The organism is Conexibacter stalactiti, assembly GCF_033542075.1.
In the GTDB taxonomy this organism is placed as follows: domain Bacteria; phylum Actinomycetota; class Thermoleophilia; order Solirubrobacterales; family Solirubrobacteraceae; genus Conexibacter; species Conexibacter stalactiti.
On the sequence record NZ_JAWSTH010000008.1, the window covers coordinates 1 to 113,514 of the forward strand.

101 protein-coding genes and 3 tRNA genes (1 of these 104 only partly in view) are annotated in these 113,514 nt (G+C 72.3%); 30 read left to right on the forward strand and 74 right to left on the reverse strand.

What is annotated here, in order from left to right; all coding sequences use genetic code 11:
• From R7226_RS05040 to R7226_RS05090, 11 genes are all read right to left on the reverse strand, one after another.
• A partial coding sequence (locus tag R7226_RS05040) for a hypothetical protein (RefSeq protein WP_318595948.1) occupies window positions 1-549 on the reverse strand: 549 nt, incomplete at its 3' end.
• Window positions 546-1,259 carry a PIG-L deacetylase family protein gene (locus tag R7226_RS05045; protein ID WP_318595949.1) on the reverse strand — a complete coding sequence of 238 codons (714 nt, stop codon included), beginning with the start codon at window positions 1,257-1,259 and terminating at the stop codon, window positions 546-548. The genes R7226_RS05040 and R7226_RS05045, both read right to left, overlap by 4 nt.
• Window positions 1,256-2,035, reverse strand: a complete 780-nt coding sequence (locus R7226_RS05050) for an SDR family NAD(P)-dependent oxidoreductase (protein WP_318595950.1) — start codon at window positions 2,033-2,035, stop codon at window positions 1,256-1,258. The genes R7226_RS05045 and R7226_RS05050 overlap by 4 nt, the downstream gene beginning before the upstream one ends.
• Window positions 2,032-3,213, reverse strand: coding sequence for a mandelate racemase/muconate lactonizing enzyme family protein (locus R7226_RS05055; RefSeq protein WP_318595951.1), 1,182 nt, complete (start codon window positions 3,211-3,213; stop codon window positions 2,032-2,034). The genes R7226_RS05050 and R7226_RS05055 overlap by 4 nt, the downstream gene beginning before the upstream one ends.
• On the reverse strand, window positions 3,210-4,052 hold the full coding sequence (locus R7226_RS05060) for an amidohydrolase family protein (protein WP_318595952.1): 843 nt from the start codon (window positions 4,050-4,052) through the stop codon (window positions 3,210-3,212). Before R7226_RS05060 ends, R7226_RS05055 begins: the two co-directional genes overlap by 4 nt.
• Window positions 4,052-4,957 carry a dihydrodipicolinate synthase family protein gene (locus R7226_RS05065; protein ID WP_318595953.1) on the reverse strand — a complete coding sequence of 302 codons (906 nt, stop codon included), beginning with the start codon at window positions 4,955-4,957 and terminating at the stop codon, window positions 4,052-4,054. The genes R7226_RS05060 and R7226_RS05065 overlap by 1 nt, the downstream gene beginning before the upstream one ends.
• Window positions 4,958-5,187: 230 nt before the next feature.
• Window positions 5,188-5,934, reverse strand: coding sequence for an IclR family transcriptional regulator (locus R7226_RS05070; RefSeq protein ID WP_318595954.1), 747 nt, complete (start codon window positions 5,932-5,934; stop codon window positions 5,188-5,190).
• A 46-nt stretch (window positions 5,935-5,980) separates the two neighbouring features.
• Entirely contained in the window at window positions 5,981-7,255 is a 1,275-nt protein-coding gene (locus R7226_RS05075) for a hypothetical protein (RefSeq protein WP_318595955.1), read from the reverse strand.
• 200 nt (window positions 7,256-7,455) lie between these two features.
• Window positions 7,456-8,016 (reverse strand): hypothetical protein, encoded by a 561-nt coding sequence (locus tag R7226_RS05080; protein WP_318595956.1) that lies wholly within the window; start codon window positions 8,014-8,016, stop codon window positions 7,456-7,458.
• A 55-nt stretch (window positions 8,017-8,071) separates the two neighbouring features.
• Complete coding sequence (locus R7226_RS05085) at window positions 8,072-9,349, reverse strand: NHL repeat-containing protein (protein ID WP_318595957.1); 1,278 nt, start codon at window positions 9,347-9,349, stop codon at window positions 8,072-8,074.
• A 154-nt stretch (window positions 9,350-9,503) separates the two neighbouring features.
• Entirely contained in the window at window positions 9,504-9,896 is a 393-nt protein-coding gene (locus R7226_RS05090; RefSeq protein WP_318595958.1) for a hypothetical protein, read from the reverse strand.
• Between the two features lie 123 nt (window positions 9,897-10,019).
• On the opposite strand from R7226_RS05090, the gene R7226_RS05095 reads away from it, so the two are divergent.
• Window positions 10,020-10,781 (forward strand): right-handed parallel beta-helix repeat-containing protein, encoded by a 762-nt coding sequence (locus R7226_RS05095; protein WP_318595959.1) that lies wholly within the window; start codon window positions 10,020-10,022, stop codon window positions 10,779-10,781.
• Between the two features lie 195 nt (window positions 10,782-10,976).
• Here R7226_RS05095 and R7226_RS05100 read toward each other — a convergent pair whose 3' ends face one another.
• The 4 genes from R7226_RS05100 to R7226_RS05115 form a co-directional block, all read right to left on the reverse strand.
• On the reverse strand, window positions 10,977-14,621 hold the full coding sequence (locus tag R7226_RS05100) for a DUF3616 domain-containing protein (RefSeq protein WP_318595960.1): 3,645 nt from the start codon (window positions 14,619-14,621) through the stop codon (window positions 10,977-10,979).
• A 312-nt stretch (window positions 14,622-14,933) separates the two neighbouring features.
• Complete coding sequence (locus R7226_RS05105; RefSeq protein WP_318595961.1) at window positions 14,934-16,727, reverse strand: lamin tail domain-containing protein; 1,794 nt, start codon at window positions 16,725-16,727, stop codon at window positions 14,934-14,936.
• Between the two features lie 991 nt (window positions 16,728-17,718).
• A complete protein-coding gene (locus R7226_RS05110) occupies window positions 17,719-18,198 on the reverse strand; it encodes a Fic family protein (protein ID WP_318596046.1) in 480 nt (159 codons plus the stop codon).
• Window positions 18,184-18,257: transfer RNA gene (locus tag R7226_RS05115), tRNA-Arg, on the reverse strand. Before R7226_RS05115 ends, R7226_RS05110 begins: the two co-directional genes overlap by 15 nt.
• Before the next feature lie 143 nt (window positions 18,258-18,400).
• On the opposite strand from R7226_RS05115, the gene R7226_RS05120 reads away from it, so the two are divergent.
• The gene (locus tag R7226_RS05120) at window positions 18,401-18,778 is read left to right on the forward strand and encodes a cupin domain-containing protein (RefSeq protein ID WP_318595962.1); all 378 of its coding nucleotides are present in this window, start codon (window positions 18,401-18,403) and stop codon (window positions 18,776-18,778) included.
• A 54-nt stretch (window positions 18,779-18,832) separates the two neighbouring features.
• Here R7226_RS05120 and R7226_RS05125 read toward each other — a convergent pair.
• Window positions 18,833-18,922: transfer RNA gene (locus tag R7226_RS05125), tRNA-Ser, on the reverse strand.
• Between the two features lie 113 nt (window positions 18,923-19,035).
• Between R7226_RS05125 and R7226_RS05130 the strand changes: the two genes are divergently transcribed.
• The 4 genes from R7226_RS05130 (at window position 19,036) to R7226_RS05145 (ending at window position 24,412) form a co-directional block, all read left to right on the forward strand.
• Window positions 19,036-19,122 (forward strand) — tRNA-Ser (locus tag R7226_RS05130).
• Window positions 19,123-19,349: 227 nt separating this feature from the next.
• Complete coding sequence (locus tag R7226_RS05135; protein ID WP_318595963.1) at window positions 19,350-22,454, forward strand: HD domain-containing protein; 3,105 nt, start codon at window positions 19,350-19,352, stop codon at window positions 22,452-22,454.
• Window positions 22,455-22,578: 124 nt separating this feature from the next.
• Window positions 22,579-23,316: an exonuclease domain-containing protein gene (locus tag R7226_RS05140; protein ID WP_318595964.1), complete on the forward strand. Its 738-nt coding sequence runs from the start codon at window positions 22,579-22,581 to the stop codon at window positions 23,314-23,316.
• A 130-nt stretch (window positions 23,317-23,446) separates the two neighbouring features.
• A complete protein-coding gene (locus tag R7226_RS05145) occupies window positions 23,447-24,412 on the forward strand; it encodes a sensor histidine kinase (protein ID WP_318595965.1) in 966 nt (321 codons plus the stop codon).
• Here R7226_RS05145 and R7226_RS05150 read toward each other — a convergent pair.
• Both R7226_RS05150 and R7226_RS05155 read right to left on the reverse strand, forming a co-directional pair.
• On the reverse strand, window positions 24,399-25,238 hold the full coding sequence (locus tag R7226_RS05150) for an alpha/beta fold hydrolase (protein ID WP_318595966.1): 840 nt from the start codon (window positions 25,236-25,238) through the stop codon (window positions 24,399-24,401). The genes R7226_RS05145 and R7226_RS05150 overlap by 14 nt on opposite strands.
• Window positions 25,235-26,524: an NAD(P)/FAD-dependent oxidoreductase gene (locus tag R7226_RS05155; protein WP_318595967.1), complete on the reverse strand. Its 1,290-nt coding sequence runs from the start codon at window positions 26,522-26,524 to the stop codon at window positions 25,235-25,237. Before R7226_RS05155 ends, R7226_RS05150 begins: the two co-directional genes overlap by 4 nt.
• Window positions 26,525-26,599: 75 nt before the next feature.
• On the opposite strand from R7226_RS05155, the gene R7226_RS05160 reads away from it, so the two are divergent.
• Window positions 26,600-27,160, forward strand: a complete 561-nt coding sequence (locus R7226_RS05160) for a PadR family transcriptional regulator (protein WP_318595968.1) — start codon at window positions 26,600-26,602, stop codon at window positions 27,158-27,160.
• Between the two features lie 6 nt (window positions 27,161-27,166).
• On the opposite strand, the gene R7226_RS05165 is transcribed toward R7226_RS05160, so the two are convergent.
• From R7226_RS05165 to R7226_RS05180, 4 genes are read right to left on the reverse strand one after another with little or no spacing between them, the layout of a single operon-like run.
• The gene (locus R7226_RS05165; protein WP_318595969.1) at window positions 27,167-27,922 is read right to left on the reverse strand and encodes a hypothetical protein; all 756 of its coding nucleotides are present in this window, start codon (window positions 27,920-27,922) and stop codon (window positions 27,167-27,169) included.
• 60 nt (window positions 27,923-27,982) lie between these two features.
• On the reverse strand, window positions 27,983-29,290 hold the full coding sequence (locus tag R7226_RS05170) for an amidohydrolase family protein (protein WP_318595970.1): 1,308 nt from the start codon (window positions 29,288-29,290) through the stop codon (window positions 27,983-27,985).
• The gene (locus R7226_RS05175; RefSeq protein WP_318595971.1) at window positions 29,287-30,525 is read right to left on the reverse strand and encodes an adenosylhomocysteinase; all 1,239 of its coding nucleotides are present in this window, start codon (window positions 30,523-30,525) and stop codon (window positions 29,287-29,289) included. Before R7226_RS05175 ends, R7226_RS05170 begins: the two co-directional genes overlap by 4 nt.
• Window positions 30,522-31,430 carry a Rossmann-fold NAD(P)-binding domain-containing protein gene (locus R7226_RS05180; RefSeq protein ID WP_318595972.1) on the reverse strand — a complete coding sequence of 303 codons (909 nt, stop codon included), beginning with the start codon at window positions 31,428-31,430 and terminating at the stop codon, window positions 30,522-30,524. Before R7226_RS05180 ends, R7226_RS05175 begins: the two co-directional genes overlap by 4 nt.
• Window positions 31,431-31,585: 155 nt before the next feature.
• On the opposite strand from R7226_RS05180, the gene R7226_RS05185 reads away from it, so the two are divergent.
• On the forward strand, window positions 31,586-32,074 hold the full coding sequence (locus R7226_RS05185; RefSeq protein ID WP_318595973.1) for a Dps family protein: 489 nt from the start codon (window positions 31,586-31,588) through the stop codon (window positions 32,072-32,074).
• A gap of 77 nt (window positions 32,075-32,151) precedes the next feature.
• Complete coding sequence (locus R7226_RS05190) at window positions 32,152-32,886, forward strand: metallophosphoesterase family protein (RefSeq protein WP_318595974.1); 735 nt, start codon at window positions 32,152-32,154, stop codon at window positions 32,884-32,886.
• A gap of 24 nt (window positions 32,887-32,910) precedes the next feature.
• Here the strand turns inward: R7226_RS05190 and R7226_RS05195 are convergent, their stop codons facing one another.
• Complete coding sequence (locus R7226_RS05195) at window positions 32,911-33,684, reverse strand: ABC transporter permease (protein ID WP_318595975.1); 774 nt, start codon at window positions 33,682-33,684, stop codon at window positions 32,911-32,913.
• Window positions 33,681-34,400, reverse strand: coding sequence for an ABC transporter ATP-binding protein (locus tag R7226_RS05200; RefSeq protein WP_318595976.1), 720 nt, complete (start codon window positions 34,398-34,400; stop codon window positions 33,681-33,683). The genes R7226_RS05195 and R7226_RS05200 overlap by 4 nt, the downstream gene beginning before the upstream one ends.
• Before the next feature lie 86 nt (window positions 34,401-34,486).
• Here R7226_RS05200 and R7226_RS05205 point away from each other — a divergent pair, with 86 nt between their 5' ends.
• Complete coding sequence (locus tag R7226_RS05205) at window positions 34,487-36,667, forward strand: bifunctional chorismate-binding protein/class IV aminotransferase (protein WP_318595977.1); 2,181 nt, start codon at window positions 34,487-34,489, stop codon at window positions 36,665-36,667.
• On the opposite strand, the gene R7226_RS05210 is transcribed toward R7226_RS05205, so the two are convergent.
• Window positions 36,664-37,638 (reverse strand): hypothetical protein, encoded by a 975-nt coding sequence (locus R7226_RS05210; RefSeq protein ID WP_318595978.1) that lies wholly within the window; start codon window positions 37,636-37,638, stop codon window positions 36,664-36,666. The two genes, R7226_RS05205 and R7226_RS05210, sit on opposite strands and share 4 nt — an antisense overlap.
• 229 nt (window positions 37,639-37,867) lie before the next feature.
• Here R7226_RS05210 and R7226_RS05215 point away from each other — a divergent pair, with 229 nt between their 5' ends.
• A complete protein-coding gene (locus tag R7226_RS05215; protein WP_318595979.1) occupies window positions 37,868-38,428 on the forward strand; it encodes an RNA polymerase sigma factor in 561 nt (186 codons plus the stop codon).
• 75 nt (window positions 38,429-38,503) lie between these two features.
• Here the strand turns inward: R7226_RS05215 and R7226_RS05220 are convergent, their stop codons facing one another.
• Together R7226_RS05220 and R7226_RS05225 are read right to left on the reverse strand one after the other, a co-directional pair.
• On the reverse strand, window positions 38,504-38,764 hold the full coding sequence (locus R7226_RS05220) for a 4Fe-4S dicluster domain-containing protein (RefSeq protein ID WP_318595980.1): 261 nt from the start codon (window positions 38,762-38,764) through the stop codon (window positions 38,504-38,506).
• Window positions 38,761-39,366, reverse strand: coding sequence for a superoxide dismutase (locus R7226_RS05225; protein ID WP_318595981.1), 606 nt, complete (start codon window positions 39,364-39,366; stop codon window positions 38,761-38,763). Before R7226_RS05225 ends, R7226_RS05220 begins: the two co-directional genes overlap by 4 nt.
• Window positions 39,367-39,423: 57 nt before the next feature.
• On the opposite strand from R7226_RS05225, the gene R7226_RS05230 reads away from it, so the two are divergent.
• A complete protein-coding gene (locus R7226_RS05230) occupies window positions 39,424-40,092 on the forward strand; it encodes a helix-turn-helix transcriptional regulator (RefSeq protein ID WP_318595982.1) in 669 nt (222 codons plus the stop codon).
• A gap of 6 nt (window positions 40,093-40,098) precedes the next feature.
• Here R7226_RS05230 and hemW read toward each other — a convergent pair whose 3' ends face one another.
• The 19 genes from hemW to R7226_RS05325 all read right to left on the reverse strand — a co-directional run bounded on the left by hemW (window position 40,099) and on the right by R7226_RS05325 (window position 61,552).
• Complete coding sequence (hemW, locus tag R7226_RS05235) at window positions 40,099-41,334, reverse strand: radical SAM family heme chaperone HemW (RefSeq protein WP_318595983.1); 1,236 nt, start codon at window positions 41,332-41,334, stop codon at window positions 40,099-40,101.
• Window positions 41,335-41,364: 30 nt separating this feature from the next.
• Window positions 41,365-44,187: a helix-turn-helix transcriptional regulator gene (locus R7226_RS05240; RefSeq protein WP_318595984.1), complete on the reverse strand. Its 2,823-nt coding sequence runs from the start codon at window positions 44,185-44,187 to the stop codon at window positions 41,365-41,367.
• 20 nt (window positions 44,188-44,207) lie between these two features.
• Window positions 44,208-44,402, reverse strand: a complete 195-nt coding sequence (locus R7226_RS05245) for a hypothetical protein (RefSeq protein WP_318595985.1) — start codon at window positions 44,400-44,402, stop codon at window positions 44,208-44,210.
• Between the two features lie 66 nt (window positions 44,403-44,468).
• A complete protein-coding gene (locus R7226_RS05250) occupies window positions 44,469-45,872 on the reverse strand; it encodes a CynX/NimT family MFS transporter (RefSeq protein WP_318595986.1) in 1,404 nt (467 codons plus the stop codon).
• A complete protein-coding gene (locus tag R7226_RS05255) occupies window positions 45,869-46,546 on the reverse strand; it encodes a FadR/GntR family transcriptional regulator (protein ID WP_318595987.1) in 678 nt (225 codons plus the stop codon). The genes R7226_RS05250 and R7226_RS05255 overlap by 4 nt, the downstream gene beginning before the upstream one ends.
• A gap of 99 nt (window positions 46,547-46,645) precedes the next feature.
• Window positions 46,646-48,223, reverse strand: coding sequence for an NADH-quinone oxidoreductase subunit N (locus tag R7226_RS05260; RefSeq protein WP_318595988.1), 1,578 nt, complete (start codon window positions 48,221-48,223; stop codon window positions 46,646-46,648).
• On the reverse strand, window positions 48,220-49,740 hold the full coding sequence (locus R7226_RS05265) for a complex I subunit 4 family protein (RefSeq protein ID WP_318595989.1): 1,521 nt from the start codon (window positions 49,738-49,740) through the stop codon (window positions 48,220-48,222). Before R7226_RS05265 ends, R7226_RS05260 begins: the two co-directional genes overlap by 4 nt.
• Window positions 49,741-49,750: 10 nt before the next feature.
• Window positions 49,751-51,766 (reverse strand): NADH-quinone oxidoreductase subunit L, encoded by a 2,016-nt coding sequence (gene nuoL / locus R7226_RS05270; RefSeq protein ID WP_318595990.1) that lies wholly within the window; start codon window positions 51,764-51,766, stop codon window positions 49,751-49,753.
• The gene (nuoK, locus tag R7226_RS05275; RefSeq protein ID WP_318595991.1) at window positions 51,763-52,062 is read right to left on the reverse strand and encodes an NADH-quinone oxidoreductase subunit NuoK; all 300 of its coding nucleotides are present in this window, start codon (window positions 52,060-52,062) and stop codon (window positions 51,763-51,765) included. Before nuoK ends, nuoL begins: the two co-directional genes overlap by 4 nt.
• Window positions 52,063-52,065: 3 nt before the next feature.
• Window positions 52,066-52,779 carry an NADH-quinone oxidoreductase subunit J family protein gene (locus R7226_RS05280; protein ID WP_318595992.1) on the reverse strand — a complete coding sequence of 238 codons (714 nt, stop codon included), beginning with the start codon at window positions 52,777-52,779 and terminating at the stop codon, window positions 52,066-52,068.
• 8 nt (window positions 52,780-52,787) lie between these two features.
• Window positions 52,788-53,321 (reverse strand): NADH-quinone oxidoreductase subunit NuoI, encoded by a 534-nt coding sequence (gene nuoI / locus R7226_RS05285; protein ID WP_318595993.1) that lies wholly within the window; start codon window positions 53,319-53,321, stop codon window positions 52,788-52,790.
• On the reverse strand, window positions 53,321-54,355 hold the full coding sequence (gene nuoH / locus R7226_RS05290) for an NADH-quinone oxidoreductase subunit NuoH (protein ID WP_318595994.1): 1,035 nt from the start codon (window positions 54,353-54,355) through the stop codon (window positions 53,321-53,323). Before nuoH ends, nuoI begins: the two co-directional genes overlap by 1 nt.
• A complete protein-coding gene (gene nuoG / locus R7226_RS05295; RefSeq protein ID WP_318595995.1) occupies window positions 54,352-56,826 on the reverse strand; it encodes an NADH-quinone oxidoreductase subunit NuoG in 2,475 nt (824 codons plus the stop codon). The genes nuoH and nuoG overlap by 4 nt, the downstream gene beginning before the upstream one ends.
• Window positions 56,826-58,136 carry an NADH-quinone oxidoreductase subunit NuoF gene (nuoF, locus tag R7226_RS05300; RefSeq protein ID WP_318595996.1) on the reverse strand — a complete coding sequence of 437 codons (1,311 nt, stop codon included), beginning with the start codon at window positions 58,134-58,136 and terminating at the stop codon, window positions 56,826-56,828. Before nuoF ends, nuoG begins: the two co-directional genes overlap by 1 nt.
• Window positions 58,129-58,764: an NADH-quinone oxidoreductase subunit NuoE family protein gene (locus R7226_RS05305; RefSeq protein ID WP_318595997.1), complete on the reverse strand. Its 636-nt coding sequence runs from the start codon at window positions 58,762-58,764 to the stop codon at window positions 58,129-58,131. The genes nuoF and R7226_RS05305 overlap by 8 nt, the downstream gene beginning before the upstream one ends.
• Entirely contained in the window at window positions 58,764-59,939 is a 1,176-nt protein-coding gene (gene nuoD / locus R7226_RS05310) for an NADH dehydrogenase (quinone) subunit D (RefSeq protein WP_404827779.1), read from the reverse strand. Before nuoD ends, R7226_RS05305 begins: the two co-directional genes overlap by 1 nt.
• Window positions 59,940-60,004: 65 nt before the next feature.
• Window positions 60,005-60,514, reverse strand: a complete 510-nt coding sequence (locus tag R7226_RS05315; protein WP_318595999.1) for an NADH-quinone oxidoreductase subunit C — start codon at window positions 60,512-60,514, stop codon at window positions 60,005-60,007.
• Entirely contained in the window at window positions 60,507-61,109 is a 603-nt protein-coding gene (locus tag R7226_RS05320; RefSeq protein ID WP_404827780.1) for an NADH-quinone oxidoreductase subunit B, read from the reverse strand. The genes R7226_RS05315 and R7226_RS05320 overlap by 8 nt, the downstream gene beginning before the upstream one ends.
• A gap of 77 nt (window positions 61,110-61,186) precedes the next feature.
• Entirely contained in the window at window positions 61,187-61,552 is a 366-nt protein-coding gene (locus tag R7226_RS05325) for an NADH-quinone oxidoreductase subunit A (protein ID WP_318596000.1), read from the reverse strand.
• Between the two features lie 95 nt (window positions 61,553-61,647).
• Between R7226_RS05325 and R7226_RS05330 the strand changes: the two genes are divergently transcribed.
• Complete coding sequence (locus R7226_RS05330) at window positions 61,648-62,100, forward strand: hypothetical protein (protein WP_318596001.1); 453 nt, start codon at window positions 61,648-61,650, stop codon at window positions 62,098-62,100.
• Between the two features lie 331 nt (window positions 62,101-62,431).
• Here R7226_RS05330 and R7226_RS05335 read toward each other — a convergent pair whose 3' ends face one another.
• The gene (locus R7226_RS05335; protein ID WP_318596002.1) at window positions 62,432-62,845 is read right to left on the reverse strand and encodes a cupredoxin domain-containing protein; all 414 of its coding nucleotides are present in this window, start codon (window positions 62,843-62,845) and stop codon (window positions 62,432-62,434) included.
• Window positions 62,846-62,879: 34 nt separating this feature from the next.
• Between R7226_RS05335 and R7226_RS05340 the strand changes: the two genes are divergently transcribed.
• From R7226_RS05340 to R7226_RS05355, 4 genes are all read left to right on the forward strand, one after another.
• Entirely contained in the window at window positions 62,880-63,419 is a 540-nt protein-coding gene (locus tag R7226_RS05340) for a c-type cytochrome (RefSeq protein ID WP_318596003.1), read from the forward strand.
• Between the two features lie 18 nt (window positions 63,420-63,437).
• Entirely contained in the window at window positions 63,438-64,676 is a 1,239-nt protein-coding gene (gene serS, locus R7226_RS05345) for a serine--tRNA ligase (protein WP_318596004.1), read from the forward strand.
• A 72-nt stretch (window positions 64,677-64,748) separates the two neighbouring features.
• Window positions 64,749-66,338 (forward strand): FAD-dependent thymidylate synthase, encoded by a 1,590-nt coding sequence (locus tag R7226_RS05350; RefSeq protein ID WP_318596005.1) that lies wholly within the window; start codon window positions 64,749-64,751, stop codon window positions 66,336-66,338.
• Window positions 66,339-66,348: 10 nt separating this feature from the next.
• Entirely contained in the window at window positions 66,349-67,455 is a 1,107-nt protein-coding gene (locus R7226_RS05355) for an FUSC family protein (protein ID WP_318596006.1), read from the forward strand.
• Here the strand turns inward: R7226_RS05355 and R7226_RS05360 are convergent, their stop codons facing one another.
• The 3 genes from R7226_RS05360 to R7226_RS05370 form a co-directional block, all read right to left on the reverse strand.
• The gene (locus R7226_RS05360; protein ID WP_318596007.1) at window positions 67,456-68,556 is read right to left on the reverse strand and encodes a hypothetical protein; all 1,101 of its coding nucleotides are present in this window, start codon (window positions 68,554-68,556) and stop codon (window positions 67,456-67,458) included. It abuts the gene before it with no gap.
• A gap of 104 nt (window positions 68,557-68,660) precedes the next feature.
• Complete coding sequence (locus tag R7226_RS05365) at window positions 68,661-69,758, reverse strand: hypothetical protein (RefSeq protein ID WP_318596008.1); 1,098 nt, start codon at window positions 69,756-69,758, stop codon at window positions 68,661-68,663.
• A gap of 103 nt (window positions 69,759-69,861) precedes the next feature.
• Entirely contained in the window at window positions 69,862-71,430 is a 1,569-nt protein-coding gene (locus R7226_RS05370) for an acyl-CoA synthetase (RefSeq protein WP_318596009.1), read from the reverse strand.
• Window positions 71,431-71,698: 268 nt separating this feature from the next.
• Between R7226_RS05370 and R7226_RS05375 the strand changes: the two genes are divergently transcribed.
• Window positions 71,699-73,903, forward strand: a complete 2,205-nt coding sequence (locus R7226_RS05375) for an outer membrane protein assembly factor BamB family protein (protein WP_318596047.1) — start codon at window positions 71,699-71,701, stop codon at window positions 73,901-73,903.
• A 99-nt stretch (window positions 73,904-74,002) separates the two neighbouring features.
• Here R7226_RS05375 and acs read toward each other — a convergent pair whose 3' ends face one another.
• Window positions 74,003-75,997, reverse strand: coding sequence for an acetate--CoA ligase (acs, locus tag R7226_RS05380; RefSeq protein WP_318596010.1), 1,995 nt, complete (start codon window positions 75,995-75,997; stop codon window positions 74,003-74,005).
• Between the two features lie 99 nt (window positions 75,998-76,096).
• A complete protein-coding gene (locus R7226_RS05385; protein ID WP_304722490.1) occupies window positions 76,097-76,363 on the reverse strand; it encodes a hypothetical protein in 267 nt (88 codons plus the stop codon).
• Between the two features lie 100 nt (window positions 76,364-76,463).
• Here R7226_RS05385 and R7226_RS05390 point away from each other — a divergent pair, with 100 nt between their 5' ends.
• On the forward strand, window positions 76,464-77,180 hold the full coding sequence (locus tag R7226_RS05390) for an alpha/beta fold hydrolase (protein ID WP_318596011.1): 717 nt from the start codon (window positions 76,464-76,466) through the stop codon (window positions 77,178-77,180).
• 46 nt (window positions 77,181-77,226) lie between these two features.
• Here R7226_RS05390 and R7226_RS05395 read toward each other — a convergent pair whose 3' ends face one another.
• Complete coding sequence (locus R7226_RS05395; protein ID WP_318596012.1) at window positions 77,227-78,333, reverse strand: saccharopine dehydrogenase family protein; 1,107 nt, start codon at window positions 78,331-78,333, stop codon at window positions 77,227-77,229.
• 122 nt (window positions 78,334-78,455) lie between these two features.
• Between R7226_RS05395 and R7226_RS05400 the strand changes: the two genes are divergently transcribed.
• Window positions 78,456-79,310 (forward strand): hypothetical protein, encoded by an 855-nt coding sequence (locus R7226_RS05400; RefSeq protein ID WP_318596013.1) that lies wholly within the window; start codon window positions 78,456-78,458, stop codon window positions 79,308-79,310.
• A gap of 41 nt (window positions 79,311-79,351) precedes the next feature.
• Here the strand turns inward: R7226_RS05400 and R7226_RS05405 are convergent, their stop codons facing one another.
• The gene (locus tag R7226_RS05405; RefSeq protein WP_318596014.1) at window positions 79,352-81,343 is read right to left on the reverse strand and encodes a sensor domain-containing diguanylate cyclase/phosphohydrolase; all 1,992 of its coding nucleotides are present in this window, start codon (window positions 81,341-81,343) and stop codon (window positions 79,352-79,354) included.
• Between the two features lie 124 nt (window positions 81,344-81,467).
• Between R7226_RS05405 and R7226_RS05410 the strand changes: the two genes are divergently transcribed.
• Window positions 81,468-82,880, forward strand: coding sequence for a hypothetical protein (locus tag R7226_RS05410; protein ID WP_318596015.1), 1,413 nt, complete (start codon window positions 81,468-81,470; stop codon window positions 82,878-82,880).
• Window positions 82,881-82,883: 3 nt separating this feature from the next.
• The gene (locus R7226_RS05415; protein WP_318596016.1) at window positions 82,884-83,843 is read left to right on the forward strand and encodes a chymotrypsin family serine protease; all 960 of its coding nucleotides are present in this window, start codon (window positions 82,884-82,886) and stop codon (window positions 83,841-83,843) included.
• A gap of 57 nt (window positions 83,844-83,900) precedes the next feature.
• Here the strand turns inward: R7226_RS05415 and R7226_RS05420 are convergent, their stop codons facing one another.
• From R7226_RS05420 to R7226_RS05440, 5 genes are all read right to left on the reverse strand, one after another.
• Window positions 83,901-85,277 (reverse strand): NAD-dependent succinate-semialdehyde dehydrogenase, encoded by a 1,377-nt coding sequence (locus tag R7226_RS05420; RefSeq protein WP_318596017.1) that lies wholly within the window; start codon window positions 85,275-85,277, stop codon window positions 83,901-83,903.
• Between the two features lie 160 nt (window positions 85,278-85,437).
• Entirely contained in the window at window positions 85,438-85,896 is a 459-nt protein-coding gene (locus tag R7226_RS05425) for a MaoC family dehydratase (protein ID WP_318596018.1), read from the reverse strand.
• Window positions 85,893-86,813, reverse strand: coding sequence for an enoyl-CoA hydratase (locus R7226_RS05430; protein WP_318596019.1), 921 nt, complete (start codon window positions 86,811-86,813; stop codon window positions 85,893-85,895). Before R7226_RS05430 ends, R7226_RS05425 begins: the two co-directional genes overlap by 4 nt.
• The gene (locus R7226_RS05435) at window positions 86,810-88,294 is read right to left on the reverse strand and encodes an AMP-binding protein (protein ID WP_318596020.1); all 1,485 of its coding nucleotides are present in this window, start codon (window positions 88,292-88,294) and stop codon (window positions 86,810-86,812) included. Before R7226_RS05435 ends, R7226_RS05430 begins: the two co-directional genes overlap by 4 nt.
• A 1-nt stretch (window position 88,295) precedes the next feature.
• Window positions 88,296-89,831: a carboxylesterase/lipase family protein gene (locus R7226_RS05440; protein WP_318596021.1), complete on the reverse strand. Its 1,536-nt coding sequence runs from the start codon at window positions 89,829-89,831 to the stop codon at window positions 88,296-88,298.
• 135 nt (window positions 89,832-89,966) lie between these two features.
• Between R7226_RS05440 and R7226_RS05445 the strand changes: the two genes are divergently transcribed.
• Complete coding sequence (locus R7226_RS05445) at window positions 89,967-92,816, forward strand: ATP-binding protein (RefSeq protein WP_318596022.1); 2,850 nt, start codon at window positions 89,967-89,969, stop codon at window positions 92,814-92,816.
• Here R7226_RS05445 and R7226_RS05450 read toward each other — a convergent pair.
• The 7 genes from R7226_RS05450 to R7226_RS05480 form a co-directional block, all read right to left on the reverse strand.
• Entirely contained in the window at window positions 92,809-93,648 is an 840-nt protein-coding gene (locus R7226_RS05450; RefSeq protein ID WP_318596023.1) for an enoyl-CoA hydratase/isomerase family protein, read from the reverse strand. The genes R7226_RS05445 and R7226_RS05450 overlap by 8 nt on opposite strands.
• A complete protein-coding gene (locus R7226_RS05455) occupies window positions 93,645-94,610 on the reverse strand; it encodes an ABC transporter permease (protein ID WP_318596024.1) in 966 nt (321 codons plus the stop codon). The genes R7226_RS05450 and R7226_RS05455 overlap by 4 nt, the downstream gene beginning before the upstream one ends.
• Window positions 94,607-96,130, reverse strand: coding sequence for a sugar ABC transporter ATP-binding protein (locus tag R7226_RS05460; protein WP_318596025.1), 1,524 nt, complete (start codon window positions 96,128-96,130; stop codon window positions 94,607-94,609). The genes R7226_RS05455 and R7226_RS05460 overlap by 4 nt, the downstream gene beginning before the upstream one ends.
• Entirely contained in the window at window positions 96,127-97,254 is a 1,128-nt protein-coding gene (locus R7226_RS05465; protein ID WP_318596026.1) for a sugar ABC transporter substrate-binding protein, read from the reverse strand. Before R7226_RS05465 ends, R7226_RS05460 begins: the two co-directional genes overlap by 4 nt.
• Before the next feature lie 268 nt (window positions 97,255-97,522).
• Window positions 97,523-98,059 (reverse strand): hypothetical protein, encoded by a 537-nt coding sequence (locus tag R7226_RS05470; RefSeq protein ID WP_318596027.1) that lies wholly within the window; start codon window positions 98,057-98,059, stop codon window positions 97,523-97,525.
• A gap of 57 nt (window positions 98,060-98,116) precedes the next feature.
• Window positions 98,117-98,587, reverse strand: coding sequence for a thioredoxin-dependent thiol peroxidase (gene bcp / locus R7226_RS05475; RefSeq protein WP_318596028.1), 471 nt, complete (start codon window positions 98,585-98,587; stop codon window positions 98,117-98,119).
• Between the two features lie 80 nt (window positions 98,588-98,667).
• Window positions 98,668-99,513 carry a DNA-formamidopyrimidine glycosylase family protein gene (locus R7226_RS05480; protein ID WP_318596029.1) on the reverse strand — a complete coding sequence of 282 codons (846 nt, stop codon included), beginning with the start codon at window positions 99,511-99,513 and terminating at the stop codon, window positions 98,668-98,670.
• Window positions 99,514-99,707: 194 nt separating this feature from the next.
• Here R7226_RS05480 and R7226_RS05485 point away from each other — a divergent pair, with 194 nt between their 5' ends.
• The 4 genes from R7226_RS05485 (at window position 99,708) to R7226_RS05500 (ending at window position 102,489) form a co-directional block, all read left to right on the forward strand.
• Window positions 99,708-100,004: a hypothetical protein gene (locus tag R7226_RS05485; RefSeq protein ID WP_318596030.1), complete on the forward strand. Its 297-nt coding sequence runs from the start codon at window positions 99,708-99,710 to the stop codon at window positions 100,002-100,004.
• Window positions 100,005-100,113: 109 nt separating this feature from the next.
• On the forward strand, window positions 100,114-101,193 hold the full coding sequence (locus R7226_RS05490; protein WP_318596031.1) for a phosphotransferase family protein: 1,080 nt from the start codon (window positions 100,114-100,116) through the stop codon (window positions 101,191-101,193).
• Between the two features lie 11 nt (window positions 101,194-101,204).
• Entirely contained in the window at window positions 101,205-101,762 is a 558-nt protein-coding gene (locus R7226_RS05495; protein WP_318596032.1) for a hypothetical protein, read from the forward strand.
• Window positions 101,763-101,859: 97 nt separating this feature from the next.
• Window positions 101,860-102,489 carry a hypothetical protein gene (locus R7226_RS05500; protein ID WP_318596033.1) on the forward strand — a complete coding sequence of 210 codons (630 nt, stop codon included), beginning with the start codon at window positions 101,860-101,862 and terminating at the stop codon, window positions 102,487-102,489.
• A gap of 50 nt (window positions 102,490-102,539) precedes the next feature.
• Here the strand turns inward: R7226_RS05500 and R7226_RS05505 are convergent, their stop codons facing one another.
• On the reverse strand, window positions 102,540-104,072 hold the full coding sequence (locus R7226_RS05505) for a succinic semialdehyde dehydrogenase (RefSeq protein ID WP_318596034.1): 1,533 nt from the start codon (window positions 104,070-104,072) through the stop codon (window positions 102,540-102,542).
• Window positions 104,073-104,217: 145 nt separating this feature from the next.
• Between R7226_RS05505 and R7226_RS05510 the strand changes: the two genes are divergently transcribed.
• Together R7226_RS05510 and R7226_RS05515 are read left to right on the forward strand one after the other, a co-directional pair.
• Complete coding sequence (locus R7226_RS05510; protein WP_318596035.1) at window positions 104,218-105,651, forward strand: MFS transporter; 1,434 nt, start codon at window positions 104,218-104,220, stop codon at window positions 105,649-105,651.
• Window positions 105,635-106,243, forward strand: coding sequence for an acyl-CoA-like ligand-binding transcription factor (locus R7226_RS05515; RefSeq protein WP_318596036.1), 609 nt, complete (start codon window positions 105,635-105,637; stop codon window positions 106,241-106,243). The genes R7226_RS05510 and R7226_RS05515 overlap by 17 nt, the downstream gene beginning before the upstream one ends.
• Window positions 106,244-106,256: 13 nt before the next feature.
• Here R7226_RS05515 and R7226_RS05520 read toward each other — a convergent pair whose 3' ends face one another.
• The 7 genes from R7226_RS05520 to R7226_RS05550 all read right to left on the reverse strand — a co-directional run bounded on the left by R7226_RS05520 (window position 106,257) and on the right by R7226_RS05550 (window position 113,060).
• Window positions 106,257-107,609, reverse strand: coding sequence for a DUF1501 domain-containing protein (locus R7226_RS05520; RefSeq protein ID WP_318596037.1), 1,353 nt, complete (start codon window positions 107,607-107,609; stop codon window positions 106,257-106,259).
• A 13-nt stretch (window positions 107,610-107,622) separates the two neighbouring features.
• Window positions 107,623-109,041, reverse strand: coding sequence for a DUF1800 domain-containing protein (locus R7226_RS05525; RefSeq protein WP_318596038.1), 1,419 nt, complete (start codon window positions 109,039-109,041; stop codon window positions 107,623-107,625).
• Window positions 109,041-109,484 (reverse strand): cupredoxin domain-containing protein, encoded by a 444-nt coding sequence (locus tag R7226_RS05530; RefSeq protein ID WP_318596039.1) that lies wholly within the window; start codon window positions 109,482-109,484, stop codon window positions 109,041-109,043. Before R7226_RS05530 ends, R7226_RS05525 begins: the two co-directional genes overlap by 1 nt.
• 117 nt (window positions 109,485-109,601) lie before the next feature.
• Window positions 109,602-110,057 carry a peptidylprolyl isomerase gene (locus tag R7226_RS05535; RefSeq protein WP_318596040.1) on the reverse strand — a complete coding sequence of 152 codons (456 nt, stop codon included), beginning with the start codon at window positions 110,055-110,057 and terminating at the stop codon, window positions 109,602-109,604.
• Between the two features lie 76 nt (window positions 110,058-110,133).
• Entirely contained in the window at window positions 110,134-110,601 is a 468-nt protein-coding gene (locus tag R7226_RS05540) for an NUDIX domain-containing protein (RefSeq protein ID WP_318596041.1), read from the reverse strand.
• Window positions 110,601-111,989, reverse strand: coding sequence for a DEAD/DEAH box helicase (locus tag R7226_RS05545; RefSeq protein WP_318596048.1), 1,389 nt, complete (start codon window positions 111,987-111,989; stop codon window positions 110,601-110,603). Before R7226_RS05545 ends, R7226_RS05540 begins: the two co-directional genes overlap by 1 nt.
• 117 nt (window positions 111,990-112,106) lie before the next feature.
• Window positions 112,107-113,060 (reverse strand): quinone oxidoreductase family protein, encoded by a 954-nt coding sequence (locus R7226_RS05550; protein WP_318596042.1) that lies wholly within the window; start codon window positions 113,058-113,060, stop codon window positions 112,107-112,109.
• Window positions 113,061-113,178: 118 nt separating this feature from the next.
• Between R7226_RS05550 and R7226_RS05555 the strand changes: the two genes are divergently transcribed.
• A protein-coding gene (locus R7226_RS05555) for a PfkB family carbohydrate kinase (protein ID WP_318596043.1) crosses the window boundary here: on the forward strand, window positions 113,179-113,514 show its start. Its footprint extends 597 nt past the window's final position; the window shows 336 of its 933 coding nt (coding positions 1-336); its start codon is at window positions 113,179-113,181; its stop codon lies off the right edge, out of view.

The window sequence follows — 113,514 nt, forward strand, 5'->3', positions numbered from 1 at the left end:
GAACAGCTCGATCTCGCTGCGACCGGCGGCCGTGCCCGCCGCGTCGGCGACCGCCGCGCGCAGCGCCGCCTGCCCGTCGTCGGCGACCGCGAGCGCGGCGCGCAGCCCGTCGAGCGCGAGCGCGTCCTTGACGGCGCGCGCGTCGAGCAGCGTGCCGGAGAGGTCGGCGGTCGCGACCGTCGGCGCGAGCAGCCCGCGCGCCAGCGGCGAGTCGACCGCGACGCGGCGCGGTCCGTCGAGCGCCTCGGCGAGCAGCGCCGCGGCATGCTCGGCGCCGCGCAGCGGGCCGCTCGTGAAGCCCTCGTACGGCAGCGCGACGACCTCGGCCGGGAGCGTCTCGGGCAGGTCCTCGGCGGCGGCGATCAGGCGCACCGCGCCGTCGCCGAGCAGCGCCAGCGGCGGCGGCGCGAACGGGCTCGGCCCGCTCTCCAGCTCGGTCGCGACGCCGGTCAGCCAGTGGACGTTGGCGGGGTCGGCGCACAGCAGCAGCTCGGCGTACGTCGCGCGCGTCAGCTCCAGCGCCTGCGCGTGGCGGTCGGCGAGGCTCATGGCAGCAGCGACGCCGTCGGGATGCGGCGCTCCATCAGGCAGGGACGGAAGACCTCGGCGTACGGCGCCACCAGCCGCGCGCCGGTGGCGCGGTCGGCGTCGCGCGCGAGGTCGGCGTAGTCGACGCCGCGCAGCTCGCGCATCACCGCCATCTGGCTGGCGTGCAGGCGCACGATCCGCGCCTTCTCGTCGGCGACCTGCTCGTCGAACGTGACGAAGTGGGTGCCGTCGAAGCCGTGGCCGGGACCGGGGTCGGTGTGGAAGATCGCCGGCGAGGCCGCCAGCGCGGGCGTCGCCGTGCCGACCGAGGCGATCGCCGCCAGCAGCGCCGCGTGGCAGGTCAGCCGCGCGGTCACGACGTGATCCTCGTTGTAGTCCGCGAGGTTGTGCGTGAAGACCAGCTCCGGAGCGGTCACGCGCAGCGCCTCGATCAGCGCCAGCCGCACGGCGGGACCGTCGAGCAGGAAGCCGTCGGGCTCGCCGAGACAGACGTAGGAGGCGTCGAGCGCGGCGGCGACCGCGCGCATCTCGACGTCACGCTCGGCGGCGACCTCCGCGTGCGGCTTCGACGGGTCCCACGAGGCACCCTTGTCGCCGTTGGTGACGGCGATCAGCGAGATCCGCGCGCCGCGCTCGCGGCGCAGCCGCAGGAGCGTGCCGAGGCACTCCTTCTCGTCGTCCTGGTGGGCGAAGACGCAGGTGACGTTCACGACGTTCCTCCCGGCAGCTCGGTCATCGCCAGCGACATCCCGCCGTCGACGCGCAGCGTGGTCCCGGTCACGTACTCGGCGCCGGGCGAGGCGAGGAAGGCGACCGCGGCAGCGACGTCCTCGGCGCGGCCGAGGCGCCCCCACGGATGCGCCGCGGCGGCCGCGGCGAGCCGCTCCTCGCTGTGGAAGCGGCGCTCTCCCGGCGTCTCGATCCAGCCGGGCTCGACGACGTTGACGGCGATGCGATGCGGCAGCAGGTCGCGCGCCAGCGAGCGCGCGAGCGCGAGCAGCGCAGCCTCGGCCGTGTTGTAGGCGGCGGTGCCGGGGAAGGCGAGCGTCGCGTGCAGTGAGCCGATCAGCACGATCCGGCCGGGCTTGCCGGCGTCGATCAGCTGCCGCGCCGCCGGCTGCGCGAGCGCGAGCGCGGCGCCGGCGGTGCCGTCGACGCCGGCGCGCAGGTCGAGCGGCGACAGCTCCAGCGCGCCACCGTGCTGCTCGTGCGAGACCGTCCCGACGGCGACGTCGAGCGCGCGCCCGGCGGCTGCGCGCGCATGCTCCACGGCGTCCGCGACCTGCGCCGGATCGCTCGCGTCGGCGACGATCGGCTCGACGCGCGCGGCCGGCTCCGCGACGGCCAGCCGCGCGACGGCGGCGTCGAGCGCGGCGCCGTCGCGGTCGATCAGCGCGAGGTCGTGACCGGCGGCCGCGAGCGCGACGGCGATCGCGCCGCCGATCCCGCCGCCCCCACCGGTCACGACTGCCAGCGGCCGGCTCATGCGACGCGGAAGCGGTCGACGACGGCGGGATCGACCTCGACCCCGAGACCGGGGCCGGTGGGCACGCGGACGCGGCCGTCGACGAGGTCGAGGTCGAGCTGGGCGAGCTGCTGCACGAGCGGCGCGGTCGAGGCGTTGACCTCGACGAACGGCTCCTCCGGCAGCCAGGCGGCGGCGTGAAGCGTCGCCGCCGTCAGCAGGTGCGAGGTCCACGCGTGCGGGACGACGAGCGCGCCGCGCAGACGGGCCAGCTCGACGATCCGCTGCAGCGCGCTGAAGCCGCCGCAGCGGCCGAGGTCGGGCTGCACGACCGAGATGCCGTCCTCGCGCAGCAGCTCCTCGTACTCGGAGATGCCGCCGAGCTGCTCGCCGCTGGCGATCCGCAGGCGCGTCGAGCGGCCGAGCCGGGTCAACTCGTCCGGGCGGTCGGCCGGGCGCGGCTCCTCGATCCAGAACGGGTTCAGCTCCTCCAGCGTGCGCACGTGCGCGCGGGCGGCGGCGAAGTCGCCGGCGATGTGGCCGTCGACCATCAGCTTCACGTCGGGACCGGCCTCCTCGCGCGCGGCGGCAAGCAGCTCGTGGTCACGGCGCGCGTCCGTGCCGAACGGCCCCCAGCCGAACTTGATCGCGCGGAAGCCGCGGTCGAGGTAGGCGCGCGTCGCCTCGCGCATCTGCTCGGGCGTCTCGCGGAAGAGCGTGCTGGCGTAGGCGCGCACGCTGTCGCGGCGGGCGCCGCCGAGCAGCACGTGGAGCGGCTGACCGGCGCCGCGCCCGGCGAGGTCCCACAGCGCGACGTCGATGCCGCTGATCGCGTGCAGCGCCGGGCCGCGGCGGCCGTGGTACCAGCTCGCCTCGTACATCCGCTCCCAGGCGGTGTGGCGGTCCCAGGCGCTCAAGCCGACGATGGCGTCGCGCAGGCCGGAGCAGAAGTTGGGGATGTGCGGATGGGCGTCGACGATCGCCTTGACGATCCACGGGTGCGAGTCGACGTCGGCCCAGCCGACGAGGCCCTCTTCGCTCGTGACCTTCACGACGCAGGAGTGGCGCGGGCCCGACAGCTCGCCGCCGGGCGTCGGCTGGCCGTACTCGATCCCGCCGTCGAGGATCAGCACCTCGACGTCGGCGATCACGAGGCTGTCGCGGGCCGGCAGCGGCGCCGGCGGGGTCAGGATCGTCACGCCGCCAGCTCCAGCCCGAGCAGCTCGAGCGTCGGGCGCGCGAGGATCCCCTCGATCACGGCGTCGGGGACGCGCGGCAGCGCGGTGCCCTCGGTGAAGCGGTTGACGGCGCGCAGCCCGGCGATCGAGGCGTCGAGCTGCGCGAACGGCCAGTCGGTGCCGAACAGCAGCTTGTCGGCGACGCCGTACTCGACGGCGCTGAGCAGCGCGTTGTAGAGCTGCCACGGCCGCGGGTGCAGCGCCGAGACGTCGGCGTAGACGTTGGGGTGCTTGCGCACGACGACGAGCGCGTCGTCGATCCACGGGTGGCCCATGTGCGCGATCACGATCTTCAGGCGCGGGAAGCGGATCGCGACCTGGTCGATCTGCAGCGGCAGCGCCCAGCGCAGCTCGGCCTCGCGCACGAACGTCGTGCCCTGGTGCCAGAGGATCGGCAGGCCGAGATCCTCGGCCGCCTCGCAGACGGCGAGCGCCGCCGGCGAGAGCGGGTCGAAGCCCTGGTAGGTCGGCGCCAGCTTGAGCCCGCGCAGCCCCATCTCGACGCCGCGGCGCAGCTGCGCGACGGCGACGGGGTCGTTGGCGTCGACGCTCGCGAAGCCGACGAGCTTCTCGGGATGCTGCGCGACGTAGTCGGCGACGTACTCGTTCGGCACGTCGAAGCCGATCCGCGGCGCGGCGAAGGCGAGCACGATCGCGGCGTCGACCGGCGCGACCGCCTCCCAGTGCTCCTCCAGCGAGCGGGCCGGGTTGGCCTGCGGGCCCCACGCGCGCACCATGTCGTCGATGAAGGCGCCGCTGAAGTGGCGCCGCTCGCCGACGTGCGTGTGGCAGTCGACCATCAGGCCGTGATCCCGTTGGCGAGGCGTACCTGGGCGGCGTCGCGGCCGAGCTCCCACGCCTGCTTGAGCTGCTGCGCGCGCTCCGGCGCGACCGACTGCAGGGGCGGCATCAGCTCGCCGCTGTCGAAGATCCCGACCTCCGCCAGCAGCGCCTTCGTCGTCGCGATCTCGTCGCCGATCCCGAAGGCGTGGATGAACGGCGCCAGCTCGGTCGAGAGCACCTGCAGGCCGCCGTCGAGGTCGCCGCCGCGGACCTTCTCCCAGACGGTCGCGAACGACTCCGGCAGGACCGCCGGGGCGATCACCATCGCGCCGTCGACGCCGGCCGCGAGGAACTGCGAGAGGATCGGGTCGTCGCCGGCCAGCACGCTGAGGCCGGCGTCGCGCCAGACGGCGATCTTCGAGAGGTCGTGGTCGGTCAGCTTGACCGAGCGCAGCCGCTCCAGCTCGCGCGACCAGCCGACGACCCAGTCGGCCTGCAACGGCGTCTTGGTCGTGAAGGGGTTGTCGTAGAGGACGAGGTCGATCTCGATCGCGGCGTCGACCGCCGCGAGGTGGGCGAGGATCCCGTCGGGCGAGTTGGCGAAGTAGAACGGCGAGCAGCAGAGCACGCCGCGCGCGCCGTGCTCCTGCGCGTGCAGCGCGAGATCGGCGGCGGCGACGGCGCTCGTGTGCGAGACGCCGACGACGACGGTCTTGTCGGCGGGCGTCATGGCGAGCGCCTGCTCGACGATCTGCTTGCGATGCGCGTCCGGCATCGACGGCGCCTCGCCCGTGCTGCCCATCAGCGTGAAGCCGTCGACCCACGGGAGCATGTGGTCGAGCAGGCGCTGGAAGCTGACGTGGTCGAAGACGCCATCCCGGAACGGAGTCGGGATGACGGGCAGGACTCCACTAATGGGCACGGTGCTCCTTGACTGGATTCGAGAATTCGCTCGACACATCTCTCTCGCTTGATTCGATATTTCGAATCACGATTCGAAATAAGGATATACGCGCTCACGGTGACAACGCAAGTGACTTTTTGGCACGCGGACGCCAAGCGCCCGAGTCATGCCCGCGAACGGGCATGCGCCACCGGCCGCGAGCGGCGGTCGTCACGGCGATGCGTGGAGGCGATGCGTGAGGCGCCGCGTCAGGCCGGCAGCGCGGAGGCCGGGCGATAGCCCAGCTCGGCGGAGATCGCGCGTGCCGCGTCGAGCACCGCGGGCACGGCCGGCGGGTCGCCGCCGGGCAGCAGGTCGCGCGAGAAGCCGGTCAGCCCGACGCTGGCGACGACCGTGCCGTCGGCGCCGAAGACGGGCGCCGCGATGCAGCCGACCCCGTCGATCTCCTCGCTGTCCTCGACGGCGTAGCCGTGCGCGTGCGTCTCGCTCAGCAGCCCCTCGATCGGCGGCGAGAGCGCGGCCGTCAGCGTCCGCTGCTCGGCCTCCGGCAGCCACGCCGCGATCGCGCGGCCGAGCGCGGTGATGTGGAACGGGCTGAGCTTGCCCGGGAAGGTGTTGAACTGGATGAACGACGGCGCCGCCGCCTTCTCCAGGTACATCACGTCGGTGCCGACGAGCACGCCGAGGTGGGCCGGCACGTCGAACGCCGCCGACAGCTCGCGCAGATACGGCATCGCGATGTCGCGGATGCCGAAGCGCGAGACGACGGCGGAGCCGAGGTGGAACAGCGCCAGCGTCGGCTCCCAGTACTGCGTGCGGCCCTCCGAGCGGCGCGACACGTAGCCGGCCTCCTGGAGCGTGTGCATGATCGCGTGGCAGCTGGCCGTCGGGATCCCGGTGCGGGCGACGATGTCGCTCAGCATCAGCGGCTCGCGCTCGTGCACGAGCAGCTCGAGGACGCTCAGCGCACGTTTGACGGCCGGCACCGGAGGCATGCGGCAAGCATACGACCCGTGCGCCGGCCGCCGCCGCGCGTACCGCTCAGGCGAAGCGACGCTTGGCCTTCGCCACGCAGCGCGCGCGGGCCTTGCCTCTGGTCGTGCGCTTGCAGGTCGCGATCGCCGCCGCGCGCTTGACCTGCGTGACGCAGCGGCTGCGCTTGCGCGCGTTCTTGATCTTCTTGCACGAGGCGACGGACGGCTCCTTCGACGTCGCCGGGGTTCTGGTCACGGGCGGCTTGGTCCCCGTTCTCGTGCCGGGCGCGGGTCTCGTGCCAGGCGCGGGTCTCGTGCCGGGCGTCGGTGCCGGAGCCGGGCTGGGCGCAGGACCTGGGCTGGGCGCGGGGCTCGGGCGAGGACCGGGGTTGACGGCCGCCGGCCCCCAGTCGGGCTGCGATCCGCCGGGGATCACGACCGTCCCCGAGCTGGCGCCCGGACAACCCGGGTCCAGGCTCGGCAGCGGCAGCACCTCGACGCCGTCCTTGTGCGCGAACGCGATCCTCGTGCCGTCGGGCGACCAGCTGGGCCCGTCGAGGGTCGGCTCGGTGCCGGTGTCGCAGGCGTAGGTCGGCGGGCCGGACGGCGTGCCGCTGAGGACGTTCTGCGTGACCTTGTGGAACATCAGGTGCGTCGAGTCGCCGTAGCCGCGGATCAGCGCGAGGCGATCGCCCTGGCGCGACAGCTCGCCGTCGCCGAGGTCGGTGGAGGGATCGAAGATGTCCATGTCGTCGAACCAGTGGACGTCGTCGTCGACACCGCCTCCGGGCGAGTCGTAGTTGACCTGGCTCAGAAAGCCGCCGAACACCAGCACACGGCTGTTGGAGACCCACGACGGCGAGTTGCGGAACAGCTTCCCGTAGGTCGCCTCCGGGGTCGCCGTCGCGGCGCTGGAGTAGAGCGTCACGTAGCGCGCGCCGCAGCTGGCGCCCGGCGGGCAGTTGTACTGGTAGTAGCTGTACGCGACGGTGGCGCCGTCGGGCGAGACCGCGACGTCGACGGGCACGCCGCCGATCGGCTGGCCGGCCGAGTCGGTCGTGTCCGGCGGATCGAAGCTCGACAGCAGCTCGCCGTTCTGCTTCAGCCGCACGATCTCGGTGCCCTTGCGCGCGATGATCGTGCCATCGTCGGCCTGCGACGGCGAGCCGTACGCCCAGTCCGCGGTGCCGTCGGTCGTCACCTGGTACTGGCCCGAGCCATCCGGGTTGGCCAGCCACAGGTTGTGACCCTTCACGTAGGCGATGCTGTCCGCCTGGGCGGCCGCCGGGGCCGCCAGGCACGCGGCCGCCAAGGCGGTCGCCACGATCGTGGTGCGCGTCATCGGTTCCTCCTCAGGGGCGCCCCGGAGCGAGGAGCGCGTCGTACGGTCTGCCGCAGCATCGAGCCGCGGCCGCGCGCGCACATCGTGGGTTCCCCCGACATCACCCCCCTGAATTTCTGATCTAGGGGATCTCGGGGGTCCCGAACCTCTGACCGTCGATCCCTGAGCCGACGCCGCTCGCGCCGGGGACGGCGAGCGGCTCAGCCGGTCAGGCGCGACTCGAGCTCGGCCAGGTTCGCGCGGATGCGAGCGACGGGCCGCGCGGTCGGATCCTCGGCCGCGAACGCGCGCCCGTGCGGCGTGTCGAGGAAGGCGAGCGCGGCGCGCAGCGAGGCGCCCAGGTCGTAGCCCGTCTCGAGCCACACGGCGTTGCCGTACCGGTCGAGACGCACGAGCGGACTGGAGCCGAGAAAGAACGCGCCCGACGCGTAGGTGCGGATGCGGTTGATGCGGCCGGCGCCGAACTGCACGTGCTGCATCGCGCGCAGCGTGTCGCCGGCGTAGTCGATGTCGAGCACGATGCTGCCGGAGTCGCTCTCAGGGTCGTAGGCGACGTGCGGCACGTCGACGCCCGAGATGATCTCGAACCACCACGCGTTGTTGTACTCGATGAAGAACTCCAACGGCATGCGGTCGTCGTCGCTGAGCGTCGTCTGCAGATAGCCGTCGTCGTCGAAGCCGTCGCGATCGAACTGCTTGGCGCGGTACATGTCGGCGAACGCCCGCATGAGGGCGATCCGGTCGGTCGGGTCAGCTGGCATCGCGCGACAGTAGCGGCCGTCGCGGACGCCGGGATGGCGGGCACGCGCCAGCTGCTCAGGAGGTCAGCCAGCGGGCGATGTAGAGCCGGCGGCCGGCGGATCCGGCCGCGACCACGCTGCCGCTGGTGCTGGCCGCGACGGCGTTCAGTCCCACGCCCCGTGGGGAGATGATGCGGACGCGGCCGCCCGGCCCGAAGGCCGGGTCGTACGCGCCGCTGCCGGTGATCCGCGCCAGTGTGGAGCCGACGCCGACGGTCAGCCCGTTGCCGGGCGCGGGGACCGCGCCGCAGGTCGTGTCGCTGGCGCCGCTCGGGCCCGCGACCGACGAGCGGCCGCCGGTGCCGAACGACGGGTCGAGCGCCCCGGCAGGTGTCAGCCGGATCGAGAGCACTGCGCCCGCGCCGCCTCTCGAGCCGTTGCCGGACACGGTGAGGCGACCCTGCGCGTCGCGCAGCAGCGTGCACGGGAACCACTGCTGGAAGCCGCTCGGCTGCTTGGGGAAGGCGATCTCGGTGTGGCCGGCCGTCCCGAACCCGGTCTGCGGCTGGCCCGCCGAGGTGAGGGCGAAGAGGCCCGCGCTGCCGTGCCCGTCGCCGCCGATGTAATCGAGGTGGCCCGCCGCGACGATGCCGCCGCCGGGCGTCGTCACGAGCCCGGACACCCCGGCGCTCGAGGCCATCATCGGGTTCCAGAAGACCGACTGCGCACGGCCCGCGCTCCCGAAGGAACGGTCCAGCGCGCCGTCGCGGGTGAGGCGCGCGACGACCATCGGACGACCGTTGACGTTTGCGTTCGAGCCGCCCAGCAGGACCCGGCCGGCGCTGTCCAGCGCGATCGTCTGCGCGATGCCGCCGGCCGACACGGTGGCGTAGCCGCGGCCGGCGCCGAAGCTGCGGTCGAGCTGGCCGCCGGCGGTGAGGCGCAGCGCGAGCATCGATCCCTGCCCGTAGCCGCCGCCGACCAGGAGGCGGCCGGTCTGCGGCTCGACGGCGAGCGACGTGCCGATGAACGGCCCGTCTCTCGCGGGCAACGACGAGCGGAAGATCCCGTCGGTGCCGAAGCTCGGGTCGAGTCTGCCGCCGGCCAGATAGCGCGCGACGAGCACCTGCCCGTCGCCGGATCTGGTGATCGCCTGGCCGGCGACGACGGTCCGCGCGCCCGTGGCCGCCGCCGCGTAGGCGACCGCCGAGTAGCCGGGGATCGAGGTCGTCACGTAGCCCCTGCCCGCGCCGAAGCTCGGATCGGGGCGGGCGGCCCCGGACGCGACGGCGGGGAAGGCGGCCAGGGCCGCGGCGGCGGCGGCGATCAGTACAGGAAGGCGCGTGGAGGGCATGGTCGGGTCGATCGGTCGGTGAATCGGCGGGAGAGGACGGACTCTACGGGCCACGCGCACCCCGGCTCCCCGAGAACGAGAAACGCCCCCGCGACGCGGGGCTTCCCGTGCAGCGCGCTCCGCGCGGGTTTCACCACTCCAGGTCACGTCCGCATTATGATCTAAAAAACTGACTGATACGGAAGGGATCCGCAATGCGCCCCGTCATCCGCGTCGTCGCCCTGGCGACGGCCGTGCTCGCGCTGAGCGCCGTCTCCGCAGGTGCGTGCACGACGACCGTCTCCACGCCTACCGCCATCACGAACGCGAGCGTCAACGCGAGAGCGGGCGACACCGTCTGCATCGCGACGGGAACGTACGCGAGCATCCTGATCGGCGGGCCGCACGCCGGCACCATATATATGGCGCCCGCATCCGGGGCCTCGGTCTCGATCGGACATCTCGAGATCTCGCAGACGGCGACGAACTTCGACCTGAGCGGCTTCACGATCACCAGCCTGCTCGAGTTCGACGACGACGGCGCCGAGGACGTCCGCGTCTCCGACATGGACGTCAACCGCGTCCTGATCCGTGGTGGCGTGTCTGACGTGGTGCTCGAGCGGAACGTGTTCCGTGGCGATGACGGGAACGCGGTGGCGATCGCAGGAGGCGGACGACGGACTCCACCGAGGTGCGGCGGGTCAAGATCCACCGCAACCTCTTCGACAGCCCCTACACCGACGGGGTCTACTCGGCGTATCACGAAGACCTGGAGATCACCCAGAACGAGTTCACAGGGCTGCACGAGATCGGCAACCACTCGGACGTCTACCAGAGCACGTGGGGCGGATCGGGCCTCCTCTTCTCCCAGAACTACGTGCACGACCTCGACGGCCAGGGCGTCTTCATCAAGGACGGGACGGTCACCGACGCGGAGATAACGGACAACCTGCTCGTCCGTGACTCCGCAGGCGCACCGATCGCGCTCGTGGAGGTCGACGGCGCGCTCATCGCCCGCAACACGGTGTGGGGCAACGGGGACGGCGTGACGCTTCTCGGTCAGAGCCTTGCCGACCTGACCGTCACCGGCAACGTGTTCGAGTACTTCGTGCCGATAGACGACGACGGCGTACCGGACGGCGACGCCTCGAACACGTGGTGGGACACCGTCAGAAGACAGCAGATCGCGGCGCGCATCGCCGAGGACTGCAACGTGCTCGGCGGCGGTTGGTCCTGGAGCCAGTCGGGACGCTTCGGGCCCAACGACGAGATCTACACGCCCGACGACGGCGACAGAGTCGCGGAACCCGGCGAGCGCCAGTACTGGGCCAACGCCAACTTCCCGCAGCCGTCACTGATCGGCGGTGACGACTGGCGGGTCGGCACGGAGCTCTGCGACGACGGCGTCGGCGTGACTTGGAAGCCCGGGGATTGGCCGGTAGGGCGTCCGTAGCGACGCAAGAACGAGGGGCACGGTAACCGCTCACCGCCGGCACGCCCTGCGGGCCACGAGGGCGGAGGGCCGCGTCCGGCGCCGCCGCAAGCTACCTCCGGCACAGCGCCGCCGCGCGGGCCCCCAGGGGCGGAGTCGCTCCCCGAGGGCCCGTCGTGTCGTCCTGTCCGCTGCTGCGCGGCGGCCCGCCGCTGCCTACCGCGTGACGCGCAACTGGACTCTCTGCGTCACCGTCTCGCCGCCGACCCGCATGCGGACCGTGACGACGTGCGTGCCGACGCGGGCGGTGCGGCCGACCGTCAGGCGCAGGCGGATCGTGCGCGACTCGCCGGCGCGGAGTCGTCCCAGCTTGACCGCGCGGACGCGGGCCTTGAGTGCCTTCGGTGCCGACGCGGTCAGCGTCGAGCCGGCGAACGCGGCGGCGGTGCCGTTGCTGACGCGCAGCGACACGGTCGCGGTGCGGCCGCGGCGGACTCTCGTCGCGGCGGAGCCGGCGGCGCTCAGCGAGAACGTGCCGTCCCTGCCCGGCGCGCCGGCGTCGCCCTTCGGACCGACGGGGCCGAGCGGGCCGAGGGGTCCGAGCGGGCCTGCGGGACCGACAGGGCCGTCGGCGCCGTCTCTGCCCCCGGCGCCGGCGTCGCCTCTGTCGCCTCTCGCGCCGTCCTCACCGGAGGGGCCGGTCGGGAGCGCGGTGCTGGTGCCCGACAGCGACACCGACAGCCTGCCGCTCGCCGTGTTCGTCTTCACGACCAGCGTCGCGTGCGAGGCGGCGTTCTCCCGCGCCGGTGAGAAGCGCACGCCGACCTTGCACGAGTCGCCCGGCAGCAGCACCTCGTCGCTGCACTCGTTGCGGCTGACGAGGAAGTCGTCGGCCGACTCGCCGTCATCGTCGGCCGCTGCCACTCGACCGATCCGCAGCTTGCCCGAGCCGCTGTTGGTGACGGTGACGATTCTCGACGCGCCGGTCGTCTGCGCCGCCTGCTCGGGGAACGCGATCGAAGCCGCGCTCGCCGCGGCGAGCGTGCCGACCGCGCCGCTCAGCTCGACCAGGTCGGTGCGCGACTTGCGCCGCCAGTCGTTTTCATCGTCCTTGTTCTCGATGCCTGTGCCGTACAGCTCTACGTAGCCCTGGTCCATGATCAGGCGGACCGACTGGCCGGGGGCGAGTCGCGCCGGGAGCTCGCCGATGCCCTCCCAGGCGCCGGCGTTGTCGGCGTGCTCGGGCTCGGAGTCGGGCAGGACCTGCGTCGTGAGCCGCACCGGGGCGAGCTGCGGGTCGCCGTCCCACGACCACAGCGCCTGCCCGGTCGCGGCGGGCGGCGGGCCGGCCGTGGCGGAGAGGATCAGATACTCGCCGGCGGCGTTCTTGCGGATCTCGCGGATGCTGTGACCGTCGAGGTCGAGCAGGATCGGGTCGCCGAACTCCGCCTTCGTCGCCGTCCCGTTCGTCAGCTCCTCGACGTTCTCCAGCGGCACGATCAGCGCTCTGCCACCCGACTCCGGCGGCACGACCGGCGAGCGGAAGCCGAGGTAGAGCGCGCTGCCGTCGGGCGAGAACTCGGCGCCCTCGATGTTGAAGCCGTTGAGGCGGTCCGCCGGGATCTTGCCGTTACCGGCGGCGGCGAGCCCCAGCTCGCCGTGGTGCTCGGTGAGATCCCACTCCGCCAGATCGGTGCGCAGGTCCTGGTACGGCGTGCCGACCGGCGCGATGCGCGCGTTGGCACCGCTGCCGGTCAGTCTCGTCTGGTAGATGCGGTGACGGCTCTCCTGATATTCGCCGTCCTTCTTGTTGCCGTGCGAGCCGAGCCAGAAGATCGCGTCGCCCTTGCGCGCCGCGGACTCGAAGTCGATCTCGTGGTCCGACGGACCGGGGCTGAAGGTCGCGAGCTCGCGGCCCGAGACGCGCGCGTCCTGGAGCCGGATCGAGGCGCGCTCGTCGTCGGCGATCAGCAGGTGGCCGTCGCCGACCGCGATCGCGGTCGAGGCGTCCGACGTACCCACCAGCACGCGGCTGGTCGGCGTCGTCGCGCGCGACACCTCGTAGAGGAACGACACCTGCTCGGTCTTGCCCGACGGGCCGGTGACCGTCACGGTGACGCGCAGCGGGGGCGTGACGCCGACGCCGACGCTGCTCGGCTCCCCCGTCTCCTTCTTGGGCCGCAGCACGATCCAGCGGTTGGCGTCGCTGCCGCCGAGCTCGATGTCGTCGGGGCCGAGCACCGTCGCCGGGTCGCGGTTCGGATCGTTCTCGGCATTCTCCGCGGTCACGCTGAGTCTCAGCTGCGACGGGTCGATCAGCTGCCCGTCAGCGCCCAACTGGGCGACGTGGAACGGCACTCTCGTGCCGTCCGGGTCGAGCGCCACACCCGACCGTCCGAAGACGAGCGTGGACGCGGTCGATGAAGCGCCGTCCCGGGCCTGGCCGCCATCGGGCGTTCCGATCACCGGCTTCTCCGCCTCGCCGTTGGTGACGACCGGCGTCGGGGCCGACGTCCCCTGCCCGCCCGTGTCCGCGCACGACACCCGCACCGAGAGTCTGTGTCCGAGATCGCGCGGCCAGACCGTGTAGGTCGGCTCGGTCGGCAGGTTGCCCCCGTCATATGGGAAGTTCGAGTCCAGATAGCGTGTGTGCGGGTTGGCGACGATCTCCGCGCCGTCGCGCAGCCACTGGTACCTCAGGCTCTCCGGCGCGCACGCGGGCTCGTCGGGCTCGGCGCCGACCGTGCCGGGAGCGGTCACCTCGAGCGTCGACCAGACCTCGCTGGTCCCGGTCACCGTCGGCGGCGTGCCGTCGACGGGATCGACCGGCGGATCCGAGAAGTTCACGGTCCAGCGCGTCTGCAGCCCCGGGAGGTCCGGAGCCGTCGACATCAGCTCGACGCTCGTGGCGCTCTCGTCGGTCAGCGTGACCCGACGCGTCGCGGGGTCGTAGCTGCCCGCGGTCGCCGGCTCGACCCTCAGCGGATCGACGATCGCGGCGCTCTGTCTCAGCGCCGGCAGCACGACGCCGCCGGGCGTGTAGGCCCCCACGTAGAGCTGCTGGCCGTCCGTCTGATATGAGGCGGGCGGGCGGCTCCAGCTGTCCAACGGCGTGAAGTCGGTGATCCGATTGCGGTTCAGCAGCAGCCCTTCGTCCGGGTTCGCCCAGTCGACCAGTCTGCTGCTCCCGAGCATCGCCAGCGACGAGACGTCGGCGATGCGGTTGTTCGTGAGGTCGAGCGTCGCGATCTTCGCGGGATCGACCTTGCCGACGATCGGCGCCGGGTTGACGATCCGGTTCCGGGTCACGTTCAGCGTCGTCAGGTTCGGCAGCTGCGGGAGCCGGCTGGCGTCGCTGATCGCGTTGTTGGGCAGGCTCAGCGAGGTGAGGTTCGTCAGCGTGGCCAGCGGCGCCGGGTTGGTCACGCCGTTGCCCTGCACCAGGAGGGTGGTCAGGCTCGTCAGCCCCGCCAGCGGTCTCAGGTTGCGCGCCTTGCCGCTCTGCAGCGTCAGCTCGGTGAGGTTCGTCAGCCCCGCCAGCGGTGCGAGGCTCGTGAAGGTGCTGGCCTGTCTCGTGGAGGCTCCCGCGATCGTGATCCCCTGCGCGTTCGTCAGCGCCTCGAGGCCGGTCAGATCGGCGAACGGCCCGGTCAAGGAGTACGTGCTGGTCAGGCTCGCCGCCTCGCCGACGGTGATGTCCTGCGTCGCCGTCCGACCCGAGCCGAGTCTCGAGTTGAGCCGCGCCTTGAGGTTGGCGTCGGGGATGTTGACGACGTCGGTGTCGGCGGCGTGGGCCGTGAGCGGCGCGAGCGGCAGCTGCGCCGGCGCGAGCGTCAGCCCGCCGGTCAGCGCAAGTGCCACGGTGACACCAGCGAACGCCGCGCGGCACCCCTGCCGCGACGAGGATCGAAGGGACATGAGACTCCTGGAAATGGGGGAAGTGGACGCGCGCCGCCCCGCGGCCGACGCCCATAACCACGCCATCGTGTACGCAGTCGTCTCTCAAGTCGTTACTTTGCTGTGACGATGCTGTGTCAACTCTTTGCGCAAGTAACGAGTCGTTCACGACGAACGCCGCCGGGGCGCAAAGACCCCGGCGGCATCCGCAATTGACACGGTGAAGCAAGCGATCCCTCAGCCGCTCACCTCAACGATGAGCTTCAGACGTCGCTCTCAGTTGGCGGCGTTGTACGACGGGGTGGCGTCGACGATCCAGTCGCCCAGACCGGCCGACTGGCGGGCGAACGACCCGACCGCGTGCTCGCTCCACTCGTGGTGGTCGACCGGGATCGAGGTCCCGACCGTGGCCCCGGCGCGGAAGAGGCGGACCGCGTCGTTGCCGTCGAAGCCGAAGCCGCCCGTGGCGGTTCTGAGCACGAACGTTCTGCCGGCCGCGAGCAGCGTGCTGGCCGGGATCGTGTACGTGTTGGTGTTGGTGCTGTCGGCGATGATCGCGCCGCTGATGTCGATCGTGCTGCCGGAGGTGTTGAGCAGCTCGACCCAGTCGCCGTTGACGGCGTCACCGGTGGTGACGACCTCGTTGAGCACGACGTAGGAGATGTCGGGCGTCACCGTGGAGGTGAAGTCGTTCGCCGCCGCGTAGGTGCTCTTGTTGGTGGCTCTGAACACGCCGCTGCCGTCAAGCCCGTAGGTCTGCAGCGCGTGCGTGCCCCACAGCTCGTCGGAGACGACCGCCGCTCTGGCCAGGTCGACGGCGTCGGCTCTGAAGAGGCGAGCCGCGTCGGAGTCGCCCAGGCCGAACTGCGCGCTGCCGAGGGCCGGGTCGTCGACGCGGAAGGCCGCGACCGCTCCGGCGGCGAGGTCCGGGGTGGCGGCGGGGATCCGGAAGACGTTGCTGTTGTTGCTGTCGGACAGGATCGCGTCGTCCAGGGTCACGCTGCTCCCGGTCGTGTTCTTGAGCTCGATCCAGTCGCCGTTTCTGTCGTCGCCGTGGCTCTCGACCTCGTTGATGACCACGCCGGTCAGGTCGGGGGCCGTGATCGCTCTGAACTGATTGACCGCGGCGAACGTGCTGACCGTCGTCTGGACCCAGCTGCCGGCGCCGGCGACGTTGCGTCCATAGGTGACGGTCGCGTGCGCGGACCACGAGTACTGGTCGACGACCGTTCTGAGCGTGATGTCGTTGGGGGCGTAGAGTCTCACGGCGTCGGAGGAGCCGAGACCGAAGTTGCCCGTGACGAGCGGGTCGTCGAGGCGGAAGGCGACGTAGCCGCCCGCGGGCAGGTTCGGCGTCGTGGCCGGGACGACGAACTGATGCGCCGGGTCGCTGTCGGTGATGATCGCGCCGTCGATGTTGATCGCCGAGCCGGTCGTGTTGTACAGCTCGACCCAGTCGCCGTTCGTGGCGTCGCCGTTGGACTCGACCTCGTTGAGTCTGACGCCGGTGATGTTGCCGACCGGCGGGAGGCCGAAGTCGTTGGCGTCGCCGAACGTGCCCGCCGCGGTGGTCGAGAACGTGCTCGAACCCTCCGGTCTGGCGCCGTAGGTGGTCGCCGCGTGAGCCGTCCACGAGTAGGTGTCGGTCGGCGAGACCGCGCTGAGGTCGACGGTGTTGGCCGGGAACAGCCGCGCGGAGTCGGCGGCGCCGAGGCCGAAGTTGCCCGAGACGGCCGGGTCGTCGACGCGGAAGGCGGCCCACTCGTTGACACCCAGGTAGGTTCTGGCCGGGATGACGAAGCGGTGGCTGTTGTCGCTGTCGGACAGGATCACGCCCGAGAGGTCGACCTCGTCGTTGATGGCGAGACCGGTGTTGTAGAGCTCGATCCAGTCGCCGTTGACGGCGTCGCCGTTGGACTCGACCTCGTTGATCTCGACGTCGGTCAGGTTGGTGGTGACCGCCGAGGCCGGCGCGACCCCGAAGGCGAGGGCGGTGCAGGCGGCAGCCGCGCCGACGACCGCGCCACGGCGAATCCGCGCGACTCGGTCACGAGGCAATTCGAACTTCATCATGCGTCCCCTAACGATTGATGATGCTGACTATTTAACTGTGCGCCGTGCCGAACCGCGACTCACTCCGCGGCGCAACACGACGTCGCGCCTCTCGGCGCTCCCCCGTCGTCTGGTGGCCCGGACTTCGGTGGAAGGCCGCTGGCTCGATGAAGCTAACCGCACGTCGCCGGGGCAGGTTGTGAATTCGCCGTGAATCCGCAGTGAAGCGCGATCGAACAACCGGCCAGTCGATCACGGTCTGTTAACACCGCATGGCCCGCGCCCCGAGTGGCCCGCGACGTGCTGACGTCGATGTGAACGCCGGGCCGGCGCGTCGCGGTTTCGCGTCGCAGCGCGCCCGAGAGGATTCGAACCTCTGACCTTCGGTTGTATCGACGTCGCCGGAGCCGGGAGACGGTGGTCAGCCGACGCGGAAGCTGACGGCCTTGGCGGCGCTGCGGTTGCCGGCGACGTCGGCCGCGCGGATCGTCATGCGGTAGCGGCCCGGGGGCAGCGGCTTGCCGCGGAAGCGACCGCTGACGGCGAGGCGGGCAGCGCCCGGCAGGACTGCGGCGGGTGAGGGTGCCGAGGATCGCCGAGCGGCCCGATCTCGTGATCGTCACCGTGACCGTCTCCGGCTCGCTGAGCCGGTAGCGCAGGACCGTGGCGCGGGGGAGGCGCGCGGGGCGGGCCGCGACGCGGAAACGTGCGGGCGTGAGGCTGAGCTTGCTGAGGGTCGGCGCCTGGCGGTCGCCAGCCGGGGTCAGCGGCGTCGGCTGCGGGCTCTGGCTCACCGCTCATCGTGCGATGCGCCGGAGCTTGCGCGAAAGGGACCTGGGTCCCTTCTTTGCTCGGACCCCTCGCCGCCACCCTGCTCGGTCTCGCCGCGCCGGCCGCCGCGACTGAACCGCAGGGACCGGCACCGGACCTGCCGGCCGCGATCAGGGCCGGTGATGGACCAGCCGCGATACAGAGACGCGACCCACCGTCGGCCGACTTCAGAAGCGTTTCAACCTCTCAGAGGATGAGGCCATGGCGGTCGGCCTTGAGGCGGTTCGCGAAGCTCGCGCGGGCTCTGACGGCTGGCCGCGATCCGCTCGACCGTTCCGGCGTCGTCGTCGATGTCCGGCTCGCCCCACGCAGCACCGTTCGCACCAAGGAAGCGGACCATCAGCAGGAATGAGACGCGCTTGTTGCCGTCCGGCAGCGGGTGATTCTGCGCGAGATGCGTGATCCGCCCCGCAGCCTGCTCGATCAAGCCCGGGTAGGCGTCCGACCCGCCGAACGAGGCGGCGAATCGCCGACACGCGGGTCGTCGGCCAGTTTGGCCCCCAGGAGCCGCACGTCCTCGTCGTCGGGGCCGTTTGGTACTCCCTGCTGGTACTCCCTCACCCGGGCGGGCTGCGCAAGGACCCGCGCCAAACCACCGCGTGAACGAGAAAAGCCCCGCTTTCGCAGGGCTTTTCGTCCGATACGCGCCCGAGAGGATTCGAACCTCTGACCTTCGGTTCCGTAGACCGACGCTCTATCCAGCTGAGCTACGGGCGCAAGCGGGACGCGGAATGATAGCCGGCCGGCGACGGACGTGACGGCCGGCCGGTCAGCGCGGCGCCGCGCGGTCGCGCCGGCGCGACCGGTGCGGTTCCCATCCGTCCAAGACGCCGCGCGGGCTGGCGGGTAGAACCGGGTCGATGAGCGAACGAGCGATCATCCTCCCGCCGGGCGCCGGGCGCGCGTACGAGATCGGCCCGATGCGCGGGGTCTTCAAGGCCGACGGGCCGGAGAGCGGCGACCGCTACTGCGTCTCGGAGTGGTCGGTCGCACCCCACGGCAGCGGGCCCGGAGCGCATCTGCACGAGCACAACGAGGAGCTGTTCCTCGTCACGGAGGGCACGATGGCGTTCCGCGTCGGCGACGAGTGGATCGACGCGCCGTGCGGCACCTTCCTGCGGATCCCAGCCGGCATGCTGCACGACTTCGAGAACCGCACCGCCGAGCCGGCGACGGCCTTCAACGTCTTCATCCCCGGCGGCTTCGAGGCGTCGTTCGCGGAGTGGGCCGGCGGCTGAACCGCGCCGCGCGGGAACGCCGAAAGCTCCGCTCTCGCGGGGCCTTCGACTGGACGGACAGGGAGGGATTCGAACCCTCGATGGAGCTCTAAACCCCATACTCCCTTAGCAGGGGAGCGCCTTCAGCCGCTCGGCCACCTGTCCCGGTGAGGAGTCGTGAGTCTAGAGGCTTCGGCGCCGCGATGCATGTTGTGTCGAACCGCCGGGTCGGACGACCGCTTCGCGCCCGTCCATTAGCATCGGTCCTGCCGCGTCCCGGAGGGGTGGCGGAGCGGTTGAACGCACTGGTCTTGAAAACCAGCAAGGGTGCAAGCCCTTCGAGGGTTCGAATCCCTCCCCCTCCGTCACCCGCAGACGTACGTGCGCTCAGCCGAAGGCGACTCTCCCGGAGTCGCCTTCGCGCGCTCGATCGCGTAGTCGCGACCGCTCCCGCGTTGAACCGTAAACTCACGCAATGGCGACAGCACAAGCGGGGGCGTGGCGCGAGAGCGCGCTGTGGGGGGAGCTGACGGAGCGCGCGAGGGGTGGTTCGGACGCCGCCGCGCACGTCATGAGATCGATCGATCCGCTGTTGACGGAGCTCGACCTCATCCTGTCCTCGGCGGGCACCGGCGACCCGAACTTCACGCTCCATGACGATCTTCACTCGTTCCGCGTCGCGTCGTGGGGCGCTGACCTTCTCGGGTCGCAAGTCAAGGAGGTCAGCGCCTTCGACCTCGGCTTCACGCTTGCCGCCGCCTATGCCCATGACGTTGGGATGACGCCGGCGCTCGGTCGCATCCAAGCGCACTACGACGCGCTCTTGGCCGTCGGCATGGAAGCGCTGCCGGCCACGGACGCACTGCACTTCCAACGTTGGCTCGACGACGAGCGCGACGGGCTCGTGCCGCCGCTGGCCGAAGGACGGCCGAGCATCAACCAACTGCGCGAGGCACGACTCGCCGTTGCGCACTACTCACGGTCACGACACAACGACTGGAGCGAGGAGTGGGTCCGGGACTGGGCCGCGCGCAACAATGCCTCGGCATCGCTCTACCCCGGCTGGATCGACCATCTCGTGCGCATCTGCCGAAGCCACCACGAGGGCTACGAGCGCCTGAGCAGCCCCGACTTCGACCCGCAGCTGGTCGGAAGCCCCGCCGAGGTCCTCCACCTGCGCCATTGCGCCGTGCTCCTGCGTGTCGCCGACATCCTCGACATGGATCCGGGACGCACGCCCGACGTGATCTTCCGCCACCGCTCCGTCGACAGAACGAGCGAGATCTTCTGGCGCCGCGACCATGCGATCACGGTCGTGCTCGAGGACTACGGCTTCGTGGTCGTCGCACGGCCCGGCGACGCACCGACGCACAAAGCCGTGCTCGATGTTGTCGCCGCGATCGATTCGGAGCTCCGTCTCTGCCGCCGGCTGGCTGACGAGAAGCGCCTGTCCGTTGCCCCGAACCTGAGACGCGAGCTGCCGAACCATTGGCCGTTCGAGTCGCACGTGCGCGCGACGATCGATTCGCTCGACGACAGCTACGAGTACATCGACGGCACGTTCCGCCCCGACGTCGGGCGCGTGCTGCGCTTGCTCGGCGGCACCGAGCTGTACGGGAACGAGTGGGCCGCGCTCCGCGAGATGCTGCAGAACGCGTTCGACGCCGTCAACGAGTCGATGGCTCGGGAGCGGCTCGGCTGGCCCGATGCCCACGATCCCGATGGTGTCACCCATCTGCGGCGACGCCATCTCGTCCGCGTCGAGCTGAGTGTCGACGACGACGGCGGCGCGACGCTGACGTGCAGTGACACCGGCGTCGGGATGACCAAGGAGCGCATCCTGCAACGCTTCCTCGTCAGCGGCTCGGGGAAGCGGCACGACGACCGCGACCTCGAGCGGCGCTGCGAGGCGGCCGGATTCTCGCTCGAACGGACGGCGCGCTTCGGGATCGGCGTGCTCTCCTACTTCATGCTCGGCGACTCCCTGTCGGTGGAGAGCAGACGTGCGTCCCACGCCGAGGACCACGATGGGATCACCTGGAGATTCACGACCGGCGGCCCTGACACGTTCGGCGAGCTCCGCCGCGGCACTGATCACCGCCACGGCACGGTCGTCGCGGTTCCCCTGGGCGCGCACCTGCACGGCTCGCTCGACGAGTTGGCCGCCGAGCTGCGCGCCTACGTCGAGCGAACGGTCCTCCGCGTGCCATGCACGTTCGAGTGTTCGTTCCCGGACGGAACGAGCGAGGCGCTGCGCTGGGATCCGGGATGGGCGCCGCCTCCGGCGGACGCCGGCGACAGCACGGCGTTCGGTGCCGACTGGCTGTCCGGCAACCTGCCCGTCTCGCCGGACGTCTCACGACGAGATCAGATCGCGCGGGAACGTGCGCGTGAGGAGTATTGGAGAAGACTCAGGTGGCTCGTCGAAGACGGTGAGCTGCCTGATCGTCTCGGCTACTACCGGGTGCTGGTCCCGTGGTACGAGACGCCCCACGGACCGTCGTTGATGAACCTCGTCGACGTCGACGGCGATGGCGCGGCCAAGGCGGTCGTCCCGCCGTCGAAGACCTGGTTCAGCTGGTTTGGGATGCAGGTGGACGCGATCGACGACGATGCCGACGACGATGCCCCTCAGCTGCTCGACCTCATGCCCGGCGACCTTCAGACAGGCGGACTGCTCTCACTCGACCTCACCTCCGACGAGGTCGCGAGCCCAACGGTGAGCCGGGAGAGCATCGCCTTCACCGAGCGGTCGGAAGCCGTCTTCGAGTTCGTGCGCCAGCGGCTGGAGAGCCTCCGCGAGGCGTTTGCCGTCGAGCATGCTGCCGCGGAGATCGCACAGCTCAACTTCGCGCTCGCCGAGCTCGATCCGGGGGATCACACGCCGCCCTGGTGGTGGTTCGTGCACGCCGACGAAGGCGAAGGGCAACGGTGGAGCCCGGTCACCTTCCCGGCGACGACGTTCCCGGCGGAACCGAGCGACCTCTTCGGCGGACGCGGCGACGGTTTGACGCTGAGCTCGCGCGCGGTGACCGCGCTGGCACCGCTGTCGGTCACGGCGCACCGGCGCGCCTCGATATCCAACAGCGAGTTCGGACTCGCGTTCCCACCAGACGCGGTCTTCGCGGTGGTCGACGAGGACAAGGTCATCGGCGCGCTGCCGGTATGGGTTCGCGAACCGCTGCCCGGCGCCGAGCCGTATCGGGACTGGTTCTACCCGGAATGGCGGGAGGTCGCGGCCATACGGTTCGCCGAGACGACGTACCTCAACACGACGCATCCGACGATCAGGCTGCTGAACAGGTCAGATCACGACGAGCTCCACGCAGCGGTGAACCCCGTCGTCCTCCTGGAGCAACCGGAGGCCGTCACGCGCTCCGCCGCGCATGTCGTCGCCGCCTGGATCTTCATGCGAGACGATGCCGACGAGATCTGGACGGCGTTCGGCGAGGCGTACCCGGAGCTGACCGAAGAAGCGCACCGGTTGCTCGTGGACGCCGGAATCGAAGCTGGCACCGTCTCGATTCTCTCCTCGTTCGTCACCGGCGACGACGGGAGGACAAGCTCGCTCACCACGTTCCGCCCCGGGGGCTGCACGACCGAGCCTGCCGACGTCCTGCCCGTTCCCGCTGGCGAGGTCGTCGAACTGACGCGCAACGGCGCGCATCCGGCCGCACGGGGCGACCGGCCCACGTAACGCGCCGTCCTTCCACATCGCGGCACGCGCGGTCGCTTCTCACGGCGCTGAGCCGAGCGCCGCGCGCCGCCACTCGCCCGCCGCCCGCCGGGAGCCGTCCGGGCGACCGTTCACCATCCGCCGCATGAGCTGGCACATGCGCCGCCTTGCCGCGTTCGACATCGAGACGACCGGCGTCGATCCGCAGAGCGACCGCATCGTGACGGCAGCGGTCAGCCTCGTCGGCGACGGCCGCCCGACCGAGAGCCACAACTGGATCGTCGATCCCGGCGTCGAGATCCCCGCGGGAGCGACCGCCGTGCACGGGATCACGACCGAGCGGGCACGGGCCGAAGGTGTCGCGAGCGCCGAGGCGGTCCACGAGATCACCGCGCTGCTCGCCGACCAGCTGCTGCAGGGCACGCCCGTGATCGCCTTCAACGCCCGCTTCGACCTGACGACGCTCGACCGCGAGGCGCGCCGCTACGGAATCGTGCCGCTGATCGAGCGCGTCGGCGCCGACCGCATGCTGGTCGTCGACCCGTTCGTGCTCGACAAGCAGTTCGACCGCTTCCGGCGCGGGAAGCGCACGCTCGGCGCCGTCTGCGAGCACTACCGCGTGCGGCTCGACGCCGCCCACGACGCGAACGCCGACGCGGTCGCCGCCGCGCGCGTCGCCTGGCGGCTGGCACAGGCGATCGAGGAGTTGCGCGAGACCGAGCTGGCGCTGCTGCACGCTCAGCAGATCGTGTGGGCCGCCGAGCAGGCCGCCTCGCTGGAGCTGTACTTCCAGGAGCAGGGCCGGCAGGAGCAGGTCGAGCGCGAGTGGCCGGTCGTCTCTCACGCGCCGCTGCCGCTCACGCAGCAGCAGCTCGCCGCCTGAGCGGACGCGCGCGAGGAGCGCGCGCTCACGGCGCGAGCGCGCCCGCGCCGCACCCCAGCGGACGCAACTCCGCTTGCAGCACCCCCGCGGCACCCAGCCGAACGGCGGCCGGTATGTAGCATCGCGCGCCGTGCTCTGTTCGGGCCATACCGCGGACCTCTGCCACCCGGCACTCGTCTACGCGACGCCCGCGCAGTTCCTCACGTCCGCCGTTCCCTTCCTGCGCGACGGGCTGGAGCACGGCGAGCCCTGTCTCGCGATCACGAGCGCGCGCAACGTCGCGCTGCTGCGCGAGGCGCTCGGCGCCGACGCCGCCGCCGTCGACCTCCACCCCGCCGACGCCTGGCTCACGACGCCGTGGAGAGCGCTCGTCGCCTACCGCCGCTGGGTCGAGCGCAACACCGGCGGCGTCTCCGCGATCGCGCCGCAGCGACGCGTGCGCGTGCTTGCCGAGCCGTTCGCGCCCAATCGCACGGCCGCCGCCGCGCGCGAGTGGACGCGCTACGAGGCGCTGCTGAACGTCGCCTTCGCCGCGCTGCCGCTGACGCTGCTGTGCTCCTACGACGCCGCCGCGCTGCCGGAGACGGTGATCGCCGACGCGCTGCGCGCCCACCCGCAGCTGCTGGAGCCGTCGCAGCAGCTGCGCGAGAACCCCACCTACGTCGACCTGCGCAGCCTCTCGGCCGCGCTCGACGCGGTCGCGCTGGAGCCGGCCGCGACGCCGGTCGCCGAGCAGCAGGTCGACACCGACCTGCACGCGCTGCGCGGCTTCGTCGCCGCGCAGGCTCAGCGCGCGGGCGTGCCGGGCGCGCGCATCTCCGACATGACCTTCGCCGCCCACGAGGTCGCCGCGAACGCCTGCACCCACGGCGGCGGCGACGCCGTCCTGCGCACCTGGACCGCCGACGGCGAGTTCCTCTGCGAGGTCGCCGACCGCGGCGCCGGGATGTCCGACCCGCTCGCCGGCAACGTCGAGCCGGCGGTCACGCAGCCGAGCGGCCGCGGCCTCTGGCTCGCGCGTCAGCTGTGCGACCTCGTGCAGGTGCGCACCGGCGCGGCCGGCACGACGGTGCGCCTGCACGTCACGCTGGGCTGAGCGCCGCCGCCTTCTGCAGGTGGGCGACGAGCAGCCGCTCGACCGTCTCCGGCGCGTCGGCGTACGGCCAGTGGCCGCTCGCCGGCAGCACGTGCACGTCGGCGCTCGGGAAGACGTCCCGCTGGCGCTCGGCGTACTCGGCCGCGAGGTAGGCGTCGTGCTCGCCCCAGATCACCAGCGCCGGCAGGTCGCGCGGCGCCAGCAGAGCGGCCAGCTCTCTCCCGCCCGCGCCGGGGTCGCCGGTCGCGCGGTAGAGCTTCAGGACCGCGCGGCGGGTGCGGCGGTCGTAGTGGTCGTACATCCCGTCGAGGAACTCGCGCGGCAGCCCGCGCGGCTCGCTGCGGTTGACGATCATGCGGAAGGCGGGCCGTGTCGCGGTGTACTGGAACAGCTCGCCGAGCACCGGGGTTCGCCATATGCGCGCCAGCGCGTGCCATCTGTAGCCGGGCAGGACTCCGGTGTCGATCAGCGTCACGCTCGCGAGCCGGTCGGGCCGGCCAGCCGACCAGGCGAGACCTATCGGCCCGCCGAAGTCGTGCACGACGAGGTGGACGCGCTCGATCGCGAGCGTCTCCAGCACCGCGTCGACGAAGCTGGCGTAGCCGCCGACGGTGTGCTCGAAGCCGGCCGGCGCGACCGTCTCGCCGAAGTCGGGCAGGTCGAACGCGACGGCGCGCAGGCCGAGCGCGCCGACGGCATCGACGAAGCGGCCGAAGTCGTCGGCCGAGCCGGGATTGCCGTGGACGAAGACGACCGCCTCGGCGGAGTCCTGCGGGCCGGCGGTGCGCAGCCGCGTGCGGGTCCCGGCGACGTCGAGCGTGCTCATGCCGCCACCGCCTTGCGCGCCTGCCGCGCGTGCACGGCGGCCGCCCGCGGCAGCGCTCTGGCGAGCGCGCGACCAGGCGAGATCGAGCGCGAGCCGAACGCGTCCATCGTCGCCGCGAGCTTGCCGTCGTGGACGGCCGCGGAGAAGACGAACCGCTCGCCGGGGTTGAGCCGGCGGCCCGGGGAGAAGTCCTCGATCACGCGCGCGTGACCGATCATGCCGCGGCGCCAGCGGCGGCGGTAGCGCGCGAGGCCGCCGTCGAGCGCGTCGTCGGCGCCCGGCCCGGCGGCGAGCGGCGCGCCGACGGCGTCGGCGAGCCATTCGGCCGACTGCAGCGCCCAGCCGCAGCCGATCCCCCACAGCGGATCGGTCGCGAGCGCCGCGTCGCCGACGAGCGCCAGCCCCGGCGCGATCGGCTCGTGCTCGACGTTGGGCATCTCGATCTTGCCCTTGACCGTGTCGACCGCTCTCGCCTCGTGGATCGGCGGCGGGTCGGGCAGGTCGGCGAGCAGCTTGACGAGCGCGGCGAGCGGGTCGCGGCGGAACTCCGGCAGCCGCTCCTTCGTCGGCATCGCCGCGTAGAAGGTCAGGCCGGAGTCGGTCGGGAAGCCGGCGGCCCATTGCGGGTCGCACATCCACAGCGAGGCGTCGGGCGCGTGGTCGGGCGCGCCGCCCTCGAAGTAGGTGCCGTAGGCGAAGCGGCCGTGCGGCGTCGTGCGCGTCGCGACGCCGGCCAGTCTCGCGACTCTGGAGCCGCGCCCGTCGGCGCCGACGGTCAGCCGCGCGCGCAGCTCGCGCTCCGCCCCGCCGCGGTCGCGCACGACGACGCCGCGCACGCGCTCGCCGGCGCCGCCGACGAGGTCGACGGCCGTGTGGCCCAGCAGCGACTCGACGCCGGGCGTCGCGAGCGCCGTGTCGCGCAGCAGCGGATCGAGCAGCGAGCGGCGCAGGTTGATCCCGGCGCGGCGCGCGTCCGGCGGCGGCACGATCCAGCCCCAGCGCGTCCAGATGCGGAAGCTGGAGCGGACGGCGCCGGCGTCGAGCATCGGCTGCAGCAGCCCGAGGCGTTCGAGCGCCGGGACCGCGGAGGCCTGGATGAAGTGGGAGCAGACCTGCTTGTAGGCCTGCGGATCGGGCCGCTGCTCGACGAGCGCGACGCGCGCGCCGGCGCGCCCGAGCGCGATCGCCGCCGCGCTACCTGCGAGGCTGCCGCCCACGATGACGGCGTCGAACTCCTCAGCCCGGCCCGGACGTGTCGCCCGCGACGGCGTCTGCGCTTCGGTCACACCCATCTCATCAGCTCCCAGGTCAGTCGTCGCTCCGGTTTCTGACAGTGCAGGGCGTACTATACGGGTCGCACCATGGAACACAAGCCGATCAAACTGAGCGGGACCTCCTACGCCGTGCTCGCGCTGCTCGCCAACATCGGCGAGGCGACGCCGTACGACCTCAAGCAGGCGCTGACGGAGTCGATCGAGAACTTCTGGCCGGTTCCGCACACGACCTTCTACGCCGAGCCGACGCGGCTGGCCGCCGCCGGCTACCTGTCCGAGCGCCAGGAGCAGCACGGCCGGCGGCGCAAGCTCTACGACCTCACCGACGCCGGCCGCGAGGCGCTCGCCGCGTGGGCGGCGCGGGCCGAGGCGGCGCCGCCGCAGCTGCGCGACGAGGCGCTGCTGAAGATCTTCGCCGGCAGCGACCCGGAGCCGCTGCTGCGCGCCCGCCGTGCCTGGCACGTCCGCAAGCTCGCCGAGCTGCGGCCGCTGCTGACCGACGAGAGATGGGCGCTGGCACCCGACGGCGGCCCGCTTCTCACGCTCGGCGCCGGCCTCACGTACCACCAGATGGCGATCGAGGCGATCGACGGCTTCCTCGCCACGCTGAGCGCGCCGATCGCCGCCGAGCCGCCCGCCGCGAGCTGAGCGCTCTCAGCGGACAGCGCCGGTGCGCGTGAGCGTGATCTCCCACGCGACCGTCGTCGTGCCGCGATAGCCGCCGCCGCTGAGCTTGAACGTTCTGCGCGCGAGCAGGATGTGCTGTCTGAACGTCCCGAACAGCTCGCCGGCGGCGATCTTCTCCAGCGACGGGATCTCCGTGATGCCGTTCAGCTCCACGGCGGGGTTGGCGTAGGCAGGGCAGGTTCTGAACTTGGGCGAGATCAGCGGCGCCGGCAGGCCGTCGCCGAGCTTCAGCCTGACGCGGCCGCCGGCGAGCGTGATCGACGGCGAGACGTTGTTGCGCTTGCTGCCGCAGTCGTAGGGTCCGGTGCTGGTGACTCTTCCGGGGTTGCCCATGCAGCTGCCGGCGACCTCCTCGGCCTGCTCGACGCCGTTGCGCGCGATCTTCATCGCCGTGTTGATGCCGAAGCCGTCCTTGCCGGGATCGCCGAGGAAGGTGACCTCACCGGCGGTCCGCCAGGCGGTGAACTTCGCCGGCTTGAGCGTGACCGAGACCTGCTCGGTCCCTCTGCCGCTGAAGCGCACGATCGGCGAGCAGTCGGCGATCGAGCCCATCGGCTCGCGGCTCCAGCTGGTCGTCTGCGTCGCTCTCAGCGAGACCTTGAAGGTCGCGTTCTGCAGCGTCGGGATCGCGGCGTGCGCGGCCGTCGGCAGCGCGACGGCGCCCGCGCTGCTGCCGGCGAGCGCGAGCGCCGCCAGCAGCACGGGGAAGCGGTTCGTTCTCATGCCGCCGAAGCTACGCGCGGGCGGCAGGGATGACAGCGTGTCCCCACCCCAGCATCAGCCCTAGCGTGGTCGCACAACGCCCCGCACGAGCGTCGCGACGCACGCGCCCGCGCCGCGCGCGACGACGGCGCGTTCGACCGCCTCGCCCCGCTCCGGCGTGACGTCGAGGATCGCGAGGTCGGCGCGCGCTCCAGGAACGAGCGCGCCGACCGTCCCGGCGAGCCCGAGCGCGGCGGCGCCTCCGGCGGTCGCGGCATGCAGCAGGCGCGCGTCGAGGTCGTCGCCGCCGTAGCCCTGTTCGCGCGCGAGCCCCCGCAGCGGCGGCAGTTCGCCGAGCAGGTCGAGCGACGGCGCCGAGGCGAGCGAGTCGGTCCCGACGCAGAGCGGGGAGCGCTCCGCCAGGTAGGCGGCCAGCGGCGGCGGCTCGACGCCGATCGTCAGGTTCGAGCGCAGGCAGAGCGCGACCGCCGTGCCGCGCTCGCGCAGCAGCGCGCGGTCGGCGGCGTCGAGCGCGACGCCGTGCGCGACATGGCAGTCGGGTCCGAGCGCGAGCGTGTCGTCGAGGTAGCGCGCGGGGCTGACGCCGGCACCGCCGCGTTCCAGCAGCGCGAGGCTCCAGCCCCAGTCGCGCACGAGCGCCGCCAGCCGCCCGCTGCCGGCGAGCACCAGCTCATGTTCGAGCCGCGACTCGGCGAGATGGGCGTGCAGCCGCAGCCCGCGCGCACGCGCGATCCGCCCGAGGTCGGCGATCACGGCGGTGTCGACGCTGTACGGGGCGTGCGGGGAGATGCCGAGGTGGCGCGCAGCACCCTCCACCCGCGCGAGGAAGCGGTCGCGGCCGCCGGCCGCCCAGCCGGCCTCGTCGTCGCCGAGCGTCTCCAGGAAGGCGACCCCGGCGACGCCCGCGGCGGCGAGCACCTCGCGCGCAGCGTCGTCGGTCACGACGTCGCCGAAGCAGGTGACGCCGGCGCGCAGCGACAGCTCCAATCCCCGACGCGCGGCGTCGCCCCACGCGGCGGCGCCGGAGACCTGCGGATAGCGCGCGTCGAAGGCCGCGCACCACGCCTCGAAGCCGTCGTACGACACGGCGCCGAGCGCGTCGAGATCGCTGTACTGCAGGTGCGTGTGAGCGTTGACGAGCCCCGGCAGCAGCGTCCCCTCCCAGCGTTGCTCAGGCACCTCGGGGTGGGCCGCGCGCAACCGCGCACGCGACCCGACCGCCGCGATCAGCCCGTTGTCGCCGACCAGCACCGCGCCGTCGCGCAGCGGCGGGGTCGCGATCGGGACGACCCAAGGGGCGCTGTGCAGCGTCGCGGCCGGCGGGCTCGCGTCCCTCGCGTCCAGCGCGCGCTCCGCCCGCGCGCTCACCGCCAGTCCCGCGCCATCCGCTCGGTCGCGCTGCGCGGCTCCAGCTCGGCGCCCGCGGCCGCCAGCCGCAGCCGCGCGACGCGCGCGTCGAGCTCCGCCGGCAGCGGATGCAGCCCGGGTGCGAGCCCCGCGCCGTCGCCGGCCAGGTGCGCGAGCGCGAGCGCCTGCAGCGCCAGCGAGCAGTCCATCGCCTCGATCGGATTGCCCTCCGCGGCGGCGACGTTGACGCACTCGCCACCGGCGACCAACAGCAGCCGCCGGCCGTCGAGCCGGTAGGCGTCGAGGTCGCGCGCGAGCGGCTGCGGCGAGCCGCCAGCGGCTGCTCGCAGCGCGCCGACGTCGACCTCCCCGGCGACGCCTCCGGCGACCGCGACGAGCGCGCCGTCGGGCAGCGCCCGCAGCACGTCGAGCCGCACCGTTCGCGCGATCCCGGTGGCGGAGAAGAGCAGGTCGGCGGTCTGCGCGGCACGCGCGAGCGGCGCGACCGCATGGCCGTCGAGCAGCGCCTCCAAGGCGCGATGGGGATCGATCTCGCTGACGGTCACGCGCGCCCCGAGCGCCGCCGCGTGGCGCGCGACGCCGCGACCGACCGGGCCGTAGCCGGCGACCGCGACCGCCTTGCCGCCGAGCAGGATCCCGCTCACGTCGAGGACGGCGGCGACGCACGACTGGCCGGTGCCGTGGCCGTTGTCGGCGATCCGCTTCGTGCGCGCGTCATCGACGGCGAGGACGGGAATCGCCAGCTCGCCGGCGGCCGCCAGCTCGCGCAGCGGGCGCACGCCGCTGGTGGTCTGCTCGCTGCCGCCGCGCAGCGTCGCGAGCACGTCGCGGCGGACGTCGTGGACGCGTCGGAGCGCGTGCGCGCCGTCGTCGACGAGCAGGTCGGGGCGCGTGTCGAGCAGGCCGTCGAGCAGCGCGACGGCGGCGGCCGGCGCGGTCGCGTCCGAGCGCGCGAAGACGGCGATCCCGGCGTGTGCGAGCGCGTCGGCGACGGCGTCGTCGGTCTCCGCGGCGGGCGCGTGCACGGCGACCTGCGCGCCGGCGTCGCGCAGCGTGAGCGCGAGCACGGCCGTCGTCGGGTCGAGCGGCAGCGAGATCGCGATGCGGCGGTCAGCGAGCGTGCTGAGGCCGTCGCCGTCGGCGCCCGGCGCGGCCGAGCCTCCCGGCGACGCGACCGCGGCCAGCACAGGCATTCGCGCCCGCGCCCACGCGATCCGCGCCGCGCCGCCGCTCACAGCCGCTCCGACGTGCGCGCCCCCGCTGTCCGCCGCTCCAGCCATGCCTGCGCGACCGACTCCTCCAGCTCGTGCGGCAGCCGGTGCACGCCGGTCTCCAGCTCGCCGCTGGCGAGGCGGTGCAGTGCCATCCCCTGCAAGGTCAGCAGCGCGTCGGCGGCCTCGGGCGCCAGCCCGTCACCGGCCGGTGAGAGCAGCGCGCTGCCGCCGCCGAGCACATCGCGGCCGGCGGCGTGGACGATCCCGTCGCGCGCGACGACGCCGAGGACCGGCGGCAGCCGGCCCGGCAGGGCGCTCGCGACGAGCGCGCCGGCCGGCAGCTCGGCGATCGCGGCGGCCCGCTCGCAGGCGATCACGATCTCGGCGTCGGGGCCCAGCTCCTCGCTGACGCGGTGGCCGTCGAGCGCGGCGGCGAGCGCGCACAGCGGCTCCTCCTCGACGACGTGGACGTGGCCGCCGAGCGCGCGCACGCTGCGCGCGACCGAGGCGCCGACGTCGCCGTAGCCGAGCACGGCGACGCAGCGGCCGGCGAGCGAGAGGTTCGTCAGCCGCAGCAGCGCCTGCACGACCGCCGGGCCGGCCGCGGCGGAGAAGACGAGCCGCGCGACCGGCGAGCAGCCGATCGCGACGACCGGGGCGTCGAGCGCGTGCGCGACGGCGCCCATCACCGTGCCGGGCTCGACGAGGCCGCGGAGGCCGTACTGCTCGCGCGCGAAGGGGCCGATCGCCAGCTCCGGCCGCTCCTCCACCAGTTCGGCGCCGGCGTCGGCGAGCACTGCCGCGAGCGTCGCGCGCGGTCCGTCGAGCTCCCCCGCGAGGGCGACGCGGCGGCCTGCGAGGGCACCGTCGGCGAGCGTCTCGCGCAACAGGCCGTCAAGCAGCGGGCAGGGGTCGATCGGATCCACTGGGGCGAGTGTAGGAGGCTGCGCGCCGCCTGCGCAGGGTCAATGCGGAACTGCGGGTCGTGACGATTGCGTGAGCGTTCTCACGGGAGGGTGGACGTGGATGCGGGCATACCGCTACAACGTAGGCAGCCCCCCATGTCCAGAAGGAGCGAACCATGGCGCATCAGACGATCAGCGAAGACCATCATCCGACGCTGCGGCACAACGACCGCGAGGCGATCGGCGCCGAGCTGCAGGCGGTGCTCGTCACGCTGATCGACCTGTCGCTGCTGGGCAAGCAGGCCCACTGGAACATCGTCGGCCCGAACTTCCGCTCGCTGCACCTCTTCCTCGACGAGCTCGTCGACGCCTGGCGACTCGCCTCCGACGAGGTCGCCGAGCGCGCGGTCGCGCTCGGCTATCAGCCGGACGGCCAGGTCAGAACGGTCGCGGCGCGCACGATCCTCTCCCCACTGCCCGAGGGGCAGCTGCTCGACCAGGACGTGATCGCCGCCGTCACGCGCCTGCTGACCGACGCGATCGGCGACATCCGCAACCGCATGGACAAGCTGGAGGACGTCGACACCGTCACGGCCGACCTGCTCCACGGCGTCGTCCAGGGGCTCGAGGAGAACCTCTGGATGATCCGCGTCCAGGCCGGCTGACCCCCTCCCTCGCCGCGCCGCGCTCATCGGACGGGCGCGGCGCCGGCGCGCCTCGACCGCGGCGTTAGGATCGGCCCGTGCTCGCCGTCCTCTACGACGTCCACGGCAACCTGCCGGCGCTCGACGCGGTCCTCGCCGACGCGGACGCGGCCGGCGCCGCGCGCTGGCTGCTCGGCGGCGACTACGCGCTCTTCGGAGCGTGGCCGCTGGAGACGGTCGAGCGCCTGCGCGCGCTGCGCGGCGCGACCTGGATCCGCGGCAACGGCGAGCGCTGGACCAACGCGCCCGCGGAGGCGCCGCCGCCGGTGCGCCCGGCGGCGCGCTGGTGCGCGAAGCAGCTCGGCTCCGCGCTGGTGGCGCAGCTCGCGGCACTGCCTGAGCAGGCCGTGCTCGACGGCGACCTGCGCTGCTGCCACGCCTCGCCGCTCTCCGACATGGCAGGGCTGACGCCCTCGCCGAGCCCCGGCGAACCGGCGCTGCTGACCGAGCTGCGCGAGCCGCGGCTGGTCGTCGGCCACACCCACGTCCAGTTTCACCGCGGCGCGAGCGCGCGCGGCGCGGGCACGGGCGGCGGCGCAGGCGCGGGCGGCGCGGGCGCGCTGGAGCTGCTGAACCCGGGCAGCGTCGGGATGCCGTTCGACGGCGACCCGCGCGCCGCCTACGCGCTGCTCGGCGACGACGGCGCGATCGAGCTGCGCCGCGTCGCCTACGACCACCGCGCCTCGGCCGCCGCCGTGCGCGAGCGGCTCGGCGGCGAGATCGGGGACCTCGTCGCGCGCCGGATCGAGCAGTCCCGCATCGACCCGCGGTAGGCGGTCGGCCGCGCGCCGGCCGGTTCAGCGGCTGGCGGCGACCGCGGCGGGCGGGACGACGATCCGCTCCCCTGGTCTGATGCAGGCGCGCGTGATCAGCTCGGCGACGACGATCGCGCTCAGCAGCTCGACGGCGAGCAGCGCGAGCAGCACGGTCAGCTGGATCCGCGCGGCGGCAGCGGGCGAGGCGCCGCCGAGCAGCAGGCCGACGAAGGTGCCGGGCAGCGTCACGAGGCCGACGCTGCGCGTCTGGTCGATCGCCGGGACGAGCCCGGTCGTGATCGCCTGGCGGGTGAACGGCGCGAGCGCGGTGCGAGCGGCGTCGCCAAGCGCCAGCCGCGCCTCCAGCTCGTCACCGCCGCGCGCGAGCGCTTCCAGCAGCCGGCGGCCGGTCAGCGTCGTGGCGGCCATCGCGCCGCCGATCAGGATGCCGGCGGTCGGGATCGCGGCGCGCGGCGTCACGTCGAAGGCGCCGACGGCAAGCAGGATCGCCGTCGCGGACAGCGCCGGCAGCGCGATCGCCAACGCCGCCGCGCGGCGCGCGCCTGGGAGGCCGCGCAGTCGTCCGCCGGCCGTCAGCGCCGCGGTCACCACCATCACCGCGACGAACGCGACCGCCAGCGCCGGGACGCGGAAGACGAGCGCGACGACGGCTCCGACGGCGGCGAGCTGCACGGCGGCCCGCACGGCCGCCGTCACCAGCGGTCGTGCCAACCCGAGCCGGTAGTGCCAGGCGAGCAGCGCGGCGCCGATCGCGAACGCGGCGCCCGCGACGACCTGAGCGACGGCCTGACTCATCGCCTCTCCGCCCCGCGCTCGGCATCAGCCCCACCGAGGATCTCCTCCGGCGTGCCGGTGACGGCGCGGCCATCGCGCAGCGTGATCGCGCGGTCGGCGACGGCAGCCGCGAAGCCGAGGTCGTGCGTCGCCGCGAGCACGCCGAGGCCGTCGCCGGCGAGCCGCCGCAGCGTCTCGCCGACGTGTCCGGCGGCGGCGGCGTCGAGCGCGGCGGTCGGCTCGTCGAGCAGCAGCAGCTCCGGGCCGCGCGTGAGCGCGCGGGCGAGCGTGACGCGCGCCCGTTCGCCCCCCGACAGCTCATCCGCTGGACGGTCGAGGAAGCTGGCGTCGAGTCCGGCGGCCGCGAGCGCGCGCGCCAGCGCCGCATCGCCGCTGTCATCCCGTTCGGTCAGGCCATACGCGAGGTTGTCACGCACGGTCCCCGGCAGCATCACCGGCACCTGGCCGACGAGCCCGACGCGCCGCCGCAGCGCGCAGGCCTCGATGCCGTCGACGTCAGCGCCGTCGAGCAGGACCGTTCCACCGTCGGGTTGCAGCAGCCGGTTGCAGCAGCGCAGCAGCGTGCTCTTGCCACTTCCCGACGGCGCGACGACGACGGTGACCGTGCCCTTCGGCACGTCGAAGGAGAGATCGCGCAGGACCGGCCGGCCGCCGAGCGCGACCGACAGCCCGTGCACCCGCAGCCCCGGCGCCGCCTCGTCACGTTCGCTGGCCATCGGGCAACGCTAGCGCGCGCGGACGCGCCCAGGTCGGCGAGCTGTCGACCACGCCCGCTCGCGACACCGCCCCTATGCTCCAGGCCATGACCGCTGTGCGGCTCATGCGCGTGGCGCTGTCTGCCAGCTGCTCCCCCACGGCCGCGCTGCGCGCGCTGGCCGGCGAACCGTGGCCGTTCGCGTTGACCGGTCGCTGGGCCGGCGGCGGCGCGATCGTCGGCTGCGCGCCGCTGCGGCTCGCGGCCCCGGACGACGACCCCTTCGCGCTGCTCGACGAGCTGCCCTCGCTCGCGCCGGGCGCGCGCGAGGAGGCGCCGCCGGAGGCGGTCGGCGGCGGCTGGTTCGGCTGGCTCGGCTACCGCCTCGGAGCGCGTGTCGAGCAGCTCTCGCCCGCGCCGCCGCGACCGGTCGCGCTGCCGGCGTTCCAGCTCGCCTACTACGACCACCTCCTGCGCCTCGACGCCGCCGGCCGCTGGTGGTTCGAGGCGCTCGCGACGCCCGCCCGCGAGCGCGCGCTCGGCGCGCGGCTCGACCGGCTCGACGGGCTGTTGGAGACTGCCGCCGCCGCGCCCGCGCCCCCTGCGAACCACCCTGCCTTTCACATCGCCGGTGACGGCGCCGCCGCGCACCTCGCCGCCGTCGCGGACTGCCGCGAGCGGATCGCCGCGGGCGAGCTGTTCCAGGCGAACGTCTGCCTGCGCTTCGAGGCCGAGTGGCCGAGCGGCGACGTCGTCGACCTCTACGCCCGCGCTCAGGAGCGGCTGGCGCCGGCCTATGGCGGGGTCTTCCCGGCACCGTGGGGCGGGATCGCCTCGCTCTCCCCCGAGCTGTTCCTGCGACGGCGCGGCCGGCAGGTCGAGAGCGCGCCGATCAAGGGCACGATCGCGCGCGCCGAGCACGCCGACGAGCGGCCCGCGGCGGCCGCGGCGCGAGCGCGTCTGCTCGCGTCGGCCAAGGACCACGCCGAGCACGTGATGATCGTCGACCTGATGCGCAACGACCTCGGGCGCGTCTGCGAGTACGGCTCGATCGCCGCCGCCTCCGCCCCCGAAGCCCAAGCCCACCCCGGCCTGTGGCATCTCGTCTCACCCGTGCGCGGCACGCTGCGGGCGGCGGTCGGCGACGGCGAGCTGCTGCGCGCGACGTTCCCGCCCGGCTCCGTCACCGGCGCGCCGAAGGTCCAGGCGCTACACGTGATCAACGCGCTGGAGGGGACCGCGCGGGAGCTGTACACCGGCGCCGTCGGCTACGCGAGCCCGTTCGCGGGGCTGGAGCTGAACGTCGCGATCCGCACCTTCGAAGCCCGCGCCGGCCACCTCTGGCTCGGCGCCGGCGGCGGCATCGTCGCCGACTCCGATCCGCTCGCAGAGCTGGAGGAGTGCCATGTGAAGGCGCGCCCGCTGATCGCCGCGATCGGCGGCACGCTCCCCGCCGCGCCCGCGCGACCCGCGCCCCCCGCCGCGCCAGCCGCCCTGCGCCGTCCGCGGCGGCGGCCCGATCCCGGCCGCGGGCTGTTCGAGACGCTCCTGGCCCGCGACGGCGTCGCCGAGCACGCCGACGCGCACCTCGCGCGCCTCTCCGCCAGCGCACGGACGCTGTACGGCGTCGCGCTTCCGGCCGACCTCCCGGCTCGCGTCGCGGCGGTCGCCGCGGCGACGGCGACCGCCACCGAGACGACCACCACCGCCTCACGCCTCAGAATCGTGCTGACCGCGGCCGGTGAGGCGGACGTGCTGCTCGCTCCGCTGGCCGCCCGCACGCTTCCCGTGACGCTCGTGCCGTTCACGCTGCCGGGCGGTCTCGGCGGGCACAAGTGGCTCGACCGCGAGCTGCTCGACCAGCTCACGGTCGAGGCGCGGCAGGAGAGCGGCGACGCCGGCGCGACGCCGCTGCTGCTCGACGGCGCCGGCGCGGTGCTGGAAGCGTCATGGGCCAACGTGCTCGCGGTCGAGGGCGACACGCTCCTCACGCCGCCCGCCGACGGACGGATCCTCCCGGGCGTCACACGCGCGCTGCTGCTCGCGCGCGCGGCCGGCGAAGCCCTCACCGCGCCGAACGGCGCCGCGGTCCGCCGCGCCGTCGAGCAGCCGCTCTCGCTCGACCGTCTCGCGCGCGCAGACGCGATCCTGCTCACGAGCGCCGCGGCCGGCGCCGTTCCCGCCGTGCTGCAGGGGGCTTCGGGCCCAGAACGCGAAACGGCCCGCCTGCCCCGTCGAAACGGGGCAGGCGGGCCGGAAAGCGATCCGCTGTCGCGGAGCCGCGACTAGCGCGCGGTCGCGTTCAGCGAAGCGGTTGCGATCTCGGCGCCGGGCGCGAAGATCGGTCTGCCGAACAGCTGGTTGAGCGCCGTAGCGGCGAACTCGTTCAGTCTGACCGCGCCGGCCACTCTGACCGTCCGCGTCGCCGGGTCGATCGCCGGCGCGCCGCTGAGCGCGATGTCGGCGATCGTGCCGAGGTTGACGCCGAGCGTCACCGTCGAGCCGAGCGTGATGACCGGATCGCTGAGCGCCAGCGTCCCGAGCGTCAGGCCACCGCTGTGGGTGATTCTGCCGGACAGGTTCGTCGTGTTCACGACGCCGCCGGTGACCGGGAAGATCAGGCCGCCGGTCGCCGGGTCAGCGGTCGCCGGGGCGACCGGGGCGACGTTGACGCCGAGCGCTCTCAAGCCGCCGGCCGTCTGCGCGTTGAACGTCAGCGTCGTGGAGCCTCTGTCGAAGGCGATCTCGTCGGTCGTCGGATCGACGGCCGCCGTGCCGAGCGCGAGGCCCGACTTGAACGTTCTGACGCCGAACGCTCTGTTGAGCGTGCCGGCAGCAGCCTTGCCGAGCTTGACCTTGACGCCCGCGACGCTCGTCGCGAAGCCGTCGCGCGAGACCTTGCCGCCGGACAGCGAGCCGACCGTGATCGTTCTGCTGCCGCTCTTGGCGGTGACCGTCTTCTTGCCCGTGTTGAGCGTGATCGCGGTCAGCGCGACCTTCGTTCTGCCCATTCTGAGCGTCAGGCCGCCCTTGTGAGCGATCGTGCCCTTCGCGTTCGCGGGGTCGATGTCGCCGCCGCTGATCGGGAATCTGGCCGTGGTGCCAGAGACCTTCGCGGGCTTGTTCGCCGCGACGGTGATGCCGGCGCTTCTGAGCGCTCTGACCGTCTTGCCGTCAAGCTTGAGCGTGGTGGTGCCGCCGTCAAGCTCAACGGTGTCCGCAGCATTGGCCGGAGCGGCGACGGCGAACGTCGCGGCCACGGCAGTCGCCACTGCGAGGCGGCCGTGCCAACCGTACCTCGATCTCATGACGAGTCCTTTCATAGATGGGGGGAATCTCCTCGACAGCGGAACCTACGGGTACCGCCGAATGCATGTCAAACCCGATACGTCCCCCAAGGGTTTCGGTGGTTAACCAGGCCAATGCGCCAACTCCTACCGACGCCATACCGTTGCCGGCCGCCGATCATGCGACAGTGAGCGAGCCGTGATGCGCCGAAGCAGCCCGTCAACCACCGAGCTCCGCATCGCCGACGGCCTTCGCCGCGGGGACCCGGACGCGGTGCGCGCGCTCTACGCCGAGTACGGCCCGCCGACGCTCGCGGCGATCTCCGACACGCTCGGCGACCGCAACGCCGCGGAGGACGTCTTCCAGCAGGTTCTGCTCGAAGCGTGGCTGCGCTGCGACTCCTACGACCCGACGCGCGCCTCGCTGCGCACGTGGCTGGCGACGATCGCGCGCTCGCGTGCGATCGACCATCTGCGGCGCAGGATCCCGGAGCCGTTCGACCCCGCCGACGCCGGGCCCGACACCGCCGGCGAGCGCGAGCCGGCGGCCGACGTCGTCGACCGCATGGTCGTCGACGGGCTGCTCGCGCGTCTGTCGCCGGTCGAGGCCGAGGTCGTGCGGCTGCACTTCCACCTCGGCTTCAGCCAGAGCCAGATCGTCACCCACACGGGCATACCGCTCGGCACCGTCAAGTCCCGCATCGCAAGCGCGCTGAGGCGGCTCCGGGTGATGCTGGAAGAGGAGGAGCGCACGCCGCTCTGAGGTGCGCGGGGCGCGGCGTGCGGCGCGCGCCAGGCGCGATCGGGGCGCGCACGCGGCGCACCCCGACCATTCCACCTAGTTCTGGAAGTACTCCGCGTTCTTCTGCGCGTAGTCGACCCACTGCTCCGGCAGCAGGTCCTCCGGGAAGATCGCGTCGACCGGGCAGGCCTCAACGCAGGCGTCGCAGTCGATGCACTCCTCGGGGTCGATGAAGAGCATCGTCGCCTGGTCGAACCCGGGCTCGTCCTGCGTCGGGTGGATGCAGTCGACGGGGCAGACCTCCGTGCACGAGACGTCCTTCGTCCCGATGCACGGCTCCGCGATGACGTAGGTCATGAGGCCGCAGCGAAGCGCTCGGCGACCTTGTCCCAGTCCACCACGTTCCAGACGGCCTTGAGGTACGCCGGACGGAGGTTCTGGTACTTCAGGTAGTAGGCGTGCTCCCACACGTCGATGCCGAAGAGCGGGGTCTTGCCGTCGGCCAGCGGGGTGTCCTGGTTGGGCGTCGAGAGGACCTCGAGGCCGCCGTCGCCCTTGACGAGCCACGCCCAGCCGGAGCCGAAGCGGCCCGCACCGGCGGCCTCGACCTTCGCCTTGAACTCGTCGAACGAGCCGAACGCCGCGTCGATCGCCTCGGCGAGCGCGCCAGTCGGCGCGCCGCCGCCGTTCGGGGAGAGCGACTCCCACCACAGCGTGTGGTTGTAGTGACCGCCGGCGTTGTTTCTGACCGGGTTGAGCTTGTCAGCCGGGAGCTTGTCGAGGTTCTTGAGCAGCTCCTCGACGGGCTTGTCGGCCCACTCGGTGCCCTCGAGCGCCTCGTTGGCTCTGCTCACGTAGGTCGCGTGATGCTTGTCGTGATGAAATCTCTGCGTCGCCTCGTCGATGTGGGGCTCGAGGGCGTCGTACGCGTAGGGAAGCGGGGGAAGCTCGTAGGCCATCTGGGCTCCTTCGTGGGTGCGCGGCGGATATAGACAGTCGCTACTGTTCAAACATACATGGAACCGGGCCTCGGACCAGTCCTCGCAGAGCTTCCTCCTACCCGCAGGGCCCTGCTCGTGACGCTCCGAAAGCGCGGCGAGGCGCGCGCCGAGGAGCTGGCACTCGAGCTGGGCGTCACCGTCAGCGCCGTGCGCCAGCATCTCCAGGGGCTCGCGGCGGCCGACCTCGTCGTCCACACCGACGAACGCTCTGGCCCCGGACGGCCCCGCCGCAGCTACCAGCTCGGCCCCGCCGCCGAGGCGCTCTTTCCGAAGTCGTACGGGACGCTGACGCTGGAGCTGCTCGACCACCTCGCCGACGAGGACCCCGGCGTCGTGCAGCGCGCCTTCGAGAAGCGGCGCGCGGCGCGCGTGGAGCGCGTGCGCGCGCGCATGGACGGGCTCGACTTCGCCGCGCGCGTCGCCGAGATCGCGCGCGTGCTCGACGAAGACGGCTACCTCGCCGACTTCGAGCCGACCGAGGACGGCGAGGGCTTCCTGCTGCGCGAGCACAACTGCGCGATCCTCGCGGTCGCCAGAAGGTACGGCCACGCCTGCTCGACCGAGATCGCCTTCCTGCGCGAGCTGCTGCCCGAGGCCGACGTCAGACGCGTCGCGCACATCCTGTCCGGATCGCACGCGTGCGTCTATGAAGTGCGGCCACGCGCGGCCGCGGCGGCCGGCTGAGCCGCCTCAGTCGACCAGGTCCCGCACCAGCGCATCCGCCAGCAGCCGCCCCCGCCGCGTGAGGCGGACGCGGCCGGCGGCGAGCGCGTCGGGCAGCGCGAGGCCGTCGGTGACGGCGCGCCGGGCGGCCGCGAGGCCGTCGGGACGCAGCAGATCGGCGTCGAGCCCTTCGCGCAGACGGGTCTCCAGCATGATCCGCTCGAAGCGGCGCGTCTCGTCGTCGAGCAGCTCGCGACCGGCCGCCGGCGAGCGCCGCTCGCTCAGCGCGGTCGCGTACGCCGACGGGTGCAGCACGTTCCACCAGCGCACACCGCCGACATGGCTGTGCGCGCCGGGGCCGACGCCCCACCAGTCGGCGCCGCGCCAGTAGTTGAGGTTGTGCTCGCAGCGATCGCCGTCGGCGGCAGCCCAGTTGGAGATCTCGTACCACTCCAGGCCGGCGGCGCTGAAGGCGTCGTCAGCGATCGCATAGCGGTCGGCGAGCTGGTCCTCGTCGGGCAGCGGCAGCTCGCCGCGGCGCACGCGCGCGTGCAGCCGCGTGCCCGGCTCGACCGTCAGCGCGTACGCGCTGACGTGATCCGGCCGGGCGGCGAGCGCGGCGTCGACCGAGCGGCGCCAGTCGTCGTCCGACTCGCCGGGGGTGCCGTAGATCAGGTCGAGGCTGACGTGCTCGAAGCCGGCGGCGCGCGCCTCGGCGGCGGCCGCCGCCGGACGGCCGGGCGTGTGCGTGCGGTCGAGCGTCGCGAGCACCGCGGGGACGGCGCTCTGCATCCCCAGCGAGACGCGCGTGAAGCCGGCGGCGCGCAACGTCGCGAAGGCGGCCGGCGAGACGCTCTCGGGGTTCGCCTCCGTGGTCACCTCGGCGCCGGGCGCCAGGCCGAAGGTGTCGTCGATCGCGCCGAGGACCGCGGCGAGGTCCTCCGGTGCCAGCAGCGTCGGCGTGCCGCCGCCGACGAAGACCGTCTGGACCGGCGGGAGCGGGCGGCCGGAGGCGCCCCCTTCGAGCACCTCGCGCGCCAGTCTCAGCTCCGCGACCGCCGAGGCGGCGTAGGAGCCGCGATTGACGCCGCCCGGCAGCTCCTCCGCGGTGTACGTGTTGAAGTCGCAGTAGCCGCAGCGGGTGGCGCAGAACGGCACGTGGACGTAGATCCCGAACGGCCGCTGCCCCAGCTCGGCGAGGGCGTGCTGCGGAAGCGCGCCGTCGGCAGGGGCGGGCGGGGCGTCTGAGGGCGAGGCGGCCATCGCCTCCAGGATGGCAGGAGCTGCGCGTCGTCAGCCGACGAGGGCGGCCGACAGCTCTCTCCGTGAATGGATCCCGAGCTTCATGTAGATCCGCCCGAGGTGGTTCTCGACCGTCTTCGGCGTCACGAACAGCTCCTGCGCGATCTCGCGGTTGGAGCGGCCGTCGCCAGCCAGCTCGGCGACGCGGCGCTCGGCGGCGGTCAGGTCCTCGGCGCCGGAGAAGCGCAGCCGCCGCGGTCTCGCGCCGGCCGTCTCCAGCTCCTCGTGGGCACGGCGCGCCAGCGGCGGGACCCCGGCCGCCAGCTCCAGCGCGCGCGTCAGCGGCTCGGTCGCCGCCGAGCGGCGACCGGCGACGCGCAGCGCGGCGCCGAGGTCGGTCAGCGCGGCCGCCTCCTCCAGCCGCGAGGGGGCCCGCGAGAGCAGCGCGACCGCCTGCTCCAGCAACTCGACGCGGCGCTCGCCGTCGTGCGTCAGCGCCAGCGCCCGCAGCGCCGCGCCCTCCGCCGAGACGAGCCTCGCCGCGCGCGCGAGCGTCAGCTGCTCCTCCAGCAGCGTGCGCGCCTCCTCGACCTGCCCGGCGGCGCGCAGCGCACCCGCGACCGCGGTCCGCCACGGGTCACCGGGCGCGACGACGCCGGCGCGGGCGTCGCGGGCGCCCAGCTCGCGCAGGTCGGCGATCCCTTCGTCGCTGCGGCCCTGCGCCAAGCGCAGCAGGCCGCGCGCGCCGACGACGCGGTTGAGCGGGACGAGGTCGAAGACGTCGCCGTCGAAGGCCGTCTCCTGCAGCACCGCGTCGGCCGCCTCCAGCTCGCCGCGCGCGACGAGCGCCTCGACGGTCCCGCGCACGCCGACGAACGTCATCGCCTGCTGATGGGCGAGCGGCCCCAGCTCGCGCAGCGCCGCGAGCCCCTGCGCACCGTCGGCGGCCGCCTCGGCGAGCAGGCCGCGCCGCTGGCGGACCCACGCGCGCAGCCCCGACCCGGCGCCGAAGGTGATGATCGAGCCCTGCGTGCTGCCGGCCGCCAGCAGACGGTCGGCGGCCGCCTCGGCATCCTCCAGCGCGTCGGCCATCACGAGCGCGTAGACGACCTGGTAGGCCGGCAGGTCCTCGATCGAGGTGTCACCGAGCAGCGCGCCGTCGCCCCACGCCCGCCGCGCGAGGTCGGCGACCTCCTCCGCGGGCGCGTTGCGGTACCAGGCGAGCTGGGCGAGGCTGGCGAGCACGAGCCGCTCGCCGCGCGTCGTCCCGCGCACGGTCGCGAAGCGGGCGAGCCGGCGCGCGACCTCGCGCGTCACCTCGGGGCTCATCGCGCCCATCGAGGCGAGGTCGGCCTCCAGCTTCAGCGCCGTCTCGTGGTCGAGCGCGTCGGCCGTCTCGATCTCCTGCTCCAGCAGCGCGACCGCGGCCGGCACGCCGTCGAGGTTCATCGTCGCCCACGCGAGGTCGGGGAAGCAGCGCGCGCGCTTCGCCGGCGCGGGCTCGCGCGCGAGCGCCTCCTGCAGGTGCCGGCGCCCGTCGACGTGGCGGCCGAGGCTCATCTCGACGAGGCCGAGCTCGACCAGCACGTCGTTGCGCAGCTCCGGCGGCGGCGGCTCGGCGAGCGCGCGCGTCAGCCATCTCGCGGCCGCGTCGAGCGCGCCCTGCGCGCGAGCGCGGACGGCGCCGGCGCGCAGCAGCTCGACGACCCACGGGTCGCCTGCGCCATCGGTTCCGAGCAGGTGGCCGGCGACGCGCTCGGCGGTCGCGCCCTCGGCGTCGAGCACGCGCGCCGAGCGGGCGTGCAGCTCGGCCAGCTCGCTCGGCGCGAGGTCGTCGAGGATCGAGCGGCGCACGAGCGGATGGACGAACTGCAGCGGCTGGCCGCGCTCGACGATCTGCAGCGCGACGAGCGCGTCGACCGCCGTCGCGGTCTGCTCCGGCGTCAGCCGCGCGACGGCGGCGGCGCGGCGCGACTCCGCCTCGCCGCCGAGCACCGCTATCGCGTGCGCGAGCGCGACCGCCGCCGGTGAGACGGCGCCAAGCCGCAGCAGCACCGCGCGTGCGACGGCGGAGGCGCCCAGCTCGTGGACCTCGCGCGCCGCCGCGGCGTCGGGCGTGACGCCGTCGGCGCTCAGCTCGGCGAGCAGCTCGTGCAGCAGGAAGGGGTTGCCGCGCGTGGCGCCGTGGCAGGCGTCGACGAACTCCGGCGCGCACGGCCCGCCGAAGCTCGCCTCGGCCAGCCGCGCGACGGCGTCGGCGCCGAGCGGGCCAGGTCGCAGCACGGCGGCGGCGGGATCGGCCGCCAGCTGCGACAGCAGCGGATCGACGGCGCCCGGGTCCTCGCTGCGCCAGGCGACGACGAGCGCGAGCCCGGTCCCCTCCAGGCGCCGCGAGAGGTGGTCGACGAAGCGCAGCGATGGCGCGTCGGCCCAGTGGGCGTCGTCGACGTGCAGCACGAGCGGACCGTCGGCGGCGAGGTTCGCGCACAGCCACCAGAGGCCGTGCAGGATCCGCGGGCCGGGGTCGGCCGGAGCGGGTCCGTCGTCGGCGACGCCGGAGAAGATCGGTGCGGCAGCGTGGGCGGCGCCGCTCAGCAGCCCGTTGCCGTCGGCGATCAGCGCGCGCTCGAACAGCTGCCGCACGACGCCGAACGGCACGTCGGCCTCCAGCTCGCCGCCGCGCGCGACCAGCACGCGCACCCCGCGCTCGCGCAGCTGCGCGCGGTGGGCGTTCAGCAGGCGGCTCTTGCCGATCCCGGCCGGTCCTTCGACGACGGCGAGGCCGCCGAGCTCGTCGGCCGCCTGCGCGGCGACCCGCGCGAGCGCCGCAAGCTCGATGTCCCGGTCGACCAGCAGCTCCCCGCGGCGGCTCACCGCGGGGAGTATGCCGGTTCTCAGCCGGATGTCACGTGCGATTCCGGCCGATCTGGACGAACGGGCTCCTCCGCCAGCCGGCCGAGCGCGGCCGCGAGGCCGGTCCAGCCGCGAAAGGCGCGTTCGGTGCCGTCCGGGCCGCTGAGGGTGCCGGCGATCGGATCGGTCATGCGCGTCAACTCGAGGCGCACGACCAGCGGGTGCGATTCGCTCATGTCAGCAGCTTCGCGGGCTGGGGCGCCAGCGGCATGAGGGACGATCCCTCATCTTGGGCAGCCGCGTCACGCAGCTGCACCGGCGCCCCGCGAAGGAGCCTGCGGAATGCCTCGCCCTGGGGGCTCGCATTCCGTCGCGAGTTCGCGCCCAGGGAACAAGGCCGCAGGCCGCGGTTCCCCGCCGACATACCCCGGCCGCGCCGCCGCCAGCGCCGCGACCAGCTCCGGCAGCGCGAGGCAGCCGAGCACGGCGAGCGGGACCGACCAGCCGCCGGTCGCGTCGTGCAGCACGCCGATCGCGAGCGGGCCGAGCGCGGCGAAGGTGTAGCCGGCCGACTGCGCCATCCCCGACAGCGCGGCGGTGTGCGGCACGTCGCGGGCGCGCAGCACGAACAGCGTCAGCACGAGCGTGAAGCCGACGCCGGCGCCGATCCCCAGCAGCACGACCCACAGCACGACCGGGCCGCCGGGCGCCAGCAGCAGCCCCAGCCAGCCGAGCGCGGGGAAGGTCGCGGCGACGGCGGCGAGCGGCCGCTGATCGCGGATCCTCGAGGCGAGCGCGGCGGTCGCGAAGCCGATCGGTATCCCCAGCACCATCATCAGCGACAGCAGTCCGCCGGCCGTCGCGTCGCTGACGCCGCTCTGCGCGCGCACGATCTCCGGCAGCCACGCGCCGGCGGTGTAGAAGATCAGCGACTGCAGGCCCATGAAGAGCGTCACCGCCCACGCGCGCCTGTCGCGCCAGAGGTTGGGCCGCGGCGCGGCGGTGGGCGGCACGGTGCCGCTGTACGGGCGCGAATCGGACGACGCCCTGCGCGCCACGTCGGCATGCGCCTCGGCGCGGATGCGCCGCTCGCGCTGACGCAGCTGCGGCAGCCACACCACCGCCGCCAGCAGCGCCGGCAGCGCCCACAGCGCCAGCGCCAGCCGCCACGAGCCGCCGACCCAGCCCTCGATCGGCACGACGAGGCCCGCCGCGAGCGCGGCGCCGCCGCTGAGCCCGACCGAGTAGACGCCGGTCATCAGCGCCGCTCTGGCGCCGAAGCGCTGCTTGACGATCCCCGGCACGAGCACGTTGCCGATCGCGATCGCGCAGCCGGCGATCAGCGTGCCGGTGAACAGCAGCCCGACCGGCGGCAGCAGCCGCAGGGCGACGCCGGCGAAGATCGCCAGGAGGCAGCCGAGCACGACGTGCTCGGCGCCGAAGCGGCCGGCCAGCCGCGGCGCCAGCGGTGAGACGAGCCCGAGCGCCAGCAGCGGCGCGGTCGTCAGCAGCCCGACGGTCGTGCCGGAGAGGCCGAGGTCGTCGCGCACGTCGTCGATCAGCGGGCCGATGCTCGTCAGCGCGAAGCGCAGGTTGACGGCGACGAGCACGATCCCGGCGAGCAGCAGGGCCGTCGTGCGCCAGCCGGGCGCGCCCGCGTCGCGCCTGGCCCGCGCGCGGCCGCTGCCGTTCGCGGTGGCGCTCATGCGCGCAGCTCGCCCATCAGCTCGTCGAGGAAGCGCGCGGTCGCGGCCTGCGCGGCCGCCGCGTCACTGGCGCGGATCGCGGCGACGAGGTCGTCGTGGACGTGGACCTGGTCCTCGCGCGGCGAGCCGTCGAGCGAGCTGGCGATCGCGTCGCGCAGCGCTGCCGTGAAGTCGTCGTACAGCTCGGCGAGCATCGAGTTGTGGGCGGCGGCGACGATCGTGCGGTGCAGCGCCACGTCCAGCTCGACGAACTCGCCGAGGTCGGGCTTGCGCGACGCCTGCTCGCGCGCGGCCAGCAGCCGCTCCAGCTCCGCGAGGTCGGCGTCGGTGCGGCGTTGCGCGGCCAGCCGCGCGGCCTCGACCTCCAGCGCCCGTCGCAGCTCGAAGACCTCCAGCAGCTCGGCGCGGCTGGTGCGGCGGCGCAGGGCGCCGGCGAGGTCGCTCGTCGCGATCACGTAGGTGCCGTCGCCCTGGCGCGTCTCCAGCAGGCCGGCGTGGACGAGCGCGCGGATCGCCTCGCGCAGGCTGTTGCGGCCGATCCCGAACGCCTCGACCAGCTCCGGCTCGGTCGGGATCCGCTCCCCCACCGGCCACGCGCCGCCGACGATCTCCGCCCGCAGCGCCTCGATCGCGCCCTCAACGAGCGATGGTCCGCGTGCGATTCGTCCGGTCATGGGATGAATGTAGCGGAGAAAGAGGCCGCCTCGCGGGGCGGCCCGACGAGGACCGGAGAGTTTTGGTCGCTGAGCGACCAAAACTCTCCTCTGCTCGCCCTAGAAGATGCCCGTCAGCGACTCGCCGGCCTTGCCGGCGAGCTCGAACAGCGGCGACGGGATGATGCCGAAGAAGAGGATCACGGCGGTCGCCAGCCAGGCGACGCCGAGCACCTCGGGCTGAACGCCGTCGACCAGCTCGTCGGCCTCCTGCGAGCCGCCGGCCATGATCGGCGGAGCGCCGGGGGCGCCCGCGACCGTCGGCGCGGCAGGCCCGGCCGCGGCCGGCTCGGAGGCCGCCTCCGGCTCGCCCATCCACATCGCCGCGATCACGCGCAGGTAGTAGCCGAGCGAGATCATCGAGCCGATCACGAGCACGATCGCCAGCCACGCGTAGTCGCCCGAGACCAAAGCGTCGATCAAGTAGAACTTGCCGATGAAGCCGGCCGTGACGGGGATGCCCGCAAGGCCGAGCATCGCGATCGTCAGCGGCCACGCCAGCAGCGGCTGCGATCTGCCGAGGCCGGCGAAGGCGCTGATCTCGTCGCCCCAGATCGACGCGCGCTCACGCGCGATCACGACCGAGAAGGCGGCGATGTTCATCGCCGCGTAGACGACGAGGTAGAAGACGGTCGCCTTGGCGCCGAGCTGCGTGCCGACGACGACGCCGGCGAGCAGATAGCCGGCCTGCGCGACACCGGAGAAGGCGAGCATCCGCTTCAGCGACGTCTGGCCGAGCGCGCCGACGTTGCCGACGATGATCGTGATCGCGGCGAGCGCGGCGACGGCCGGGCCCCAGTCGGGCGAGATCGTCGGCAGCGCGACGTCGAACAGGCGCAGCAGCACACCGAAGGCGGCGACCTTCGTCGCGACCGCCATGAAGGCGGTGATCGGCGTCGGCGCGCCCTGGTAGACGTCGGGCGTCCACTGGTGGAAGGGCGCGACCGATGCCTTGAAGGCGAGGCCGACGAGCGTCAGGCCGACGCCCGAGAGCATCAGCACGTCGCCGGCGATCTCGCCGTCGCGCAGCGCGTCGTTGATGCCGGCGAAGTCGGTCGAGCCGGTCGCGCCGTAGATCAGCGCGAGGCCGTAGAGCAGCGTCGCGGAGCCGACCGAGCCGACGATCAGGTACTTGAGGCCCGACTCGAGCGAGCCCTCGCGACGGAACTCCGCGGCGCAGAGGACGTAGAGCGGGATCGACAGCAGCTCGAAGCCGACGAACAGCGTGACGAGGTTCTGCGCCCCCACGAGCACGAGCATGCCGAGCAGCGACAGCAGCAGCAGCGCGTAGTACTCGGCGTGGCCGGCGACCTGCGCGGCGCGCGAGCGCCACGACAGCAGCACGGCGGCGATGCCGGTCGCGCAGAGGATGAAGTTGAGCGTCAGCGTCAGGTCGTCGATCGCCAGCGCGCCGGAGATGATCGACTTCGACTCGCCGAACTGCCAGACCGAGAGGCCGATCGAGGCGGCGAGCGCCGCGATCGCCAGCAGCGGCGTGACGTGCTTGGCGGAGCGGCCGAGGAAGATCCCGACCAGCAGCACCAGCACGCCGCCGGCCGCCAGCGCGACGAGCGGCGAGAGGCCGGCCCAGTCGATGTGCGGCCCTCTGGCGGCCGCGGTCACGAGCGCGGAGGTCATGGCTGGTGCTCCTCGGAGGTCTTGTCTGCGGTCAGCTGACCGGTCTTCGCCTGCACCTGCGCGACGGTCTCCTTCGCCGTCGTCTCGGTCTTCTCCAGCCCGAACTGCGGGTAGAGCGCGAGCGCCAGGATCACGACGACCGAGGGGATCAGCACGGCGAGGTCGCGGAAGGTCACCTCACGCGAGTCGACGCCCGGGTTGACGCGGTTGTGCATCGCCTTGATGAAGGCGCGCAGCGCGTAGACCGCCGCGAGCGCGACGCCGATCGAGGCGAAGAAGGCGAACGCGACCTTCGCCTTGAAGACGCCGAGCAGGATCAGGAACTCGCCCGCGAAGTTGGCCGAGCCCGGCATCGCCAGCGTCGCCAGCGAGACGATCAGGAAGAGCGTCGCCAGCACCGGCGCGCGGAAGGCGATCCCGCCGAGGTCTCTGATCTCCTCGGAGCCGCCGGCGCGCGCGGCCAGCAGGCCGACGATGAAGAACAGCGGCACGGTCACGAGGCCGTGGTTGACCATCTGCAGCAGCGCGCCCTGGACCCCGTCCTCGTTGAGGGCGAAGATCCCGAGCGTGATGAAGCCCATCTGCGCCACCGACGAGAAGGCGACGACCATGCGCACGTTCTGCGCCGAGAAGGCCATCACCGAGCCGTAGAGGATCGAGCCGAGCGCGATCAGCAGCAGCAGCTCCTGGAAGTGCACGGAGGCGTCCGGGAAGACCGGCAGCACGATCCGCAGGAAGCCGTAGGCGGCGACCTTCGACAGCACGCCGGAGAAGACCCCGAGCGCCGGCAGCGGCATCGCCTTGTAGCCGTCGGGCAGCCAGCCGTGCAGCGGGAAGGCCGGCATCTTCACGAGGAAGGCGGCGGCGAAGCAGAGGAAGATCCAGTTCTGCGAGCCGTCGCTGAGCGGCAGCTGCTGCAGCGCCGAGATCGAATAGGTGATGTCGGTGTCGTGCTGCTCGGCCGCGAGCACGCCGGTCGCGATCGCCGCGACGAGCATCAGCAGCGAGCCGACGAGCGTGTAGATCACGAGCTTCTGCGTGCCGCGCACGCGCGTCTCGCGGTCGCCCGAGCCCCAGATCCCGGTCAGGAAGTAGAACGGGATCAGCATCAGGTCGAAGAAGGCGACGAACAGGATCAGGTCCTGCGCGACGAAGGCGCCGAGCACCGCCGTCTGCGCGATGCCGAACCAGAAGTAGAAGAGCTGCGGACGCTCCCACTCGCGCAGGTTGGCGAAGATCGCCGACAGCGAGAAGAGGAAGGCGGCGAGCAGGATCAGCACGACGTTGAGGCCGTCGACGCCGAGCTTGTAGGAGATCCCCAGCTCGGAGATCCACGCCTCGTTGGTGACGAACTGGAGGCCGTCCTCGCCGCTCTTGAAGCGGACGACGAAGGAGATCGCGATCCCGAGCGTGACGAGCGTGCCGAGCACGGTCAGCTTCGGCGCGATCTTGCCGCCGAGGATGACGCCGAGCACGGCGACGACGAGCGGCAGCCAGATGAGTATCGAGAGAGTCATCAGCGGCGCCTCACGTGCTCGCGATCAGGAAGTACAGGACGACCGCGGCCCCGCCGAACAGCAGCAGCGCGGCGTAGTAGCGCAGGAAGCCGGTCTGCAGCGCGCGCACGGCCTGCGAGCCGGCCTTGACGACGCCGCTGGCGCCGCCGACGATCAGCCCGTCGGAGATGACGCGCTCGAACCAGGTGCGCGCCCAGGTGCCGACCGCCCCCCACGGCCGCACGACCAGCAGGTCGATCAGCTCGTCGAAGTACCACTTGTTGAAGAGGAAGGTGTGGACCGCTCTGAAGCGCGTCTGCAGCGCCGTCGAGAGGCCCGGCTTCTTCACCCAGATGTAGTACGCGATCGAGATGCCGGTCAGCGCCACGACGGTGCCGAGGATCATGCCGAACCAGACGAAGCCGTCGGAGGGATGCGTGTGGGCGTACTTCGAGTGCTCGAAGGTCGGCTCCAGGAAGTTCGTGATGACCTCGGTCACCATCGGTATCTGGAGGACGCCGAGTATCGTCGCGCCGACGGCCAGCAGGCCCATCGCGACCTTCATTCTCCACTCGCGCTCGGCGATCACATGCTCGGGGCCGGGGAAGCCGACCTCGGTGTCCTCGCGCTCGCCGTTGGCGGGGTTGGTCGGGAACTCCGCGTGGGCGATGTGGCCGTGCTCCAGCTCGACGGCCTCGGGGACCGGTCTGCCGAAGAAGGCGCGGAAGATCATCCGCCACGTGTATATGCCGGTCAGGAACGCGCCGATGTAGCCGACGACGTAGAGCGCGACGAACCAGTCGCCGCGGTTGCCGACGAAGGCGAGGATCTCGTCCTTGGAGAAGAAGCCGGAGAAGGGCGGCACGCCGGAGAGCGCGAGGCCGCCGACGACGAAGCAGCCGAAGGTGAACGGCATCGATCTCTTGAAGCCCGACATCTTGTCGAGCGACTGCGCGCCGGCCATCGCGCCGATGATCGAGCCGGCCGCCATGAACAGCAGCGCCTTGAAGAAGGCGTGCGTCAGCAGGTGGAACATGCCCGCGGCGTAGGCGCCGGCGGAGACGCCCATGATCATGTAGCCGATCTGCGACATCGTCGAGTACGCGATCACGCGCTTGATGTCGGTCTGCACCAGCGCGATCGTGCCGGCGACGAACAGCGTCACCGCGCCGACGATCGCGCCGACGTTCGCTGCCGCCGGAGCGGCCTCGAAGAGCGGGAACATGCGGCTGATCAGGTAGACGCCGGCCGTGACCATGGTCGCGGCGTGGATCAGCGAGGAGACCGGCGTCGGGCCCTCCATCGCGTCCGGCAGCCAGGTGTGGAACGGGATCTGCGCCGACTTCGCGAAGGCGCCGACGAGCAGCAGCAGGCAGCCGGCGACGAGCGTGCCGTTGTGGGCGTCGAACGCCCCCTGCTCGACCGCGTGGAAGGTGCCGAGGAAGTCGAGCGTGCCGCTGTAGCGCAGGATGAAGAAGGTGCCGAGCACCAGGCCGACGTCGCCGACGACGTTGATCACGAACGCCTTGATGCCGGCGCGCGTCGCCGTCTCACGGCGGTACCAGAAGGAGATCAGCAGGTACGAGGCGGCACCGACGAACGCCCAGCCGACGATCAGCAGGAAGAAGTTCGCCGCCAGCACCAGCACCAGCATCGAGAAGACGAAGAAGTTCAGGTACGCGAAGTAGCGCGCGTTGCCGCGGTCGCTCTTCATGTAGCTGATCGAGTAGAGGTGGATCAGCGTCGAGACGCCCGTGATCACGAGCATCATGAAGACCGACAGCGGGTCGACGAGGATCGACAGTCTCGCGTCGATCGAGCCGGTGACCGCGTAGTCCCACAGCGAGGAGACGAGCTGGCGGTGCTCTCTCTCGTGGTCCTGCAGCGAGATCAGCGCGTTGACCGCCGAGATGAACGCGAGCAGGATCGCGACGGTGCCGATCGCGCCGGCCGGGCCTCTGCCGAGGCGCTTGTGGCCGAGGCCGATGAGGATCGTCCCCGCCAGCGGGAAGGCGAGGACGAGCCAGCCCCAGGTCGTAGTGCTCACCCTTGAAGCTCCTTCAGCTCATCCACGTCGATCGGCAGCTTGCGGCGGAAGATCGCGACGATCAGGCCGAGGCCGACGGCGACCTCGCAGGCGGCGACGACCATCACGATCAGGGCGAAGATCTGGCCGTCGGCGTTCCCGTGCATGCGCGAGAAGGCGATCAGCGACAGGTTCGCCGCGTTGAGCATCAGCTCCAGGCAGAGCAGGATCACGAGCGGGTTGCGCCGCGTGAGCACGCCGCCTGCGCCGATGCAGAAGATCAGGGCCGAGACGACCAGGTACCAACCGATGTCCATGGGTCAGTCCTCCTTGGTCTCGTCCGCGGGGACGGGCTCGGCCGGCTTGCGCTCCGCCGGCGGCACGTACGGCGCCGTCTGGCGCGCGGTCTGGCGCGGGTCCTCCGGCGGCGCGTGGAGCGCGCCGACGGCCTCGGCCATCGTGCCGCTGAAGAGCGAGCGCGGCGTGATGTAGCGCGACTCGTCGTAGGGCAGGTCCTCGAGCGTCGTGCCGCCCATCCGGCGGCGCGCCAGCATCACGGCGCCGACGGCGGCGACGAGCAGCAGCAGCGAGGCCAGCTCGAACGGCAGCAGGAACTTCGTCAGCAGCGCCTCGCCGATCGACTCGGGCGTGCCGAAGCCGGGGACGTACGGCGCGCCCTCGCCGTCGATCGCCTTCAGGCCGGAGCCGAGGATCGCGATCGACAGCTCGACGAACAGCACGCCGACGAACAGCGCCGAGACGTTGCGCAGGCGCAGGCCGCCGGGGCCGAGCGGGACGGTGCCGTCGCCGACGTAGGAGACGACGAAGACGTACAGCACGGTGACGGCGCCGGCGTAGACGATCACCTGCGCGGCGGCGAGGAACTCGGCCCGCAGCAGCAGGAAGAGCGCCGACAGCGAGATCAGGTGGCCGACCAGCGCGAGCACGCTGTAGAACGGGTTTCTGAGCGCGACGACGCCGATCGCTCCCGCGAGGGCGCCGATCGCGGCGATGAAGAAGATGACAGCGGACATGACGCTCGCTACTCGTCCTCGGTCCGCAGCGGAGTGCGCTCGAGCGGCTCGGCGAGCAGCATCTCCTTCGTGAAGATGAGGTCCTGACGGTTGTAGTCGGACATCTCGTAGTCGTGGCCCATCGTGATCGCGTCGAACGGGCACGCGACCTCGCAGTAGCCGCAGAAGATGCAGCGCGAGAGGTTGATCTCGTAGACGGCGGCGTAGCGCTCGCCGGCCGAGACGCGGTGGTCCGGCGTGTTCTCGGCCGCGACGACGCGGATGCAGTCGGCCGGGCAGGCGGCCGCGCAGAGCGAGCAGCCGACGCACTTCTCCAGCTTCGAGTCCTCGAAGCGGTGGAGCTTGTGGCGCCCGCGGAAGCGCGGGTAGACCGGGACCTTCTCCTCCGGGTACTGGTAGACGACCGGTCTCTCCAGCATGCGCGCGAACGTCGTCTTGAGGCCGCGCAGGGTCTCGCCGAAGGCGCGGTACGCGCCGCCGGCGCCACCGGGCTCCGGGGCGCGCTGAACGGCGATGACGTCGTCGCCGGGGTTCCAGGCCATCAGTGAGTCACCACCACGATGATTGCGGTCACGAGCGCGTTCGCCGTGGCCAGGGGAAGCAGGATCTTCCAACCGAGCGACATCAGCTGGTCGTAGCGCGGGCGCGGGAAGGTGGTGCGCGCCCAGATGAAGAAGCAGACGACCAGCACCGTCTTGACGATCACGACGATCGGGTCGACCCACTGCGGCGGGTCGATCCCGAACGGCAGCATCCAGCCGCCGAAGAACATCGTCACCGCGATCGCGGACGCGATCACGAGGTGGAAGTACTCGGCCGCGTAGTAGGCGGCGAAGCGGCCGCCGCCGTACTCGGTCGAGTAGCCGCCGACCAGCTCGGCGTCGGCCTCGGTGAGGTCGAACGGCGGCCGGTTCGTCTCGGCGAACGCTGCCAGCAGGAAGATTATGAAGCCGACGAACTGCGGAATGATGTACCACATTCCGGCCTGCGCCTCGACGATCTCGGTCAGCGACAGCGTGCCGGCCGTTATCACGACGCCGATCAGCGACAGGCCCATCGAGACCTCGTAGGAGATCAGCTGGGCGGCCGAGCGCATCGCGCCGAGGAAGGAGTACTTCGAGCCCGACGCCCAGCCGCCGAGCATCAGCCCGTAGACCGACAGCGCCGAGAAGGCGAAGACGAAGAGGATGCCGATCGAGACGTCGATGCCGTAGAGGCCGACGTCCGCGCCCCAGATGTCGACGACCGGCCCGAACGGGATCACGGCGAAGGCGCCGGCGGCGCAGACCATCGAGATCGCGGGCGCGACGGCGAACAGGAAGCCGACCGACGTTCTCGGGCGGAACTGCTGCTTGAACAGCAGCTTGCCGATGTCGGCCATCGGCTGCAGCGCGCCGAAGGGGCCGACGCGGTTGGGGCCGTAGCGCATCTGCATGCGGCCCATCAGCTTGCGGTCGAGCATCAGCGCAAGCGGCACCATCGTGAAGCCGACGAGGAAGATGATCACCGCCTTGAGGATCTGGATCCACCAGGCTTCGGCGAAGCCGACCTCGGCGAACGGAAGGATCACGTTCATGCGGGGCGCACCTCAACGAGCCGGGGCTCCTCGCCCAGCAGCTCGGTCGCGGACTGCTCGGCGGTCGCCTCCGCGAGGAAGACCGTGCCGGCGGGGACGTTGCCGCGCACGAAGACCTTCGCGAGCACGCTCGCGTCGCCTGCGCTGACGGAGACCTTGGCGCCGTTGTCGAGGCCGAGGCGGTCGGCGTCGACCGGGGAGATCTCCGCCTGCTGCTTGGCGCTCAGGAACTTCAGCGCGGGCGATGCCTCGACCTCGGGCGCGGCCCAGATCGAGCGGTAGGTGCCGAGGCGCAGGGCGCCGTTCGGTCTCGGCGCGGCGAGCGGCTCGCCGCCATCGAACGGGCCGGCCGGCGCGGCGGGCGCGCTCGCGGCGGCCTCGCGCTCCTGCCAGCGGACGCCCTTGCCGCCGATCTCCTCCAGCGACAGGCCGGCGTAGAACGGGACGGCGGCGACGACCTGTCTGGTCACCATCGGGCCGGTGAGGGCGCCGACGTCGAGGCCGACGCGCTTGGCGACGTCGGCGAGCACCTGCCACTCGGCACGGACCGAGCCGGGGCGGCCGATCGCGGGACGCAGGCGCTGGACGCGGCCGTCGAGGTTGACGATCGTGCCCTCCTTCTCGGCGTAGGACTCGGCCGGGAAGACGACGGTCGCGGTCGCGCGCAGCGCGCCGCTCAGCAGCGAGGCGTGCGCGATCACGGCGCCGGCCTCGCTCAGCGCAGCCTCCCACAGGCGGCGGTCGGCGTAGTCGCGGACCGGGTCGGCGTGCAGCAGGTAGAGCGCGTCGAGCTGGCCGTTGGCAGCGGCGGTCGCGATCTCGCGCGCGCCCTTGCCGGCCTTCTTCGCGTCGGCGAGGCCCGGTCCGGCGTTCGGCTGGACGCCGACCTCGCGCAGACCGCGGCCGTTGCCGCCGACCGGGACCTCGAGCAGGCCGGCGCCGTCGCGCTCAGACAGTCTCAGCGTCGCGGCGACGTTCAGCAGCGACGGCAGCGGGGCGCTGCCGAGCCGCTGGCTCCAGAGGATCACGACGTCCTCGCCGCCGTCCTTCAGCAGCGCGGCGAGCGCCGCGACGGCCTTCGGGTCGGCGTCGGCCTTGTCGCACAGCTCCTGCACGCCGCCGGCGCCGGTCAGCTCGGCCTCGAGCGCCGCCAGGAAGGCGTGCTCGGCACCGGGCGCGTAGCGCAGCCACAGCTTCGAGTTGGGGTCGAGCGCGCTCGGGCGGCTGGTCGCGACGGCGAGCTTGACGCCGTTGCGGCGCACGCCCTTGCGGATCCGCAGGTCGAGCGAGGCGACGTCGTCGATCGGGTCGGTCCCGAGCACGAGCACGGTGTGCGCGAACTCGAGGTCGGGGATCGTCGCCTGCAGCGCCGGCGCGGCGAGCGCGCGCTGCGTCTCGGGCGCGACCGCCGGCAGGCCGGCGCGCGCGTCGAGGTCGGCCGAGCCGAGCCCTTCGCGCAGCAGGCGCTGCAGCAGGAAGCCCTCTTCGTTGGTCGTCGTGCCGCCGGCGATCGCGGCGCTCTTGGCGCCGGCCTCGCTCAGCGCGGCGGCGGCGACGTCGAGCGCGTACTCCCACGTCGCGGGGACCAGCTCGCCGCTCTCGGGATCGCGCACGAGCGGCTCGACGACGCGCTCCTCGGAGTGGATCGCCTGGTAGGCGAAACGGCCCTTGTCGCACAGCCAGCCGTCGTCGACGCCGTGGTTGTCGCGCGCGAGCACGCGCAGGACGCGCTCGTCGCGAACGGTGAACTCGACGTTGCACTGCGCGGGGCAGTGGGTGCAGACGGAGCCGGAGCCCTCGATATCCCACGGCCGCGCGCGGAAGCGGTAGGCGCGCGAGGTGAGCGCGCCGACGGGGCACAGCTCGATGATGTTGCCGCTGAATGGCGCGACGTACGGATGGCCGTCGAAGGTGCCGACGAACGACGAGGCGCCGCGCTCGTTGAGGATCAGCTGGTAGTCCTCGCTGACCTCCTGCGAGAAGCGCACGCAGCGGTAGCAGAGGATGCAGCGCTCGCGGTCGATCGCGATCAGCGGCGACAGCTCCAGCGGCTTTCTGAAGTGGCGCTTGGGCTCGACCATGCGCGAGACGCCGCGGCCCCAGCCGAAGGTGATGTCCTGCAGCGGGCACTCGCCGCCCTTGTCGCAGACGGGGCAGTCGAGCGGGTGGTTGACGAGCAGGAACTCGACGACCGAGTTCTGTGCCTCTCTCACGCGCGCGGTCTGCGTGTGGACGACCATGCCGTCCTTGACCGGGGTCGAGCAGGCGGTCTGCAGCTTCGGTATGCCCTCGACCTCGACGAGGCACATGCGGCAGGCGCCGACCGGCGCGCCGAGCTTCGGCTCGTAACAGAAGACGGGGATCTCGATGTCGCCGTACTTGGCGCCGTCGGCCAGCATCACGCCGGCCGGCGCGCTGACCTCGCGGCCGTCGATCGAGAACGTGACGAACTGTCTTTCGGGGCGGGGCATCAGGCGGCGGCTCCAGCGATCTCGATCGGCGACGGGTCCGGCGCGGCGCCGAGACCGGCGCGCTCGCGCGCCTCCTCGATGTACTGCTCGAACTCGTCACGGAACTTCGCGACCATCGAGGAGAGCGGCATCGCCATCGCGTCGCCGAGCACGCAGAGGCAGTTGCCCATGATCTGGTCCTGGACGGAGGCGATGATGTCGAGGTCCATCGGCGTCGCGTCGCCGTCGTGGATCCGCTGCAGCATCTTCACGGTCCAGTTGGTGCCCTCGCGGCAGGGCGTGCACTTGCCGCACGACTCGTGTCTGTAGAACTTCGCCAGCGTCAGCGCGACGTCGACGACCGAGTTGCTGTCGTCGACGACGATGATCGCGCCGGAGCCGAGCATCGAGCCGGCCTTCGCCATCGAGTCGAAGTCGTAGCCCAGCTCCAGGTCCTCCGGCTTGAGCACCGGCGAGGAGGAGCCGCCCGGGAACCAGAACTTGATCTCGCGGCCCGGCAGCGGACCGCCGGCGAGGCCGTAGATGATGTCTCTGGACTTCATGCCCAGCTCGATCTCGTAGTTGCCCGGTCTCTGGACGTTGCCGGAGATCGAGATCAGCTTCGTGCCGGCCGAGTTCTCGACGCCGAGCTTCGCGTACTCGGTGCCGCTCATCTTGATGATGTGCGGAACCGTCGCGAGCGTCTCGACGTTGTTGATCAGCGTCGGGCCCTGGTAGAGGCCCTGGTTGGCCGGGAACGGCGGCTTCAGGCGCGGGTTGCCGCGCTTGCCCTCGAGCGAGTCGAGCAGGCCGGTCTCCTCGCCGCAGATGTAGGCGCCGGCGCCGCGGTGCAGCACGAGCGTCTGCGAGTGGCCCGAGCCGAGGATGTCCTCGCCGAGGAAGCCGGCCTGGCGCGCCTCGATCAGCGCCGCCTCCAGCTTCATCGCCTGCAGCTCGTACTCGCCGCGGATGTAGATGAAGGAGCGGTTGGCGCCGGCCGCGTACGCCGCGATGATCATGCCCTCGATCAGCATGTGCGGCGACTTCTGCATCAGCTCGCGGTCCTTGAAGGTCCCCGGCTCGGACTCGTCCGCGTTGCAGACGAGGTACTTGTCCATCGCGCCTCTCGGCAGGAACGAGACCTTCTTGCCCATCGCGAAGCCGGCGCCGCCGCGGCCGCGCAGGCCGGAGTCGAGCAGGTTCTGGAGAACCTCCTCGGGCGTCATTCTCAGCGCTCGCTTGAGCGACTCGTAGCCGCCGCGGCGCTGGTAGACCTCGATCGTGTCGAGGCCGGGCTCGTCGATGCGGTCGAAGAGAAGCTTGTCAGCCATTGGGGTTCGCTCCTGGATCGGCGCAGGGGCGCCGGGACAGCTGCTTGTCGGGGAGCACCTCGCGGCCCTCTCTCAGGTCCGCGATCAGCTGCTCCGCGTCGGCGAGCTCCAGCGGGCCGACGAACTCGCCGTTGACCGAGGCCATCGGCGCGATGTCGCAGGCGCCGAGGCACTCGAAGCCGCGCACGTTGAAGTCGGGGTCGCCGCCGGCGGCCGCCTCGACCGCCGCCAGCATCTCCTTGCCGCCGCGCAGCGAGCAGGAGATGTTCGTGCAGACGTAGACGCGCTGTCTGCCGACCGGCTTGGTCTCGAACATGTCGTAGAAGGTCGCGACCGCGGTCACGTAGCCGGGCGTCAGCCGCATCACGCAGGCGACCTGCTCGATCGCCTCCGGCGAGCACCAGCCGTGCACCGCCTGGGCGGCGTGCAGGGCAGGGATCGTCGCCGAGCGGAACTCGGGGTACTTCGCCATCGACGCCTCGATCTCCGCACGCAGCGCGTCGGGGACGGGCGTCGTCGCCGGGTCGGGGACGACGGCGGGGTCCTTGCTGAGGTCGACGGAGTCGTCCCAGCCAGGGATGCGCGAGCCGTGGCCGTAGCGAGCCACGGCCGAGGTCTGCTCAGCCATCAGCGGTCCACCCCTCCGAGGACGGGATCGAGCATCGCCAGCGTCGCGACGAGGTCGGCGATGTAGGTGTCGCGGGTCGCGGGCGCGGTCGCCTGCAGGTTGACGAACGAGGGGTCGCGCATGTGCACGCGGGCCGGCTTGGAGGAGCCGTCGGAGCGCACGAAGCAGCCGAGCTCGCCGCGCGGCGACTCGATCGCGTTGTAGACCTCGCCCGGCGGGACGCGGAAGCCCTCGGTGACGAGCTTGAAGTGGTGGATCAGCGCCTCCATCGAGGTCGCCAGCTCATGCCGCGGCGGCAGCGCGACCTTGCGGTCCTCGGTGATGTGCGGCCCCTCGGGCAGGCCGTCGATCGCCTGGTCGATGATCTCGCAGGACTCGAGGATCTCGGCGTGGCGGACGCGGTAGCGATCGTAGTTGTCGCCCTCGGTCCCGACCGGGATGCGGAATCTGAAGTCCTCGTAGGAGCAGTACGGATCGGCCTTGCGCAGGTCCCACGGGTTGCCGGCGGCGCGCAGCAGCGGGCCGGTCACGCCGAGGTCGATCAGCGTTCTCTCGTCGACGACGCCGGTGTGGCGCATGCGCTGGAGGAAGATCTCGTTCTTGTCGAGCAGCGCGCTGTACTGCTGGGAGCGCTCGCGCATCGTCTTGGTGAATCTCTTGACGCGCTCGGCCCAGCCGGTGGGGATGTCCTCTATGACGCCGCCGACCTGGAAGTAGCGCGTGTGCATGCGCTGGCCGGAGGACATCTCGAACAGGTCGAGGACCTGCTCGCGCTCGCGGAAGGCGTACCACCACATGCCGATCGCCCCGAGGTCGATGCAGCTGGTGCCGAGCCAGACGAGGTGGGACATGATGCGGTTCAGCTCCATGTGGATCACACGGAGGTACTGCGCGCGCTTGGGGACGTCGACCTCGAGCAGCTTTTCGACGGCGCCGCAGAAGGCGTACGCGTTGAAGTAGTAGGAGAGGTAGTCCATCCGCTCGACGACGGGGATGACCTTCCAGTACGCCTTCTGCTCGGCGGTCTTCTCGATGCCGGTGTGGACGTAGCCGATGATCGGCTTGATGTCGCGGACGATCTCGCCCTCGAGCGTCAGGATCAGGCGCAGCACCCCGTGCGTGGAGGGGTGATGCGGACCCATGTTGACCGTCATCATCTCCTGCTCGAGCCCCATGCCGGCGGGCTCGGCGGAGTACGAGGTCGATTCCTCGCGTCTGCGGTAGTCGGAGATGCCGGTGCTCACTGCGTCCACCCCGGGATCTTGTCCTCGTTGTAGGTGAAGATGACCGGCTCGCCGCCGACCGGGAAGTCGCGTCGCTGCGGGTAGCCCTCGTAGTCCTCGGGCATCAGGATGCGGCGCAGGTCGGGGTGGCCGTCGAAGACGATCCCGAACATGTCGTAGACCTCGCGCTCCGGATGGTTGGCGCCGGGCCAGATGTCGACGACCGAGTCGACGTGGGCGTCGTCGAGCGGCAGCCGGACCTTCACGCAGATGCGGTCGACGGCGCTCATGTCGAGCAGCTGCCAGTGGACCGACAGGCGTGGCTCCTCGGGGTAGTAGTCGACCCCGTGGAGGCTGGCGAGGAAGCTGTAGCCCTGCTCGCGCAGCGCGAGCAGCACCTCGCGCACGTGCGCGGGCGCGACCGAGATCGTCGCCTCGCCGCGGAAGTGGAGCGTGTCGAGGACGGCGTCGGGGTTCCTGTCGCGGAGGCCCTGAGCGATCAGCTCCAAGCCGGTCGCGTCAGGCACCTTGTGTCTCCCCGGACTGGAAGACGTTGATCGCGTTGACGCCGGGCCGGTCGGCGGCGCCGACGACCTCTTCGGTGCCGATCGCCTCGTAGCGCTCGCGCCAGCCTCTGGGCGGGTTGCCCTGGACCTTCGAGCGCAGCTTCAGGATCGCGTGCGCGAGCGCCTCCGGGCGCGGCGGGCAGCCGGGGACGTGCACGTCGATCGGCATGAACTTGTCGGCCGGGACGATCGCGTAGTTGTTGAAGACGCCCATCGACGAGCAGCAGGCGCCCATCGAGATCGCCCAGCGCGGCTCGAGCATCTGGTCGTAGATGCGGCGCACGATCGGCGCCATCTTGATCGAGACGCGGCCGGAGAGGATCAGCATGTCGGCCTGGCGCGGAGAGGCGCGGAAGGCCTCGAAGCCGAAGCGGCCGATGTCCAGGCGCGCGCCCGGCAGCGACATCATCTCGATCGCGCAGCAGGCGAGGCCGAAGGTCGCGGGGAACATCGAGTTGCCCTGCGCCCAGGCGGTCACCTTGTCGAGCGTGGTGGTCAGCACCCGCTCCTCGACGTACGCCTCCAGCTCGGCGTCGGTCAGGTCGCCGCGCAGCATGTCGCGGGCGCGCTGCTGCTGGATGCGGAACTCCTCGCCGCCGCCTTCGACGGCGGGGGCACCGAGCTTTGCTCGCGTTATTTCCATTCGAGCGCACCTCGGCGCCAGACATAGACGAAGGCCACCATCAGCAGCACGATGAAGACGATCGTCTCCACCAGCGCGAAGGTCCCGAACGCCTTCAGCTGCACGGCGATCGGATAGAGGAAGATGACCTCGATGTCGAAGAGGATGAAGAGCATCGCGATCAGGTAGAAGCTGATCCCGAAGCGGAAGTTGCCTCTCACCTCGGAGGGCAGGCCGCACTCGTAGGGAGTGACCTGAGCCTCTCTCGTGGAACCCGCGCGCTTGGGTCCGAGGAGCGAACCGGCGGTCACGAAGACGCCGCCGATGACAGCGCCCAGTACGACGAAAACGATGGCAGGACCGTAGGTAGTCAACATCTCCGCCGTGGTTATATCACCAGTCCGAGCAAGCTTGTAACAACGTGTTACTTAGTGCTTAAAGTGTCGAATCAAATGTGCTGAAAGGCGCAAAGATGCCCACCGTTCATCTCGTTATCGGCGTGCTCCTGCTCGTCTTCAATCTCGCCGCCGGCATCGTCGGTGCGTGGGCCTGGTTCAGAGTCGAGCCGAGCCTGCTGTTCTGGCGACTGCTGCGCGTCGCGCAGGTCACGATCGTCGTGCAGGTCCTGCTGGGCGCGTTGCTGCTCGTGCTCGGTCATTCGCCCGACGGCGACCTGCACATCCTCTACGGCGTGCTGCCCGTCGCGATCACCTTCATCGCCGAGCAGCTGCGGATCGGCTCAGCCGAGACGATCCTCGAGGCGCGCGGCTTCGCGTCCTCCCAGGAGGTGGGAGAACTGCCTGCCGAGGAGCAGCGCGTCGTGGTGCTGTCGATCGTCCGGCGCGAGGTGGGCGTGATGACGATCTCCTGCTTCGTCGTCGCGCTGCTGGCGCTGCGGGCGGCCAGCGAGGCCGGCGCGATCTGAGGCCGCACAGCGCCCGCCGCGCCGCCGAGGGAAGCGGCGCGGACAGGCTGTGAGGAAGCTGAGGGTCCCGGCACCGACCCTCTTTGGTTGCCGCCGTTGAGGACGATCGAAAGGAAGATCGTCTCGGCCGGCGCCGGGACTGCGTGCGATCTTCGCCGCCGCGTCGCGTTCTCCTGCACGCCCGTTCCCGGAAGAAGTTAGGCGACCCTAATTCACTGCTGTGTGGCACCGTCACAGCGCTGGACGGAAACGCTCGCGGTCGGCGAAAGTTAGGTTGCCCTAATTAAGCGCCGCCGCGCCCGCCTCACCGCCCCAGCGAGGTGACAGTCGCTCAGAGGACCGTGACGGTGCCGTGCTCGCCGAGCGTGTTGTGACGCTCCTGCGCGCACCGCATCAGGAAGGTCCCGCGCGGCAGCCTCACCGTCAGCTCCTGCGACTCGCCCGGGCGCAGCGGCTCGCCGAGCGCCAGCCGTCTGGTGCCGTCCTCGCTGCGCAGCTCGAAGCGGTGCACCATCGTCCCCTCGTTGCGGATCTCGAAGGTGCGCTCGCCCTCGCCTTGGAGCCTCACGCTCTGCGGCGTCAGGCGGAACTCGGACATCGCGACCGCGACCGGCTCGGTCTCGGCGACGTCGACCGCGGCGGGCGATCCGCACCCCGCGCAGAGCAGCGCGACGACGGCGAGGACGATCGCGAGCGGACGCGCGGGGGGACGTGCGAGGGAAGGTGCGGGGAGGTGGAGGGGCATCTCGGCGGGATTCTTCCGTATAGTCCCCGACCGCATGACGCGCCTTCCGAAGTCGATCACCCTCGCAGCCGCCGCGCTGGCTGCCTCTGTCACGTTCGCCGCCTGTGGCGAACAGAAGATCGAGGTCTCCAAGAGCGATACGTCCGAGTATCGCCCGGCCGAGGTCTTCAAAGAGCGTTGCGCCGGCTGCCACACCTTCACCAAGGTCGGCACGCGCGGCTCCGCCGCGAACATCAGAACGCGCGAGCGCACCGACGGCCCGAACTTCAACGTTCGCCACGAGTGCTACGAGCGGGTCCTCTACGCGATCCAGAACGGCGGCTTCTCCGGCGCGATCATGCCGGCCAACATCGTCGTCGGCGAGGACGCGAAGCTGGTCGCGCAGTTCATCGCCAAGTACGCCGGCGCCGACGCCGGCCCCCGCCCGGAGGGCACCGGCAACGCCGACAACGGCTTCAGATGCACCTCTGAGGTGCCTGAGGCCGGCGACGCCGAGCAGAACTCGCCGGACGCGACCGGAGACGACGCCGGCGGCGACGACACCGGCGACGCCACCTCCGACACCGGCGAGTAGCCGCGAGGCGTCGGGGCCGTGCTCGACCTCAGACTGATCCGCAGAGAGCCCGACGCCGTCCGCGCCGGGCTCGCGCGTCGTGGCGACGTCGCCCCCGACGCGATCGACAGACTGCTCGCCGCCGACGAGCGCTGGCGCGCGCTGACCGTCGAGCTGGAGGCGATCCAGGCCGAGCAGAACCAGCTCAGCCGCGGCCGCCGCGGCGCGCCGACGCCCGAGGAGCATCAGGCGATGAGCGAGCTGGCCGCCCGCGGCCGCGCCCGCTCCGACGAGCAGACCGCCGTCAGAGCCGAGCTCGACCGGCTGCTGCTGGCGCTGCCGAACGTGCCGTCGCCCGACGCCGCACCGGAGGACACCGTCGTGCGCGAGGTCGGCGACGCGACGAAGACCGGCAAGGACCACCTCGCGCTCGCCGGCGACCGGATCGACATGGAGCGCGGCGCGCGCCTGTCCGGCTCGCGCTTCGCCTACCTCAGAGGCGACCTCGTGCTGCTGGAGCTGGCGCTCGTGCGCTGGGTGCTCGGCAAGCTCGCCGCCGAGGGCGGCTTCGAGCCCGTGATCCCGCCGGTGCTCGTGCGCGAGCAGGCGCTCTACGGGACCGGCTTCCTGCCCGACACCGAGCAGCAGATCTACCACCTGCCGGCCGACGACCTCTACCTCGCCGGCACCTCCGAGGTCGCGCTCGCCTCGCTGCACGCCGGCGAGATCCTCGACGAGGAGCAGCTGCCGCTGCGCTACGCCGGCTTCTCCCCCTGCTTCCGCCGCGAAGCCGGCTCGGCGGGCAGAGACACGCGCGGGATCTTCCGCGTCCACCAGTTCGACAAGGTCGAGATGTTCTCGTTCGTGACGCCCGAGCAGTCGGGCGCCGAGCACGAGCGCCTGCTGGCGCTGGAGGAGTCGATCCTGCAGGACCTGCGGATCCCCTACCGCGTGCTCAACATCGCCGTCGACGACCTCGGCGCCTCGGCCGCGATCAAGTACGACACCGAGGGCTGGCTGCCGGGGCAGGAGCGCTTCCGCGAGCTGACCTCGACGTCGAACACGACCGACTTCCAGGCCCGCCGCCTCGACATCCGCTACCGGCCGAAGGACAGCAAGAAGCCGGTCACGCTGCACACGCTCAACGGCACCGCGGTCGCGGTCGGGCGCACGATCATCGCGCTGCTGGAGAACGGTCAGCAGGAGGACGGATCGATCGTCCTGCCGCAGGTGCTCGCCGACGCCGGCGCGCCGGCGGTCATTCCAGCCGCGTCGTAGCGGCCGGCATCGTCAGCAACCCCGCCGACCGGCCTCCCGGCGTCCGTTCGGCTCGCTAGCATCGCGCGTCCCTTGGACTACCCGAACGAGACCTTCACCGCCGCCGAGCGCACCCGCCTGGCACCCCACTTCAGCGACCTCGACGGTCCCGTCTTCGCGCTGACGAACCTGCCCGAAACGGTCAAGGGCGCCCTCTTCGCGCGCTACTCGCGCTATCCCGGCACGCTGCGGCGGCTGTTCCTCGACGAGTTCGCCGACTCGCTGCCGGAGCTGCCGGCCGGTTGGGACACGACCGGCGAGGGCGACCGCGCCGCGCAGCTCTACGAGCGGATCTTCCTCGGCTACGGCGACGACTCGGTCGCGCAGCTGGGCGGCGCCCACGTCGCCTGCGAGTGGGTCTCCAACGTGCTGACGAAGGTGCTCCAGCGGCCCCGCCTCGGCGCCTATCTGGAGCAGTCGACGCGCTACATCGCCTACGACGCGCCGATGCCCGGGGGTGGCTACCGCTACTACCGCGATGCCGCGCTGGGTCCCGAGTACGCCGCCGCGATGGACGAGATCTTCGCGATCTACTCGGCCGCGATCCCGGTCGTGACGGCGTCGGTCGCCGAACGCTTCCCGCGCGGCGATGGCGAGTCGGAGGCGGCCCACGCGCGCGCGATCAAGGCGAAGGCCCTTGACCTGCTGCGCGGCCTGCTGCCGGCCGCCTCGCTGTCGCACATGGGGATCTTCGCGACCGGACAGACCTACGAGCAGCTGATCCTCCACCTGCTCGCCCACCCGCTGCCGGAGGCGCAGCGCTACGGCCGGATGCTGCTGGAGGCGGTGCAGGCGACGATCCCGAGCTTCGTCACGCGCATCGAGCGGCCCGACCGCGGCGGCGCCTGGGTCGACTACCTGCGCACGCGCACCGACGCCGGGCGCGCCTGGGCACGGCGCCTCGGGCTCGACGAGCACGAGCAGGGCGAGGGCGCGTCGGTCGCGCTGCTGCGCGTCGACGGCGACGAGGACGACCTGCTCGCCGCGCTTCTGTTCGAGGCGACCGGCGCCCCCGAGGAGCGCACGCGCGCGACCGTCGCCGGCCTCGACGACGATCACCGCGCCGAGCTGCTGCGCGACCTGATCGGCGCGCGCGACAACCGCCGCCATCGCCCCGGCCGCGGCTTCGAGGCGCTGCGCTACCGCTTCGAGATCGTCTCCGACTACGGCGCCTTCCGCGACCTTCAGCGTCACCGCATGCTGACCGTGCAGTGGCAGGGGCTCACGCCCGCGCTCGGCGCCGAGGTGCCCGAGGAGGTCGAGCAGGCCGGCGCCGGCGACGCCTACCGCCGCGCCCTGGAGATCTCGCGCGTCGAGTACGAGCGGCTCGCCGGCCAGGGGCTGCGCGACGCCGCCCAGTACGCCGTCTGCCTCGGCTACCGGATCCGCTACGTGCTCGACATGAACGCGCGCGCCGCGATGCAGCTGATCGAGCTGCGCTCCGGCCGCGAGGGCCACCCCAGCTACCGCGCCGTCGCGCACGAACTGCACGCGCAGATCGCCGCCGTCCACCCGGCCGTCGGCGCCGCGATGACGCACGTCGACCGCACCGCCGAGCCGCGCCTGGAGCGGATCCTCTCGGAGATGCGGACCGAGGCCAAGCGCTCCGCCGCGCAGCAGTAGGGAACGTCCGATGAGCGAGCCCGCGACCGGTCAACGGCTGTGGGTCGAGGCGTTTCGCGTCGAGCGCGCGGGGATCGACCCGCTCGCCGGGCTGGCAGGCGCGGTCGCGACCGGCGGCCCGCTGGCGCTGGGGGTCGCCGTCGGCGAGCCGGCGATCGGCGTGATCGGCTGCTTCGGCGGGCTCAACGCGGCGCTGGCCGTCCCGCGCGGGCCGCTGCGCGAGCGGCTCGGCTGGGGCATCGGGGCGGCGCTGCTGTGCACGCTCGCGGTCGCGCTCTCGACCTTCGTGCAGCCGAGCGCCGTCGCGACCGTCGTCGCCGCTTTTCTGCTCGTCGCGCTCGCGACCGCGCTGCGCTGCTTCGGTCCCGACGGCGGCCTGACCGGCTTCGTGATCGGCGCGATCTTCACGATCACCGCCGGGATCCCCGCGGAGGGGCTCGACGTCGGCGAGCGGACGCTGTGGTTCGCCGCCGGCTCGGCGATCGGGGTCGTGCTGATGGTGCTCGCCTACGCGCGCGACCACCCGCTCGACGCGGCCCACTCGGTCACGTCGCGAGCCGGCGCGGAGGCCGCCCTGCCGCTGCGCGCGGTCCTCGCCGACGGCGCGCGGCAGCTGCGCGAGACGCTCGCGCACGACGCGCTGCTGCGCGCGCACGCGCTGCGGCTCGCGACCGTCGTGGCGCTGACGACCGCGCTCTACAGAGCGTTCGAGCTGGAGCACGGCTACTGGATCCCGCTGACCGTGCTGGCCGTGCTGCAGCCCGACGAGCACGCCAGCCGCGTGCGCGCGCTGCAGCGCGGCCTCGGCACGCTGATCGGCACGGTCGTGATCGCGCTGCTGATCATCCTGACCGGCCAGCAGTGGGCGATGGTGGCGGCGCAGACGCTCTGCGCCTTCGGCCTCTTCGCGCTGTTCGCGCGCGGCTACTTCTGGCTCGTGGTGCTGCTGACGCCGACCGCGCTGCTGACGATCAGCGCGGTCGACTACGAGGGCGCCGGGATCGCGCTGCAGCGGGCCGGCTGGAGCGCCGTCGGGATCGTCACCGGCCTCGCGATCGGCGAGCTGGTCTGGCGCCTGGCGCCGCACCTGCCGTCGGTGCGGCGCCCCGTCCGTTGATCAGCCGCGCGCTCTCGCGAAGCTGGTCGACGTGACCGTCCGCCCTCTCGGCGGATCGAGCGAGAGCTCGACGAGCGCGCCGCCGGCCTCGATCACCTCCGCTCGCTTCGCCGCTGGGATCGCGACGTCGATCGTGCGCACCGCGCGGCCGGCCGGCAGCCTCCCGCTGGCCGACGCGATCACCGTCTCCGCCACTGCCGCGTTCGCGCGCGGCCCGGCGGTCGCCGCCGACCCCTCGCCGAGGCGCCCTCTGCCGGCGCGCGGCGCCAGGAAGATGCGGATTCTGTATCTGCAGCCGCTCGGGCATCTCGCCGTCGCTCTCGCTCTTCTGGCGCCTCTGTCGACGGTCGGCCGCTGCGCCGGTGCCGGCGGCGGTGCCAGCAGCTCGTCGCCCTCGTCGACGTAGGTGCTGTACAGCCGCATTCTGCCGGTGAGGACGGTCTTGCACGTTCTCAGGTCGGGTTCGACGAAGGTCCCCGGGCATCTTCTCGGCGTGTTGCGGACGCGGCCGAACTTGAGGTCGATCTTGTCATCGCCCAGCTGGTCCTGCGGCACGACGATCTCCGCGCGCAGGTGGTCGGCGCCGAGGTAGCCGGGCGTGTGCGGCTGTATCCCGAGCGTGAATCTGCCGGTGCCGAAGGTGCAGGTCTGCGCGAAGGCTGCCGCCACGACCGGCGTGAAGCCGATCGTCGTCGGGCCCGCGTTCGGATCGAAGACTCTCAGCGGATTGGCGACGCCGGCGAGGCCGATCGTGAGCGAGTCGTCGTTGCAGTCGTTGACGTCGGGCGGGCTGTCGTCGCCGTTGACGTAGTGGCTGTCGGCCTCGGAGTAGAGGATTCTCAGCGTCTCGGCCGCTCTCTGCGTGATCAGCCGGCGCTCGATGAACTTGAGGCCGTAGAGCCAGCCGGTCACGCCGATGCGCGAGGTCGTGCTGCGCGTGACGCGGCCGTTCTCGCTCGCCTCGGTCGTGTCGTAGAGCAGCTCGGCGCTGAACCACGCGTCGTAGACGTGTCTGACCTCTGCCTGCGCCGCGCCCGGCGCGGCGGCGAGCGCGACCGCGCACGCCGCGGCGCCGGTCAGCGCACGAGCGCCTCTGAACATGAAAGCTCCTGCGTTGGACTGTCCTGGACCACTCCAGGCTCCCGCGCGCAGGCATCCCCGCACATCGGGGACCACCCTTGCAGCGGGAGCAGCGCGGATGCGGGCTATCCCGCTCTGACGAAGCTCGTCGAGTTGACCGTCCGCCCCCGCGGCGGATCGAGCGCGATCTGGACGAGCGCGCCGCCGGCGTCCACGATCGTCGCCCGCTTCGCCGCCGGGATCTCGACCGCGAGCGACTTCGCCGCGCGGCTCGCCGGCAGCCGCCCGCTGCGGCTGGCCACGATGACGTCACTCGCCGCCGCCGCGGTGCCGGCGCGCGGGGCCGACGACGAGGAGCCGCCGAGCCGTCCTCTGCCGCCTCTCGGCGGCAGGAAGATGCGGATGCGGTACTCGCAGCCGCGCGGGCATCTGACCGTCGCTCTCGCTCTCGCGGCGTCTCTGTCGAGCTTCGGTCTGCTCGGCGTCAGTGGCGCCAGCAGGTCGTCGGCCGGCGGATCCATGTACGCCCGGTAGAGGCGGATCGTCCCGGTCAGCGCCGTGGCGCACGATCTGAGGTTCGGCTCGACGACCTCGCCGGGACATCTCACGAGCGACCGTGACGCGCCGGAGATCGGCACCACGATCTCGGCGTCTCCGAGCTTCTCTCTCGGGATCTCGATTCGCGTGCGCAGGTGCGTGACGGCGACGTCACGCGGCCCAAACATGCGGCCGCCGATGCCGAGCAGCCGGCCGCCGTTGGCACCGCAGCGGAGGTCGAAGGTCGCCATCGAGAAGGGCACGAAGGCGGCGACGGTCCGGCCGGCTCTGGGGTCGTAGACGTGCAGCGGGGTGAGCGTGCCGGCTGCTTCGAGTCTGCCCGTCGGCGCCGAGCATCTGTAGTCCTCCGGCGGGTTCTCCCAGCGGTTGACGTAGTGGCTCTTCGCATCCACCTGCTCGAGGATCTCTCGCGTCGCGAGCTTCTGCGGAAGCAGCGCGCCGTCGAGGAATCTGAGGTCGTCGAACCAGCCCTGCAGCACGAACTTCACCGTCGTGTCGCGCGTCACCGTCCCGCCCTCGGTCGCCTCCGCTGTCTGGTAGACGACGCCGACGCCGTACCAGGCGGTGTAGACATATCTGACCTCGGCCTGCGCGGCCGGGGCCGTCGCCGCCAGCGCGAGCGCGGTCGCGCCGGCTGCAACGAGCGCGCGAGCGCTGCTGAACATGGGATCTCCTGGGGATGGACGATCGTGGATCGCCCCAGGCTGGCGCGCGCGGGAGGGGCCCCGCAACGGGGCCCTCCCGCGTGCTCAGCCGACGCTCGCTCGCTCAGCCCCTCGCCCGCTCCGCCTCCAGCTGGCGCAGCTCGATCCGGCGGATCTTGCCGGTCAGCGTCTTCGGCAGGCCGTCGACGAACTCGACCTTGCGCGGGTAGGCGTAGGCGGAGAGGCGGTCGCGCACGAACGCCTTGATCTCGCTGGCCAGCTCGTCGGAAGGGTCGCTGCCGGCGGCGAGCACGACGAACGCCTTCACGACCATCCCGCGCCGCTCGTCGGGCGAGGCGACGACCGCCGCCTCGGCGACCGCCGGGTGCTCGAGGCAGACCGATTCGACCTCGAACGGGCCGATCCGGTAGCCCGCGGCGATGATCACGTCGTCGGCGCGGCCCTCGTACCAGTAGTAGCCCTCGGGATCCTGCGAGGCGGCGTCCTTGGTGTGGAACCAGTCGCCGCCGAAGGTCTCCTCGCTCGCCTCCGGCTTCTCCCAGTAACCGAGCGGATAGTGGGGGTTGGAGCGGGCGCGCAGGCAGATCTCGCCGCGCTCGCCTTGCGCGACCGGTTGCTCGTCCTCGTCGAGGATCGCGACCTCCCAGCCCGGCACCGGCTTGCCCATCGACCCCTCGCGCACCTCCATGAAGGGGTAGTTGGCGACGAGCGGATAGGACTCGGAGAGCCCGTAGTAGTCGAGCACGGTGACGCCGTACTGCTCGCGGAACCAGCGGATCGCCTCCGGGTTCAGCGGCTCGCCGGCGGAGCAGACGCGCCGGAAGCGCTGCGGATATCTCGAACCCGCATCCTCGATCGACATCATCGAGCGCATCGCCGTCGGCGTCGTGAAGACGTTCGTGACCTCGTGGCGGGAGAGGAAGTCGAGCTGCTTGCGCGGGTCGAAGCCGCCCTCACGCTGGTAGACGACCTGGACCGCGCCCAACCGCCACGGCCCCAGCAGCGGCGCGATCCCCGCCGCCCACGCCCACTCGCCCATGCCGTGGAAGCGCTCGCCCTCCTGCACCTCGTGGCAGTAGACGAACTCCTCGTGCGCGAGCAGGTAGCGGTGGGCGTGCACGATCCCCTTCGCGAGGCCGGTCGTGCCGGAGGTGTAGTAGAGCTGCGCCGGGTCGTCGGCCGCGGTCTCGACCGCCTCGAACTGCTGCGCGCCGGTCGCCAGCAGCTCGTGGTCGAGGATCAGCACCTGCTCGACGAGTGAGCGATCGATCCGCTCAGCGTTCTCGGCGTTGGTGACGAGGACCTTCGCGCGCGAGTCGGTCAGGCGGTGGCGGATCCCCTCGTCGCCGTAGAGGACCGACATCGACAGCAGGATCGCCCCGCACTTCCAGGTGCCGAAGAAGGCGGCGGCCGTCTCGGGCGTCGGCGGCAGCAGCATCGCGACGCGGTCGCCCTGCTCCACCCCGGCGGTCTGCAGCACGCTCGCGAAGCGGTTGGACAGCTCCTGCAGCTCGCCCCACAGCACCTCGCGGACGGTTCCGGCGAAGTCCTCGTGGATCATCGCCAGCTTGCCGGGATCGTGCTTGTCGCAGACGTCGGCGGCGATGTTGTAGCGCGCCGGGACCTCCCAGCGATGCTCGGCGCAGGCCTGCTCGTACGAGCTGTACGGCATCTCCCCTCCTCGGCTCGTGCCGAGGCGCCATGCCCCGGCGCGAGCGAGCCTACGCGGTCATCGTGCGGCCCGCCACCCCACGCCAGCTAGCGCCGTGTCTAAGTGGTCATGTACGCTCACTTAGATGCGCTCGTACGCGCGCACAACACAGGTCGTTGTCCAGGGAGGGCACAGGAGGATGAGAGAGTTGAGCAGCGGCAATCCCGCACACGGGAAAGGACGCCGCCGGCTCGGCGCGTCTCTCGTAGCACTCGCGGTCGTGGCCTTGATGGCCCTGCTGTCGGCATGCGGCGGCGACGACGACACGTCGTCGACGCGGTCGGGCACCATTCCCGGCCCGGTCCCGGCGGCCGGCGAGATCGATCCGTCGAGTCCGTCGGGCCGCAACTGGCCCGTGACCGGTGGTGACTACGCCCACACGCAGTTCTCGCCGTTGAAGCAGATCGACACGGACAACGTGAAGGATCTCAAGGGCGACTTCATGCTCGACCTCGATTCGGGGACCGAGGCGAAGTACTCGCACGAGGAGAACATCCTCGCGATCAACGGCGACCTCTACATCTCGACCGGCGCCAACGACGTCTTCGCGATCGACAGCCGTGCGAAGCGGATCAAGTGGAGAGTCAACGGCGACCTCGACCCGAACATCTCCAGCGTCTGCTGTGGCTGGGAGTCGCGTGGTCTCGGCTACAACGGCACCGACACGCTCTACTCGGCGCGCATCGACGGCAGAGTCCAGGCGCTCGACCTCGAGACCGGCAGAGTCAAGTGGGACGTCAAGGTCTTCGACTGGAGAACGGACAACGCGACCTCGATCGCGGCGCCGCTCTACTACAACGGCCTCGTCTACATCGGCAACTCCGGTTCCGAGTACATGGCGAGAGGCCGTGTCACGGCGCTCGACGCGAAGACCGGCGAGCTGAAGTGGCGCTTCTGGACGACCGGCGACGGCAACGACCCGGTCGCCGACCCGACGTGGGAGGGCGACAGCGCCAGAACCGGCGGCTCCGGCCTCTGGAACGCCCCGGCCGTCGACAGAGAGCGCAACCTGCTGATCTTCGGCACCAGCACCTCCAGCCCGGACGTCAACGGCTCCAGACGCGGCGGCGACAACCTCTACTCGAACTCGATCGTCGCGATCGACGCGACGAGCGGCAGATACAAGTGGCACTTCCAGCTCGTCAGACATGACATCTGGGACAACACGGTCAGCAGCCCGGTCGTGCTGTTCGACGCCGAGATCGACGGCGAGAAGGTCCCCGCGGCGGCGATCGCGCCGAAGATGCCGTGGGTCTACGCCGTCGACCGACGCGACGGCAGACCGATCTACCCCGGCAGAGAGACGCCCGTCCCGCAGGCGCCCGAGAACAAGACGGCCGCGACCCAGTGGATCCCGTCGACGCCCGCCCTGATGCCGCTGAGAATCACCGACGACCAGTTCGCCAGACTCGTCGAGCAGATCCGCACCTCGCCGGCGCTCCCCAACGCGGGGCAGGTCAGAATCAACCGTCCTGAGGACGGCAACGCAGCGGAGCTGGTCTACATGGCGAACGGCACCGAGTTCGGTGCGGCAGTCACGATCGGCGCACCGAGCGGCGGCACGACATGGGCGCCGATGAGCTACAGCCCCGAGACGCACATGCTGTACGTCTGCGGCCAGCAGAGCGTCGGCTGGAGCGCGCAGGGTCCCAGAGACGGCAGATTCACCGAAGGCGTCGTCGACCTCGGCGGCGGCCTCGGCACGCTCGGCTTCGACACGCCCGGCTACCTGACCGCGCTCGACGCCGACACGAACATCCCGAAGTGGACGTATATGCTGAAGAACGAGGCGGGCAGACCGCAGTCGTGCTACAGCGGCTCCGCCGCGACGGCCGGCAACCTCGTCTTCGTCGGCAAGAACGACGGCCGTCTCGTCGCCCTCAACGCGACGGACGGCAGAGAGCTGTGGGACTTCCAGACCGGCGCCGGCGCCAACGCCCCGGCGACCGTCTTCGAGGTCGACGGCAAGCAGAAGGTCGCGATCGTCGCCGGCGGCAACGCGCTCGCCGGCTCGCCGCACGGCGCCAACCTGTGGGTCTTCTCGCTCGACGGCGACGTGATGGAGCTCGACGGCACCGGAGACGGTGAGTCGATCACGCACGGCGGGCAGGAGCCCGCCGCCGACGATGAGGCCGCGGGCAGAAGAGACGGCGATGAGGCCGCGGGCAGAGACGGCGACGAGACCGCCTCCGCCAGACCGGACGCGGCGGCCGGCAGAACGGTCTTCGCCGACAACTGCGCCACCTGCCACGGCGTCACCGGCAGAGGCGGCAACGGCGGCCCCGACCTCACCGCGATCCCCAGCGCCAGGGACCTCGACGCGGTCATCAGACAGACCACGGACGGCGGCAGCGCCATGCCCGCCTTCGGCGACTCGCTCTCCCCCAAGGAGATCCAGGACGTCGCGGCCTTCGTGACCAACGGCATCAACTAGCTGGTTCAGCGACGGCTGCCGGCGCTCGGCGCCGGCAGCCGCGCGAGGCGATCCGGGCGCGCCGACCTCACGGTCTGCGCGCCCGGCGCCGTTAAGGGACTAGTCGCCCTGCTTCTCCGCGTCCTGGATCTGCGACTCGAGCGCGGCCATCACGCTCGGGTCGCGCAGCGTCGTGACGTCGCCGAGCGCGCGGCCCTCGGCGATGTCGCGCAGCAGGCGGCGCATGATCTTGCCCGAGCGCGTCTTCGGCAGGTCGTCGGCCCAGATGATCCGCTTCGGGCGCGCGAACTTGCCGATCCGCTCGGCGACGACGGCGCCGATCTCGGCGACCAGCTCGTCGGTCCCCTCGATCTCGCCGTTGAGCGTCACGAAGGCGGCGATCGCCTGGCCGGTGTCGTCGTCGGACTGGCCGATCACGGCCGCCTCGGCGACCTTCTCGTGCGCGACGATCGCCGACTCGACCTCGGCCGTCGAGAGGCGGTGGCCGGAGACGTTCACGACGTCGTCGATCCGCCCGATGATCCAGAAGTAGCCGTCTCTGTCGGCGCGCGCGGCGTCGCCGACGAGATAGGTCTCCTTGCCGAAGCGGGCGAAGTAGGTCTCGACGAAGCGGTCGTGCTCCTTGTAGAGCGTGCGCAGCATCGACGGCCACGGCTGCGTCAGCACCAGCAGCCCCTGGCCGCTCTCGACCGGCGTGCCGTCGGCCTCGCTGACGACCTCGGCGAAGACGCCCGGGAATGGCCTCGTCGCCGAGCCCGGCTTGGTCGAGGTGATCCCCGGCAGCGGCGTGATCATGATCGCGCCGGTCTCCGTCTGCCACCACGTGTCGACGATCGGGCAGCGGCCGCCGCCGATCACCTTGTGGTACCAGAGCCACGCCTTCGGGTTGATCGGCTCGCCGACCGATCCGAGCAGCCGCAGCGCGCTCAGGTCGTAGCCCTCGGGGATCTCGTGGCCCCACTTCATGAAGGTGCGGATCGCCGTCGGGGCGGCGTAGAGGATCGTCGCTCTCGTCTCCTGCGCGACCTCCCACCAGATCCCTCTGTGCGGGTAGTCGGGCGCGCCCTCCCACATCACCGACGTCGCGCCGTTGGCGAGCGGGCCGTAGACGATGTACGAGTGGCCGGTGATCCAGCCGACGTCGGCCGCGCACCAGTAGACGTCGCTCTCCGGCTTGAGGTCGAAGACGTGTCTGTGCGTCGTCGAGACGCCGGTGAGGTAGCCGCCCGTGGTGTGCAGGATCCCCTTCGGCGAGGCGGTCGAGCCCGACGTGTAGAGGATGAACAGCGGATGCTCGGCGTCGAGCGGCTCGGCCGGGCAGACGGGGTCGGCGGCGGCGCAGACCTCGTCGTACCAGACGTCTCTGCCGTCGCTCATCGGCACGCCGTCGAGACCGGCGTGTCTGACGACGACGACCGTCTTCAAGCTGTCGAGATCGCCCATCACCTCGTCGACGCTCGCCTTGATCGGCGCGGTCTTGCCCTTGCGGCGGGCGCCGTCGACGGTGATCAGCACCTTCGCCTCGGAGAACTCCATCCGCTCCTTGACCGACTCGGCGCTGAAGCCGCCGAAGACGACGTTGTGCGGCGCGCCGATGCGGGCGCAGGCGAGCATCGCGACGACGACCTCGGGGATCATCGGCAGGTAGATCCCGACGACGTCGCCCTGCCGCACGCCGAGGTCCTTCAAGGCGTTGGCGAAGCGCTGCACGTCGCGGTGCAGGTCGGCGTAGGTGACATCCCGCCGCTCGCCCTCCTCGCCGCGCCAGTGGTAGGCGACGCGATCGCCGATGCCGGCCTCGACGTGGCGGTCGAGGCAGTTGTACGAGGCGTTCAGCTTGCCGCCCGTGAACCACTTGTAGAACGGCGGGTCGCTGTCGTCGAGGACGGTCTCCCACGGCTCGAACCAGTGCAGCGCCTCGGCCTGTCCGGCCCACCAGCCCTGCGGATCCGCGGCCGCCTGCTCATAGATCGCCGGATCGCTCAGGAGCGCCTGCCGGCGAAACTCCTCCGGCGGATCGAACCGCTCGATCTCCAGCATCTCGTCGAGCTCCCGCTCGAGCGTCTCGCCGTCTCCTGCTGCGGTGCCTGCCATCTCGCTCCTCTCTCGTCCTGCGTGCCCGCCGAGAGTTTTACCCGTCTGCGGGCGGGAACGGGATTCCGCCCGCTGACGGGAGGGAGCGGTGCGGGTGCGCTACTGCAAGCCCTGGCGCGCTTCGCGCACGAGCGTGACCGCCTCCGGGAAGACGACGGCCATGACGCTGCGGATCTGCTGCGCCTGCTCCTCCGTCGTGCCCTGGATGTTCACGCGGTTGACGGCCGCGACCGTCAAGTCGACGGCGAGCTTGATCGCGTTGTCCGCCCACGCCAGTCTCTGGGCGCCCTGCATCTGGTCCGCGAACTCCGCCATCTTGCGCTGAAGCTCGTCCGGATCGCCGAAAAGTCCTCCGAAGCCTTCCATGAGAAGGATCCTACTCCCCCGCGCTCGCCGGCCTGGGGAGCCCGGCGCGGCGCCCTCGCGGGGGCGCGCCGGCACAGCGCGACGGCGTAGGCTCCAGGCGATGACCGAGACCGTCGAAGGCGCGGGCGTCGCGCTCGCCGCTGACCCGCGCGGCGCCGGGCCGACCGTCCTGCTCGTGCACGACCTCGCGGCCGACACGCGCGCCTGGGAGCCGCTCGTCGCCGCGCTCGGCGACGGCGTCCGCACGCTCGCCTACGACCGCCGCGGCTACGGCGCCAGCGGCGCGCCCGAGCCGTACGAGCGCACGACCGTGCAGGAGCAGGCGGAGGACGCGCGCGCGGTGCTGGGGGCGTTGGGCGGTGCCGACCCGCTCGCCGTCGGCGCGGGCTTCGGCGCGCTGATCGTGCTCGACCTGCTCGTGCGGCTGCCGGGGCTGCTGCGCGGCGCCGTGCTGATCGAGCCGCCGGCCTACCAGTTCTCCGACGCCGCGACCGCGGTCCTCTCCGAGCAGCGGTCGCTGCTGGAGGCGGCGCTGCGCGACGGCGGCCCGGCGAGCGCCGTCGAGGCATGGCGGCCCGGCGCCGACGCTGCCGTCAGAGCCGCCCACCGCGCCTTCTTCGCCGACTTCGGCGGGCTCGCGAGCTGGCCGGTGACGCGCCGCGAGCTGCGCGCCGTCGCCGTCCCCGTCGCGCTCGTGACCGGCAGCGCCACGCCGCCGCACCTCGTCGAGACGACCGACGCGCTCGCCGCGCTGATCCCCGCCGCCCGGCGCACAGCCGACGGCGAAGCGCTCGCGGCGCTCCAAGCCCTGCTCTAGCCGATCACTGCGGGTCTGTACATCGCATCGATGCACAAACCCGCGCTCATGCCGGATCCAGCTCCCAGCTGATGCCGGCGTCGGCCAGGGCGTCGAGGAAGCTCGCCGGATCGAAGGCGCTCGCGGGGGCGTGGACGCCGACGCCCGCGAACTCCGGCGCGAGCATCCGCACGGCGCTCTCGACGACCGTCACCGCCGTCAGGCCGTAGACGTCGCTCCCGCGCACGACGCCCGCGCGCGAGCGGCCGTCCTCGCCCTGCGCGACCGCGACGACGGTGAAGCGCGCGGCCTGCCGCTGCTGCTCCGACGGCCCCTCCGGCAGCCGGTCGACGGCCGCGTGCAGGAGGCTGCCCAGCGGCGTCCGCAGCGCCAGCGTGAAGGCCGGGATCAGCAGCGGCACCAGCGGCGCGGCGGCGGCGCTGCCGACGAGCGTCTCGACCGTCATCAGCGTCGTCAGACGGCGCGTGCGCACGTGGCGCGGGACCATCGCGACCTCGCCCGACGGGTACCGCATCACCGGCTGCCAGCCGACCGGGTCGGGGAAGCGGAAGCGGGCGCGCGGCGTCCGCAGCGGCGCCGGGCGCCAGTCGCCGTCGTCGTAGACGAGCCCGCCGTCGCGCGCCTGCTCCAGCGCGGTGCGGGTCGTGCCGCGCGTCGGGCGCACGTCACGTGTCGCGTAGGCGATCGTCAGCTCGCGCAACGGCTCCAGCCCCCGCGCGGCGAGGTGGGCGATCAGGTCGCCGGGCACGTAGTCGAAGCCGGCGGCCGGCACGACCGCGACCTCGGCGGCGCGCGCGGCGTCGTCCCAGCGACGGTGCAGCAGGTCGATCCACGGCTGCTCGCCGGTCGTGTCGACGTAGTGGCTGCCGGTCTCGATCGCGGCGCGCACGATCGGCTCGCCGTAGCGCATGAACGGACCGGCGCAGTCGACCACGACGGCGCAGTCGCCGAACAGGTGGCGCAGCCCGTCGCGGTCCTCCAGCTCGACCGCGTGCGTCGGCACGTCGCCGCCGAGGCTGTCGGCCAGCCGCGCCAGCTTGCCGGCGTCACGGCCGGCGAGCACGCAGTCGAGCCCGCGGCGGCGCAGCTCGTGCGCCACGAGCGTCCCGGTGTAGCCGGTCGCGCCGTAGACGGCGATGACCCCGTTCGCCATCGCGCGAGTCTATCCGCGGCGGCGCGGCCGCACGCCGCCTCGGTCGCCGCCGCCGGTCCGCGCACCAGGCCGCCCGGCGGGCGCGCGTCGTCGGCGCGAGCGCCCGGTTAGCATGTGCGCACATGGCCACGAACGACTTCCTCCAGGCGGAGGCGCACGGGCGCCGGCGCGTGGCCATCGTCTCCGGCGTCGCCGCGATCCTGGTGCTGGCCTCGCCGCTGGTCGGGCGCGTCCTGATCGGCTCCGACATCCCGGACAACGCGATCGCCAACGCGCTGCTGCAGGCCGACCATCGCAGCGCCGTCCTGCTCAGCGCGGTGCTGTCGGCGCTGGGGCTGCTGGCGATCACCTTCGTCGGCGACTTCCTGCTGCGCGCCGTCGGCAACCGCACGAGAATCCAACCGTTCGTGCGGCCGCTGCTGGTGCTCGGCGGCGTCGGCCTGGCGATCTTCAGCGTCGTGCTGCAGATCGTCTCCGCGATCCGGCTCGACCACTTCGCGACCGAGAGCACGCTGACCTGGGAGGAGCTGAAGGAGGCGCAGAGCTACGGCCCCTTCATCTTCGTCGGCATCGTCTTCCAGTTCGCCTTCGCGATCGGCCTGATCCTCGTCGCGCTGAACGCGATGAGAGTCGGGCTGCTGACGCGCTTCCTCGGCTACCTCGGCGTCTTCAGCGCCGTCCTCTTCGTGATCGCGCTGCTGCCGCTGCCGATCGTCCAGGCGTACTGGCTGGCGATGCTGGCGCTGCTGCTGTGGAACGTCGGCGGCGCGAGAGAGCCGCCGTCGTGGGCGAGCGGCAGAGAAGAGCTGTGGCCGACCGCGGCCGAGATGCGCGAGCAGCGCGTCCGCGCCGCGGAGGAGAAGCGCGGCGGCGGCAGCGTCGACGCGGTCGTCGTCGACGACGACCCGGACGGCGACGGCCAGAACGCCTTCGGCCAGCCGGCCGCCGCCAAGCGCAAGCGCAAGAAGCGGCGCTGAGCCCGCGCGCGCCGCTGCGGCGGCGGGCGCGTCGCTGAGCGTCAGTCGGGCTGCGGCACGTCCCAGTCCTCGAGCGCGCCGGCGCGGTAGAGCGTGCGCAGCGCGATCGCGGCCTCGGGCATGAACTGCGCTCCGACCAGCCGCTCGCATTCGGCGACCGCCTGGTCGAGCGGCAGCGGCCGGCTGTAGGGGCGGCTGACCGTCATCACGTCGAGCGTGTCGGCGATGCTCATCAGCGCGCCGCCGGAGCTGATCTCGGCCGCGCCCAGCCCGTCGGGATAGCCGCGGCCGTCGGGCCGCTCGTGATGGCTGCGGACCCACTGGACCTGCTCGGGCAGCAGCACGCCGTCGACGATGTCGGCACCGAGCGCGGCGTGGCGCTTGATCACCTCGTACTGCTCGGCGGTGAGCCGGCCGGTCTGCAGCAGGATCGCGTCGGGGATGCCGATCTTGCCGACGTCGTGGACGAGCGCCGCCTCCTTCAGCAGCCGGATCCGCCGCTCCTCCCAGCCGCAGGCGCGCGCGAGCTGCTCGACCAGCCGCGCGACACGCTCGGAGTGGCGGCTCGTCGTCGGGTCCTTCGCGTCGATCGCGCGCGCCAGCGCGGTGATGCCCGCGAGCGTCTTGCGCCGCAGCAGCGTCTCGGCGCGGTCGGTCGGCGACAGCTCGTGGACGATCGACGGCTCGAAGGTGCAGACGAGGTCGCGGCCGTTGAGCTTGGCCCAGTAGAGCGCGCCGTCCGCGCAGGCGAACAGCAGCTCGCCGTGGCCGGCGGAGGCGAGGTCGGCGAGGCCGGCCGAGGCCGTCAGCGCGGTGCGGTGCTCGCCGAACGGACTCGCGCCGATCGCGGCGCAGGCGCGCTCGACGACCGGCCGCGCGATCGACGGCGTCCAGCCCGGCATGATCAACGCGAACTCGTCTCCGCCGATCCGCGCCAGCAGCTGGCCCGGGGCGGCGAACTCGGTCAGCCGCTCGCCGACCTCGGCGAGGATCGCGTCGCCGGCGAGGTGGCCGTGCAGGTCGTTGGCGTCGCGGAAGCGGTCGAGGTCGAAGACGGCGAGCGTCAGCGGCCGCGAGCGGCGGCTGGCGTCGGCGGCCTCCTCCCTCAGCCGCGCGTGGAAGACGCGGTGGTTGGCGAGGCCGCTGACCGGGTCGGTCGCGGCCATCCGCGCCAGCCGCTCGTGCGCGTCAGCGTTGCCGATCGCGACGCTGAGCAGCTCGGCGAGGTCGCGCTGGCGCCCGATCGACGCCTCGTCGAAGGCGTCGGCTCTGAGGCTGGTGAGGCCGAGCGCACCCCACAGCTTGCCCTCGACGTAGATCGGCACCTGCAGCCACGCGACGCGCCCGGCGGCGCGCAGGCGCGCGCCGTGCTCCTTGTCGTCGGCGCGCACGAGCACCGGCTCGCCGGTCGCGCGCAGCTCGTCGAAGATCCCTTCGTCGTCGACCTGGTCGCCGGTCACCACGAGCAGCGGCGACGGATGGCGGGTGGAGACGCCGACGACGCGCACACGATCGGCGCCGGTGAACTGGACGACCGAGCCGCCGTCGACCCCCTGCAGCCGTGCCGCCTCGTCGGCGACCTGCGCGAACAGGCGGTGCGGCGGCGAGCGGCGCGCGACAGCGGCGGAGATCCGCGCCATCGCCGCCTGCTCGGCGGCCAGCTCGGCCGAGCGCGCCTCCGCGCGCTTCTGCACGGTGATGTCGTGGAAGGCGACCAGCAGCCAGTGCTGAAAGGGGGTGGCGCTGACGGCGAACCACGTGTCGAGCGGTTCGTAGCGGTTCTCGAACTGAACCGGGATCTGCTCGTCGCGGGCGCGCGTCAGCTCGCGCTCGACGATGGTGCCGCGCAGGTCCGGGTAGCTCTCCCACATCGTGCGCCCGATCAGCTCGTCGGCCGGTCGCCGCAGAAGCGCCGCGCCCTCCTCGCTGATGAAGGCCAGCCGCCACTCCTCGTCGACGAGATAGATCGGCCCAGGGAAGCGCGCCAGCAGCTCTGACTCGTTCGACCGCAGGGTGGTCGCCCATCTCTCCACATCGCGACTCTTCCCTGCTGGCGCCGCGCGCGCCAGCCCGCGTGCCGATCTTGGCGCGCGGGAACTGCGATCATGTACTCTGGTTTCTTGTAATTAGGAGGAAGCGGCGGCGATACTGGCGCGCATGCTGCCTCGGACAAGGCGCGCTGTCCTCGTCGCCGTCGCCGCCGCCATCGCCCTGCCCGCCAGCGCGCAGGGCGCCGCCGCGCCGACCTTCGCCCCCGTGATCGCCGAGCCCGCTCAGCGGCTGACGACCTGCTCGCTGCCGTGCGCGGGCAACGACCTGGTCACGGACGCCGGCGACGACGTCGTGATCCTCATCCGTCCCAAACCGCGCACCGCCGAGGTGAGCGTCGCCAGAGCGCTGCTCGTCCTGCAGGGCGATCACGACCCGACCGTCGAGGAGCTGGCGGGAACCAGCGATGGCTCCGGAGACCCGCGTCAGGTGACGATCGCGGTCGGCGACCGCCTCGCGCCGGATCACTACGACGGCGCGCTGCTGCTGACGCCGAGCTCCAGCGCCGACCAGGTCGTGATCCCGTTCTCGCTCGACGTCCGCTACGGCCCGCTGCTCCCGCTCCTCTTGCTGGTCTTCGGCCTCTTCTTCGGATGGCTGATCGAGCGGATCTTCAAGCTCGCGCCCAAGCGCGAGTTCAGCACGGCCGCCGAACGGCTGCGGCAGCGGATCAACGCGCTGCCGGCGAGCGAGAAGGCGCTCTTGACGCCGCTGTTCGACGCTACGCGCGAGCTGCGCGGACAGGACCTCGCGACGGCCACGAGACAGCTCGATTCACTCGAGGCGGCCGTTCGCGCGCTGCGGCAGAGCCGCGATCTGCAAGACGCCGCGCTGTCGGACCCCTTCCGGATGACGCTGGTCGCGTGGGTCCAGCGGCTCGAAGGGACCGTGGGCGCGCTCGGGGACGCGATCCGCTCGTACGCGGCTGGATTCGACAGAGAGGTCGCCGCTGTGCAGCGCGCCGCCGAGGAGCTGATGCAGGCGCACGCCGCCGGGCTGCAGCTCACCGACCTCAGCAGCAGAGCTGAGCAGGCCGCGCAGAAGGACGCGGCATACGACGCCTTCACGCAGACGGTCGAAGCCGCCCGCAGAGCGATCGCGGACGTCTCGCCGGACCCGGGCGACGCGGCCCCCGCGCTGCCGCCGCTGCTCGCCGAGGTGCGGCGGCGATATGACCTGCTGCAGCCGGCGCAGGCGGCCGCCGCGCCCGGGACGCCGCTGCCGGCGGGCGTCGGCGGCGTGCTCGGCACGGCCTCCGCCGCGCTGCCCGCGACGGTCCTCCTCACGTCGCCGGGAGCGACCTTCGACACGCTCGCGGACATCGCGAAGACGGCGATCCCGATCGCGTCGGGCATCGTCGTGCTCGTCGTGCTGGCGATCGGCTTCAAGCTGACCTACCTCGACGACGCGACCTTCGGGGCGAGCATCAGCGACTGGTCGGCGCTCTTCGTCTGGGGCCTGGCCGCCTGGGGGACGCGTCAGGCGCTCACGGGCCTCGGACCACCGGCGGCGAAGGCGTGAGCGATGGAGGCTTCGGGCTTCGGACAACTCGACGCGACCTACCAGGTCCTCTCCGACGTCCTGCTGCGTCTCCCGTTCCTCGACGCGCCTGACGTCGGGCTGACGATCCGCCGCGCGACCGCCGAGACGGGGCTCGACTTCGAGCAGCGCCGGACACCTGTCGCGGCCGTCGGGCTCGACCGGCAGCATCAGACGGTGACGGTCTTCCTCGCGGAGGACGTCAAGCTCGACGGAGCCAGCGTGGCGGAGGCCCTCGGCCTCGGCGGCGAGGTCCTCACGCGCTACTCCGGACCGATCCTGCCCGCGGCGCGCGGCGGAGAGTCGGTCTCAGGCGACGTCGGCGGCGGTGAGACCGGAACGATCACCTGCGTCGTCGAGGACAGCGCCCAGCAGCCGCTGCTGCTCGGCTGCAACCACACGCTGGCAGGTGTGAACCGGGCGGTCCGCAGAACCGACACGGTCCGCCAGCCGGGCGCGGCGGCGGGCGGCCTCTCGCCCGCCGACACCGCCGGGCCGGTGCGCGACTTCGAGCAGCTCCAGCTGGGCGGCGTCACCGCCAACGTAATGGATGCCGCGGTCAGCGACCTGCGCGACGCGACGCAGGCGCATCCGGGCGTCGTCGGCATCGGCCCGATCGCCGGCATCGGCGCCGCCGCGCACGGCGACGCCGTCGAGAAGGTCGGCTGGAGCACCGGCCACACGAAGGGCACCTACCAGTACGACATGCGCTACACGACCGCGTTCGGCAACACGCCGGCGCTGTTCGAAGGTCAGATGGGGATCGTCGGCAGCGGCCAGCCGGGCAGCTTCGCGCAGCAGGGCGACTCGGGCGCACCGGTCCTGCTGCCCGGCTCCTCGGAGCTGGTGGGCATGGTGGTCGGCGTCGCCAACGGCCTCGACCTGACCTTCGTCTCGCCGATCGTCCCCGTGCTCAGCCGCTTCGGGGTCACACCGATGCCGTGATGCGCCTCCCCGGCGGCTTGACGCCGCCGGGGAGGCCCACAGTGCGCTTCGCGACGGTCAGCCGCCGACGCGGATCAGCTTCTTGTTGACGAACTCGTCGGCGCCGAAGCGGCCCAGCTCGCGGCCGAAGCCGGAGCCCTTGACACCGCCGAACGGCAGCTCGACGCCATCGGCGTCGACGACGTTGACGAAGACCATGCCGGCCTCGATCTGGTCGGCGACGCGCGCCGCCTGCTCGGCGTCGCTGGAGAAGACGTACGAGCCGAGGCCGTACGGCGTGTCGTTCGCGAGCCGCACGGCCTCCTCCTCGGAGGCGGCGCGGTAGACCTGCGCGACCGGGCCGAAGAACTCCTCCCGGTAGGCCGGGTTGTCGGGCGCGATGTCGGCCAGCACCGTCGCCTTGAAGTAGGCGCCGTCGCGACCGCCGCCGGCGACCAGCCGCGCGCCGCTGGCGAGCGCCTGCTCGACCTGCGACTCCAGCCGCTCGGCCGCCGCCTCCGACGACAGCGGACCGAGCGTCGTCTCGTCGGAGGAGGGGTCGCCCGGCTGCATCGCCGTCATCGACGCGGCGAGCTTGGAGAGGAACTCGTCGTAGTGCTCGTCGAGCACGACGAACCGCTTCGCCGCGTTGCAGGCCTGGCCGCCGTTGCCCATGCGCGCGGCGACCGCCGCCTCCACGACCGCGTCGAGGTCGTCGTTCTTGAGCACGAGGAACGGATCGGAGCCGCCCAGCTCGAGCACGACCTTCTTCAGGTGGCGCCCGGCGATCGCGGCGACGGCGGCGCCGGCGCGGCCGGAGCCCGTCAGCGAGACGCCCTGAACGCGCGGATCGCCGATCACCCACTCGATCTGCTCGTTGGTCGCGTAGATGTTGACGTAGGCGTCGGCGGGGAGGCCGGCGTCGTGGAAGATCTGCTCCATCGCGGCGGCCGACTCCGGGCACTGCGGCGCGTGCTTGAGCAGGATCGTGTTGCCGATCAGCAGGTTCGGGCCGGCGAAGCGAGCCACCTGGTAGTACGGGAAGTTCCACGGCATGATCCCGAGCAGCAAGCCGACCGGGGTCCGGCGCACGAGCGCCGAGCCCTCGCCGTCGAGCAGTCTGATCGGCTCGTCCTTCAGCAGCTCCGCCGCGTTGTCGCAGTAGTACTCGTAGATCGCCGCGCTGAAGTCGACCTCGCCGAGCGCCTCCTGCACCGGCTTGCCCATCTCGCGGACGATGATCGCCGCCAGCTCCTCGCGCCGCTCGGTGTGCAGCTCGGCCGCTCTGCGCAGGACCGCCACGCGCTCCTCGAGCGTCGTCTCCCGGCCCCACGGCGTCGCCGCCGCCGCGGCCCGGCCGATCGCATCCTTCAGCGCCTCGTCACTGATGACGTCGTAGGTCTTGAGCGTCGTCCCCGTCGCGGGGTCGACGACTGCGTAGGTCGGTGTGGACAACGTGTTCCCTCTCTGGTGGATGCGGTCAACGACGTGCCTACATCGTTGATGCCCTACCTATCACGTGGCGACGCGACGAAATGTCCAGTTCAGCGGGCTCGCTCTCGACGTCTGTGAGTGTCGTGCGGCTGCGACGCGCTCTCCTTCGGCACCTGGGCGCTCACGCGTAGAAGCGCACGACGGTGTCGGCGACGCAGGCCGGCTTCGGCGCGCCGGGGATCTCGACGGTCACCCGGATCAGCGCCTGCACGCCGCCCGCGACGTCGCTCACCGAGACGATCCGCGCGCGAGCCTGGACCGACGCGCCGACCGGCACCGGCGACGGGAACCGCACGCGCTCGAGCCCGTAGTTGACGCTCATCGACGTGCCCTCGACCCGCAGCAGCGCGCCCGACAGCGGTCCCACCAGCGACAGCGTGAGGAAGCCGTGGGCGGTCGGCGCGCCGAAGGGACCGGCCGCCGCGCGCTCGGGATCGGTGTGGATCCACTGGCGGTCGCCGGTCAGCTCCGCGAAGCCGTCGATCCGCGCCTGCTCGATCGTCACGGGCGCGCCGGGGCCGAGCTCGGCGCCGGCCATCCCCCGCAGCGCCTCGATGCTGCCAACGACGGTGGGAGTCATGCCGCCCTCGCGGGTCCGCCGCCGACCGCGTCCTTGACGGCAAGTGACACCGGCGGCGCGGTGCGCCAGTCGGGGACGCCGTCCTCCTCGGTCGCCAGCGGCCAGTCGCTGCCATGCAGCTCGGCCCAGTGCGCGTGCAGCATCTGGTGCATCGAGAAGGCGTTGGCGAGCGCCGTCTGGAAGCCCTGCGCGTCGACGGTCTGGTTGACCGCGTCCTTGGTCCCGAGCGCTGCGATCGTCGGGACCTGCGCGATCCGGCGCGCGAACTCCAGCGTGCGCCGCGGCAGGTCGGCGAGCGGGAAGACCTTGCTGACCATCCCGAGCCGGTATGCCTCGTCGGCGTCGATCGCGTCGCCGGTCAGCAGCAGCTCCTTCGCCTTGCGCGGACCGAACTCCCACGGGTGGCCGAAGTACTCGACGCCCGAGCCTCCCAGGCGCGGGCCGACGGGATCGGCGAAGCGCGCGTCGTCGGCGGCGACGATCAGGTCGCAGGCCCAGGCGAGCATCAGCCCGGCCGAGAAGATCTCGCCCTGCACCTCGGCGATCGTGATCTTGCGCAGGTTGCGCCAGCGCTTCGTGTTCTCCTGGAAGTAGTGGTGCTCCTGCAGCATGCGGCGCTCGGCAGCCAGCCGGGTGCCGCCGTTGATCTGGTGGGTCGGGTGCTGATCCGGGCCCGGCGCGGTCTCGGCGAGGTACTCCTGCGTGCCGAGGTCGTGCCCGGAGGAGAAGGTCCGCCCGGCGCCCGCGAGGATCACGACGCGCACCTCGTCGTCGCGCTCGGCGCGCACGAAGGCCTCGTCGAGCTCGACCAGCAGCCCGCGGTTCTGCGCGTTGCGGCTGCGCGGCCGGTCGAGCACGATGCGGACGATCCTGCCGTCGTCGAGCCGCTCGTAGCGCAGGTATCTGTAGTCGCTCATCTGCTTCCTTTGTGAGTGGAGGTCCAGGCGAGCTCCTGCTCGCGCACCGCCGCGCGCCGGACCTTCCCGGCCTCGTCGCGCAGCGGCTCGTCGACGAAGCGGAACGAGCGCGGGACCTTGTAGCGCACGAGCCGCTCGGAGACGAAGGCGCGCAGCGCCTCCTCCTCGAGCGCGCCCTCCGCCTGCACGACCGCGTGGACGCGCTGGCCGAGGTCGTCGTCCGGCAGGCCGACGACCGCGGCGGTGAGCACCTGCGGGTGCTCCAGCACCGCGGCCTCGACCTCGGCCGGATAGACGTTGGCCGCGCCGCTGACGATCATGTCGAGCTGGCGGTCGCTGAGGTAGAGGTAGCCGTCGTCGTCGAAGCGGCCCATGTCGCCGAGCGACTCCCAGCCGCCGTCGAGCACGCGCGGCTCGGCGCCGACGTAGTGGTAGGTCGGCGGCGTGCCGGCGGGGCGCCGCAGGAAGATCTCGCCGACCTCGCCGGCCGGCAGCTCGCGCCCGTCGGCGTCGACGACGCGCATCTCGCCCGCGACGACGCGGCCGACCGACCCGCGGTGCTCCAGCCACTCGGTTCCGTCGATCACCGTGAAGGCGATCGCCTCGGTTCCGCCGTAGCCCTCGACGAGACGCTCGCCGCCGACGAGGTCGATCCAACGCTCCTTCAGCCACGGCGGACAGGGCGCGCCGGTGTGGTAGATCAGGTCGAGCGAGCTGAGGTCGTAGACGCCCGGACGGTCGTCGAGCACCTTCAGCATCCGCTGCATCATCGTCGGCACGAGGCTGAGCCAGCCGACGCGATGCCGCTCGATCGCCGCGAGCGCCGCCTCGGCGTCGAAGCGCGGCAGCACGACGACGTGCTGGCCGACGTGCGAGCCGAGCATCGACCAGGCGAACGGCGCGTTGTGGTACAGCGGGCCGGGGACGAGCTGGACCTGCCCGCGCCGCATGCCGAAGCCCGCGGCGGCCGCGTCGACGTCGAAGGCGCCGCTGGAGCCGGAGACGATCAGCTTCGGCACGCCGGTGCTGCCGCCCGACGTCGGCGCCTTCCAGGCCGGCGAGACGCGGCTCTCCAGCGGCCCGTCGCTCAGCGTCGCGGCCGGCTCGAAGCCCGCCGGCACCGCCGCGCGGCCGGCCGCGACCTCCTCGCCGAAGCCGACGATCAGCGACGGGTCGGCGACCGCGATCACCTGCTCCAGCTCGCGCGCCGGCAGCCGGTAGGAGAGCGGCTGCGGCACCGCGCCGAGCTTCCAGATCGCGTAGGAGGCCGCGTACAGCTCGACGCCGTTGGGCAGCCCGACGCTGACGAAGTCGCCCTCGCGCACGCCCAGCTCGGCGTAGGCGCGCGCCAGCCGGTTCGCGCGTGACTCGAGCTGCGCGAAGGTGACGCTCTCGTCCCCGCACGTCACCGCCGGGTCGTCGGGCCGCGTCGCGGCGAGCGCGGTCAGGAGGTCGCCGATCGGGGGGAACCGCTCCGGCATCTCAGGCCGCCTCGGCAGCCGGGGCGACCCAGAGCGCAAGCTCGCGCCCGTCGGGATCGCGGAGCAGGCGGTGCTCGCCGGCCAGCTCCAGCACGGGGCGGGTCGTCGCGTCGTAGGCCGGCCAGTCGGGCAGCCCGGCGTGGCCGGGGTTGCCGGAGACGACGAAGGCGACCCAGGCGCGATGGACGTCGTCGGCGAGCGCCTGCGGGGCGCCGTCGCCGGTGAGCGCGCGCGCCATCGGCGTGTCGAGCGCGTCGAAGACGAACGGCAGCTCGACGGCGTGCGCGGCGCCGATCGCGCCGTCGAAGGCGGCCGACTCCCACGAGAAGCGGTAGAAGAAGGTCGAGCCGGGCCGCTGCGCGGCGTGCGCGTCGGCGAGCAGCGTCGAGCCGACGCGGTAGGAGCGGTCGGTCTCCAGCGCCGCGAGCAGGTCGACCGGCGACGCGTCCGGGCGCGTCTCGGCGTAGAGCGCGAGCGCTTCGGCGCCCTGGCCGGGGAAGGTCGCCTCGAAGATCGCGCCCACGATCTCGTCGTCGATCGCCATCATCCCGAGGCCGAAGACGAGGCGGAACTCGTCGCGGTTGGTGCCGATCAGCAGGTCGACGTCGGCCAGCTCGCCCGCCCGCGCCGCCTCCAGCGGCCGCCGCGGCACGACGGCGCCGCCGACGAGCGGCATGAACGGGTTCATCAGCGCCGCGATCTCATCGCCGAAGCGTTCGGCGTCGCGCGTCGCCGCCTGCTCGAAGAGCGACTTGACGACGGCGATCACGCGCTCGGGCTCGCGCTCGCGCAGCGCCCGCACCCCCTCGAGATCGCCGTCGGCCAACCCGAGCCCTCTGGCGACCTCGCGCGCCATGATCGCGCCCGACGCCTGCGACAGCAGCGGCTCGGGGTAGGCGCTCTGCGCGATCGCGCGCGCGAACAGGCCGCGCGCCGCCGGCGCCGCCAGCAGCGCGCAGACGGCGGTCGCGCCGGCCGACTCGCCGCCGACCGTCACGCGGCCGGGATCGCCGCCGAAGGCGGCGATGTTCTCCTGCACCCAGCGCAGCGCCGCGAGCTGGTCGAGCGTCCCGTAGTTGCCGCCGGCCGGATCGCCGTCGACGTGCAGGAAGCCGTCGAGGCCGAGGCGGTAGTTGACCGACACCACGACGACGCCCGAGCGGGCGAACGCGCCGCGGTCGAGCAGGTCGTCGCCGCTGCCGCCGAACAGGAACGCGCCGCCGTGGATCCAGACGAGCACCGGCAGGCCGGCGCCGCCGAGGTCGGGCGTCCAGACGTTGAGGCTGAGGCAGTCCTCGCCGCTGGGGAAGGCCGGCGCGAAGATCTCCGCGGCGACGCCGTCGAGCCCGATCTGCGGGGCGGCCGGGCCGTACGCGGTCGCGTCGCGCTCACCGTCCCACGACGCGGGCGCGACCGGCGGCGCGAACCGCAGCGAGCCGACCGGCGCCGCCGCGTAGGGCACCCCGCGGAAGACCGCGACGCCGTCCTCCACCGTCCCGCGAACCCGCCCGTACGTCGTCGAAGCAACCGCGTCCATCACGTCCCTTTCCTCATCCTCCAGCGTGCGAGCAGCATCCTCGCCGAGGACCCTCTCGACAAGGAGGGAAGCACCCGGCAGATAAGCGACGGGCGCTATCGTCTGCCGCGGAGTCCAGGAGAGAGGGCGCTGTCCATGCAGGTGCACGATGCGGTCGCACGCGGTCCGGCGGAGCTGCCGCTGGTCGGTCGCGACCGCGAGCTGAGCGCGTTCGCGCGGATGGTCGGAGAGGCGCGCGACGCGACCAGCCGCGCGGTGCTGCTGCGCGGCGAGGCCGGCATCGGCAAGTCGAGTCTGCTGACGCACGCGGTCGCCGCGCTCGCGGCCGACGGCTGGCTCGCGGTCGACGTGCGCGCCGACGAGCTCGACCGCCTCGTGCCCTACTCCGGACTGCGGCACGCGGTCGCGAGCTGCGTCGGCCGGCTCGACGCCGGAGCGGCCGCGCTGGCCGTCGAGCTGGTCGCGGCGCTCGACGTCGCCTCCGAGGAGCCGCCCGCCTCGTTGCACGCCGCCGCCGCGCGCTTCTTCTCCGCGCTCGCCGCCGAGCGGCCGGTCGTGCTCGCCTTCGACGACCTCGCGCTGGCCGACGACGACACGGTCGTGCTGGTCGCGAGCCTCCTGCGCCAACGCGAGCGCCATGCGCTCGTGCTGGCCGGCAACCTGCGCAGCCCGGATGCCGCCACGCCGGCGGCCGTCGACCGGCTGCTGGAGCGCCTGCACCGCGACGGGCTCGTCGCCGAGCTGGCGCTCGGACCGCTCTCGGACGAAGCGGTCGAGCAGCTCGTCACGCCGCTGCTTGCCGGCGCCGCGCGCGGCGACCGGCTCGTCGCCGCGGTGCAACGCCACAGCGACGGCAACCCGTTCTTCGCGCTGCAGGCGGTGCTCAACCTCACGGAGGGCGGCGCGCCCGGACCGGACGCGGCGCTCGACCAGGCCGAGTTCTCCGAGAACCGGCTGCGCTGGTTCCTGCGACGGGTGCTGCGCGTCGGTCCGGATGCGCACGCGCTCGGTCGCGCGGTGGCGCTGCTGCGCGTCGTCGGCCCCGGCCGTGTCGGGCTGGCCGCCGAGCTGGCCGAGCTCTCCCCCGCGCAGGCCGACGCCGCGTTCGACTCGCTCGTCGGCCTCGGCATCCTGCGGCTCGGCGACGACGGCGGCTACCGCGTCTGCCACGACCTCGTGCGCGAGGCGCTCTACCAGGAGATCGGGGCGGCGACGCGCTGGCGCTGGCATCGCCTCGCCGCCGATCGGCTGGCCGAGCTGCCCTCCTCGCCGGCGCTCGACCTCGAAGTCGCCGACCACGTCCGCCATGTCGCCGAGCCCGGCGACGAGCGTGCGATCGAGATGCTCACGCGCGCCGCCGAGCGCGCCGGCGCGACCGCTCCGCAGTCGTCGATCGCGTGGTTCAGAGCCGCGCTCGCGATCGCGCCGCCCGCCGACCCCCGTCACGCGCTGCTGCTCTCGCGCCTGTCGCGGGCGCTGCTGCTCGCCAATCGTCCGCAGGAGGCGATCGAGGCCGGTCGGCAGGCGCTTCAGGACCTGCCCGACGGCGCGCGGCGCGCGCGGCTCGCGACGCAGGTGGTCGACGCGCTGATCCTGATCGCGGAGATGGAAGCGGCCGCCGCGCTCGTCGACGCCGAGCTGGCGCGCGGCACCACCAGCCCGCGGTTCCTCGCCAAGGCCGCCCACGTGCACATGGGCGTCGGCCGCGCCGAGGAGGCGCTGGAGCGGGCGCGGCTGGTCGAGACGCAGCTGCCGCAGCTGCCCGCCGACGAGCGGATCGTCGCGCTCAGCCACCTGATGCGCATGCGCTTCATCCAACGGCGCGTCGACGAGCTGCTGCAGCTCTGCGACCTGATGGAGGAGGCGGCCCAGGACGCGCCGCCGTCGCTCCAGCTCGCGGCGCACTCGGCGATCGCCTACGCGAAGGCTGGGACGGGCGAGACGCGGCTGGCGTCGGCCGCGATCGGGCGCACGCAGCAGGTCCTCGCCGCCGTCGGCTGGACGCTCTACAAGAACGACCTCGCGATCGCGCAGGTCCAGAACGCGACGCAGCTCGGCGACTGGTCCTCGGCGCTCTCGCTCGTCGCCGCGACCTCAGAGGAGCTGGAGGCGGCCGGTTCGCTGATGTACCTCGGCGTCCTGCGCGCCGCCGAGATCGAGATCCTCGCCAACCGCGGCGAGTGGGCGGCCGCACGGCGCGCCTCCGAGCAGCCGCTGTCCGGCAATCCCCACTGCGACGCGCTGCAGGTATGGGCATGCGCCGGCTTCGACCTCCTCTCCAACGACCTCGACGCCGCGCGCACGCGGCTCAAGCGGCAGCTGGAGCGCCCGACGCTGCCCCGCTGGGTGCGGGCGCTGCTGCTGAGCCGGCTCGCGGAGGTCGAGGTCGAGGCCGGCCGCCCGGCGCTCGCCGCCGAGCTGACGGCCGGCCTCGTCGCGGTCGAGCGCAGCACGCTCGACCATCAGACCTACGTCGCCGCCCGCCTCGCGCACGGCCGCGCGACCGGTGACGTCGAGGCGCTCACCGACGCGCTCGCGGTCGCCGACGAGCACGCGCTCACGCTGCAGCGCGGCCAGGTCCGCCTCGCGCTGGGAGCGCTCGACGTCGATCCCGAGCGCAACCTGACCGAGGCGGCGCGGATCTTCCAGTCGCTGGAGGCGGCGCCGTGGCGCCGCCGGGCGAACGCGGAGCTGCGGCGGCGCGGCCTGCCGGTCCCGCGCCAGCGCGCCCGCTCGAGCAGGCTGCTGACCGAGACCGAGGAGCAGGTCGCCCGCCTCGTCCACCAGCGCTGCACGAACCGCGAGATCGCCGCGACGGTCTTCCTCAGCGTGAAGACCGTCGAGGCCTATCTGAGCCGCATCTACGCGAAGACCGGTTGCGCCAACCGCGTCGACCTCGCCCGCGCGATCGACGCCGGCCTGCTCGACCGCGCCGAGGCGGCCGCGGTGACCGACGAGAGCGACCTGGTCGAACCGGTCAGCTGAAGGCCTCCGCCAGCGGCCCCGAGAGCGGCACCGGCGGACCGATCGCCGCGCCGAGGCATTCGTGCGCCATGCCGAACGCGATCTCCTTGACGAACAGCTCGCGCCACGGCTGGATCAGCGTCGCGCGCGCCAGCCGCCGCTGCACGCGGCTCTTCGACATGAACACGCTCTCTGCGATCTCCCATGCGCGGTCGAGCAGCCGCTCGGCCGGCAGCACCTCGCCGACGAGCCCGAGGCTGAGCGCCTCCGCTGCCTCGATCCGCTGGCCCGAGTAGAGGAAGTAGCGGCCGCGGTTGTGGCCGAGCAGCTCACGGAAGACGGTCTGCACGCCGTCACCGGGCACGAGCCCGAGCAGCTCCCAGTGGCCGTCGTAGAACGAGGTCGTCTCCGAGCAGATGACGATGTCGTTCAGCAGCGCCAGCTCGGCGTGCGCCCAGACCGGGCCGTTGATCGCGCAGATGACCGGCACGTGCAGCCCCAGCAGCGCCATCGGCTCGCGCGTCTGGTCGCGGTAGGTCAGGTCGTAGCCCGTCTTCTCGGTGTTCCAGTGGCCGAGCATCCCCTGGCCGACGTAGTCCTCGGTGTTCAGCTCCGCGTTGAACGTGTCGCCGGTGCCGGTGAGGATCACGACCTCGACGTCGTCGTCGTGGTCGATCGTCTGGAACAGCGGGATCAGCATGCGGTGCGGGCCGCCGCCCCAGCGCAGCGGGCCGCCGTCGGTGTGCATCCTCACCTCCAGGATGCCGTTCTCCAATCTCAGCTTGAAGAACTGCTCGAACGTCGGCGCGTACTGCTCCAGGTGGGTGCGGTAGAGGCCGTCGATGCTGGTCATTGCGTTGCTCCTCTTCGTGTCTTCGCCAACAGCAGCAGGCGCCCGCCCCACAGTGCGAGTCCGACCGCGATGATCAGTGCCAGGCCGTTGAACAGATCGGTCACCCAGTCGGCGGCACCGGCCAGCTGGAGTCCCTTGACGCCCGTCGCGAGCAGGAAGATCGCGATCAGCGTCCCCACCACGTTGAACTTCCCCGGCTTGATCTGCGTCGTGCCGAGGAACGCCGCGGCGAACGCCGGCAGCAGATACGCCGGCCCGAGGTCCGGCGTCGCGGTGCTCAGCTTCGACGCCAGCAGGATGCCGGCGCACGAGGACAGCAGCGCCGAGGTCACGAGCGAGCCGAAGACCATCCGGCCGGTGCGCACGCCGGCCAGCCGCGCCGCCTCCGGGCCCGCGCCGGTCGCCTCGACGCGGCGTCCCCACGGGGTGTGTTCGAGCAGGTACCAGACGACCGCGGCGATCGCGAGCATGTAGATCGCGATCGCCGGCAGGCCGAGGACGCGGCCCTCGGTCAGCGCGGTCAGCGAGTGCGGCACGCCGCTGACGATCTGATCGTGCGAGATCGCCCGCGCCGGCGCGATCAGGACCGAGCTCATCGCAAGCGTCGCGATGAAGCTGTTGATGCCGACGCCGACGACGAGGAAGGCGTTGACGGCGCCGATGCCCGCGCCGATCGCGAGCGTGATCAGGATCGCCGGGACCAGCGGCACGCCCGAGCGCGCTGTCAGCGAGGAGACGATGATCGCGGAGAGGCCGAGCATCGCCCCGACCGAGAGGTCGTACGCGCCGGCCGCCAGCGCCGGCAGCAGGCCGATCGCGATGATCGCGGTCACCGCCTGCTCGCTGGCGAGCGTCTGGACCGTCAGCGACGTGAGGAAGGTATCGGGCACCCACACCGCGAACAGCGCGATCAGCGCGGCCCAGATGACGAGGCCGCTGTAGTTCGAGAGGCGCAGCGTCATGCGCGGCCAGAGCTCCCGGTCGTCGTCGTCGCGCCGGCCGGCACGAGGATCCGCTCGCTGATCGCGTCCGCGCTGAGCGAGGAGCCGCTCAGCTCGGTCTGGACGCGGCCGCCGGCCATCACGAGCACGCGATCGCAGATCGCCGCCAGCTCCTCGTGGTCGGTCGAGGCGACGACGACCGACAGGCCCTCGTCGGTGCCGGCCGCGAGCTGCTCGTAGATCGCGGCCTTCGAGCCGACGTCGACGCCCTGCGTCGGCTCGTCGAGCAGCAGCACGGACGGTCTGCAGCGAAACCAGCGCGCGAGCACGACCTTCTGCTGGTTGCCGCCGCTCAGCTGCGCCAGCGGCCGCTCGCCGTCGTCCGGTACGACGCGCAGTCGCTGCAGCCAGTGAGCCGCCTCGCGTCGCTCGGAACGTGCCGCGACCCAGCCGATCCGGTTGCTCGCGATCCGCGGCAGCGTGACGTTCTCGCGCAGCGACAGCGACGGCGTCGAGCCCCGCGTCGCACGGTCGGCGGGGATCAGCGCCAGGCCGGCGGCGATCGCCCGCGACGGCGTCAGCCGCGCGTGCTCCCGCCCGTCGAGCACGAGCCGTCCCGCCGACCACGGACGGGCGCCGAACAGCAGGTACAGCAGCTCCTCGCGTCCCGGTCCCGACAGGCCCGCGATGCCGACGATCTCGCCGCGATGGACGTCGAGGTCGATCTCGCGCGCGACGTCGCCGGTGATGCCGCGCACCGACAGGATCAGCTCGTCCCGCGGTCTCGGCGCGGGCGGGTAGAGCTCGTCGAGGCGGCGCCCGACGATCAGCTCGACGAGCCTGTCGTGGTCGAGCCGGCCGACCGGCGCCGTCGCCACCCGGCGGCCGTCGCGCAGCACGCTGACCCTGTCGGCGATCGCGAACACCTCTTCGAGGCGGTGGGTGACGTAGAGGACGGTCCCGCCGCGGTCGCGGATTCGCCGCACGAGCGCGAACACCTGCTCGACCTCGCTCTCCGGCAGCGCGGCGGTGACCTCGTCGAGCACGAGCACGCGCGCCGGCGGGGCGCTCGGGTGCAGCGCGCGCGCCACCGCCACCATCGTCCGCTGCGCCGGCGACAGGTCGCGCAGCAGGCAGCTCGGATCGACCTCGATGCCGAACTCCGCCAGCAGCGCCGCTGCCGCCGCCCGCTCCCGCCGCCGGCTGAGCCAGCGGCGGCCGGCGTAGCGCTCGCCCAGCGCGAGGTTGTCGATCACGTCGAGGCCGTCGATCAGCGCCAGGTCCTGGTGGACGAAGCGCACGCCGGCCGCGTGCGCCGCCGCCGCGTCTCCGAGCGCGAGCGGCATGCCGAAGACCGCCGCCTCCGGCTCGCCATCGGGCTGGTGGAAGCCCGCCAGCAGCTTGATCAGCGTCGACTTCCCGGAGCCGTTCTGACCGAGCAGCGCGTGCACCTCGCCGGCGCGCAGCTCGAGGTCGACGTCCGCGAGCGCGAGCTGCGCGCCGAAGCGCTTGCTCAGCGCGCGCAGCTCGAGCGCGCTCACTGGACGAGCCACGCTCTCTCGAAGGTGGCCGCGGTGTCGGGGACGTCCCACTGTCTGCTGACGTCGGCCTCGCCGATGTTGTCGCCGTCGAACAGCTGACGCTGGCCGACCGGGGCGGCGAGGGCCTCGGGCACCGTCTCGCCCGCCTCCAGGCGCGCCGCCGCGTCGGCCATCCGCCAGCCGAGCGAGACGCCCTCGTTCGGGATCGCCGCCGCCTCGACGCCGTCCTTCACGAGCTGGAGGTTCTGCTGCTGCGAGAAGGAGCTGGCGAGCTTGACGTCGGTCAGGCCGGCGCTCTTGAGCGCCTGCCCGATGCCGAGCGCGCCCGATCCCGTCGTGATCACGTAGTTGACGTCGGGGTGGCTCTGGATGTAGCTGACGACCTGGCCGGGTATCGTCTTGCCGGCCTCGGCGAGCTGCACTCTGAGCGTGTCGAGCGTGCAGTCGGGGCACTGCGCGGCCGCCTGTTCGACCGCTTCCAGCACGCTCTGCTGGAGCGGGATCGAGGGGTCGTAGAGCAGCACGATCTTCCCCTTGCCCTGCGAGTCGGCGATCGCCCAGTCGGTCATCGCGGTGGCGTTCGCCTGGTGGAACGGGACCGATCCGATCGCCGCGTCGACGCCCTGATCGCCGACCTGCGTCGGCCCGCCCGTCGTGATGACCTTGATGCCATCCTTCTCCGCCTGCTCCAGCTGCGCCGCGATCGCCGCGACGGGCACGACGTCGATCGCGAAGATGACCCCCGGCTTCTCGGCCACGGCCTGCGTCCACGCCGCGGCGATCGCCTCGGGCGTGACGTCGGGCGTCAGCGTCGTGAGTCTCCACCCGAGGCTCTTCAGCGCCGGCGTCAGCGCGCCGGCGACCGCCGCGCACTCGGGGTACTTGCAGCCGATCCAGACGGCGCTTCTGCCCGACGGCGGGCGTCTGCCCAGCGCCGGGACGTCGATCGGCCGCGGCGGCTTGCGCAGCTCGGCGACCTTCGCCTCGACCGCGGCGAGCCCAGCGCCGCCGCTCGCCGTCGTGGTCGTGGCCGTCGCCGACGTCGCCGCGGCTGTGCCGCCGTCGGCGTCGTCGCTGCTGCCGCAGGCGGTGAACGTCACCGCCGCCGCGAGCGACGCCGCCACGACGCAGCCCGTCGCCCACCGTCCCCGTCGCGTCCTGGCACGGGCAGTCCCGGCACTTTGCGTCCGCATGCGATCTCTCCTCCGTCGTCGAAGGTGTCGCGCAAGCCGACGCGGCGACACCCAACTGAGAGGCAGCGTGCCAGCGGTGCTGGTGCCCTCGCTAGTGGGGAGGCTCCCCTGAGCTAAGCGCCGGAGCAGCGGCGACGATGAGCGCGGACCACGGCGCTCCAGCTAGCGCAGCAACGCGGATCCGGGATTGTCGCCGAAGTCATCTCAGCTGTTGAGACCCTGCCGCGTCGCCGATCGACCAGAACACCCGTCGGTCATTGATCGCGACTGCGTCGAACGCTCCCGAGTACGAGCCGGTGGCGGTCTGCGCGACCTGTCGCGGAACCCCACGCGGCGGCACCAGCCAGACCGCCTGGTTCGCGGAGTGCGACGCGTTGACCGCGACCCAGGCGCCCCACCCTCTCGCGTTCACCACGAACGAGATGATGTCCGGCAGTGAACCGTTGGCGTCTCTCGTGAGCGGCACGGAGCGGATGCTGTCGCGACGCGAGTCGTAGATCGCCACGTTGCCCCGGCACGTCGAGCGATCGCCACGAGCGTCAATCGGCATACAGCGCCGACGCGGGAAGATCGCGAAGCGACCACCGAGCGCGACCGGCGCGTGGTCGGCCTCCCAACTCGCCGAGGTCAGATACCGCGGCCGTCTCGCTCTCGCCGGACAAGCCCAGTACTTCAGATCGAAGCCGGCCAGCGACTCCCCTTGCTGGAACAGCCGCAGATGCTCGTTCGCGGCCACCGTCGTTCCCGCCGACTGGCAGGAACGCGCACGGGTCAGCGAAACGCTCGCGGTCGTCTACGCCGCTGCCAGCTGCTCCAGCACCTTCAGCACCTCGTCGTCATGCGTTCTCGGCGTCACTCTCGGGATCACGTGCGCGACCGTGCCGTCGCCGTCGATCACGAAGGTCGCGCGCAGCGCGCCCCAGTACTTCTTCCCGTACATGCTCTTCTCGGCCCAGACGCCGTATGCGTCGCAGATCGCGTGGTCCTCGTCGGCCAGGAGCGTGAAGTCGAGCGCGAACTTGTCGGCGAATCTCTTCACTCTGGCGACCGGGTCCGGCGAGACGCCGAGCACGACCGCGCCGGCCTCGGCGTAGTTGGGCAGATGGTCGCGCACGCCGCATGCCTGCGTCGTGCAGCCGGGGGTGTCGGCCTTCGGATAGAAGTAGAGGACAACCGTCTTGCCCGCGAAGTCGGACAGGCTGACGTCATTGCCGTCCTGGTCGGGAAGCGTGAACTGAGGGGCCTTCTCGCCGGTCTCGATCATGGGTGCCTTTCGCTGCTCGCGGATCCGTCGCGGCGGAGGATACGAGGCAGGCGCGCTCTCCGCGCGATGGCGTGCGCGCGCTACTTCAGCAGCCGCGACATGCGGCGGTCCTTCAGCACTCTGCCGCCGGTCTGCTCGCGCGGGCAGTACGAGATCACGTAGTCCTCGTAGTGGACGGCCTTCAGCTCCTCGCCGCACGACGGGCAGGGCTCGCCATGTCTGCGGTGGACCTTCAGCGGCAGCGGCAGTCTGTCGGGCAGCGGCAGTCTGAGCGTCTGCTCGTAGTGGTCGATCGCGCCGCCGAGGATCGCGACGGTCGCGTCGCGCAGCGTCGTCGCCTCCTCCTCCGACAGGTCCTTGCCGCGCTTGAACGGCGACAGTCTCGCCTGCCAGAGGATCTCGTCGACCCACGAGCGGCCGATGCCGGCGATCGTGCGCTGGTCGCGCAGCAGCGTGTGCAGCGGCCGCGCCTCTCTCAACAGCTCGCCGAACGGCGGCGGGTCGGGCCACGCCTCCGGTCCGAGCGTCGCGACCGACTCCTCCGTGTCGACCTGCTCGGCGCGCAGCAGCTTCGCCCACGCGCGCTGCTTGGTGCCGAACTCGCGCAGCCGCAGCTCGCGGCCGTCGTCGAGGCGGATCAGCACGCGCGAGGTTCTGTCGCGCAGGCCGGCGCGTCTGTCGTAGAGCTGCAGGCGGCCGGCCGACATCAAATGCAGCAGCAGCACCAGGCCGCTGTCGTTGGCGAGGGCGAGCTGCTTGCCACGGCGCGAGATGCCGGTCAGCGTCGTGCCGTCGAGCGCGTGCAGCGGCGGGTCGAAGGTCTTGATCGCGTTGATGCCGGGCGCGAGCGTCGACTCGACGCGCGCGCCCGCGACGGCCGCGCCGAGCAGGCGGGCGGTGATCTCGACCTCGGGCAACTCGGGCATACGCCTCACCAGGCTAGTCGACGGGGCGCGCACTGATCCACCGAACCACCGCCGGACGTATTGATTCCAGATTCCGGAGCGATCCCGCAACTCCGCCCCACGCCCGTGGTTAAGACAACCGTTACACGTCTTGAGAAGAGCGTTTCAAACACGTTATGGCGGCTTAACAGCCCGCGACCAGACTGGCGGCCATGATGACTGACATCCTCCTCATCGCAGGGCCTGAGGGACACGACGCAGAGCTCGTCGCCTCCGCCGCTGCCTACCAACCGCACCACGTCACCGTCTTGATCGAGGCTGACGATCCGATGTGGGCTCACAGTGACGCACCGACCGCGCAGGCGCGCCGTGACAGGCTCGCGACGCTCCTGACCGCGACCGCGCTGGCGACCGGCGCCGGCGTCGTCGGGATGGTCGGCGACAGCTCGCAGCTGCAGGTCCAGGGCTTCGACGCGATCGTCGGCTCCCGCACGCTTCTCACCGCCGCATAGAACCACTGCATGAGACGTCCCCGCGGCCCTCGCCGGGCGCTCCCCCTGCGCCCGGCGAGCCGGCGGCAACCGCGACACCTCCGCCGCCCGCTCGCATAGCGTTGCGGCCGTGAGCGAGCCCTCGATCGTCGACACTCCCGCCCAGGCGGCCGCGCTGGAACTGCCGCCGCTGCTGGTGCGCGAACCGCTCGCCGCCTTCCTCGACGCCCGCGGCCTCGGCAGCGGCCCGCTCGACGCCTCGCCGATCGGCGACGGCCACTCCAACGTCACCTACCTGATCCGCCGCGACGGCGCCGAGCTGGTCCTGCGCCGCCCGCCGCGCGGCCCGCTGCCGCCCTCCGCCCACGACGTGCTGCGCGAGGCGCAGCTGCTGGAGGCGATCGCCCCGACCGCCGCGCGCACCCCGGCGGTCCTCGCCACCTGCGCTGAGGAGGCCGTCATCGGCGCTCCCTTCTACGTGATGGCGAAGGTCGAGGGCGACGTGCTCGTGCACGAGGTGCCGGCGGCGCTCGACCCGCCCACGCAGCGCGCCCGTGTCGGCGAGCAGCTCGTCGACGCGCTCGCCGAGGTCCACGCCGTCGACTGGCGCGCCTGCGGCCTGGAGGGCTACGGCAAGCCGACCGGCTACCTGGAGCGCCAGCTGCGCCGCTTCGGCGGGCTGTGGGAGCACAACCGCACACGTGAGCTGCCGACGCTCACGCGCGTCAGCGAGTGGCTCGCCGCGCACCGGCCGGAGTCGGGTCCCGCGACGATCGTGCACGGCGACTACCGCCTCGGCAACGTGATGTTCGAGCCGGCCGCGCCGGCGCGGCTGGCGGCGATCTTCGACTGGGAGCTGGCGACGATCGGCGACCCGCTCGCCGATGTCGGCTACCTGACGGCGACGTGGGCGCAGCCCGGCGACGAGGATGCCGGCACCGTCTTCGCGCTCGGCGCCGTCACGATGCAGCCCGGCTTCCCCGCCCGCGAGCAGCTGATCGCGCGCTACGAGGAGGTCGCCGGCCGCTCGATGCGCGACGTGCGCTGGTACCAGGCGCTGGCGCTGTGGAAGGCCGCGATCTTCCTCGAGGGCTCCTACAGACGGCTGCTCGCCGGCACGACCGACGATCCCTTCTTCGCGCTGCTGGACACGGGCGTCCCGAAGCTCGCCGAGCGCGCCTGGGACGTGGCGCGCGGCGCTTCCGAATAGCATCCGCCGCCGTGTCGTCCGGAAGCACCCAGCCGCCCCGTCGCCCGCGGCCGCAAAGACGCCGCGAGCCCGCCGGTCGCGGCGGCCCGCTGCCGCAGGTCGCGGGCCTGCCCGCCTGGGCGCTGCCGGCCGCCGGCGCCGTCGTGCTGCTGCTGCTCGTCCTGCTGCTCGTGCGCGGCTGCGGCGAGGACGGCCTGACCGCCGACCAGCTGCGCGCGCAGGCGACCGAGATCTGCGCGAGAGCGAACGCGGTCACCGACAGAATCGCCGTCCCCAACGCCCCCACCGGCGGCGAGCGCTTCCTCGTCGAGGGGCTCGCCGTGCTGCGGCCGGCGATCAACAGACTGGCGCTGCTGGAGCCGCCGGAGGAGCTGCGCGACGACTACGAGAAGGCGGTCAGAGGCAGCGCGGCGCGGCTGGACCTGATCGCCAAGTCGGCGCGGCGGATCAACAGGGGCGGCGACACGATCGACGAGTACCGGGCGCTCCAGAGCGACCTCGAACGCAGCTCGATCGCCGTCGACGCGAGCTGGCGGGTGCTCAGAATCCCCGCCTGCGCCAGCCGCTGACTCTGCCGGATGACAGATGCAGGCCGGCCCTTCGGAGGGAGCGGCTTCTGCCACTTGTGAGAGGCGCGCGCCCCGCCGCTCCCCGATCGTGACGGCCATGTCACGACGCTTCCACACGCTCGCGCTCGCCGCCGCCGCGCTCGCGCTCACCCCCGCGGCCGCGCTCGCCGCCCCGCTCAGATTCCAGGCCGTCAAGGTCTCGGTCGACGGCACGTCGAGATCGGCGCTCGACACCGGCGACGCCAGCTACGGCTACAGCGGCAGATTCGACTACGCCGGCGAGGGCAGATCGCTCGGCGCGCTGAAGGCGACGCCGAAGCCGGGCGAGCTGGTCTCGCTCGTCGTCAAGCCGGTCACCTACACCTCCAGCAGCAACGCGACGATCCGGACGAACGACAGAACGTTCGACTGCAGCCTCACGAGAGCGCCGGCCGGCTTCGCGCCGCCCGGGATCGCCGCCGCCGTCTCCTTCTCCAAGACCGTGATGCGGATCCAGTGGACGGTCATGACGGCGCCGATGAAGTGCCCGCCGCACTCGCCGATCTGGTCGTTCCCGGGGCTGCCGTCGGCGGCGACGACGCTCGACTACCCGCTCGCGCAGGTCCGCTCCACCAAGGTCGGGAAGAACCTGCGCCTGAAGCTCGACCGCGTCCACAGATGGAGCAACGACGCCGGCGCCCACGAGCTGACGCTGCGCGGCTCGATCTGGCTCAGACGAGTCGCCTGAGACGGGACCGCGCGAAAGGCGCCCCGCGCGAACGGGGCGCCGCCTCCGCCTCAGTCGCGCTTGCCGCGGCCGTAGAGCAGTCTCGTCAGCTTCCCGAGCAGCTGGGTGGTGCGCTTCTTGTACGGGAACATGTGCGGGTCTCTCTTGCCCGCGAAGCGCGTCACCAGCAGCGTCTGCTGCTGCGTGTACTTGCGGATCCCGCCGGCGCCGTGGCGGGTGCCGAGGCCGGATGTCTTCCAGCCGCCCATCGGCAGCTCCAGCGCGGTGTAGTTGACCTGTGCGTCGTTGACGCAGACGGTGCCGGCCTCGACGCGGCGGGCGAGCTGCTCGCCGCGGCGGACGTCCTTGGTCCAGACCGAGCCCTGCAGGCCGTACGGCGAGTCGTTCGCCAGCCGCAGCGCCTCCTCGGCGTCGGCGACCTTCATGATCGGCAGCGTCGGGCCGAACGTCTCCTCCGTCATGCACGACATCGTGTGGTCGACGTCGACGAGCACGGTCGGCTCGTAGAACATGCCGGGGCCGGGCGCCACTCTGCCGCCGGTCAGCACGCGCGCGCCCTTGGCGACCGCGTCTCTGACGTGGCTGTCGATGATGTCGAGCTGCGGCGGGAAGGTGACGGCGCCGACGTCGATCGAGCCGGGACCGGCCGAGCGGCCCTGGCGCAGCGCCTTGACCTTGTCGGTCACCTTCGCGACGAACTGGTCGTAGACCGGCGCCTCGACGTAGACGCGCTCAATCGAGATGCAGACCTGGCCGCCGTTGTTCATCGAGTAGTAGGCGGCGGCGTTGGCGGCGCGCTCGAGCTCGGCGTCGGCGAGCACGATCATCGGGTCCTTGCCGCCCAGCTCCAGCCCGACGGGGGTGAGCGTCTTGGCGGCCCGCTCCATCACCTTCTGGCCGGTCTTCGTCGAGCCGGTGAACATGACGAAGTCGACGCCGTCGATCAGCGCGGCGCCGGTCGCGCCGTCGCCGGTCGCGACCTGGAAGACGTCCTCCGGCAGGCCGGAGGCGCGCAGGCACTCGGCCATCAGCAGCGACGTCAGCGGCGTCACCTCGCTCGGCTTCAGGATCACCGCGTTGCCGGCGGCCAGCGCCGGGATGCAGTCGCCGAAGGAGTTCGTCAGCGGGAAGTTCCACGGGCCGATCACGCCGACGACGCCGACCGGGCGGTAGCGCACGACGAGCTTCTTGCCCTTCACCAGCGGGTTGGCTGACTTGATCGACTCGTCCGCGAGCAGGTTCGGCGCCTCCTTGGCCCAGAAGCCGAAGGCGGCGGCGGCGTACATGATCTCGGCGAGCTGGGCGTCCTCGTAGGTCTTGCCGGTCTCCGAGACGATCGTCGCGATGATCCGCTCGGAGTTGTCGGTGACCCACTTCTGCGCGCGCCGCAGCACGCGCCCCCGCTCCTCGAAGCCGATCGCCTCCCACGCCGGCTGAGCGGCGCGCGCGCTGGCCACCAGCTCCTTCACCTCGGCGCCCGAGAGCGTCGGGATCGTGGCGATCGTCTCGCCGGTCGCCGGATTCTCCACGGGGATGCCGGTGCCGATCTGCTCGGCTGCCGGCGCCTGCTCGACACTCGCCATTGACCCTCTCCTTCTCGGTGCGGTCGCTCGTCTCCACGTCCACCCTACCGAAGCCGCGCAGCCGATTGGCCAGCTGGCCAGTGGCGTCATCTAATTCTGATTGCTACTGTCAGTTTCGAGTGACTGCCAAAAGATTGGAACTGCCATGAAGCAGGATGACCCACGCCGCTGGTGGGCGCTCGCCGCGCTTGCGCTCGGCGTGCTGACCGTCGCGCTCGACTCGACGATCGTCAACGTCGCGCTGCCGACGCTCGCGCGCGAGCTGGACGCCTCCACGAGCGAGCTGCAGTGGATCGCCAACGCCTTCAACCTCGTCTTCGCCGCGGCGCTGATGCCGGCCGGGATGCTCGGTGACCGCTTCGGCCGCAAGCGGCTGCTGCTCGGGGCGCTCGCGCTGTTCGGGCTCGCCTCGCTCGCCTGCGCGCTCGCCACGACCGCCGGCCAGCTGATCGCCGCCCGCGCGCTGCTCGGGCTCGGCGGCGCCGCGCTGATGCCGCTGTCGATGGCGGTCCTCCCACAGCTCTTCTCCGAGCGCGAGCGGCCGAAGGCGATCTCGACCTGGGTGGCGGCGACCGCGATCGCGCTGCCGCTCGGCCCGATCCTCGGCGGCGTGCTGCTCGACAGCTTCGCGTGGGGGTCGATCTTCCTCATCAACGTGCCGGTCGTGCTCGGCGCGCTGGTCGCGATCGTGCTGTTCGTGCCCGAGTCGCACGGCGACCGCGGCGCGCGCATCGACGTCGCCGGGATCGTCCTCTCGGCCGCCGGTCTCGCGCTGCTGACCTACGGCGCGATCGAGGCCGGCGAGCGCGGCTGGGGCGATGGCGCCGTGCTCGCCGAGCTGCTCGGCGGCGCCGCGCTGCTGGCGCTGTTCGCCGGCTGGCAGCGGCGGCTGGAGCGGCAGCCCGGCGGACACCCGCTCGTCGACCTCGCGCTGCTGCGCTCGCCCCGCTACCTGTGGTCGACGGTGCTGGCGACGCTCGTCTCCTTCGCGCTCTTCGGCCTGCTGTTCGTCACGCCGCAGTACTTCGCGATCGTCGAGGACAGTGACGCGCTCGGCACCGGCCTGCGGCTGCTGCCCGTGATCGGCGGGCTGATGGTCGGCTCGCGCCTCTCCGGGCGGCTGCTGCGGCGGGTCGGCGCCAAGCTGATGATCGCCGCCGGGTTCGCGCTGATGGGCGGCGGCTTCGTCGCCGGCGCGACGACCTCGATCGAGAGCGGCTACGGCTTCGCCGCCGCCTGGATCGCGATCGTCGGGCTGGGGCTCGGCTGCGCGCTGCCGACGGCGATGGACGCGGCGCTCGGCGAGCTGTCGAGCGAGCGCGCCGGCGCCGGCTCGGCGTTGATCCAGGCCGCCCGGCAGGTCGGCGGCACGCTCGGCGTCGCGCTGCTGGGAACCGTCCTCGCCTCCCGCTACGGCGGCATCGGCGACGGCCCGGCGGCGTTCGTCGAAGGGATGCAGACGCTGCTGTGGATCAGCGCCGGAGTCGCCGCCGCCGGCCTCGTGCTGGCGCTGGCGGCGATGCCGCGCGGCGCGCCGTCCGGCGAGCCAGCACAATCTGCCCATGGCGCCCCCGCCTGACACCAGCGAACGACCGCTCGGCCTGCGCGAGCGCAAGAAGGCGAGAACGCGCGCCGCGATCCAGCTGCACGCCCTGCGCCTGTTCAAGGCGCAGGGCTACACCGCGACGACCGTCGACGAGATCGCGGAGGCGGCCGAGGTCTCGCCCTCGACCTTCTTCCGCTACTTCCCGACGAAGGAGGACGTCGTCCTGCACGACTCGCTCGACCCGCTGCTGCTCGCCGCCTTCCGCGGACAGCCGGCCGAGCTGACGCCGCTGCAGGCGCTGCGCGCCGCGCTCGCGCAGATGCGCGCCGAGCTGCCGCCGGAGGAGTGGGCGCGCGAGGAGGCGCGGCACGAGCTGGTCGTCGCCGTGCCGGAGCTGCGCGCGCGCCTGATCGACGGGATGCTCGCGATGACGCACCTGCTCGCCGACGTCGTCGCCGAGCGGGTCGGCCGCGCCCCCGGCGACTTCGAGGTGCGCGTCTTCACCGGGGCGCTCGTCGGCGTCGCGATGACGACGATGCTCGAGGCCGACGAGCACGCGATCGACGGCTACTTCGCGCGCTTCGAGGAGGCGCTGAAGCTGCTCGAAGCGGGGCTGCCGCTGTAGCGGCGGCGCCCGCTCAGCGCACGAGCGCGAGCCGGCCGTAGGCGCCCGCGCGCGGGATCACCTCGTCGGCGTCGGTCCCCAGCCAGCCCTCGATCAGCGAGGCGTAGACCTTGCGGAAGTCGACCGTGACGCGCAGGTTGTCCTCGCGGTCGAGCGACGTCAGGCTCGGGTAGTCGGTCAGGATCCCGGAGGCGGCGTGGTTGCCCTGGACCCACGCGATGCCGCCGGCGCCGTGGTCGCTGCCGGCCGACTCGTTGCCCTTCGGGCGGCGGCCGAACTCCGACCAGACGAGCGTCAGGACGCGATCGGCGAGACCGCGCGCGTCGAGGTCGGCCTGGAAGGCGGCGAGCCCCTGCGAGACCGATCTGAGGCCGGCGGCGAGGTCCTCCGGCTGGTTGTCGTGCGTGTCGAACTCGCCCTCGGCCTGGACGGCGGCGACGCGCACGCCCAGCGGCTGCGCGATCAGCGCCGCCAGGCGCGACATGCGCGTGGCGAAGTGGTCGTCCTCGGGGTAGGCGACCGGCGGCGCGAGCGGGTCCTTGCCGTCCTGCTCCTTGTACGGCGCGAGCTGGTCGCCGACGCGCTTGGCCAGCAGCGCCGAGTTGCGCACCGCCTGCGGTCCGACGCCGCCGTTGGCGTGGTGGGCCAGCTCCTCCCACGCGTTCATCAGGTGGGCGCGCGGCTTGTCGTCGACGCCCCAGATCTCCAGCCCGACGTCGCCCGGCGACTCCAGCGCCGCGACCGGCGCTGAGCCGGTCGCCAGCACCGGCGAGAGCGTCGAGCCGAGCGTCAGCCCCTGCAGCGGGTTCTCGCGCGAGCCGTTGCGGTCGAGCCAGCGGCCGAGCCAGCCGGGCGCGGCGCGGTCGGTGATCAGGCCGGTCTCCCAGAAGTGGCGCGAGTGGAAGTGCGAGAGGTCGGGGTTGGCGTAGTCAATCCCCGGCAGGAAGCCGACCTTGCCGGCGTCGTAGAGGCCCTTGACGCCGCCGCCCGTGCCCTGAGTCAGCGATGGGTGGATCGCGAGGCCGGTGCCGCCGAGCAGCGGCGGGTCGCCGATCTTGGTGCCGGGGCGCAGGTCGGCGTAGGTGCCGTACTGGCCGACCGGCGGCAGCGTGTCGAGCAGGTCGGCGCCGCCGGGCAGGAAGACGGTCACGAGCACGCGGTTGCCGGGCGCGGCGGCGGCGTCGGCGGTCGCCGCCTCGATCAGCCCGCCGAAGTCCATCGCGCGGCCGGCCCAGATCGCCAGCGCGCCGCCGAGGCCGCCGCCGACGATCTGCCGGCGCGTCATGCGCGGCGCCAGCCAGCGCTCGCGCGCGGCGGCGCTCGTCTGGCGGAAGTCGTCGCAGCCCTTGTGGACGGGGCGGGTCATCGGGCTCCCTCGTTCAGCACAGCTGCGCCTCCGGACCGGCGAGCAGCAGGTGGCGCAGCGTCCGCTGCAGCGACTCGGCGCGCCAGTCGGCGTCGTCGCGCCACGACTTCGGCAGGTCGTCGAACCAGCGCGAGGCGAGCCGGATCAAGGTCGCTCTGGTCGCCTCGGAGACCGGCGGCGAGCCGACCGCCGCGTGCGCGATCGCGAAGGCGCGGTCGGGCTCGAGCGACGCCTTGTACGCACCCTTGTCGACTCTCGCCGGACCGTAGTTGACGAGGTAGTTGCCGATCACGAAGCGCTGACGCATCGCGTTCGACGACATCCAGCGCGTGCCCCAGTCCCAGCCGGCGACCGACGGCGGATAGAACAGCTGCTGACCCATCGTCGAGAGCATCCAGGTCGGGTAGTCGTGCGCGATCGTCGCACCCGAGGTGCGCAGCGCGCCGGCGACGAAGACGACCGGTGCCTTGACCATGTCGGGTTGGTGCAGTCTCGCGTACAGCGCCGGGTGCTCGAGGATCTGCCGCACGACCGGCTTGATCCGCAGGCCGGAGCGGCGGTAGGTCGCCGCCAGCCGCCGCACGGTCGCGTTCGAGGGCGGCGTCGCGACGAAGAACTGCCACAGCTTCGTGACGAGGAAGGGCGCGTGGCGCGGGTGGTCGCAGACGATGTCGAGCACGTCGTCGACGCCGAACCTGCCGCGCTTGCCGAGGATCCGCTTGACGCCGCCGTCGTGCTCCTCCGGGACGTATCTGATCCACTCCATCCCGCGATTGCCCCACTTCGTGCGGAAGCCGGTCAGCGCCCGTGACGCCTCGCGCACGTCGCGCTCGCTGTAGCCCTTGCCGAGCGTGAACAGCTCCATCAGCTCGCGCGCGTAGTTCTCGTTCGGGTGGTCCTTGGTCGAGTCGGCCAGTGACAGGAACAGCTGCATCGCCGGGTCGCGCGTGACGCCGCGCAGCAGCGGGCGGAAGGCGCCGAGCGCGTGGCTGCGGAAGAGCCTGTTCTGGCGCAGCATCAGCGGCGTGTCCTGCTCCGCGGTGGCGAAGTGGTCGTGCCAGAAGAGCGTCATCTTCTCGACGAGCGGCCGGTTGCTGCGAACCATCCGGTCCAGCCACCAGAGCACGTCGTGGCCCCACTCGTTGACGGGGTCGAGCTTGCGGCCGTCGATGTGCGGCGCGCGGCCGCGCAGTCTCGTGCCGCCGGGCGGGCCGTCGACGATCCAGTCGATCGTCGCGCGCTTGCCGCGCGCGGACCAGGCGCGCGCCTCAGCGGCGGTCGCGCCGAAGCCGGCACGCCAGAAGAGACGGTGGACGTGAGCCTCGGTCCAGGCGGCGGAGGCGACCGCGACGGGCGCGGATGTCGCGGCCGGCGCGGCGATGGCCGGCGCGGCCGCACGGATGCGGCCGGGGATGGCGCGGCGGCGAGCCATCAGGGCCGCACCACCGTGAGCGCCGCGCGCATCCCGCGCTGCGCGTGGTCGGCGACGTCGCAGCTGAGGCGGTAGCGGCCGCGGCGCAGCTTGACGGTCACGCTCGCTCTCGCGCCCGCTCTGATCTCCGGCGAGCGTTTGATGACGCGCCCGCGCGTGTCGCGGACGACGAGGTCGTGCACGTCCTCGCCGAAGTTCGTCACGTAGAAGCGCACCTCTCCGGCCGGCACGCGGCCACGGTAGGGCGTCAGGCGGAACTCGCGCTGGGAGACGCCGACGGCCGTCGAGACGGGGCGCTTGGCGGCGGGTGCGGCGAACGGAGCGGCGGCGAAGGCGGCGCTCGGGCCGTCCGGCGCGGACGCGGCGACGCCGGTCGCGGCAGCGGCGGTCAGCGCCGCGCCGAGCACCGCGCAGAGCAGGAGTCCTCGCGACCGCACACGCACCGGACCATCTTCGGCACGTCTGCGCTGGCTCCTGAGCTTCATCCGTGAAAATGCACGAGTTGGCGCAGGAAAGCCCACGAACGACCGTGTCCGTGGGCCCACCCGAGGGGCTGCGAGCTAGCTCAGCTCGACTCTCTCGATGCCGGCCGGCTCGACCGGGCGGTCGCGCGCGTCCGTGTCGAGACCCTCGATCGCGTCGACCGCGTCCATCCCGTCGACGATTCTGCCGAACACGGTGTGCTTGCCGTCGAGCCACGGGGCGGCGTCGACGGTCACGAGGAAGAACTGCGAGCCGTTCGTGTTGGGGCCGCGGTTGGCCATCGCGAGCGCGCCGCGGACGATCTTGTGGTCGTTGATCTCGTCCTCGAACTCGTAGCCGGGACCACCGGTGCCGGTGCCCTCGGGGCAGCCGCCCTGGATCATGAAGTCTCTGATCACGCGGTGGAAGACGAGGCCGTCGTAGTAGCCCTCCGACGACAGTCTGCGGAAGTTCTCGACCGTCTTCGGCGCGTCCTCGTCGAACAGCTCGATCACGATCGCGCCGTGGCTCGTGTGCATGGTTGCCTGGGACATCGGCACTCCTCCGGGGGATTGCGGTGGTGTTGGTGGTGGGGGAACTGCGGCTGCGGTGGGTCCTGCTGCGACCCTACTACCCGTCGATCAGCTCGGCGATCCGGTCCAGCAGCGGCAGCTGAGCGGGCAGCAGCTTCTCGCGCGCGCGATCGAGCGTGAACCACTCGGCGCGGTCGACCTCGGGGAACTGCGCGCGTCTGCCCGAGCGCGGCGGCCACTCCAGCTCGAAGCTGTTGGAGACGATCGTGGCGGGGTCGAGGTCGCCGGCGACGGCCCATGCGGTGACGAGCTTGCCGCCCTTCTGTCTGACCTCGCCGAGCGGCACGATCTCACCGGCCGGCAGCGGCCGGCCCAGCTCCTCGGCGAACTCGCGCCGCGCCGCCGTCAGCGGATCGTCGTCGGCGCCGTGCTCGCCCTTCGGGATCGACCAGGCGCCGGCGTCCTTCTTCGCCCAGAACGGCCCGCCGGGATGGACCAGCAGCACCTCCGGCTCCCCGCCGTCGAGACGGCGGTGGAGCAGGATCCCGGCGCTGCGTCTGGGCATCAGCCCTTAATCGGCTCGAGCCGCAGCACGTGGCCGTCGACCTCGTGGCCGTCGACCGTCTCGACGACTCTCGCCGCGGCGCTCGCCGGCACGTCGAGGAAGGCGAACTGCTCCAGCACGCGGACGTTGCGGACCGACTCGCCGTCGATGCCGGCCGCGCTCGTGATCGCGTGGATCAGGTCCTTCGGCTCGATCCCCTGCGCGAGGCCGCCGGCGATCACCAGGCGCGTGCGGGCGTCGTCGGCGGTCGGACGGTCACCGTTGACCGGCGCGACGTCGTGCGGCTTGGACTCGTGGCGCTTGGGCTTGACCTCGACCTTGCGGGTGCCGACTCTGGCGCCCTCGGTCCACGGCGCCATCGGCGTGCTCGTGTGCCGCTCGATCGCCTCGATCTCCCTCTTCTGCTTGGAGTCGTAGAAGGTGATCGCGCGGCCCGAGCGCCCGACGCGGCCGGTGCGGCCGATGCGGTGGACGTAGACGTCCGGCGAGGTCGGCACGTCGAAGTTGACGACGTGCGTGACGGAGGAGATGTCGAGGCCGCGGGCGGCGACGTCGGTCGCGACGAGGATCGGCAGACGGCCGCTCTTGAACGCCAGCATGACGCCGTCGCGCGAGCCCTGGCTCATGTCGCCGTGCAGCGCCTTCACGTTCATGCCGCGGTCGCGCAGCGTGCGGTAGAGCTGGTCGCAGCGGATCTTCGTGCGCACGAAGACGATCGCCTGGTCCGGCTTCTCCGACTCCAGCACGCGGCCGAGCATGTCGGCCTTCTCGCGCTGCGGCACCTCGAGCGAGAACTGCTCGACGGTGTCGACGGTCAGCGTCGCGGCTCTGACCTTCACGTGCACCGGGTTGTAGAGGTACTTCTCGGAGAGCTTTCTGATCTCCGGCGGCATCGTCGCGCTGAAGAGCGCGGTCTGTCGGCTGCCGGGCGTCAGCGCGAGGATCTTCTCGACATCCTCGAGGAAGCCGAGGTCGAGCATCTCGTCGGCCTCGTCGAGCACGACGAAACGGCAGCCGGTCAGCATCAGCGAGTGGCGCGAGATCAGGTCCTTCACGCGGCCGACGGTGCCGACGACGATCTGGCCGCCGGCGCGCAGCTGCGCCTGCTGGGAGCGGATCGGGGCGCCGCCGAAGACGGCGACGACGTCGATGCCCTTGCGCGTGCCGTAGGAGCGCAGCGCCTGCGTCACCTGGATGCACAGCTCACGCGTCGGCGTCAGCACGAGCGCCTGCACGTCGGAGTCGGTCGGGTCGACGTACTCCATCAGCGGCAGCCCGAACGCCGCGGTCTTGCCCGATCCGGTCTGCGCCTGGCCGATCATGTCGTTGCCGGCGAGCAGCGGCGGGATCGCCTGCTCCTGGATCGGGCTGGGGTTCTCGTACCCCACATCGCGCAACGCGTCGAGGACGGGCGCGGAGAGTCCGAGTTCAGCGAAAGTAGTCACTAGCCCTTCAGATTAGCCTCTGCCGGGCCGCAGGGGCGTGCGGTGCCGCACGTTTCGTTCTCACGCGCGCGGGTCGAGCAGCAGCTTGCCGGTCGTCCGGCGGCTCGCGAGGTCGACCTGCGCCTGCCCCGCCTCGGCCAGCGGGTAGGTCGCGCCGACGACGACGCGCAGCTCGCCGCGGCCGGCGCGCGCGAACAGGTCGGTGATCGCCGCGTGCAGCAGCTCAGGCCGCCCGAAGAGGTGGTTGAACCAGAAGCCGGCGACCGTGCGCGAGGTCTTCAGCAGCTTGCCGGTGCGCAGCTCGTTCTGCTCGCGCGAGGAGATCCCGTGGACGACGATCCGGCCGAACGGCGCGAGCGCGTCGAAGCAGGCGTCGAAGACGGCGCCGCCGGCCAGCTCGAGCACGACGTCGACCGGCTTGCCGTCGTTGGCCTCCAGCAGCCGCTCGGTGAGGCCCTCGGCGTCGCCGTCGACCGCGGCGTCGGCACCCAGCTCCAGCGTCAGCGCGCGCTTCTCCGCCGTCGAGGCGGTCGCGATCACGCGACCGGCGCCGAGCGCGCGGCCGAGCTGCGTCGCGAGCGTGCCGACGCCGCCGGCGGCCGAGACGATCACGACCGACTCGCCCGGCTGCAGTCGCGCGCTCGTCGTGTAGAGGTGCCAGGAGGTCAGCCCCTGGATCAGCAGCGCGAGCGCGGTCGCGTCGTCGACCGCGTCGGGGATCGGGAAGGTGCGGTCGGCCGCCGCGGTCGCGTACTCGGCGTAGCCGCCGCTGCCGCAGATCGCGACGACCCGCTCGCCGGTGTCGAGGCGGCGGCCGGCGACCTCGATCCCGGGCACCAGCGGCAGCTCCGCCTTCGCGACGTAGCCGTTGGTGCGCTGGTGGGTGTCGGCGAAGTTGAGGCCGGCGCGGCTGACCTCGATCAGCAGCTCGCCCGCCGCCGGGACCGGTCTCGGCAGCTCGACCAGCCGCAGCACCTCCGGCCCGCCGAACTCCTGCAACTGGATCGCGCGCATGACGCCGGAGGCTAGAGGAGGCCGCGCGCGGTGGCCGCCGGTACCCTGTGCGCACGGCCTGCGCGCTCTTCTGCGTGCGCGCGGGCGCAACGCACCCGACCGAAAGACCTTCCTCTCCATGGCTCTCACCGTCGTTGGCTCAATCGCGTTCGACGCCGTCAAAACGCCCTTCGGCACCCGCGAGAAGATGCTCGGCGGGGCCGCGGTCCACTTCTCGCTCGCCGCATCCTTCTTCACGCAGGTGCGCGTCGTGGGCCCGGTCGGCGACGACTTCGGCGACGCCGAGTACGCGATCCTGCGCACGCGCGGGACCAACACCGACGACGTCGAGCACGTGCCCGGCGGCCAGACCTTCTTCTGGCGCGCGCACTACGACTTCGACATCAACACCGCGCACACCGACGACACGCAGCTGGGCGTCTTCGGCGCGTTCGACCCGAAGCTGTCGCAGGAG

Excerpts from the sequence above, each read along its gene's own strand:
- R7226_RS05050 (WP_318595950.1), bottom strand. The coding sequence starts at position 2,035 with ATGAGCCGGCCGCTGGCAGTCGTGACCGGTGGGGGCGGCGGGATCGGC.
- R7226_RS05060 (WP_318595952.1), bottom strand. The coding sequence starts at position 4,052 with ATGGTCGACTGCCACACGCACGTCGGCGAGCGGCGCCACTTCAGCGGC.
- R7226_RS05070 (WP_318595954.1), bottom strand. The coding sequence starts at position 5,934 with ATGCCTCCGGTGCCGGCCGTCAAACGTGCGCTGAGCGTCCTCGAGCTG.
- R7226_RS05075 (WP_318595955.1), bottom strand. The coding sequence starts at position 7,255 with ATGACGCGCACCACGATCGTGGCGACCGCCTTGGCGGCCGCGTGCCTG.
- R7226_RS05080 (WP_318595956.1), bottom strand. The coding sequence starts at position 8,016 with ATGCCAGCTGACCCGACCGACCGGATCGCCCTCATGCGGGCGTTCGCC.
- R7226_RS05085 (WP_318595957.1), bottom strand. The coding sequence starts at position 9,349 with ATGCCCTCCACGCGCCTTCCTGTACTGATCGCCGCCGCCGCCGCGGCC.
- R7226_RS05090 (WP_318595958.1), bottom strand. The coding sequence starts at position 9,896 with ATGTCGGAGACGCGGACGTCCTCGGCGCCGTCGTCGTCGAACTCGAGC.
- R7226_RS05105 (WP_318595961.1), bottom strand. The coding sequence starts at position 16,727 with ATGAAGTTCGAATTGCCTCGTGACCGAGTCGCGCGGATTCGCCGTGGC.
- R7226_RS05120 (WP_318595962.1), top strand. The coding sequence starts at position 18,401 with ATGAGCGAACGAGCGATCATCCTCCCGCCGGGCGCCGGGCGCGCGTAC.
- R7226_RS05140 (WP_318595964.1), top strand. The coding sequence starts at position 22,579 with ATGAGCTGGCACATGCGCCGCCTTGCCGCGTTCGACATCGAGACGACC.
- R7226_RS05150 (WP_318595966.1), bottom strand. The coding sequence starts at position 25,238 with ATGAGCACGCTCGACGTCGCCGGGACCCGCACGCGGCTGCGCACCGCC.
- R7226_RS05160 (WP_318595968.1), top strand. The coding sequence starts at position 26,600 with ATGGAACACAAGCCGATCAAACTGAGCGGGACCTCCTACGCCGTGCTC.
- R7226_RS05165 (WP_318595969.1), bottom strand. The coding sequence starts at position 27,922 with ATGAGAACGAACCGCTTCCCCGTGCTGCTGGCGGCGCTCGCGCTCGCC.
- R7226_RS05185 (WP_318595973.1), top strand. The coding sequence starts at position 31,586 with ATGGCGCATCAGACGATCAGCGAAGACCATCATCCGACGCTGCGGCAC.
- R7226_RS05195 (WP_318595975.1), bottom strand. The coding sequence starts at position 33,684 with ATGAGTCAGGCCGTCGCTCAGGTCGTCGCGGGCGCCGCGTTCGCGATC.
- R7226_RS05200 (WP_318595976.1), bottom strand. The coding sequence starts at position 34,400 with ATGGCCAGCGAACGTGACGAGGCGGCGCCGGGGCTGCGGGTGCACGGG.
- R7226_RS05205 (WP_318595977.1), top strand. The coding sequence starts at position 34,487 with ATGACCGCTGTGCGGCTCATGCGCGTGGCGCTGTCTGCCAGCTGCTCC.
- R7226_RS05215 (WP_318595979.1), top strand. The coding sequence starts at position 37,868 with ATGCGCCGAAGCAGCCCGTCAACCACCGAGCTCCGCATCGCCGACGGC.
- R7226_RS05220 (WP_318595980.1), bottom strand. The coding sequence starts at position 38,764 with ATGACCTACGTCATCGCGGAGCCGTGCATCGGGACGAAGGACGTCTCG.
- R7226_RS05225 (WP_318595981.1), bottom strand. The coding sequence starts at position 39,366 with ATGGCCTACGAGCTTCCCCCGCTTCCCTACGCGTACGACGCCCTCGAG.
- R7226_RS05230 (WP_318595982.1), top strand. The coding sequence starts at position 39,424 with ATGGAACCGGGCCTCGGACCAGTCCTCGCAGAGCTTCCTCCTACCCGC.
- hemW (WP_318595983.1), bottom strand. The coding sequence starts at position 41,334 with ATGGCCGCCTCGCCCTCAGACGCCCCGCCCGCCCCTGCCGACGGCGCG.
- R7226_RS05245 (WP_318595985.1), bottom strand. The coding sequence starts at position 44,402 with ATGAGCGAATCGCACCCGCTGGTCGTGCGCCTCGAGTTGACGCGCATG.
- R7226_RS05250 (WP_318595986.1), bottom strand. The coding sequence starts at position 45,872 with ATGAGCGCCACCGCGAACGGCAGCGGCCGCGCGCGGGCCAGGCGCGAC.
- R7226_RS05255 (WP_318595987.1), bottom strand. The coding sequence starts at position 46,546 with ATGACCGGACGAATCGCACGCGGACCATCGCTCGTTGAGGGCGCGATC.
- R7226_RS05260 (WP_318595988.1), bottom strand. The coding sequence starts at position 48,223 with ATGACCTCCGCGCTCGTGACCGCGGCCGCCAGAGGGCCGCACATCGAC.
- R7226_RS05265 (WP_318595989.1), bottom strand. The coding sequence starts at position 49,740 with ATGACTCTCTCGATACTCATCTGGCTGCCGCTCGTCGTCGCCGTGCTC.
- nuoK (WP_318595991.1), bottom strand. The coding sequence starts at position 52,062 with ATGGACATCGGTTGGTACCTGGTCGTCTCGGCCCTGATCTTCTGCATC.
- R7226_RS05280 (WP_318595992.1), bottom strand. The coding sequence starts at position 52,779 with ATGTCCGCTGTCATCTTCTTCATCGCCGCGATCGGCGCCCTCGCGGGA.
- nuoI (WP_318595993.1), bottom strand. The coding sequence starts at position 53,321 with ATGGCCTGGAACCCCGGCGACGACGTCATCGCCGTTCAGCGCGCCCCG.
- nuoH (WP_318595994.1), bottom strand. The coding sequence starts at position 54,355 with ATGAACGTGATCCTTCCGTTCGCCGAGGTCGGCTTCGCCGAAGCCTGG.
- nuoG (WP_318595995.1), bottom strand. The coding sequence starts at position 56,826 with ATGCCCCGCCCCGAAAGACAGTTCGTCACGTTCTCGATCGACGGCCGC.
- nuoF (WP_318595996.1), bottom strand. The coding sequence starts at position 58,136 with ATGGCTGACAAGCTTCTCTTCGACCGCATCGACGAGCCCGGCCTCGAC.
- R7226_RS05305 (WP_318595997.1), bottom strand. The coding sequence starts at position 58,764 with ATGGCTGAGCAGACCTCGGCCGTGGCTCGCTACGGCCACGGCTCGCGC.
- nuoD (WP_404827779.1), bottom strand. The coding sequence starts at position 59,939 with ATGGGGCTCGAGCAGGAGATGATGACGGTCAACATGGGTCCGCATCAC.
- R7226_RS05320 (WP_404827780.1), bottom strand. The coding sequence starts at position 61,109 with ATGCTGCGCGGCGACCTGACCGACGCCGAGCTGGAGGCGTACGTCGAG.
- R7226_RS05325 (WP_318596000.1), bottom strand. The coding sequence starts at position 61,552 with ATGTTGACTACCTACGGTCCTGCCATCGTTTTCGTCGTACTGGGCGCT.
- R7226_RS05330 (WP_318596001.1), top strand. The coding sequence starts at position 61,648 with ATGCCCACCGTTCATCTCGTTATCGGCGTGCTCCTGCTCGTCTTCAAT.
- R7226_RS05335 (WP_318596002.1), bottom strand. The coding sequence starts at position 62,845 with ATGCCCCTCCACCTCCCCGCACCTTCCCTCGCACGTCCCCCCGCGCGT.
- R7226_RS05340 (WP_318596003.1), top strand. The coding sequence starts at position 62,880 with ATGACGCGCCTTCCGAAGTCGATCACCCTCGCAGCCGCCGCGCTGGCT.
- R7226_RS05355 (WP_318596006.1), top strand. The coding sequence starts at position 66,349 with ATGAGCGAGCCCGCGACCGGTCAACGGCTGTGGGTCGAGGCGTTTCGC.
- R7226_RS05360 (WP_318596007.1), bottom strand. The coding sequence starts at position 68,556 with ATGTTCAGAGGCGCTCGTGCGCTGACCGGCGCCGCGGCGTGCGCGGTC.
- R7226_RS05365 (WP_318596008.1), bottom strand. The coding sequence starts at position 69,758 with ATGTTCAGCAGCGCTCGCGCGCTCGTTGCAGCCGGCGCGACCGCGCTC.
- R7226_RS05370 (WP_318596009.1), bottom strand. The coding sequence starts at position 71,430 with ATGCCGTACAGCTCGTACGAGCAGGCCTGCGCCGAGCATCGCTGGGAG.
- R7226_RS05375 (WP_318596047.1), top strand. The coding sequence starts at position 71,699 with ATGGCCCTGCTGTCGGCATGCGGCGGCGACGACGACACGTCGTCGACG.
- acs (WP_318596010.1), bottom strand. The coding sequence starts at position 75,997 with ATGGCAGGCACCGCAGCAGGAGACGGCGAGACGCTCGAGCGGGAGCTC.
- R7226_RS05385 (WP_304722490.1), bottom strand. The coding sequence starts at position 76,363 with ATGGAAGGCTTCGGAGGACTTTTCGGCGATCCGGACGAGCTTCAGCGC.
- R7226_RS05390 (WP_318596011.1), top strand. The coding sequence starts at position 76,464 with ATGACCGAGACCGTCGAAGGCGCGGGCGTCGCGCTCGCCGCTGACCCG.
- R7226_RS05395 (WP_318596012.1), bottom strand. The coding sequence starts at position 78,333 with ATGGCGAACGGGGTCATCGCCGTCTACGGCGCGACCGGCTACACCGGG.
- R7226_RS05400 (WP_318596013.1), top strand. The coding sequence starts at position 78,456 with ATGGCCACGAACGACTTCCTCCAGGCGGAGGCGCACGGGCGCCGGCGC.
- R7226_RS05410 (WP_318596015.1), top strand. The coding sequence starts at position 81,468 with ATGCTGCCTCGGACAAGGCGCGCTGTCCTCGTCGCCGTCGCCGCCGCC.
- R7226_RS05415 (WP_318596016.1), top strand. The coding sequence starts at position 82,884 with ATGGAGGCTTCGGGCTTCGGACAACTCGACGCGACCTACCAGGTCCTC.
- R7226_RS05425 (WP_318596018.1), bottom strand. The coding sequence starts at position 85,896 with ATGACTCCCACCGTCGTTGGCAGCATCGAGGCGCTGCGGGGGATGGCC.
- R7226_RS05430 (WP_318596019.1), bottom strand. The coding sequence starts at position 86,813 with ATGAGCGACTACAGATACCTGCGCTACGAGCGGCTCGACGACGGCAGG.
- R7226_RS05435 (WP_318596020.1), bottom strand. The coding sequence starts at position 88,294 with ATGCCGGAGCGGTTCCCCCCGATCGGCGACCTCCTGACCGCGCTCGCC.
- R7226_RS05440 (WP_318596021.1), bottom strand. The coding sequence starts at position 89,831 with ATGGACGCGGTTGCTTCGACGACGTACGGGCGGGTTCGCGGGACGGTG.
- R7226_RS05445 (WP_318596022.1), top strand. The coding sequence starts at position 89,967 with ATGCAGGTGCACGATGCGGTCGCACGCGGTCCGGCGGAGCTGCCGCTG.
- R7226_RS05450 (WP_318596023.1), bottom strand. The coding sequence starts at position 93,648 with ATGACCAGCATCGACGGCCTCTACCGCACCCACCTGGAGCAGTACGCG.
- R7226_RS05455 (WP_318596024.1), bottom strand. The coding sequence starts at position 94,610 with ATGACGCTGCGCCTCTCGAACTACAGCGGCCTCGTCATCTGGGCCGCG.
- bcp (WP_318596028.1), bottom strand. The coding sequence starts at position 98,587 with ATGATCGAGACCGGCGAGAAGGCCCCTCAGTTCACGCTTCCCGACCAG.
- R7226_RS05480 (WP_318596029.1), bottom strand. The coding sequence starts at position 99,513 with ATGCCCGAGTTGCCCGAGGTCGAGATCACCGCCCGCCTGCTCGGCGCG.
- R7226_RS05485 (WP_318596030.1), top strand. The coding sequence starts at position 99,708 with ATGACTGACATCCTCCTCATCGCAGGGCCTGAGGGACACGACGCAGAG.
- R7226_RS05500 (WP_318596033.1), top strand. The coding sequence starts at position 101,860 with ATGTCACGACGCTTCCACACGCTCGCGCTCGCCGCCGCCGCGCTCGCG.
- R7226_RS05505 (WP_318596034.1), bottom strand. The coding sequence starts at position 104,072 with ATGGCGAGTGTCGAGCAGGCGCCGGCAGCCGAGCAGATCGGCACCGGC.
- R7226_RS05510 (WP_318596035.1), top strand. The coding sequence starts at position 104,218 with ATGAAGCAGGATGACCCACGCCGCTGGTGGGCGCTCGCCGCGCTTGCG.
- R7226_RS05515 (WP_318596036.1), top strand. The coding sequence starts at position 105,635 with ATGGCGCCCCCGCCTGACACCAGCGAACGACCGCTCGGCCTGCGCGAG.
- R7226_RS05520 (WP_318596037.1), bottom strand. The coding sequence starts at position 107,609 with ATGACCCGCCCCGTCCACAAGGGCTGCGACGACTTCCGCCAGACGAGC.
- R7226_RS05525 (WP_318596038.1), bottom strand. The coding sequence starts at position 109,041 with ATGGCTCGCCGCCGCGCCATCCCCGGCCGCATCCGTGCGGCCGCGCCG.
- R7226_RS05535 (WP_318596040.1), bottom strand. The coding sequence starts at position 110,057 with ATGTCCCAGGCAACCATGCACACGAGCCACGGCGCGATCGTGATCGAG.
- R7226_RS05540 (WP_318596041.1), bottom strand. The coding sequence starts at position 110,601 with ATGCCCAGACGCAGCGCCGGGATCCTGCTCCACCGCCGTCTCGACGGC.
- R7226_RS05550 (WP_318596042.1), bottom strand. The coding sequence starts at position 113,060 with ATGCGCGCGATCCAGTTGCAGGAGTTCGGCGGGCCGGAGGTGCTGCGG.